General features: G+C 70.0%; 68 protein-coding genes and 5 pseudogenes. 22 read left to right on the top strand and 51 right to left on the bottom strand.

What is annotated here, in order from left to right:
• From DIZ27_RS34120 to DIZ27_RS34105, 4 genes and pseudogenes are all read right to left on the bottom strand, one after another.
• Positions 1–652, bottom strand: a pseudogene (locus DIZ27_RS34120) (helix-turn-helix domain-containing protein); the annotation flags it as partial.
• A gap of 168 nt (positions 653–820) precedes the next feature.
• Entirely contained in the window at positions 821–1,072 is a 252-nt protein-coding gene (locus DIZ27_RS34115) for a hypothetical protein (RefSeq protein WP_109382280.1), read from the bottom strand.
• Between the two features lie 54 nt (positions 1,073–1,126).
• On the bottom strand, positions 1,127–1,786 hold the full coding sequence (locus DIZ27_RS34110; RefSeq protein ID WP_146229045.1) for a hypothetical protein: 660 nt from the start codon (positions 1,784–1,786) through the stop codon (positions 1,127–1,129).
• 404 nt (positions 1,787–2,190) lie between these two features.
• Positions 2,191–2,903: pseudogene (locus DIZ27_RS34105) on the bottom strand (IS6 family transposase).
• 77 nt (positions 2,904–2,980) lie between these two features.
• Here DIZ27_RS34105 and DIZ27_RS34100 point away from each other — a divergent pair.
• Positions 2,981–3,253 (top strand): annotated as a pseudogene (locus tag DIZ27_RS34100) (IS630 family transposase); the annotation flags it as partial.
• Positions 3,254–3,741: 488 nt separating this feature from the next.
• Here DIZ27_RS34100 and DIZ27_RS47705 read toward each other — a convergent pair.
• Entirely contained in the window at positions 3,742–3,876 is a 135-nt protein-coding gene (locus DIZ27_RS47705) for a hypothetical protein (protein WP_258308668.1), read from the bottom strand.
• A 320-nt stretch (positions 3,877–4,196) separates the two neighbouring features.
• Between DIZ27_RS47705 and DIZ27_RS34095 the strand changes: the two genes are divergently transcribed.
• A complete protein-coding gene (locus DIZ27_RS34095; RefSeq protein WP_109382278.1) occupies positions 4,197–5,498 on the top strand; it encodes a serine hydrolase in 1,302 nt (433 codons plus the stop codon).
• A 356-nt stretch (positions 5,499–5,854) separates the two neighbouring features.
• Here DIZ27_RS34095 and DIZ27_RS34090 read toward each other — a convergent pair whose 3' ends face one another.
• The 24 genes from DIZ27_RS34090 to DIZ27_RS33975 form a co-directional block, all read right to left on the bottom strand.
• A complete protein-coding gene (locus DIZ27_RS34090) occupies positions 5,855–6,040 on the bottom strand; it encodes a hypothetical protein (protein WP_109382277.1) in 186 nt (61 codons plus the stop codon).
• A gap of 7 nt (positions 6,041–6,047) precedes the next feature.
• The gene (locus DIZ27_RS34085) at positions 6,048–6,806 is read right to left on the bottom strand and encodes a thioesterase II family protein (RefSeq protein ID WP_258308667.1); all 759 of its coding nucleotides are present in this window, start codon (positions 6,804–6,806) and stop codon (positions 6,048–6,050) included.
• A complete protein-coding gene (locus tag DIZ27_RS34080) occupies positions 6,803–7,450 on the bottom strand; it encodes a hypothetical protein (RefSeq protein WP_109382276.1) in 648 nt (215 codons plus the stop codon). Before DIZ27_RS34080 ends, DIZ27_RS34085 begins: the two co-directional genes overlap by 4 nt.
• Complete coding sequence (locus DIZ27_RS34075) at positions 7,413–8,735, bottom strand: methylaspartate mutase (RefSeq protein WP_109382275.1); 1,323 nt, start codon at positions 8,733–8,735, stop codon at positions 7,413–7,415. The genes DIZ27_RS34080 and DIZ27_RS34075 overlap by 38 nt, the downstream gene beginning before the upstream one ends.
• Positions 8,732–9,205 (bottom strand): cobalamin B12-binding domain-containing protein, encoded by a 474-nt coding sequence (locus tag DIZ27_RS34070; RefSeq protein ID WP_109382274.1) that lies wholly within the window; start codon positions 9,203–9,205, stop codon positions 8,732–8,734. The genes DIZ27_RS34075 and DIZ27_RS34070 overlap by 4 nt, the downstream gene beginning before the upstream one ends.
• Positions 9,206–9,221: 16 nt before the next feature.
• Positions 9,222–9,950: a 2-hydroxychromene-2-carboxylate isomerase gene (locus DIZ27_RS34065; protein WP_109382273.1), complete on the bottom strand. Its 729-nt coding sequence runs from the start codon at positions 9,948–9,950 to the stop codon at positions 9,222–9,224.
• Entirely contained in the window at positions 9,947–11,797 is a 1,851-nt protein-coding gene (locus tag DIZ27_RS34060; protein WP_109382272.1) for an alpha/beta fold hydrolase, read from the bottom strand. The genes DIZ27_RS34065 and DIZ27_RS34060 overlap by 4 nt, the downstream gene beginning before the upstream one ends.
• 1 nt (position 11,798) lies before the next feature.
• Positions 11,799–12,788 (bottom strand): beta-ketoacyl synthase N-terminal-like domain-containing protein, encoded by a 990-nt coding sequence (locus DIZ27_RS34055; protein WP_109382271.1) that lies wholly within the window; start codon positions 12,786–12,788, stop codon positions 11,799–11,801.
• Positions 12,785–13,924, bottom strand: a complete 1,140-nt coding sequence (locus DIZ27_RS34050) for a beta-ketoacyl synthase N-terminal-like domain-containing protein (RefSeq protein ID WP_109382270.1) — start codon at positions 13,922–13,924, stop codon at positions 12,785–12,787. The genes DIZ27_RS34055 and DIZ27_RS34050 overlap by 4 nt, the downstream gene beginning before the upstream one ends.
• Positions 13,899–15,089 carry a beta-ketoacyl synthase N-terminal-like domain-containing protein gene (locus DIZ27_RS34045; protein WP_109382269.1) on the bottom strand — a complete coding sequence of 397 codons (1,191 nt, stop codon included), beginning with the start codon at positions 15,087–15,089 and terminating at the stop codon, positions 13,899–13,901. Before DIZ27_RS34045 ends, DIZ27_RS34050 begins: the two co-directional genes overlap by 26 nt.
• Positions 15,086–16,294: a beta-ketoacyl synthase gene (locus DIZ27_RS34040; RefSeq protein WP_109382268.1), complete on the bottom strand. Its 1,209-nt coding sequence runs from the start codon at positions 16,292–16,294 to the stop codon at positions 15,086–15,088. Before DIZ27_RS34040 ends, DIZ27_RS34045 begins: the two co-directional genes overlap by 4 nt.
• A 5-nt stretch (positions 16,295–16,299) precedes the next feature.
• Entirely contained in the window at positions 16,300–16,557 is a 258-nt protein-coding gene (locus DIZ27_RS34035) for an acyl carrier protein (RefSeq protein ID WP_109382261.1), read from the bottom strand.
• A gap of 70 nt (positions 16,558–16,627) precedes the next feature.
• Complete coding sequence (locus DIZ27_RS34030) at positions 16,628–17,110, bottom strand: 3-hydroxyacyl-ACP dehydratase FabZ family protein (RefSeq protein WP_109382267.1); 483 nt, start codon at positions 17,108–17,110, stop codon at positions 16,628–16,630.
• The gene (locus DIZ27_RS34025; RefSeq protein WP_109382266.1) at positions 17,097–17,540 is read right to left on the bottom strand and encodes a 3-hydroxyacyl-ACP dehydratase FabZ family protein; all 444 of its coding nucleotides are present in this window, start codon (positions 17,538–17,540) and stop codon (positions 17,097–17,099) included. The genes DIZ27_RS34030 and DIZ27_RS34025 overlap by 14 nt, the downstream gene beginning before the upstream one ends.
• Positions 17,537–18,277: a 3-oxoacyl-[acyl-carrier-protein] reductase gene (gene fabG, locus DIZ27_RS34020; protein WP_109382265.1), complete on the bottom strand. Its 741-nt coding sequence runs from the start codon at positions 18,275–18,277 to the stop codon at positions 17,537–17,539. Before fabG ends, DIZ27_RS34025 begins: the two co-directional genes overlap by 4 nt.
• An 84-nt stretch (positions 18,278–18,361) precedes the next feature.
• Positions 18,362–19,369: a 2,3-diaminopropionate biosynthesis protein SbnB gene (gene sbnB, locus DIZ27_RS34015; protein ID WP_109382264.1), complete on the bottom strand. Its 1,008-nt coding sequence runs from the start codon at positions 19,367–19,369 to the stop codon at positions 18,362–18,364.
• Between the two features lies 1 nt (position 19,370).
• Positions 19,371–20,375, bottom strand: a complete 1,005-nt coding sequence (gene sbnA, locus DIZ27_RS34010) for a 2,3-diaminopropionate biosynthesis protein SbnA (RefSeq protein ID WP_109382263.1) — start codon at positions 20,373–20,375, stop codon at positions 19,371–19,373.
• Positions 20,375–20,902 (bottom strand): DUF3995 domain-containing protein, encoded by a 528-nt coding sequence (locus DIZ27_RS34005; RefSeq protein WP_109382262.1) that lies wholly within the window; start codon positions 20,900–20,902, stop codon positions 20,375–20,377. Before DIZ27_RS34005 ends, sbnA begins: the two co-directional genes overlap by 1 nt.
• Before the next feature lie 51 nt (positions 20,903–20,953).
• The gene (locus DIZ27_RS34000; RefSeq protein ID WP_109382261.1) at positions 20,954–21,211 is read right to left on the bottom strand and encodes an acyl carrier protein; all 258 of its coding nucleotides are present in this window, start codon (positions 21,209–21,211) and stop codon (positions 20,954–20,956) included.
• A gap of 73 nt (positions 21,212–21,284) precedes the next feature.
• Entirely contained in the window at positions 21,285–21,503 is a 219-nt protein-coding gene (locus DIZ27_RS33995) for an MbtH family protein (protein ID WP_109382260.1), read from the bottom strand.
• 31 nt (positions 21,504–21,534) lie between these two features.
• On the bottom strand, positions 21,535–36,525 hold the full coding sequence (locus DIZ27_RS33990) for a non-ribosomal peptide synthetase (RefSeq protein WP_219933680.1): 14,991 nt from the start codon (positions 36,523–36,525) through the stop codon (positions 21,535–21,537).
• Entirely contained in the window at positions 36,522–41,189 is a 4,668-nt protein-coding gene (locus DIZ27_RS33985; protein ID WP_109382258.1) for a non-ribosomal peptide synthetase, read from the bottom strand. The genes DIZ27_RS33990 and DIZ27_RS33985 overlap by 4 nt, the downstream gene beginning before the upstream one ends.
• A gap of 280 nt (positions 41,190–41,469) precedes the next feature.
• Positions 41,470–42,258, bottom strand: a complete 789-nt coding sequence (locus DIZ27_RS33980; protein WP_109382257.1) for an ABC transporter permease — start codon at positions 42,256–42,258, stop codon at positions 41,470–41,472.
• 12 nt (positions 42,259–42,270) lie between these two features.
• Positions 42,271–43,248, bottom strand: a complete 978-nt coding sequence (locus tag DIZ27_RS33975) for an ATP-binding cassette domain-containing protein (protein ID WP_109382256.1) — start codon at positions 43,246–43,248, stop codon at positions 42,271–42,273.
• 1,426 nt (positions 43,249–44,674) lie between these two features.
• Between DIZ27_RS33975 and DIZ27_RS47700 the strand changes: the two genes are divergently transcribed.
• Both DIZ27_RS47700 and DIZ27_RS33965 read left to right on the top strand, forming a co-directional pair.
• Complete coding sequence (locus tag DIZ27_RS47700; protein WP_258308666.1) at positions 44,675–45,157, top strand: integrase; 483 nt, start codon at positions 44,675–44,677, stop codon at positions 45,155–45,157.
• A 274-nt stretch (positions 45,158–45,431) separates the two neighbouring features.
• The gene (locus tag DIZ27_RS33965) at positions 45,432–46,517 is read left to right on the top strand and encodes an integrase core domain-containing protein (RefSeq protein WP_109382255.1); all 1,086 of its coding nucleotides are present in this window, start codon (positions 45,432–45,434) and stop codon (positions 46,515–46,517) included.
• A 131-nt stretch (positions 46,518–46,648) separates the two neighbouring features.
• Here DIZ27_RS33965 and DIZ27_RS33960 read toward each other — a convergent pair whose 3' ends face one another.
• The 10 genes and pseudogenes from DIZ27_RS33960 to DIZ27_RS33915 all read right to left on the bottom strand — a co-directional run.
• Entirely contained in the window at positions 46,649–47,641 is a 993-nt protein-coding gene (locus DIZ27_RS33960) for a hypothetical protein (protein ID WP_109382254.1), read from the bottom strand.
• Positions 47,638–48,960 (bottom strand): cytochrome P450, encoded by a 1,323-nt coding sequence (locus tag DIZ27_RS33955; protein WP_375232035.1) that lies wholly within the window; start codon positions 48,958–48,960, stop codon positions 47,638–47,640. The genes DIZ27_RS33960 and DIZ27_RS33955 overlap by 4 nt, the downstream gene beginning before the upstream one ends.
• Before the next feature lie 90 nt (positions 48,961–49,050).
• Positions 49,051–50,649 carry a prenyltransferase/squalene oxidase repeat-containing protein gene (locus DIZ27_RS33950; protein WP_181383821.1) on the bottom strand — a complete coding sequence of 533 codons (1,599 nt, stop codon included), beginning with the start codon at positions 50,647–50,649 and terminating at the stop codon, positions 49,051–49,053.
• Positions 50,646–51,731, bottom strand: coding sequence for a polyprenyl synthetase family protein (locus tag DIZ27_RS33945; protein ID WP_109382251.1), 1,086 nt, complete (start codon positions 51,729–51,731; stop codon positions 50,646–50,648). Before DIZ27_RS33945 ends, DIZ27_RS33950 begins: the two co-directional genes overlap by 4 nt.
• Positions 51,732–51,871: 140 nt before the next feature.
• A complete protein-coding gene (locus DIZ27_RS33940) occupies positions 51,872–53,110 on the bottom strand; it encodes a cytochrome P450 (RefSeq protein WP_109382250.1) in 1,239 nt (412 codons plus the stop codon).
• On the bottom strand, positions 53,107–53,703 hold the full coding sequence (locus DIZ27_RS33935) for an ATP/GTP-binding protein (RefSeq protein ID WP_109382249.1): 597 nt from the start codon (positions 53,701–53,703) through the stop codon (positions 53,107–53,109). Before DIZ27_RS33935 ends, DIZ27_RS33940 begins: the two co-directional genes overlap by 4 nt.
• Positions 53,684–54,055, bottom strand: a complete 372-nt coding sequence (locus DIZ27_RS33930; RefSeq protein ID WP_109382248.1) for a DUF742 domain-containing protein — start codon at positions 54,053–54,055, stop codon at positions 53,684–53,686. Before DIZ27_RS33930 ends, DIZ27_RS33935 begins: the two co-directional genes overlap by 20 nt.
• Positions 54,052–54,486 carry a roadblock/LC7 domain-containing protein gene (locus DIZ27_RS33925; protein WP_109382247.1) on the bottom strand — a complete coding sequence of 145 codons (435 nt, stop codon included), beginning with the start codon at positions 54,484–54,486 and terminating at the stop codon, positions 54,052–54,054. The genes DIZ27_RS33930 and DIZ27_RS33925 overlap by 4 nt, the downstream gene beginning before the upstream one ends.
• On the bottom strand, positions 54,483–55,835 hold the full coding sequence (locus DIZ27_RS33920; RefSeq protein ID WP_181383820.1) for an ATP-binding protein: 1,353 nt from the start codon (positions 55,833–55,835) through the stop codon (positions 54,483–54,485). The genes DIZ27_RS33925 and DIZ27_RS33920 overlap by 4 nt, the downstream gene beginning before the upstream one ends.
• 777 nt (positions 55,836–56,612) lie before the next feature.
• A pseudogene (locus tag DIZ27_RS33915) lies at positions 56,613–57,254 on the bottom strand (transposase); the annotation flags it as partial.
• A 655-nt stretch (positions 57,255–57,909) separates the two neighbouring features.
• Between DIZ27_RS33915 and DIZ27_RS33910 the strand changes: the two are divergent.
• The gene (locus DIZ27_RS33910; RefSeq protein WP_109382245.1) at positions 57,910–58,191 is read left to right on the top strand and encodes a hypothetical protein; all 282 of its coding nucleotides are present in this window, start codon (positions 57,910–57,912) and stop codon (positions 58,189–58,191) included.
• Between the two features lie 180 nt (positions 58,192–58,371).
• On the opposite strand, the gene DIZ27_RS33905 is transcribed toward DIZ27_RS33910, so the two are convergent.
• Positions 58,372–59,145, bottom strand: coding sequence for an ISAs1 family transposase (locus tag DIZ27_RS33905; RefSeq protein ID WP_146229044.1), 774 nt, complete (start codon positions 59,143–59,145; stop codon positions 58,372–58,374).
• Between DIZ27_RS33905 and istA the strand changes: the two genes are divergently transcribed.
• From istA to DIZ27_RS33890, 3 genes are all read left to right on the top strand, one after another.
• The gene (gene istA, locus DIZ27_RS33900) at positions 59,036–60,454 is read left to right on the top strand and encodes an IS21 family transposase (RefSeq protein WP_109382244.1); all 1,419 of its coding nucleotides are present in this window, start codon (positions 59,036–59,038) and stop codon (positions 60,452–60,454) included. The genes DIZ27_RS33905 and istA overlap by 110 nt on opposite strands.
• Positions 60,451–61,221, top strand: a complete 771-nt coding sequence (gene istB / locus DIZ27_RS33895; RefSeq protein ID WP_109382243.1) for an IS21-like element helper ATPase IstB — start codon at positions 60,451–60,453, stop codon at positions 61,219–61,221. Before istA ends, istB begins: the two co-directional genes overlap by 4 nt.
• 154 nt (positions 61,222–61,375) lie before the next feature.
• Positions 61,376–62,305 (top strand): transposase, encoded by a 930-nt coding sequence (locus tag DIZ27_RS33890; RefSeq protein WP_181383818.1) that lies wholly within the window; start codon positions 61,376–61,378, stop codon positions 62,303–62,305.
• Between the two features lie 610 nt (positions 62,306–62,915).
• On the opposite strand, the gene DIZ27_RS33880 is transcribed toward DIZ27_RS33890, so the two are convergent.
• Together DIZ27_RS33880 and DIZ27_RS33875 are read right to left on the bottom strand one after the other, a co-directional pair.
• Positions 62,916–64,040, bottom strand: coding sequence for an acyltransferase (locus DIZ27_RS33880; RefSeq protein WP_109382282.1), 1,125 nt, complete (start codon positions 64,038–64,040; stop codon positions 62,916–62,918).
• Positions 64,041–64,099: 59 nt separating this feature from the next.
• Positions 64,100–65,887 carry a long-chain fatty acid--CoA ligase gene (locus DIZ27_RS33875; protein ID WP_181383817.1) on the bottom strand — a complete coding sequence of 596 codons (1,788 nt, stop codon included), beginning with the start codon at positions 65,885–65,887 and terminating at the stop codon, positions 64,100–64,102.
• 243 nt (positions 65,888–66,130) lie between these two features.
• On the opposite strand from DIZ27_RS33875, the gene DIZ27_RS33870 reads away from it, so the two are divergent.
• Positions 66,131–67,507 carry an acyltransferase gene (locus DIZ27_RS33870; protein ID WP_109382241.1) on the top strand — a complete coding sequence of 459 codons (1,377 nt, stop codon included), beginning with the start codon at positions 66,131–66,133 and terminating at the stop codon, positions 67,505–67,507.
• Positions 67,508–67,938: 431 nt separating this feature from the next.
• A complete protein-coding gene (locus tag DIZ27_RS33865) occupies positions 67,939–68,172 on the top strand; it encodes a hypothetical protein (protein WP_109382240.1) in 234 nt (77 codons plus the stop codon).
• Here the strand turns inward: DIZ27_RS33865 and DIZ27_RS45295 are convergent.
• Positions 68,163–68,537, bottom strand: coding sequence for a hypothetical protein (locus DIZ27_RS45295; RefSeq protein WP_181383824.1), 375 nt, complete (start codon positions 68,535–68,537; stop codon positions 68,163–68,165). The genes DIZ27_RS33865 and DIZ27_RS45295 overlap by 10 nt on opposite strands.
• Here DIZ27_RS45295 and DIZ27_RS33860 point away from each other — a divergent pair.
• From DIZ27_RS33860 to DIZ27_RS47695, 3 genes and pseudogenes are all read left to right on the top strand, one after another.
• Positions 68,523–69,075, top strand: a pseudogene (locus DIZ27_RS33860) (aconitase family protein); the annotation flags it as partial. The gene DIZ27_RS45295 and the pseudogene DIZ27_RS33860 sit on opposite strands and share 15 nt — an antisense overlap.
• Positions 69,076–69,143: 68 nt before the next feature.
• Positions 69,144–69,863: an IS6 family transposase gene (locus DIZ27_RS33855; RefSeq protein ID WP_109382239.1), complete on the top strand. Its 720-nt coding sequence runs from the start codon at positions 69,144–69,146 to the stop codon at positions 69,861–69,863.
• A gap of 66 nt (positions 69,864–69,929) precedes the next feature.
• Complete coding sequence (locus tag DIZ27_RS47695) at positions 69,930–70,052, top strand: hypothetical protein (protein ID WP_258308664.1); 123 nt, start codon at positions 69,930–69,932, stop codon at positions 70,050–70,052.
• Between the two features lie 105 nt (positions 70,053–70,157).
• Here the strand turns inward: DIZ27_RS47695 and DIZ27_RS33850 are convergent, their stop codons facing one another.
• The gene (locus DIZ27_RS33850; RefSeq protein ID WP_109382238.1) at positions 70,158–70,592 is read right to left on the bottom strand and encodes a ParA family protein; all 435 of its coding nucleotides are present in this window, start codon (positions 70,590–70,592) and stop codon (positions 70,158–70,160) included.
• A gap of 62 nt (positions 70,593–70,654) precedes the next feature.
• On the opposite strand from DIZ27_RS33850, the gene DIZ27_RS48935 reads away from it, so the two are divergent.
• Entirely contained in the window at positions 70,655–71,086 is a 432-nt protein-coding gene (locus DIZ27_RS48935; protein ID WP_375232033.1) for a hypothetical protein, read from the top strand.
• Here the strand turns inward: DIZ27_RS48935 and DIZ27_RS33845 are convergent.
• Together DIZ27_RS33845 and DIZ27_RS33840 are read right to left on the bottom strand one after the other, a co-directional pair.
• Positions 71,052–71,771 carry an IS6 family transposase gene (locus tag DIZ27_RS33845; RefSeq protein ID WP_109382237.1) on the bottom strand — a complete coding sequence of 240 codons (720 nt, stop codon included), beginning with the start codon at positions 71,769–71,771 and terminating at the stop codon, positions 71,052–71,054. The genes DIZ27_RS48935 and DIZ27_RS33845 overlap by 35 nt on opposite strands.
• 53 nt (positions 71,772–71,824) lie before the next feature.
• Entirely contained in the window at positions 71,825–72,028 is a 204-nt protein-coding gene (locus DIZ27_RS33840; RefSeq protein ID WP_181383816.1) for a hypothetical protein, read from the bottom strand.
• Positions 72,029–72,242: 214 nt separating this feature from the next.
• Here DIZ27_RS33840 and DIZ27_RS33835 point away from each other — a divergent pair, with 214 nt between their 5' ends.
• Together DIZ27_RS33835 and DIZ27_RS33830 are read left to right on the top strand one after the other, a co-directional pair.
• The gene (locus tag DIZ27_RS33835) at positions 72,243–72,605 is read left to right on the top strand and encodes a hypothetical protein (RefSeq protein ID WP_109382236.1); all 363 of its coding nucleotides are present in this window, start codon (positions 72,243–72,245) and stop codon (positions 72,603–72,605) included.
• On the top strand, positions 72,602–73,261 hold the full coding sequence (locus tag DIZ27_RS33830) for a nucleotidyl transferase AbiEii/AbiGii toxin family protein (protein ID WP_109382235.1): 660 nt from the start codon (positions 72,602–72,604) through the stop codon (positions 73,259–73,261). Before DIZ27_RS33835 ends, DIZ27_RS33830 begins: the two co-directional genes overlap by 4 nt.
• 148 nt (positions 73,262–73,409) lie before the next feature.
• Here the strand turns inward: DIZ27_RS33830 and DIZ27_RS33825 are convergent, their stop codons facing one another.
• On the bottom strand, positions 73,410–74,798 hold the full coding sequence (locus DIZ27_RS33825; protein ID WP_109382234.1) for an IS1380 family transposase: 1,389 nt from the start codon (positions 74,796–74,798) through the stop codon (positions 73,410–73,412).
• A gap of 278 nt (positions 74,799–75,076) precedes the next feature.
• Here DIZ27_RS33825 and DIZ27_RS33820 point away from each other — a divergent pair, with 278 nt between their 5' ends.
• Positions 75,077–75,439, top strand: a complete 363-nt coding sequence (locus tag DIZ27_RS33820; protein WP_258308663.1) for a hypothetical protein — start codon at positions 75,077–75,079, stop codon at positions 75,437–75,439.
• 29 nt (positions 75,440–75,468) lie between these two features.
• On the opposite strand, the gene DIZ27_RS33815 is transcribed toward DIZ27_RS33820, so the two are convergent.
• Positions 75,469–76,203 carry an HNH endonuclease family protein gene (locus tag DIZ27_RS33815; RefSeq protein ID WP_258308662.1) on the bottom strand — a complete coding sequence of 245 codons (735 nt, stop codon included), beginning with the start codon at positions 76,201–76,203 and terminating at the stop codon, positions 75,469–75,471.
• A 347-nt stretch (positions 76,204–76,550) separates the two neighbouring features.
• Here DIZ27_RS33815 and DIZ27_RS33805 point away from each other — a divergent pair, with 347 nt between their 5' ends.
• From DIZ27_RS33805 to DIZ27_RS33795, 3 genes are all read left to right on the top strand, one after another.
• Positions 76,551–76,784 (top strand): DUF6207 family protein, encoded by a 234-nt coding sequence (locus DIZ27_RS33805; RefSeq protein ID WP_109382231.1) that lies wholly within the window; start codon positions 76,551–76,553, stop codon positions 76,782–76,784.
• 203 nt (positions 76,785–76,987) lie between these two features.
• Positions 76,988–77,491 carry a lamin tail domain-containing protein gene (locus DIZ27_RS33800; protein ID WP_109382230.1) on the top strand — a complete coding sequence of 168 codons (504 nt, stop codon included), beginning with the start codon at positions 76,988–76,990 and terminating at the stop codon, positions 77,489–77,491.
• A gap of 413 nt (positions 77,492–77,904) precedes the next feature.
• Positions 77,905–80,043: a serine/threonine-protein kinase gene (locus tag DIZ27_RS33795; protein ID WP_109382229.1), complete on the top strand. Its 2,139-nt coding sequence runs from the start codon at positions 77,905–77,907 to the stop codon at positions 80,041–80,043.
• 36 nt (positions 80,044–80,079) lie between these two features.
• Here DIZ27_RS33795 and DIZ27_RS33790 read toward each other — a convergent pair whose 3' ends face one another.
• Positions 80,080–80,271: a hypothetical protein gene (locus tag DIZ27_RS33790; protein WP_219933679.1), complete on the bottom strand. Its 192-nt coding sequence runs from the start codon at positions 80,269–80,271 to the stop codon at positions 80,080–80,082.
• 56 nt (positions 80,272–80,327) lie between these two features.
• Here DIZ27_RS33790 and DIZ27_RS33785 point away from each other — a divergent pair, with 56 nt between their 5' ends.
• Positions 80,328–81,047, top strand: a complete 720-nt coding sequence (locus DIZ27_RS33785) for an IS6 family transposase (RefSeq protein ID WP_109382228.1) — start codon at positions 80,328–80,330, stop codon at positions 81,045–81,047.
• Positions 81,048–81,428: 381 nt separating this feature from the next.
• Here the strand turns inward: DIZ27_RS33785 and DIZ27_RS48930 are convergent, their stop codons facing one another.
• Positions 81,429–81,581, bottom strand: coding sequence for a helix-turn-helix domain-containing protein (locus DIZ27_RS48930; RefSeq protein WP_375232034.1), 153 nt, complete (start codon positions 81,579–81,581; stop codon positions 81,429–81,431).
• A 62-nt stretch (positions 81,582–81,643) separates the two neighbouring features.
• Here DIZ27_RS48930 and DIZ27_RS33780 point away from each other — a divergent pair, with 62 nt between their 5' ends.
• Complete coding sequence (locus tag DIZ27_RS33780) at positions 81,644–82,363, top strand: IS6 family transposase (RefSeq protein ID WP_109382227.1); 720 nt, start codon at positions 81,644–81,646, stop codon at positions 82,361–82,363.
• 273 nt (positions 82,364–82,636) lie between these two features.
• Here the strand turns inward: DIZ27_RS33780 and DIZ27_RS33775 are convergent.
• The coding region (locus DIZ27_RS33775; protein WP_219933678.1) for a hypothetical protein at positions 82,637–82,882 on the bottom strand (246 nt) is incomplete at its 5' end.

The following is an 82,882-nucleotide window of genomic DNA, read 5'->3' as shown; positions in this document are numbered from 1 at the left end:
GGGGGGATGGGCKGYCCCKTCGRCAGATGTGCAGCCTGCGTGTGCCGTGTCCGGGGAACACCGGCGCGTAGACCCGGCGCAGGCCGGCCAGGTCGAGGGGCAGGAAGTCGCAGGCGACGATGTCCTCGGCCTGCGCGGTCAGGAACGCGCGCCACGTCGGTCCGCTGCGGCGTGGGGCTGGGTCGATGCCCGCTGCGGTGAGGATCTCCCAGACCGTCGTCGAGCCGACCGGGTGTCCGAGCCGGACCAGTTCTCCTTGGATCCGTCGACCGCCCCAGCGGGGATTTTGCTGGGCGAGCTGCAGGAGCAGAGCCTTCACCGCACTCGCGGTCACCGGTCTCCCGGGCCTGCTCCGGCGCTTGCTGCAGTCCCATTTCCGGGTGATGAGCCTGCGGTGCCATGCCGGCAGCGTCGCGGGCGTCACCGGGAACACCTGCGCCCACCGGCGCCGGGGGAGCAGCGAGGACAGTGCTGCGAACCACAGCCGATCCGTTGGCTCGTATCGCACCGGACTCGTGAGCTGCCTGCGCAGCACCGCGTTCTCGTGGCGCAGCACCAGCATTTCCGCGTCCTTGGCCAGGTTCCGGCGCAGCAGCACCGCCGGAACCGCGAGCAGCTTGCGTACCACCCGATACACCAGTGAGACGATCACCCGGGCAGGGTTCCAGCAGACCGTGATGCCGCGCCAGACCCCCTCCGGGCAGCAGCGACGAGTTTTTGAACGGTACAGCACCGGCACAGGTTGCCGGACAGTGGGACAGCGTGCGGGCCGATCTGGCAGGCGGCCCGCGACGTCGCTACACGCCGGGGCGTACGGTGCCTACAGATCTTCGAGGACCTCGCGGCGCGCGGCTTCGGCCTTGCGGTTGAGGGCGTTGGTCATGCGCACGGCGGTGACGGTGAACGCGATGCCGCCGCCGACGAGCAGCGCCTGGGTGATGACGCTGACGATGCGGATGTTCTCGGTGGCGAGAGCGATGGCCAGCATGATGAATCCGCCGGTCGCCCAGGCGAACCAGATGCGGAACTTCTCGACCCTGACGGCCGTCTGGATCTCTCGGTAGTTGGCCATGGGTGTTCCCCTGCTGATGTCGGGCTTGCGGCGCGGACGTGCGGTGGGTGCGGGCTACTTGATGGTGCCGGTCCAGTTGGGATCTTCTCCGAGGAAGTCGTTGTTCTCCAGCCAGGCGTCGTCCATGCGGCTCATGGTGAACAGGACGTCCTTGCCGTCGCTCTTGGCGATGGAGTACTCGGAGGTGAAGGTGCCGGAGCGGCCGGGTGCGAGGCGGCCGGCGATCTGCTTGGAGCCGGTGTCGACGTAGAGGGATTCGGTTTGACCGCCGGTGGTGGCGCCCTGGGCGTCGTATCCGAAGTTGTCCAGGTCGTAGGGCTTCTTCGTGCCGTTGGTGAGGGAGAAAGTGACGCGGAACGGGATCCGGTCTGCATCCGGCCGGTCGTCGTACTCGCCGAAGCGGGTGATGGTGCTGATGCTGTCGACTTTCACCTTGAGGCCGTCGGTGTAGGCGAAGGTGTCGCCGACGGCGAGCTCGGTGTCCGGCTGCTCTTCGGCCTGGTCGGCCGCAGGGTCCTCGCCGACGCAGTGCTCCATCCAGTCAGCCTGCGACAGGCCGGAGTCGGGCCCGCAGTCGGGTGATTGGGAGGCTGGCGCGCCGGCGGCAGCGGTGGCGCGTTCGGCTTTGCCCTGCGACGGCTCGTCGCTGCTACAGGCGGAGAGGGTGCAGGCGAGGATAGCGGCCGTGACGAGAGCGGCCCTTCTGGTGTTCATGGTGTCTCCCAAGACGGTACTGACGCCCACCAGTGCGATGGCTGCGTGAACTTGACGGATGGTAGGTGCAGGATTTGTTCCTGATCCGTGACTATGGCAAGTGCCGCCCTTCGCTCAGGTGTTGATCATGTAACTGTCCGCCGCCGCGGGTAACGCTCACGAAGGACGCTGCGCTGAAGGAAGTGGCCCCATCTGATGGGGGTCGAGGCGCCCGCCACTCATGGGGAGGCTGCGGGCGTCAGCGGGAGGGGCAGGCCCGGATCCCCCGTGCCGGGCCTGCCCCTGCTCACGTCTATGCGAGGAACGCGCTCACGGCGAGGCCAGCCAGGGGCGTTGTCACGTTGTTGGGTGTGTGAGTGTCTGAGGGCGCGTCGGGGCGTGAGGGCCGGGTTTCGGGCCGGTGTTCAGGCTTCGGCAGGCCGGCCGACGGCGCCGGTGATCTGGCCCCAGAGGGCGCAGCGGACGGTCATCTCGGCGCGGTATCCGGTGGCGATCATCAGGTGACGGCGGGGCCGGAAGTGCGGTGAGACGCCGCTGAACGCGGACAGGAACCGCTGCGCTCCGCCGGCGGAGCAAAAGCCCTTCATCGCCCGTTCGCGCTGCCGGGTGGGCTGGTGCGAGTTCTCCGCCCGGTTGTTCAGGTACTTCGAGGTGCGGTGCTCCACCCCCGGCATGACCTGGCGGTGGGCGGCGCCGTAGGAGCGGAGCTTGTCGGTGACCAGCACCCGTGGCACCCGGCGCTGTTTCCTTATCAGCTTGGTCAGGAACCGCTTCGCAGCCTTCGCGTCGCGCCGGGACTGCACGAGGATGTCCAGCACGGTGCCGTCCTGGTCGACGGCCCGCCACAGGTAGTACCGCACCCCGTTGATCTTCACGAAGACCTCGTCCAGGTGCCACCTTTCACCGGCCCGCGGCGGCGAAGCCCGGCGGCGTACTCGGGCCCGAACCTGGCGCACCACTGCCGGACCGTCTCGTAGGAGACGATCACGCCTCGCTGGAGCAGCAGCTCCTCGACCTCCCGGAAGGAGAGCGGGAAGCGGTGGTACAGCCACACCGCGTGCGCGATGATCTCCGCCGGGTAGCGGAAGCCCTTGTACGACGGAGCTGCGGCCTCCATGCTGTCCCTTCCCGGACCCGGCAAGCCAACCCGAAGATCATCGTATCGGCAGGCCCGCAGCCAACCTGACAATGCCCTTCTCCCCGCACCTGAGCACGAAGAAGTGCCAGCGCGTCGGCGACTGGGCCGCCGCGAACAACGTCGAGATCGCCTACACCCCGACGAACTCCTCCTGGCTGAACCGCATCGAGGCCCAGTTCACCGCCCTGCGCTACTTCACCCTCGACGGCACCGACCACGCCACCCACAAGGAACAGGGCAGCATGATCCGCCGCTACATCATCTGGCGAAACCGCCACACCCACGACCGGCGCCTACGCGCTGTCGTCGACAGGGCAAACGTTGCCTGATGCGGCAGTAGGTGCCGGGTCAGAGCTGCGAGCACGGCGCGGTCCGGCCAGGTGAGGCGCGGCCGGACGCCGAGTCGGCGGCGCAGCACCGCGACCTCGTGGCGCAGCGCGACCAGTTCAACGTTCTTGGCCTCCTCCGACCGCGACAACAGCAGGAACAGTCCGAGAAGCCTCAGGAAGACCAGGCAGAGCACGCGCAACGCCATGCAGCCCGACCCTGTCATGATCGAGCGGGGCTGCAAAGTGCCTGTTCAAAGGCTATGCGTTACTTCTGGCACCCCATAGGCTGGCCGAACTAGACTTGGAATACGTCGAGTTCTGCGACCGCACCGGAACACCCCGGCGTTCCACTGTGCGGGGTGAACTCGCCTGGACCGCGTAACAGGCCGAACGGCGTCGGCGCGGAGAGACCGACGAAAACTGCACCGAGGCGTACAACCCATTCCGCCAGGGCCGCTGACCGTTCAGGAAACTGAACGCCGTAGCGGTCACCCCTGCTCGGATACTCCCCGAACCCCCCACTGCTCCAGACGTACGGCGTGCACCCGCTCGTCGAAGAACGCCAGGGCCTCGGCACGGCGTTCCAGAACCTCGTCGGGGGTGTGGGGGCTCTCGCTGTTCATGGGCCCCACCATGGCAGCCGTCCGCCGGCCACCGTCGCGCCCTCCGTGGCCAACTGGGGACCGAGGCTCCTCAGGACTTCCACTGTTGCGTTGCCTGCTGCTTCGCCGCAGGTCACTGACCGCGCGGAGCGTGACCACCGACGACAACCTGCCGCCCCGGGCTCTGGAAGATCGTGAAAGCCTGGTACTTCGGCGCCGCCGCCTGACGGACACTGCCGCCTCATCCTCCGGTGCGAGTGAACCTCCCCCACCGTCTGATGTTCCGTCACTCGGGGCGCGGAAGAGTCGTCTCCGCAATCGATCAACAGATGGGAAGACGCATGAGCAGGAGCACAGCACGGCCGATCGCCCGCCAACGGCTGCGCCGGGCAGCGGCCGTCCTCGGCACGGCGGTCCTGACGGCGACGGCCGTACCCGCCGTGGCCGCGCCCGTACCGACGGGCACGGAGCCCGGGCTGGACCGGGCAGCCCTGGAGAGCACACTCGACGCGGTCCACGAGGCAGGCATGTACGGCCTCTACTCGTCGGTGCGCGTCGGCGGGTTCACCTGGAAGGGGGAGGCCGGAATCGCCGACGTGAGCACCGGGAGCCCGATGGACGCCGACATGCGGCACCGGGTCGGCAGTGTCACCAAGACCTTCGTCGCCGTCGCGGTGCTCCAGCAGGTCGAAGCCGGGCGCATCGGGCTGGACGACCCGGTCGGCGACCACCTGCCGCAGCTGCTTCCCGGTGAGCGGGGCCGCACCGTCACGGTGCGGATGCTGCTCAACCACACCAGCGGCATCGGCGAGTACCTCCCGGCGGCCTTCCCGTCCCTCCAGAAGAAGTCGCCGAAGAGCCTGGACGACAACCGGTTCCGCACCTTCAGCCCCGAGGAACTCGTCCGGTACGGCCTGGAGGCCCCGCTGACCGGCGAGCCGGGGCAGAAGTGGTCCTACTCCAACACCAACTACATCATCGCCGGCCTGCTGCTGGAGAAGATCACGAGCACCGTCGGCGAGGAATGGATCACGCAGCACGTGATCCGGAAGGCGGGCCTGCGGCACACCTTCTTCCCCCGCACCCCCGTCGTGCCCGGCCCGCACTCCAAGGCCTACGAGTCGCTCTACGGAGCCATCGAATCGCCGCGCGACTACAGCGTCTACAGCGCCTCCGCGTTCGGCACGGCGGGCGCCCTGGTCTCGACCATGGACGACCTCAACCGCTTCTACCGCCTGCTGTTCCAGGGCAGGCTGCTGGGCGCCGAGCAGCTCGCCGAGATGCAGCGCACCGTGCCGGTCGTCGGCGAACAGGGCGACATTCCGATTTACTACGGCCTCGGCATCTCGGCCGTCGACCTGCCCTGCGGCCGGTTCTGGGGCCACAACGGATCGGTGTTCGGGTCCGGCACCCAGGCGCTGAGCAGCGCGGACGGCCAGCATCAGGTCGCTTTCGGGATCAACCTGACAAAGTACAACGAACTCGGCGAGAACGGCGTCCCCAAGCCGCATCCGATCGACACCGCCCTCGACAGGCACATGGTCCAGGCCCTGTGCCCCACCGTCGGGAGCGAATCCTCGACCACCACCAAGGCAGCGCCGTCCCCCTCCATCGCCCAGTCCCTGCGGACCGGCCGGACGTAGTGTGCACATCCCGCGAGTTCGCCGTGCCCCTCGGTTCCTCGACATGGGGCCTGACCAGGCGCCTCGTCGCTCTCGGCCTGCGCGTCCGTGCAGGGATCATGATGGTTCTTCAGGAATCCCGAAGGTCCATCATGATCTATGCGGGTCCCTCGCTCCCGCCTGCCGGGCTGACCTGCGGCAAGGGGAGATGAAAGCCAGGACGAACCCGCGGGATGTCGCGTATCAGCGTGTTGTTGATCTGCAAGCCCTTACCGCGCCGAGATGACCACCCGCTTCGCCATCCGGGACCAGCTCACCGGCGCGACCGTCCCGCCCACCGCAGCGTGCCCCAGGCCCCGCCCGACCCCTCCACGCCCTCAACCGGTCAACACCCCACCAACGTGCCAACGCCCGGTGGGCTGCTCGCAGTAGGAGAAGCCGAACTTCTCGTACAGCTTCCTGGCGGGCAGGAAGAACTCTGCCGTGCCGGTCTCCGGGCTCAGCCTCGTGAAACCCAGGTGCTTGGCCTCGGTGATACTGGCGGAGGGGCGCACCTGGCGCAACGGAGCCTCAGTCCGGATGGGTGAGCAGCCGTCGGCGCACGGCCTCGACGACCGCCTCCGGCTGGTCCGAGAGGTAGAAGTGGCCGCCGGGGAAGGTCAGCAGCTGGAAGGGACCCGTGGTCCACTTCTCCCACCCCCGAGCCTCCTCGGCGGTCAACTCCGTGTCGGCGGCCCCGACGAGCGCGGTCAGCGGGCAGGGCGCCGGGCCATCGGGGTTCGCGGCGTAGGTCTCGATGAGCCGGTAGTCGCCGCGTACCGCGGGCAGCACCAGCTGCCGCACCTCGGCCATGGTCAGGACGTCCCGGGAGGTGCCGCCGAGCCGGATCAGCTCGGCGGACAGGGCATCGTCGTCCAGGAGGTGCGCAGTGCCGCCGCGGTGGTGCTGTGGCGCCTCCCGCGCGGACATGAAGAGGTGCTCCGGCGCCCGGTGCCCGCGCTTCAGCAGCCACAGGACCAGTTCGTGCGCGACCGTGGCCCCCATGCTGTGCCCGAATGCCGCCCACGGCCGGTCCAGCAGGGGCCCCACGGCCTGGCCCAGCCCCGCCACCAGCTCGGAGAGCGCAGTGGGCAGCGGCTCGTCCAGCCGGTCCTCACGCCCCGGCGGGCAGACAAGCACCGGCTCGATCGCGGGCGGCAGCAAGTCTTTCCAACGGCGGTAGAGCGCGGTCGAGCCACCGGCGTGCGGCAGGCACAGCAGCCGGATGGCCGGATCCGGACGAGGGCGGGGACGGCGCAGCCAGGGAGTGGCGAAGTGGGTCACGGTCACGGTCCCGTTCTCTCGTGGGGCTCGCCCGGTGTCGGGTTCGGCGGTTTCGGCTGGCCCGGATTCCCGGGGCCGCTGCCCTGGGCGGTTGTCACCTTCTTCGCTATCGCCCGCAGGATGTCGTGGCGGATCACGCCGCTGCCCGCGCGCATGAAGCCCCAGTAGAGGGTGAAGGCACGGCGCGTGGCGGGATCGGTGTTCAGGACCCGGGTCTCGGTGGACAAGAGGGTGCCGTCGCGCTCAGGAGTGAGGCGGAAGTTCATCACGACCTTGGACCAGCCCGGTTCGTCGAACTGCGCGAAGGCCACCGGATCGCCGCGTTCGATGTCCGGGCGTGAGGGGCGCAGGGCGGCATAGCGGGCGATGTCGCCGAGGATCACCTCGTGCGGCGGGTCGACGGCCATCTCGCGGGGGGCCATGGAGTCCAGGACGCGCAGGTCCATCCCGTCATGGGCGCCGGCGTCCACGCCCTTCACCCATGCGGTGGGGCCGCCGCGCACCCGCATCAGGCCCAGGGTCACTGCGAGGTCGCCCGCGCGTAGGTCCATGAGTTCGTGCCAGACCCGCTCGGGCGGGGCGGCGATCCAGCGGCTGTGGTGTTCATGCTTGTCATAGGTCGGCAGGAGCCGTTCCAGCGTCCAGTGCATCGCTTGTCCTCGTGGTGTCCTGGCTCTGCAGGGCCAGCAGGTCGTGTTTGCGTTCCACGTACGACAGCGCCGACAGCAAGTCCGAGCTGCCGACGGAGTGGTCGCGTTCGCCGCCGGTGATGCCCCGGATGGGCATCGAGCCGACGGAGGCCCATCGCAGCCGTCCCGCCTCGTCGATGTAGCCGCGGGCACGTCCGCGGTTGTCGGAGTGCAGGCAGTACGGCACGTCGAGATAGCCCTTGGCGAAGGCGCGCAGCAGGGCCTGGCCGACGTCCGGGTGGAGGTCGAGTACGGCCTCGATGAGCTGCCGGGCCTCGGCGGCGATGCCGGTGTCTGGGGGCGGGTCCGGGGGCGGGTCCGCGCCGTCGGCCGCCGCCGCGACGGCGGCCGCGTACTCCAGGGCCTCGACGTTCTCCTCGATGGTGGGGATGCGGTGCGCTTCGGCCGGGGTTTTGACGATGAGCCGGGTGGCGCCCGTGCGGACGGCGAGTTCGGCGGCCTCGCGCAGCAGCAGGAGGGCGCCGCCGCGGGTTCGCGGGTACTTGCCCATGTACGTGTACACCACGATGTGCCAGTCGGTGTCGTCCGGAAGGAAGGCGGTGGCCAGCGACCGCAGCGCGGCCACCGCCTCCTCGTCCTGCCGGACGTCGGTTTGCTGGGCGTAGCTGAGCGAGACGCTGCGCAGCCCGTGCTGGTGGAAGAAGAGCGCCTCCAGCACGGTGATGGCGATGAGCAGGCCGGGCGGGCACAGCTGGCCCATCATGCAGCCGCCGAAACTCTCCAGATGCGGCTCGATGCCCCGGTCCCTGAGCTCGGCGAACCGGCGGCAGGAGCGTGCCCAACTCGCGGTCGCCTCTCGCAGCGGAACCCGGCCGTAGGGCAGGCAGTACGAGACGGGTCCTCCCTCGGTGGCGTCCAGGCCGGTCTCGACGAGGGCGGCGATGATGTCGTCGGGGACCGCGGAGCCGTGTCTGACCTGGACGGGCAGGTCGGGCCCCTGGACGCCGTCGAGGACGGCGCGGGTGACGGCCCGGCCGTGTGTGACGAGGGGGTAGCCGTTGAGCGGGGTGCCGTCGGCGAGCGCGCGCCCGGCCGAGGCGTAGTCCTTGACCCTGGTGTAGCTGTCGAGGGTGAGGGTGGCGACGGTGGCCGCGCGCGCCTGACGCACGGCCAGGAGCCCCGCCCTCATCTGCCGGGGGTCGCTGAAGCCCATGCGGGGTTGGACGAGCAGGCCCGCAGAGCGTCGGAGGGCGGCGAGCCCGGCGAAGGAGCCGGTGACGCTCATGAGGTGGCGACCTGCCGGCGCGGCCTGGCACGGTCCAGGGAGGCCAGGAACCTGCCCAGGGCTGCCGGTTCGGCGTCGTCCGCGAACACGGCGCTGAAGCCGGCGGAGATGAGCCGGTGCGCCGTGTCCTCCTGGGCTCCCCCGGTGATGCCCAGCTTTCCGCCGATCACCACCGGGGTGTGCCTCGTCTCCGGCCGGTTTCGCATCTTGCCGATCAGCCGGTGGCCGTCCACCTGCCCATGACCGTTGACCGTACTGATCACCACCAGGTCGGGACGAATCACGGAGCATTCCTCGATCAGCAGTTCGTCCGGTACGCACGCGCCGAGGTTGACGACGTGGTGACCCATCTCCTCCAACAGCAGCTGCAGGAAGACGAGGTTCCATGTGTGGGAGTCCGAGGACACGCTGCTGAGCAGTACGGTGCGGCCGCGCGGGGTGACGGCGGCGGTAACGGGATGCATGAGCATGGGATCTCTCCTGGCCTCAGCCGCAGCCGCCCGCGGAGTCCGAGTCGTAGGCGCCGACCCGGTCGAGCAGTGCGGCCGGCACCTGGTCCGCGTCGGGCTCGGCGGGTTCGGTCATGGGCACGCCGGCTTTCTTCAGGGCGGGGATCAGCTCGTCGAGGAAGGCGTCGACCCGGTCCAGGCCCCAGAAGCGGTGACGTCCGACCTTGAAGTACGGGATGCCGAACACGTCGTCGTCGTAGGCGGCGGCGAGGGCGTCCACCCCTTCGGCGCGCAGTTCGGCGTCGTCGACGGCAGCCACCATCTCGTCGCCGTCGAACCCGGCCGCCTCGGCGATGCGGTGCAGCACCCGGGGGTCGCAGATGTTCTCGCCGCGCTCCCAGCGGGCCTCGGTCACGGCCTTGTAGAAGTCGCGCTCACGGCCGAGGTGACGCGCCTTCAGCCAGGCCAGGTGCGGCACCTCCCACCACGGGTCGATGTCCACGGGCCAGGCCATCTTGTAGCCGAAGCGGGCAGAGAGCCGCTTGGTGTCCTGAAGGATGTACAGATGCTTGGCCTTGCTCATCTGGGTGTAGTGGAAGCCGGAGTCGCGATCCTCGAGCGCGGCGCGCGTCTTGTCGTCCGGGTCCCAGTACGGGTAGTACTCGATGACCTCGGGGGCCTGCGGGAAGCGTTCCTCGAGCCGTTTGAGGCCCATCCAGCTGAACGGGCTGCGCAGGTTGAAGTACAGGCGGGGCGGCCGCTTCATCGGGTGCCTCCCAGCAGTGCGGCGCGGGCGGTGTCGTCGAACTCGGCGAGTGAGCCGGCCTGTTCGCCGCGGCTGACGGCGTAGCCGTGCATGATGCTTCCGGTGGCAGTGTGCACCAGCCGTCCGTCCCGGTGGACGTAGGTGTCGAAGGCGGCGGTGTACATCACGTCCTTGATGATTTCCTGGACGGTGAACACGGTGTGCAGGGTCTCCTCCATGAAGGCGTCGGCGAGCATGTGCACGCGGGCCCGGGACACCACGGGGATCCAGCCGCGCTCGTCGAGCATGGTGCGGATGGAGATGCCGCGGTCGTCCAGGAAGCGGTCCACGACCTCCTCCATGGCCCGGACGTAGCCGGAGTGCTGGAGCCGGTCGGAGAAGTGGCAGTAGAAGTACGGGATCCGCCAGGACCACAGGAACGCGTTGGAGTCGGGCGGGGTGAGGACAGCTTCCAGGTCGCCCTCGGCGACGGTCTGGGGTTCGTGGCCGGCGGCGTCCGCGAGCGCGGCCACTTCGGGGACGACGTACGGCTCCAGGTGGGCGGGGACGGGCCGGACGTCGGCCGGGGCGTCCTTGAGGGTGACCAGGGCGACCCGGATCTTGCCGGTGAGGACGGTGACGGTCTCCCCGTCCCGCTGCACGGTCAGCCTGACCTTGAACGGGGCGCCGTGGCCGGGCTTGGGCCGGCCCGGTTCCACGACGGCGGTCACCTCGTCGTCGATGCCGAGCGTGGCGGGCAGGCTCACCGAGTGGTCGACGATCTCCAGGCCGAGACCGTAAGTGTGGTAGAGCGTCTCCGCGCCCACCCCGCGCTCGCGGAAGTACTGGAGGATCGCCTCCTCCGTCAAATACATGAAGTGCTTGAAGCCGATCCAGGTGCGGATGTTGGCGCCCTCGTAGCGGGGTCGGCCCACGGGGGTGGTGAGGGTGCCGTCGAGCAGCTCGGTCATGAGTGGTTCCTTTTGTGATGAGAAGGGTGGTGAAAGAAGTGGTGAGATCGGTGTGTCGGTCAGGAAGGCGGTGATGTCCGCACCGACGTCGGCGGTCTGCTCGGCGTGGCAGAAGTGCGTGTAGTGCGGGTGTCTGCGGACCGTCGCCGCGGGCATGGCGGTGGCCAGGGCAGCAGCGCGGTCCTCGGACAGGGACGTGTCGTTCTCGCCCGCCAGAACGAGGGTCGGCACGGTGACTGCGCCGAGGTCCAGCTCGGTGGTGCCGGTGAACTGGAGGAATAGGCTGAGGAATCCGACGGGGCCGATCCGCTCGACCGTGGTGTCGGCCATGGCGGCCAGCACGTCGGGGTCCAGACGCCGGGCTCGCTCCCCCAGCCCGACCCGTACGCCGTCGGTGATGATCTGGCGGAAGCCCGCCAGCGCCGCCTCGTACAGGGGCCAGTCCACCGTGAGGGTCTCGGGGCGGAAGAACGGGGCGAGGAGCACCGCGGCGCGCGGCTGGGGTGCGCCGCCCGGGGTGGCCAGGTGTTCCAGGACGGCGTTGGCGCCGAAGGAGTGGCCGATCAGGATGTCGACGGGCTCGGGAACCAAGGCGAGTGCTTCGCGCAGCCAGTGCGCGGGAGTGCCGTGGTGCCGCCAGCGGTAGTGGTTGCCGGCGCGCCAGGGCAGGTCGAGCGCATAGGCGCGGCAGCGGCCGGCGAGCTGTCCGGCCAGTGGCTGCCATCCGGTCCAGTGGCCCTCGAGCCCGTGGACCATGGCCACCACGGGCGCGGCCGGGTGCGGTGCCGGGGAGGTCGTCCCCAGCACCGCCAGCCGTTCGCACGCTGTGCGGGTTTCGGCCACCGGTGTCCACCCGTCCGGAGGGGTCGCCGGGCGGGTGCCGCTCTGCTTCGCCATGTCAGCGGGCTCCCGCGAGGATGGGGCTGCCTGCCGGGTCGAGACGTACCGAGGCGTAGCCGTCCTCGCCGTCACCGCAGGTGATCAGCGCTCCGCCCGGCTCGGGCCGCTGCCCGGCGGACAGCAAGGCGGCGGCCACGGCGAGCTGAACCACGCCGAGCGCTCCGTAGACCTCGCCCAGATACGCGGTGAGGTCGATGCCGCCGGTGTCCGCGGCGCCGGGGGCGGTCAGCCGGAGTGGGGTGGGCGCCGCGGGATCCTCGGCGATGTCGTCCGGCCGCGTGTGGCGGCGTACGTCCCCAAGGCGCGGTCCCTCCCCGCCGGAATCCAGCACGACGCACGCGGCGGCCGGACGGAGCGGGGCGGCGGTCGCCGGCGCGCCGGGTGCGTCCGGGCCGAGGGCGGCTAGGCCGCGGGCCGTGTCGTCACCGGGTTCGACGCCGACCACAACGACCCGCTGGGCGCGCTCGCCGCGCAGCAGCAGGGCGCCCAGCCGGATGGCGTCCAGGCCGGAGGTGGCGCCGGAACACACCATCAGATTCGGTCCGGTGAAGCCATAGCGGATCGCGATCGTGCTGGCGATCACATTACTGGAGGCGTTGGGGCCGTTCAGCGGGCTGACGTCGTGTGCGGAGCCTGCGCGCATCCCGGTCACGATGTCGCGGACGGTCTGCGCGTTGCCGAAGTTGGAGCTGACGACGACCGCGGTGTGCTCCGCTCCGGGGAGCGGCTCGGTGAGTCTGCCCGGGGGCAGTCCGAAGGCGCGGTGGACCGCGCACAGCGCCAGCCGGGTCGAGTCCTCCTTGAACAGCAGCCCCTTGCGGCCGAGCACGGTGTGCGCCTCATCCGGGCCGCAGGCGGGGTCCGGGGCCACGGAGGAGAACAGGTCCCGTGCCGTCGCGGTGGCGGCTGTGTCGGCCGGTGCGCCGGCCGGGTCGGGCACATGGAGGGCGTGCGCGGTGACGGTCACGCCGCCTTGGTCTATGGTCATCGGTCCACCCTGATCACGCTGACGGCGTTGACTCCGCCGAATCCAAAGGCATTGACCTGGGCCACCCGCGCTTCGCAGGGGGCGGGTTCACCGATCACTAGCCGCAGCCCGGCGGCCGCCTCGATCGGCTTGGTCAGTCCCACCGTCGCGGGCACCGAGCCGGAGCGCATCGCCTCGACGGCGACGAGGAGGCTCATCAGTGCCGCGCTGCCGGAGGTGTGCCCGATGGCACCCTTGATGCCCGTCACCACCGGCCCCGGCGCGGCGCCGGCGAACACCGTGTCCAGTGCGGCGGCCTCGGTCGGGTCGTTGAGTGCGGTGCCGGTGCCGTGGGCGAGGACCAGGCCGATGTCCTGCGGGGTGACACCGGCCCGGCGGTGCGCGTCGCGCATGGCGGCGACGATGCCGCCGACGTCCGGGGCGGTCTCGTGGTGGGCGTCGCAGGACAGCCCAGTGCCCAGAACGGTGGCGAGCGCACTAGGCCCCGCGTCGGCGGCGCGCCGCAGCACGACCGCGACGGCACCTTCGCCCAGCAGGACACCGGCGCGGCCCTCCTGGAAGGGCTGGAGCGCGGGTGTGGGGGCGTCCGCCACGCGGCCGATCATGGTGAGCATGGATTCGCTCATCGCGTCGCAGCCCGCCGCCACGACCGCGTCGGCCTCACCGGCCGCGAGCAGGTCCTGGGCGAGCGCGAGGGCGTGTCCGGACGCGGAGCAGGCGTTGGACACCGTGATCACCTCGCTGGCCTCGGGCAGCACCTCGCGTACCGCGGTGGTGAAGTGCAGTTCCCGGCGGCGCACCGGGACGCCGTCCAGGGCCCAGCGCTCCACGGCCCGCAGCTCGCGCAACCCGGTGCCGACGATGACGGAGACTCGCTCGCGGGCCGGGTCCACCCCGGCCTTGCGGACGGCGCCGAGCACGCAGCGGGCGAGCCAGCGCCCGGCCCGCAGCGGAAGTTCGTCCCCGTCGTCGCCCACCTCGTCGTCCACGTGGTAGCCGCGGGTGACGTTGATGCGGTCGGTGTCGTAGAACCGCAGCGCCCGGCTACCGTCGACGCCCTTGGTCAGGGCGGCGTAGGTGGCGTCGGTGCCGCCGTGGCAGGTGAGCAGGTCAGCCCCGGTGATCGCCACGTGCACGGTGCCACCCCCTCAGTACGGCCGCGCTGACACCGCCGTCGGGGGAGACCGAGGTCACCACGGACACCGCGCCGTCCAGCTCCGGGTGGCCGCGGTGGCCGGCCAGCACGGCGGCGATCTGGAGTGAGCCGGAGGCACTGTGGCATTCGCCGACCCACTGCTTGGCCCGCACCCGCCACACTTCGGTGCCCAGCGCGGCGTCGGTGCCACGGCGTTCGATGTCGTCCAGGCGGGCGATCCCGCTCTCTCCGGTGGCGACCGCCCGCACCTGGGACGGCTCCACCCCGGCGCGGGCCAGCGCGCGGCGGATGCAATCGGCGAGCCCGGCGCCGGCGTCGGGTTCCCGGCCGGGGGCGCCGTAGGTGCCGACCTCGACGGCCAGGACCTCGGCGTCGGGGTGGCGCCCTTGGGCCCGGACCGTCGCCGCGTCCTCGACGACGAAGACGGCGGAGCCCTCTCCGAGTCTGGCCCGGCCCTCCTCGGCGGAGTGCAGGCGGTGGTCGAACCAGGCCGTGTGCGGGCTGAACTCCTCCACGGAGCCGACGAGCAGGGCGTCGGCGTAGCCGCGCCGGATCTGGTTGCGTGCGTAGCGCAGGGTGCTCAGCCCGGCGAGCTGTCCGCCGGCGACGGTGGCGTTGACGCCCTTGAGCTTGTGCCAGATCGCGGACTGTCCGGCGGCGCAGTTCATCACGGTGTTGGGGAACAGCACCGGATTGACCAGGTAGGGCCGGTCGTTCTCCAGGGTCTCGCGGCTGTAGTCACTGGTGGCCTTGATGCTGCCGGCAGTGGTGCCCAGGACGATGCCGACGCGGTCGCGGTTGTCATCCGTGACGGTCAGGTCGGTGTCGTCGAGTGCGAGAGTGCAGCCCAGCAGCCCGAGTGCGGTGCTGCGGTCGAAGAAGCTGGTGCCCTTGCGGCCGAGATGGTCGCGGATCTTGAAGTCGGGCATCGCGAACGCCTGGTCCTCGGGCAGTTCCTCGTCGAACATGCCGGTGACGTCGCGCAGTCCGCTGCGGCCTTCGCGGAGGGCGGCGGTGAACTCGTCGGCGCCGATGGCCAGGGAGGAGACGACGCCCCAGCCGGTGATGGCCAGGGTGGTGCCGCGGGCGTCCCGGGGAGCGGAGCCGGTGGTGTTGTCCGGGGTGAGGGCAGCGGTGACGTTCATGCGACCTGTCCGAGGATGGTGATGGCGTTGTTGCCGCCGAAGGCGAAGCCGTTGTTCTGCACGATCTTGAGGCGTGCCGGGCGGCTTTCGTTCGGCACGGGGTCGATGGCGGGCAGTGCGGGGTCGGGAGTGCGGTAGTTGGTGGTCGGGGGCAGGAAGCCCTCGTCGATGGCGAGCGCGCAGGCGATCGCGCCGAATCCGCTGGCGGCGCCCATGGTGTGGCCGAGCATGGACTTGATGGAGCTGATCGGCGGGGGCTGGTCACCGAAGACCTCGACGGCGGCCTGGGCCTCCATGGCGTCGTTCGCCGGGGTGCCGGTGCCGTGGGCGCAGATGTAGTCGACGTCGGCGGGGGTGATGCCGGCGTTGCTGTGGGCCCGGCGCATGCACGCGGCGATGCTGACCGGGTCGGGGGCGACCATGTGGTTGGCGTCGCAGTTGAGGCCGTAGCCGAGCACCTCGGCGTAGATGTGTGCGCCGCGTTCGGTGGCCGACTCCAGGGTCTCCAGGAAGAGGGCGGCTCCGCCCTCGCCGGTGAGGATGCCGGAACGGTCCTTGTCGAAGGGTGAGCAGACCTCCTTGGTGAGCGCGCCGAGCCGGTAGAAACCGGCGTGGGCCCAGCGGCACACCGAGTCCGCGCCTCCGGCGATCATGTAGTCGGCGTCGCCGGTGACGATCTGGTCGTAGGCGTAGCCCAGCGCGTAGTTGCTGGCCGAGCAGGCCGTGGACAGGGTCACGGCCTCTCCGGTGAGGCCGAGCTCCTGGTTGACGGCGGCGGCCAGCCGGGCGGCGGGAACCTGGGCGGCGTAGGCAGGGCTGACGCCGGACAGCCCGCCGTCCACCCACTCGGCGGTCAGTGCCTCGATGACCTGGGACTCACCGCTGGTGGTGCCGATGCTGGAGCCGGCGGCGGCGCCGGCCAGCGTCTCCTCGTCGAGTCCGGCGTCCTCGACGGCCAGTCGTGCGGCCGCGGCCGCGAACAGGCTGGTGCGGCCCCACTCGGAGGGCGAGAGGGTGCGCAGCAGTGCGTGGGGTTCGAAGTCCGTTACCTCACCGGCCATGTAGTGGGGGAAGCCGCTGGAATCGAAGCTGGATATGGCGGAGATGCCGCTGGCGCCGTCGCGCAGCCCCTGGCCGAACGCCTTGACGCCGATGCCGATGCTGGAGACGGGACCGAGCCCGGTGATGACGACTCGTCGGTTCATGGTGATCAGTCCTGCCAGCCGGCCTGCGCGGCCACGACGTCGTAGACGGCCTTGAGGTTGCCCATCTCGGGCAGCGCGGACTGCGGGATGTCGATCTTGTACTTCTTCTCGATCCTGGCGAGGATCTCGATGGCCCGGAGCGAGTCCGCCTCGTACTCGTCCACGAACGAACCGGTCTCGGTGATCTCCTCCGGCTCGACCTCGAGCACCTCGGCGACGATCTCGCGCAGCTCGTCCAGGTGCTGGTCACGGGCTTCAGACATGGGTGTTCTCCTGAGTGTGGCTGGAACGGGAGCCGGTGATGACCGGCCTTTGAGATGGAAGTAGGGCGGATCAGGTGGCGTCGTCAGCGGTGAGCCCATCGCGTACGACAGCGAGGACCGAGCCGAGGGTGGCGATACGGCGATCGCCCACCCAGATCTCCCCGCGCATGAAGGCGTTGTCGCCGATGATGCGGTCGATCTCGACGACGTGGCGCAGCACGTCGCCCGGGTAGGCGCTGCCGGTGATCGTCACCTCGCGGGCGGAGCCGAAGATGAGGGTGCCCTCACGCTGTTCGCCCTGCGCGGCGGCGGAGTACAGCCACAGCACGGCGCCGCTCTGCCCGAACGACTCGACGAGCAGGGAGGCCGGGTAGGCGTAGGCGGACGCGGGAAGGTCCTCGTCCATTCCCGCGTAGCAGGGTTCGCTGCCGGTCACGGTCTTGGTGGCGACGATGCGCGCCCCGGGCTCGATCTCCAGGACACGGTCCACGAGCAGGACGGGGTGACGGTGCGGCAGGATGCGCCGGATGTCGGCGTGTTCAAGCGTGGTCATCGTCATCCGTCCGGTCGATGCGCAGTTCCAGGGTCATCCGGGCGGACAGGGCGCCGTCCGCGCGGTGGCAGCGGACCTTGGCCCGGACCGCCAGAGGTGTGCCGCCCTGTTCGGTCAGGTCGCAGCCGATGCGCACGGTGTCCCCCGGCAGGAGCGGAGCCGCGAAGCTGATCGAGGTGATGGCGGTCAGTTCGGCGACCGTGCCCGGACCGTGCCGCTGCGTGGCCCAGTGGCGGATGGCCTGATGGGCGGATTCGAGGGTGAAGACGCCCGGGTAGATGGTGAAGTCCGGGTAGTGGCCGGCCAGATAGGGGTCGTCGGCGACGATCCGCTTGACCGCCTCCACCCGCCCGCCCTCCAGGGTGTCCGCGAGGTCCGTGATGTCGACGGTGTCGACCGCGATCAGCGGGGCGGCGAAGGGGCGGCTCACAGAACGATGCCTCCGTCGACCTGGAGGATCTGTCCAGTGATGTAGCCGGCCCGGTCGGAGACCAGGAACGACACCAGGTCGGCCACGTCCTCGGTGGTGCCGAAGCGGCCCAGCGGTACGAGGTCCAGCGCTTGGGCGCGCATCTTGTCGCTGAGGCCTGCGGTCATGTCGGTCTCGATGAAGCCGGGGGCGACGACGTTGACCCGTATGCCGTACGGGGCGAGTTCCTTGGCGAGGGACTTGCTCATGCCGTTGATCCCCGCCTTGGCGGCAGAGTAGTTGGTCTGCGCCCTGTTGCCGTAGATGCCGGCCACCGAGGACATGTTGACGATGACGCCCTGCTTGCGCTTCATGAAGCCGAACGCCATCGACCGGCAGAAGTTGAAGACGCCGGTCAGGCTGGCGTCGATGACGGCCTTCCAGTCCTCCACTGGCATGAGCACGAGCGGGTTGTCGCGGACGATGCCGGCCGAGTTGACGAGGGTGTCCAGCGGGCCGAGTTCGGCCTCGGCCTCCTTGATGAAGGACTGGACGGCCTCGAAGTCCGCGACATCACAAGGGGCGTGGAAGCAGCGCACGCCCAACGCGCGGATCTTCTCAGCGGTCTCCTCGGCCCGGTCCTTCTCGCTGCGGTAGCAGAACGCGATGTCCGCGCCGTCCTGGGCGAGACGGAGGGCGACGCTCGCGCCGATACCGCGCGATCCCCCCGTGACAAGGGCACGGCGTTGCGTGGACATGGGAAATCACCTCGTGTGCTTCGGGTGTGGAAGTGGGTCAGTGGTGGTGCGGGGACGGCCGGGGAGTTCACCGGCGGCGGGGGTTCACCATCGGGTGGTCTCGCCGAAGAACCCCTCGATGGCGGTGGTTTCCTTGTCCTCGAGGGCCGCGTGGTACACAAACGCGCCGACGGCGAGGTCGAGGACGCCGAGGCCGAAGGGCGAGAAGATGACGGGCCGGTCGCGCAGCACCCGGCGCCGGCCGCGGATCATGTCCGCGAGGGTGCCGTTGATGAAGTCGCGGTGGCCGAACTTCTGCTCGGCCAGATGGGGCGAGGTGTTCGCGGTGAGGCAGTGGTCGATGTCGTCCAGGATGTTGTACGAGTCCGCAATGATCTCGGGACCGATGTCCCGCAGCGAGATGTTGAGGACGAGCTGGCCGGGTGCGAAGGTGCCCGGCCGGGTGAGATGGGGCTCCGCGGCGGTGGTGGCGAGCACCACCAGATCCGCTTCCGCGATCGCCTTGTCCCGGTCAGGAGCGGTACGTGCCTCGCGCCCGAGGGTGCCGGACACGTACGCGGTGAGCGACTCAGCGTAGCGCGGATCTTGATCGTGCACCAGCACCTCGTCGATCTGCCAGTCGCGGTCGACAAAGAACTCCAGGATGTTGCGGGCGATGACACCCGCGCCGATCACCAGGAGCCGCCGGGCGCTGCGGGCGGCGCTGAACGTCTCGGCGGCGAGCACGGCGGAGGCCGCGGTGCGGGCCGCGCTGATCTGGGCAGCCTCGAGACAGGCGAACGGGTAGCCGGTCTCGTAGTCGTTGAGCAGCAGGACGGCCGAGGCGCGCGGCACCGAGCGCTGGATGTTGGCGGGGAAGCTCGCTATCCACTTGATGCCGGCGACCGAGTGCCGGCCGCCCAGATAGGCGGGCAGGGCGATGATACGACTGTCAGGCTTATCGGGAAAGCGCAGGAAGTAGCTGTTGGGGTTGACCGAGTCACCCAGGTCATGGGTGAGGTAGGTGTCCCGTACCTCGTCGACGATCCTCGACCGGGACCGGCCGATGACGCGGCGGGCGGTTTCGCCGCTGACGACATGGAAGTCGAACATGTCAGCCTTTCAGGAGCAGTGAGCCGTCGGCGTCCGGGTGGTCGTCCGTCCCCGGCGGGGTCAGGGCGTGGTGTCCGAACCGTTCCTCGACCCAGGCGTCGTTGTAGATGGTGTTGAGATAGCGGTCCCCGGTGTCGGGGGCGATGGCCACCACAGTGGACCCGGGCGGTAGTCCCGGGCCCTTGCGCGCCACGGCCGCGAGGACGGAACCGGTGGAGCCGCCCACGGCGATGCCCCGGCTCCTGGCGATCGTGCGGCACATGCGGATCGCCTCCGTCTCGGGGACGACGACGACGTCGTCGACCAGGTCGGGGTCACACAGCTCCGGCCTGCGGCTGGTGCCCAGGCCGGGCAGATGCCGTTTCCCGGGAGGGAAGCCGAAGGTGACGGATCCGGCGGTGTCCACCGCGACGATCCGGGTGTGCGGGGAGCGCTCGCGGAAGAAGGCCGCGCAGCCCATCAGGGTGCCGGTGGTGCCGGCGCCGATGAACAGATGGTCGACCTTGGGGACGTCGGCGAGGATGGCCGCGGCGGTACGGCTGCGGTGGATCCGCGGGTTGGCCTCGTTCGCGTACTGGTTCGGCCAGAACAGGGAGGAATCCTCCCGGAGCCGGTCCTGGATGTAGTCGATCCTCGACTGCAGGAATCCGCCGTTGGCGTCCTTGGTGTCGACGACCACCACCTGCGCGCCGAAGGCCCGGATCAGGGCGGCGTTCTGCGGCGAGGTGTTCGGGTCGGTCACACAGGTGAAACGGTATCCCCTGGCGGCGCACACGGAGCTCAGTGCCACCCCCAGGTTGCCCGAGGACGATTCGATGATGTGGCCGCCGGGCCGGAGCAGGTTCCACTGCTCGGCGTCCTCGATGAGGCCGATGGCGGTCTTCAGTTTGATCGAGCCGGCCGGGTTGAAACCCTCGATCTTGAGCAGCAGCCGGATGTCGGGGACGAGTCCGTCGAGCCGCAGGAAGACGCGGTCAAGGACCAAGTCCTGCGCGGTGTCGTACATCAATGTCCTACGCGCCTTTCTGGGCGCCGCGGATGGTTCATCACATAGGTCCGGGTGGCGAGGAAGAGCAGGATTCCCCACACCAGAAACGACATGTCCCAGACGAACAGACGCCACAGCAGTGGCTTCCACTCGACGGGGTCGGACGGCGTGAGCACGCCGAACGCCACCAGGAGCAGGCTGCCGACCTGCAGGGCCCCGTAGACGATCAGCAGTACCGCGCCGCCCCAGCCCGCGGTGAGCATCAGCGGGCGGGGGACGACGCGGCCCCACGGCCGGACGAGCGACAGCGAGAAGAGACCACCCGCGACCTTGAGTGCGCCGGTGATCCAGACGACGGCGATGAATCCGGGGTCCCGTCGTGCGGCCATCCGCTGGATCACGCCGCCGAGGGTGTCGAGGGCGAAGGTGCCTCCGGCCGCCCAGTAGAAACTGAACAAGCCGAAGACGAAGGCCAGTACCGCGGCCGTGTATCCGGCCCAGGCCCTCTGCCGTCCGCCGGTTTCCCGAGCTGTTGGAACATTCATGTCCGTCGTCTGCTCTCTTCCCTCGTGACGTCGTCGCCGTGGTGGAAAGGGTCAGTCCTGCCAGCCGGCCTGCGCGGCCACGACGTCGTAGACGGCCTTGAGGTTGCCCATCTCGGGCAGCGCGGACTGCGGGATGTCGATCTTGTACTTCTTCTCGATCCTGGCGAGGATCTCGATGGCCCGGAGCGAGTCCGCCTCGTACTCGTCCACGAACGAACCGGTCTCGGTGATCTCCTCCGGCTCAACCTCGAGCACCTCGGCGACGATCTCGCGCAGCTCGTCCAGGTGCTGGTCACGGGCTTCAGACATGGGTGTTCTCCTTCAGGTGTTTCTGGTGTTTTTCTTCGTTGGAAATGCGGTGTGGGGGATGGTCTGCGGGCCGTCAGGAAGCGGCCTTGCCCATGGCCTCGACAAGGCTCTTGGGACGCATGTCGGTCCAGTTCTCGTTGATGAAGTCAAGGCACGCCTGGCGGCCGTCGGGGCCGTGGACAGTGGTCCAGCCGGCCGGCACCTCGGCGAAGACCGGCCACAGGGAGTGCTGGCCCTCGTCGTTGACCAGCACCAGGTAGGTGGCGTCCGCGTCGTCGAACGGGTTACTCATCTCGTTGTGTCTCTCTGTGCGTTGTGGATCTTCAGGTGAAGTCGCGGAGCCTGGCGGCGAGGATCCGGCCGATCTCGGCGAGCGGCTCCGGCTGGGTCATGTCGTCGTGTGCGGACCGGACTGCGTGGACGTCGATGGATCCCTCAAGGAACGGCGCCCAGATCCCGGGCCTCGGGGCGTGCTCGGGCTTGCCGAGCGTCGCCTCGAAGAAGAGCACGTCCCCGACGTAGGTACCGGGTACATGGCCGCGTGCGAGACGTGAATTGTTCTCGAACACCTCGTACAGCGCGGCGACATGACGCTCTTCGAGGCTGCCGAGGATGCCTCCCTGGCCGCGGAGGATCTCCGTGACACGGGCGTGCTCCAGCGGCTGCCCGCCCAGGCTCTGGCGGTCGTAGCCGGCGAGGTCGAGCATGCCGGCGAGGAACTCCTGCCGGGACAGAACCGCGTCCTCCTCCCCCGGCTGCACCGGGCCCCCGTGGCTCGCGGGGAGCCTCGGGAAGGAGTCGAGCATGGCCAGCAGGGCGACCTTCTCTCCCGCGCGCTGGAGCTGTTCGGCCATGGCGTGGGCCACCAGTCCACCGAAGGACCAGCCGAGCAGCAGATAGGGGCCGGTGGGCTGGACGGTGCGCACCTGCTTCAGGTAGTCGGCCGCGATCTCCTCGACGCCGACGGGCAGTTCGCCGGGTTCGGCGATGCCCCGCGACTGCAGGCCGTAGATCGGGTGGTCGGGGCCGAGGTGGCGCATCAGCCCGGCATAGGACCAGCTGAAGCCGCTGGCCGGGTGGACGCAGAACAGCGGCGGGCGGCTGCCCCCGCGGCGCAACGGCAGCAGGACGTCGAACGCGCCCGGACCGTCGTCGTCCTCGGTGCCGAGCCGCTCGGCGAGCTCCGCCGCGGTAGGGGCCTCGAACAGGGTGCGCAGGGCCATGTCCACGCCGAAGGTGGCGCGCACCCGGCCGATGAGCCGGGTGGCCAGCAGGGAGTGGCCGCCGAGGTCGAAGAAGCCGTCGTCGATGCTCACCCGGTCCACTCCGAGGACTTCGGCGAACAGCTCGGTGAGCAGCCGCTCCTGGCGGGTGCGGGGTGCCCGGCCGCCGGTCGCCACGGAGGACTCGGGGGCGGGCAGGGCCCGGCGGTCCAGTTTGCGGTTGGGCGTCAGCGGCAGCGCATCCAGCGGCACGAACGCGTTCGGGACCATGTACTCGGGAAGGTCCGCGGCGGTGTGGCGGCGCAGTTCGGGGCCGGCCGGGAGTTCGGCTCCGGGCGCGGCCACCACATAGGCGACCAGGCGCTGGTCGCCGGGGCGGTCCTCGCGAACGATCACCGCGGACCCGGCGACGGCCGGGTGGCGGTCGATGACGGCCTCGACCTCGCCGAGCTCGATCCTGAAGCCGCGCAGCTTGACCTGGTCGTCGACGCGCCGCAGGAAGGACAGGGTGCCGTCGGAATTCCAGCGCACCACGTCCCCGGTGCGGTACATGCGGGAGCCGGGGGCGCCGAACGGGTCGGGCACGAACCGGGCGGCCGTCATGTCGGGGCGGCCAAGATAGCCGCGGGCCAGGCAGTCGCCTGCGACGTACAGCTCTCCGGCCGCTCCCGGCGGCACCAGTTCGAGGTGGTCGTCGAGCACGTGGAACCGGGTGTTGGGCATCGGGCCGCCGATGGGCAGCGGGCCCGGCGGGATCTCTGTGCCCGGTTCGATGCGGTACTGGCTGCAGTTGACGGTCGTCTCGGTGGGTCCGTACATGTTCAGGACCGTGGTACCGGGATGGTCCGTGCGCCAGGAGTCGACCCGCTCGCCCAGCAGCAGCTCTCCACCGAGGAGCAGTTCGGTGGTGGGTGCGAACTCCTCGGGCAGGGTGCTGAGGACCGGCAGGTGGCTGGGCGTGGCCTTGAGGAAGGTGCAGGGGCGCCGACGCAGCGCCTCGGCCGCGTGTGGGTCCGCATCCTGCAGGTCGCTGAGGACGTGGACGGTGCCGCCCACGGTCAGCGGCACATGGGTGGCGGTCACCGACAGGTCGAAGGAGATCGACGAGTGCAGCAGCGCCGTGCCGCGCACCCCGTCGTAGTCGCCTCCGGCGAAGGCGAGGTAGTCGGTGAGCGAGGTGTGCTGGATCACGACACCCTTGGGCCGCCCGGTCGAGCCGGAGGTGTAGATGACGTAGGCCGGGTTGGCCAGGCGCAGCGGCGCGAGCCGGTCGCGGTCGTCGGGGTCTGTGGCGTCGAAGCGGGCGATGCGCTCCTCGGTGGCGGGGTCGTCCAGCAGGACCCGCTCGAGGTCCTCGCTGCCGTCCGGCAGCCCGACGGCGGTGGCGGCGTCGGTGAGCAGCAGCGCCGGGTCCGTGTCGGAGAGCATGAACGCGATCCGCTCGGCCGGGTAGGCCGGGTCCACCGGCACGTAGGCGCCGCCGGCCTTGAGGATGGCGAGCAGGGCCACCACGAGCCGTGCCGACCTGGGCAGGGCGACGGCGACGAACCGTTCCGGGCCCACGCCGCGGTCAATGAGGAAGCGGGCGAGCCGGTTGGCGCGGGTGTTGAGCTGCGCGTACGACAGCTCCTCGTCGCCGAAGACCAGGGCGGGCGCGTCGGGGGTGCGGGCCACCTGGGCCTGGAACAGTTCGGGCTGGGTCACCGCGGGGACGTCCGTTGCGGTGTCGTTCCAGGTGTCCAGCATGCGTGCGCGTTCGGCGGGGTCGAGCAGATCGATCCGGCCGATCGGCTGGTCCGGGGCGGCCACGGCCCCCTCCAGCAGCCGCACGAGCCGGGCGACGAGGGCGGTGACGGTGTCCGCGTCGAACAGGTCGGCGCTGTAGACGACATGGCCTTCGATGCCCTGGCAGCCGCCGCCGTCGTCCCGCCGGTCGCTGAGGCTGACCGAGAGGTCGAACTTGGCGCTGCCGTTGCCGAGCGGTTCGCCGGTCACGGTCAGTCCGGTGACCTCCTGGCCGACCACGGTGGGGTTCTGGAAGGCCAGGGCGATCTGGAACAGCGGGTGCCGGGACAGGGAGCGGGTGGGGTTGAGGACCTCCACCAGCCGCTCGAACGGCATGTCCTGGTGGGCGTAGGCCGCCAGGTCCTCGTCCCGGACGCGGGCGAGCAGTTCGCGGAAGGTGGGGTTGCCGGAGGTGTCGGTGCGCAGCACCAGGGTGTTGACGAAGAAGCCGACGAGATCGTCGAGGGCTTCGTCGCTGCGGCCGGCGATCGGGCTGCCCAGCGGGATGTCGTTGCCGGCGCCGAGCCGGGTCAGCAGTGCCGCGAGCCCGGCCTGCACCACCATGAACAGGCTGACCCGGTTGTCCCGGGCGAGTTCGGTCAGGCGCTGGTGCAGCTCCAGACCGATGGCCACGGGGATGGTGCCGCCCGTCCCGGTGGCGACCGCGGGGCGGGGGCGGTCGGTGGGCAGCTCCAACTGGTCGGGCAGTCCGGCCAGACGGTCGTGCCAGAACTTCAACTGCCGGGAGATCGGGCTGTCCGGGTCGCTCTCCTCGCCGAGGACCTGGCGCTGCCAGATGCTGTAGTCGGCGTAGTTCACCCGCAGTGGTGTCCACCGCGGCGCCTCGCCGGCTCGTCGGGCCTCATAGGCACAGGCCAGGTCGCGGGCGAGCGGCGCCGCGGAGGCCCCGTCGCTGACGATGTGGTGCATCACGAGGAGCAGCACATGCTCATCCGGTGCCAGCGCGAACAGCCGTGTCCGCAGCGGGAGTTCATGGGTGAGGTCGAATCCGGCGGCGGCCTCCTGCGCCAGTTGCCCGGCCAGCGACGCCTCGTCGGTGTCCGTGACCGGGAGCACCGGCCTGGCCGTCTCGATGTCCACGATCACCTGGTGAGCGCCGCCGGCCGCGTCGGGGCCGGCGGCCTCGGGGAAGACGGTGCGCAAGCTCTCGTGCCGGGCCATCACGTCGCCGAGGGCCGCGCGCAGCGCCTCGCGGTCGAGAGCACCGGTCAGGCGCAGGGCCAGCGGCACGTTGTAGGCGGCGCTGTCTCCGTCGAACCGGTTGAGGAACCACAGCCGGCGCTGGGCGTACGACAGCGGGATCCGCCCCGTCCGCTCGGCCGGGACCAGCGGCGCCCGGTCGCCCGTGCCCACGCTGAGCGAGGCGGCCAGCCCGGCCACGGTGGGCGTCTCGAACAGGGACCTGACCTGGAGCTCGGCCCCGAAGACGGACCGGATCCGGTTCACCAGGCGGGTGGCGAGCAGCGAGTGGCCGCCCAGGTCGAAGAAGTCGTCGTCGGGCCCGACCCGGGGCAGGCCGAGGACCTCGGCGAACACCTCGCACAGCAGTTCTTCCTGCGGGGTGCGCGGGGTCCGTCGGGAGCCGCCGGCCAGGGCCCCGAAATCCGGGGCCGGCAGGGCCTTGCGGTCCACCTTGCCGTTGGGGGTGAGGGGCAGTGCGTCCAGGACCACGAGGGCCGCGGGCACCATCGCCTCCGGCAGCGCCCCGGCGAGTTCGGTGCGCACCTGGCGGGGGTCGACCGCGCCGACGATGTGGCCGACGAGCCGGCTCTGTCCGGCGGGGTCGGTGCCGACGGTGACCACCGCGTCGGTCACGGCCGGGACGGCGCGCAGTGCGGCCTCCACCTCGCCGAGTTCGATGCGCTGTCCGCGGATCTTGACCTGGTGGTCGAGCCGGCCGAGGAACTCCAGCTGTCCGTCGGGCAGTCGGCGCACCCGGTCGCCGGTGCGGTAGAGGCGGCTGCCGGGCTCGTCGGCGAAGGGGTCGGGCACGAAGGTGACCGCGGTGCGCCGCGGGTCGCCGACGTAGCCGTGTCCGACGCCGGTGCCGCCGACGTACAGCTCGCCCGGGACACCGACCGGGACCGGCTGGAGCCGGTTGTCCAGGACGTACAGGCGGGTGTTGCGGATCGCGGCGCCGATCGGCACGCGCACGTCACCGAGCGGGGTGGTGGCGTCGATGACGGCGTGGGTGACGTCGTCGGAGCACTCGGTCGGACCGTAGGCGTTGACCAGCGGAATGTGCGGGTAGCGGGTGAGCCAGCGGCCGCACAGGTCCGGCGGGAGGGCCTCGCCGGTCACCATCAGCCAGCGCAGCTCGGGCAGTTCGACGGGCTCGGCGCCCAGCTCCCAGGCGTCCAGTGCGGTGCGCAGCAGGGAGGGGACGACCTCCAGGACGGTGATGCGCTCGTCGGCGACCCGGGTGAACAGCGCCTGCGGGTCCAGGGCGGTGTCCTCGCCGACCAGGCGTACCCGGCCGCCGGTGACCAGTGAGGCCAGCATCTGCCACACCGAGATGTCGAATGTCAGCGGGGCGTTGGCCACCACGCTGTCGGTGGCCGTCATCCCCATGTCCTCGATCTTGGCGAGGAGGTGGTTGACCATGCCGCGGCGGTGCACCATCGCCCCCTTGGGGCGGCCGGTGGAGCCGGAGGTGAAGATCACGTAGGCGAGGTGATCCGGGCCTCCGATGACGGGCAGCAGCTCGTCGCCGTCGTCGGCCTCGTCGTCCAGTGCCAGCACCTCGACGGGGACCGCGGCGGCCGCCGCCAGTTCCCTGGCCGCATCAAGGTGTTCGGGCGCGGCCAGCAGCAACCTGGCGCCGCTGTCGGCGAGCATCCCGGCGCTGCGCCGGTGCGGGGCACGGGGGTCGAGCGGCACATAGGCGGCACCGATGCCCAGGACGGCGAGGACGGCGACGGGCACCCGGACGGTGCGGTCGGAAAGGATCGCGACGACCGAGCCGGCATCCGCGCCGCTCACCAGCAGCCTGCGGGAGAGCGCGCTCGCACGGCCGGCCAGGGTGGCGTAGTCGACGCTGCCTTCGTCGTCGGTGAGGGCGGTGGCCCGCGGGGTGCGCGCGGCGATCTCCCGGACCCGCTCCACGACTCCGGGCATGTCCGTGTCCCGCTGGGTGCTGTTCCAGTCGAGCAGCAACTGCCGCTGCTCCCCCGGGTCGAGGATGTCCAGCTCCGAGAAGGGGCGGTCCGGCTCTGCTATGGCGGCCTGAAGGAACTGGACGAAGCAGCCCAGCAGCCGCTCTGCCGTGGCCCGGTCGAACAGGTCGGTGCTGTAGTCGAACCGGCCGTCCAGGCCCTGGGGCGCGCCGTCCTCGGCGTAACGCTCGGTCAGGTCGAAGGACAGGTCGAACTGGGCGGCGTGGGCGCCGGCCGTCTCCACGGTGACGTCCAGGCCGGGGAGCCGCAGATCGGCCTGCAGGTTGTTCTGGAGCACCAGCATGACCTGGAACAGCGGGTTGCGTGCCATCGAGCGGGTGGGGTTGAGGACCTCCACCAGCCGCTCGAAGGGGATGTCCTGGTGGGCGTAGGCCGCCAGGTCCTCGTCCCGGACGCGGGCGAGCAGTTCGCGGAAGGTGGGGTTGCCGGAGGTGTCGGTGCGCAGCACCAGGGTGTTGACGAAGAAGCCGACGAGATCGTCGAGGGCTTCGTCGCTGCGGCCGGCGATCGGGCTGCCCAGCGGGATGTCGTTGCCGGCGCCGAGCCGGGTCAGCAGTGCCGCGAGCCCGGCCTGCACCACCATGAACAGGCTGACCTCGTTGTCCCGTACGAGGCCGAGCAGCCCGTTGTGCAGCTCTTCCTCGAGCCGGAACATCAGGGTGCCGCCCTGGTAGGTGGCGACGGCGGGCCGGGATCGGTCGGCCGGCAGCTCCAGTTCGTCGGGGAGCCCGGCGAGGGTGCGGGTCCAGAAGTCCAGCTGCCGGGAGACGGTGCTGTCCGGGTCGTCCTCGCGGCCCATGATCTCGCGCTGCCAGATGCTGTAGTCGGCGTACTGCACGGGCAGCGGATCCTGCTCGGGCGCCCCGCCGTTCAGCCGGGCGGTGTAGGCCAGGGAGAAGTCGCGGGCGAGGGGGCTCATCGACCAGCCGTCACCCGCGATGTGGTGCAGGACCAGCAGCAGGACGTTGGTGTCCGGACCGAGTTCGTACAGGGTGGCCCGCAGCGGCGGGTCGACGGCGAGGTCGAAGCCGGGCGCCACCGCGGCCAGCAGCTCCTTGGGGAGTTCCTCCTCGGTGACGGTCCGCGTGGTCAGGACCGGGGTGGCCGCGCCGGCGTCGAGCACCACCTGGTGGAGGGTGCCGCCAGTCTCCCGGAAAACGGTGCGCAGTGCCTCGTGCCGCTCCACGACGTCACCCAGCGCGGCCTGGAGGGCATCGTGGTCGAGGCTTCCGCGCAGCCGCAGGGCAATCGGGATCTTGTACGGGGACGCGGCGCCTTCCAGCCGGTTGAGGAACCACAGCCGTTGCTGGCCGTACGACATGGGGATCAACTCGGGGCGCTCGGCGGGCCGCAGCGCGGCGCGGGCCCGGGATGCCTGGGCGATGGCCTCCATGAGCCGGGCGGGGGTGGGGCCCTCGAACAGGCTGCGCACCGCCAGCTCCACACCGAACGCCGAGCGCACCCGGCTGACCAGGCGGGTGGCCAACAGGGAGTGGCCGCCGAGGTCGAAGAAGCTGTCGTCGACGCCGACTTCCGCCAGGCCCAGGACCTCGGCGAAGATCGCGCAGAGCGTGCGCTCCTCGGGGGTGCGCGGTGCCCGGCGGGTGGAGGCGGCTGCATAGTCCGGTGCGGGCAGGGCTCGGCGGTCGAGCTTGCCGTTGGTGGTGACGGGCAGGGTGTCCAGGGCGACGAAGGCAGCGGGAACCATGTAGGCGGGCAGCGCGGCCGATGCGTGATCGCGCAGTGCCGACAGGTCCGGTGCGGCGCTGTCGCCGGCCGGTACGGCGTAGGCGACCAGGCGCTTGTCGCCCGGCTGGTCCTCGCGGACCACGACGGCGACCTGTGCCAGGCCCGGGAAGCGGGCCAGGACCGCCTCGATCTCGCCGAGCTCTATGCGGAAGCCGCGGACCTTGACCTGTTCGTCGGCGCGGCCCACGAACTCGAGCACGCCCCCAGCCGTCCAGCGCACCAGGTCGCCGCTGCGATACATCCGCGCCCCGGCGGGCCCGAAGGGATCGGCGACGAAGCGCTCCGCGGTCAGTCCGGGCCGGCCCAGGTAGCCGCGGGCAAGCCCGGCGCCCGCGATGTACAGCTCACCGGCGACTCCGGGCGGGGTGAGGGCCAGATGGTCGTCGAGGACGTAGAGCCGCATGTGGTCCAGCGGCCCGCCGATCGGCACGGTGTCGGGGACGGTGTCCTCCGCGCGCATCCGGTGGTACGCGGCGAACGTGGTGGTCTCGGTCGGGCCGTAGCCGTCGCCGAAGACCAGTCCGGGACAGGCGTCCAGCACCCTGCGCACCATGGCCGCGGGGACGACATCGCCGCCGGACCACACCTCGCGGACGCCGGCGAAGCACTCGGGCCGCTCCTCGGCCAGGAGCCGGAAGAGTCCGGCGGTCAGCCACAGCCCGGTGACCTCGCGTCCCACGATGACCTCGGCGAGGTCACGGACGTCGAGTTCGGCGGGCGGCGCCACCACGATGTGGCCGCCGCGCAACAGCGGCACCCACAGTTCGTAGGTGGAGGCGTCGAACGCCTGCGGCGAGTGCAGCAGCACCCGGGTGTGGTTGCCGTTGTCCCAGGCGCCGTCGAAGGCGAGGCTGAGCACGTCGTGGTGGGTGACGGCGACGCCCTTGGGGGTGCCGGTCGAGCCCGAGGTGTACATGACGTAGGCGAGCTGTTCGGGGTGTCCCTCGACGCCGGGATCGATGTCCGGCTCGCCCTCGAGGGAGGGGTCGTCGTCGACGACCAGCAGCCGGGCCTCGTGCGGGAAGGCGCGGGCGTCCGCGTTCATCGCGCGGTCGGTGAGCAGCACGGCGGCGGCGGTCTGTTCGACGATCAGCCGCAGCCGGGACTGCGGGTAACGGGCGTCCAGGGGCACATAGGCGCCGCCGGCCTTCAGCACGGCGAGGATGGAGACCACCAGTTCGACGGAGCGCTTCTGCATCACGGCGACCGGGGTCTCCGGGCGCACCCCGAGGGCGATCAGCCGGTGCGCCAGCCGGTTGGCGCGGGCGTCGAGTTCCTGGTACGTCAACTCCTGGCCGTCGGCGGTGCTCAACGCGACCGCGTCGGGGGTGCGGGCCGCCTGCTCGGCGAACCGGCGCTGGACGGTTTCGTGGGCGGCGGAGCGGGGCGGCACGTCTCCGCTCCCCTGCGCCAGCAGCCGGGCGCGCTCGTCGGCGCTGAGCACGTCGATCCGTCCGACCGGCCGGTCCGGGTCGGTGGTGATCAGCTCCAGCAGCCGCAGCAACCGGTCGGCCATGTCCTGCACGGCCCCCGCGTCGAGCAGGTCCGCGCGGTGGTTCAGCCGCAGTTCGAGGCCCTGGCCGGGCTGTCCGGGGAGGGCGACCAGGGTCAGCGGGTAGTGGGTGGCGTCCCGGCCGTCGATCCCGAGGACGCCCAGGCCGGTGCCGGGCAGTTCCAGCGCGGCCGGGTCGAGGGGGTAGTTCTCGAACACGGTGAGCGTGTCGAAGAGTTCGCCGGTGCCAGCGATGCCCTGGATGTCGGTGAGGCCGAGGTACTGGTGGTCGGTCAACAGCGACTGCTGCTCCTGCATCCGGGCGAGCAGCGCGGACAGCGGCTCGTCGGGCCGCAGCGCGACCCGGACCGGCAGGGTGTTGATGAACAGGCCCACCATCGTCTCGATACCGGCGATCTCGGGCGGGCGGCCGGAGACGGTGGCACCGAAGACGACGTCCTGGCGGCCGGTGAGCCGGCCGAGCAGCACCGCCCAGGCGCCCTGCACCAACGTGTTCGTGGTCAGCCCAAGGCTCCGTCCCCGTTCGGTGAGCGCGGCGGTCAGCTCCGCGGACAGCTCGACGGTGACCTTCTCCGGTATCGCGGCCTCACGGCCGGCGTCCGCGGGCGCGAGCAGGGTCGGCTCGGCGCCTTCCAAGGCCTGCTTCCACGCCTTCTCGGCAGCACTGCGGTCCTGCTCCGAGAGCCAGGTCAGGTAGTCGCGGTAGGGGGCGACCCGGGGCAGTTCGGTGTCGCTGCCGCCCGACGCGTACAGCGTGAACAGTTCCTGGGCCAGCAGCGGTGTGGACCAGCCGTCCAGCAGGATGTGGTGGTTGGTGAGCACCAGCCGGTAGCGGTCGGCGCCGAGCCGGATCACGGTGATGCGCAGCAGCGGCGGCGCGGTCAAGTCGAAGCGGCGGGCCCGGTCCTCGGCGAGCAGCCGCTCCATGTCGGCGTCCTGCCGTCCGGCGGGGACACCGGACAGGTCGTGCTCGTGCCAGGGCAGTTCGACCTGGTCCGGCCGGGGCACGAACTGCACCGGGGTGCGCAGTCCTTCGTGCCAGAAACCGGCGCGCAGATTGGCGTGGCGCTCCAGCAGGGCCTGGGCCGCGCGCCGCAGCGCCTGCGTGTCCAGCGGCCCCGTCACGTCCAGCAACAGCTGCACGGTGTAGACGTCGCGCGCCTGCGCGTCGTAAAGGGCGTGGAAGAGCAGACCCTCCTGCAGGGACGACAGCGGCAGCAGATCGGCGACCCCGGGACGGGCCCGCTCCACCGTGTCGATCTCCTGCTGGCTCAGGGAGACCAGGGGCAGGTCGGACGGGGTGTGCCCGCCGGCCTCCGCGCGCTGGGCGTAGGCCGCGAGGACGTCCAGCGCACGGCTCCAGGTGTCGGCCAGATCGCGGGCGTCCTCCTCGGTCAGCAGGTCGCCGGGCCAGGACAGGGTCACGGTCAGCCGCGGCCCGTCGGTGTGGTCCTGGGTGAGCGCGTTGATCTCCAGGGCGTGCGGGACGGGCATGGCGGGGTCGACACCGCCGCCGAGGCCGTCCGCCTCCGGAGCCGGGGACCAGTCGGCGGCCTCGTCCGCGGCGGAGGCGGCGGGGAACCGGCCCAGGTAGTTGAAGCCGATCTGCGGGGTGCGCAGCCGGGCGAGCGCGGGGCCGGTCTGCGGGTTGAGGTGGCGCAACAACCCGTAGCCCATGCCGTTGTCGGGCAGGGCGCGCAGCTGTTCCTTGACCCGCTTGAGGGCCGCTCCGGCCTGCGGGCCGCCGGCCCACAGCTCGGCCCAGTCCGTCACGTCCGCATCGAGCCGTACCGGATGCAGGTCGGTGAACCAGCCGACGGTGCGGGAGAGGTCGGCGCCGTCGACGACGCCCTCACGGCCATGGCCTTCGAGGTCGACCAGGAGCGGGACCGTCGCGTCCTCGTTCCTGCGTCGGCGCCAGTCCGCGACGGCCAGCGCCAGACCGGTCAGCAGGACGTCATTGACTCCGCCGTGGAAGGCAGCGGGCACGCGCGTCAGCAGCGGCTCGGTGCGCTCGGGCGGCAGGGTGAGGCCGACATGATGGACGGTGGCCACGGTGTCCCGCGCGGGGTCCAGGGCGCGGCTGCCCATCAGTGGATCCGGGGCGTCGAGCATGGCGGTCCACAGCGGCAGTTCGTCCAGCCGAGCCGGGTGCTGGGCGAGCGTAGCGAGCTGCTCGGCCCAGCGCCGCAGCGAGGTGCCCACCGGCGCAAGGCGCGGGGTGCCGCCCGCCATGACGGTCTCGCAGGCGGCGGCAAGGTCGGGCAGCAGGATGCGCCAGGAGACACCGTCGACGACCAGATGGTGCAGGACGAGCAGCAGCCTGCCGCTCTCCTTCGGCCCGGCGTCGAACCACACGGCCTGCACCATGGCGCCCTTCTCGGGCGAGAGCCGAGCCTGTGCGATGCCCTGGTGTCCGGCGACCACCGTGCGCAGCGATTCGCCTCCCAGTCCGGCCGCCTCCACGCGGGTCAGGCACTCGGCGGCGTCGACCGCCCCCCGCCCGGCCACCTCCAGGCTCCAGATGATGCCGCCGGTCCGGGTCAGTCGCAGCCGCAGGGCGTCGTGGTGGTCGAGCACGGCCTGCAGCGCCGCGGTCAGCCGCGCCTGATCGAGCCCGGCCGGAGTACGGACCAGCATCGACTGATGGAAGCTGTCGACGGGCCCGCCGCGCTCCCGCAGCCAGTGCACGATCGGGGTGAGCGGCACCACGCCGATACCGGAATCGTCCGGTTCGGCGGTCGCCGACGTCTGCTCCTGCGGGGTGGCCATGGCGGCAAGCGCGGCCACGGTCCGCAGCCGGAACACATCGCGCGGGGTGAAGAGCAGTCCGGCGGCACGGGCACGTCCGACGAGCTGGATGGAGACGATGCTGTCGCCGCCCAGCTCGAAGAAGTCGTCGTCGACACCGACCCGCTCCACCCCCAGCACATCGGCGAACACCGCGCACAGGGCCTCTTCCTGCGGCGTGGCGGGGGCCCGTCCGGCTGCTACCGGGCCGTACTCCGGGGCGGGCAGCGCCTTGCGGTCCAGCTTGCCGTGGGGGGTCAGCGGCAGCGCGTCAAGGCGGACGAACGCCGACGGGACCATGTGGGCGGGCAGGTCACCGGCCACGTGCTCGCGCAGTTCGGCCGCGTCGGCCTCGCCCACCACATAGGCCACCAGCCGGCGGACGCCGGGGCGCTCCTCGCGGGCGATCACGGCGGCCTGCCGGATGCCCGGATGGCGGGCGAGCACGGTCTCGATCTCACCCGGCTCGATGCGGAAGCCCCGGATCTTCACCTGCTCGTCGGCGCGCCCGAGGTAGTCCAGGGTGCCGTCGGCCCGCCAGCGCACGACATCACCCGTGCGGTACATGCGGGAGCCCGGGGCGCCGAAGGGGTTGGCGACGAACCGCTCCGCCGTCAGCCCGGAGCGGCGCAGATAGCCGCGGGCCAGTCCGTCGCCCGTGAGATAGAGCTCTCCCGCCACACCGACGGGGACGGGCCGCAGCCCGGCGTCGAGCACGTACACCTGAGTGTTGACGACCGGCCTGCCGATCGGCGGCGTCAGCTCCCCGCTCAGCGGGCCGCTCATGGTCGCGGCGATGGTCGACTCGGTCGGGCCGTAGGCGTTGACCATCCGGCGGCCGGACGACCAGCGTGCCACCAGCTCCGCGGAGCAGGCGTCACCGCCGACGATCAGGGAGCGGAAGTCGGGCAGCGGCGTCTCGGCGGGTACGGAGGCCAGGGCGGTCGGCGGGATGAGAGCGTGGCTGATCCGCTGCCCGGCCAGCACCTCGGCGAGGGCCTCCCCCGCCAGCGGCCCGGACGGCGGCACGACGAGCGCGGCCCCGGAGGTCAGCGCCATGCACAGTTCCAGAACGGCGGCGTCGAAGCTGGGCGAGGCGAACTGCAGGACTCGTGCCCGGGCATCAACGGCGAAGTTCTCCACGGCCGCGGTGGCGAAGGCGGCCAGACCGGTGTGGGGCACCACGACCCCCTTGGGGGTGCCGGTCGAACCGGAGGTGTAGATCACATACGCCGGGTGGTCCAGCCGCAGCGGGGCCGTACGGTCCGCGTCGACCAGGTTGCCGGCCTCGAACGCGCCGAGCAGGGAAGGCAGTTCGGGCGCGTCGAGGTCGAGCCGCTCCCCCTCGACCGCGAGGGTGGTGCCGTCCGTGACGACGAGTTCGGGACGGGCGTCCTGAAGCATGAACCGGATGCGCTCGGCCGGGTAGTCGGGGTCGACCGGAAGGTACGCGGCGCCCGCCTTGAGCACCGCGAGCTGTGCCACCACCATGTCCACGGACCGGGGCAGGGCGAGGGCGACGATGCTCTCCGGGCCGACACCCCGCTGGATCAGCAGCCGTGCGAGCCGGTTGGCGCGGGCATTGAGCTCCGCGTAGGTCAGTGCGCCGCCGTCGAAGACCACGGCGTCGTTGGCGGGGGTGGCCTCGGCCTGGGCCTCGAACAGCTCACCGAGCCCGGCCCGGGGAACGTCGCGGGACGTGGCGTTCCACTCGACGAGCAGCCGCGCGCGCTCGGACGACTCCAGGATGTCGACCGCCGCCACCGGCTGGGCCGGGTCGGCGAGGATCGCCTCCAACAGCCGCCCCAGGCGGGAGGCCAGCCCCTGGGCGGTGTCGTGGTCCACCAGGTCGGGGCGGTGGTCCAGCCGCAGGGTGAGCCGGTCGCCCGGGATCACCGCCAGGGTGAGCGGGTAGTGCGTCGCGTCATTGACGTCGACGCCCTCGATGCGCAGCCCGGTGCCGGGCAGATCCAGACCGGCGGGGTCCAGCGGGTAGTTCTCGAAGACGGTCAGGGTGTCGAACAGCTCACCGGTGCCGGCCAGCCGCTGCACCTCGTGCAGTCCCAGATGCTGGTGCTCCATCAGCGCCGACTGCTGGTCCTGGACCCGGGCGAGCAGCTGCGCCAGGGTCTCCTGCGGCCGCAGCACGATCCGGACCGGCAGCGTGTTGATGAACAGACCCACCATCGATTCCACACCTGGGATCTCCGGCGGGCGACCGGAGACCGTGCCGCCGAAGACGATGTCGCTCCGGCCGGTGAGCCGGCCGAGCAGCACCGCCCAGGCGCCCTGCACCAGCGTGTTCGTCGTCAGCCCGCGGGCGCGTACGAACATCCCCAGTGCGGCAGTCAGTTCGGCGGACAGCTCCAGCATCACTTGCTGCGGCTGCACCGCGTCGCGCTTCTCGCCCGCGTCGGGAGCGATCAGCGTGGGACCGTCCACCCCGTCCAGTGCCCGCTTCCACGCCTCCTCGGCCACTTGCCGGTCCTGTGCCGCAAGCCAGGTCAGGTAGTCGCGGTAGGGGGTGGTCCGGGGCAGTCCGGCGTCGTCGCCGCCACGCGCGTAGAGCGTGAACAGCTCCCGCGCCAGCAGGGGCATCGACCAGCCGTCGAGCAGGATGTGATGGTTGGTCAGGATGAGCCGGTACCGCTCGGGCGCCTGCCGTACCACCACGAAGCGCACCAGCGGCGGCGCCGCGAGGTCGAACCTGCGGGACTTCTCCTCCGCCGCGATCCGGGTGATCTCGGCCGCCTGCGCGTCCTCGTCGAGGTGGCTCACATCCCGCTCGTCCCAGGGCAGTTCCACCTCGCGATGGATGATCTGGACGGCTTCGCCGGTCTTGCGTCTGCGGAATCCGGCGCGCAGGTTCGCATGGCGGCGCAACAAGGCAGCCGCGGCGGTCCGCAGTGTGTCCACGTCCACCCGGCCGACGAGGTCGAAGGTGAACTGCATGGTGTACACATCCGGTGCCTCGGCGTCGTACACCGCGTGGAAGAGAAGCCCTTCCTGCAGGGGCGACAGAGGCAGAATGTCTTCAACCCTTGACTGCTGGCTCACTTCGGCATCTCCCACTCGGTTCCAAGTTCAAGCTCGTCTTCGAATGCGTCGATCTCGTCCTGGGTGAGGGAGACCAGGGTGAGATCGGAGGGGGTGTGTCCGCCGGCTCCCGGCCGTTCGGCATGGGCGGCGAGGGCGTCCAGGGCGCGGAACCAGGTCTCGGCGAGGTCCCGCACGTCCTCCTCGGTGAGCAGCCCGTCCGGCCAGCTCCATACGGCGCCGAGCCGGGCGCCGTCCGGCCCGTCCTCGGTCAGCGCGTTGATCTCGAGCACGTGCGGCAGCGGCATCGCCTCGTCCGCTCCACCGCCGAGCCCCTCGGCTTCCGGCGCCGCTGCCCAGTCGGTGTCGGTGCCGGAGGCGAGGCGGCCGAGGTAGTTGAAACCGATCTGCGGGGCCGGCAGCGCCGCCAGCCGGGGCGCGGTGTCCGGGTTGAGATAGCGCAGCAGACCGTAGCCGATCCCGCTGTCGGGCAGGGCACGCAACTGCTCCTTGACCCGCTTCAGCGCCCGCCCGGCCTCCGCACCGCCGGCCCAGACCTCGCTCCAGTCGGCCACGCCCGGCTCCAGCCGCGCCGGATACAGGCTGGTGAACCAGCCCACCGTGCGCGACAGATCGGCGCCCCCGACGACGTCCTCGCGGCCATGGCCCTCCAGATCGACCAGCACACCGGCCGCCTCCGGATGCCCCTTGCGGCGCCGCCAGTCGGCGACGGCAAGCGCCAGGCCGGTCAGCAGGACATCGTTCACACCACCGTGGAAGACCGCGGGCACCCGCGTCAGCAAGGGCTCGGTCCGCTCCGGCGGCAAGGTCAGCCGCAGATGCCGCACCGTGGCCACCGTGTCCCGCACCGGATCCAGCGCACGCGCCCCGATCACCGGATCAGGACCCTCCAACACCTCCGTCCACAACGGAAGTTCCTCAAGACGGGCCGGATCCTGGGCAAGCGCGGTGAGGCGCTGGGCCCAGCCCCGCAGCGACATCCCGACCGGCTCCAGGTCCCGGCCCTGAACCGCCGCGGCCAGATCCGGCAGCAGAATCCGCCACGACACCCCGTCGACCACCAGGTGATGCAGCACCAGCAGCAACCGGCCCGGCACGTTTGGTCCGGCATCCAGCCACACCGCCCGGACCATCTCCCCCGCGTCCGGCCGCAACGGCCACCCCCGCAGAGGATCACCGGTCAGCTCATCCGGATCGGTCACCCGCCGGACCACACCCGCCGCATCGACCGCACCCCGCGGCGCCGCCTCCAACTCCCACGCGCCGTCACCGCGTCTCAGCCGCAGCCGCAACGCGTCGTGGTGATCCAGCACCGTCTGCAGCCCCGCCGTCAGACGCTCCAGTGTCAGTCCGGCCGGCGTGCGCACCAGCATCGACTGATGGAAGCCGTCGACGGGCCCACCCCGCTCCCGCAACCAGTGCACGATCGGCGTCAGCGGCACCACACCGACGCCGTCGTCCAAGACCGGCGCCGCTGCGTCGTCCACGTCCATGGCCACCGCGGCGAGTGCGGCCACCGTGCGGTGCTGGAAGACGTCGCGCGGGGTGAGGGCCAGACCGGCGGCACGGGCCCGGCTGACCAGCTGGATGGAGACGATGCTGTCCCCGCCCAGGTCGAAGAAACTGTCGTCCACGCCGACCCGCTCCACCCCCAGCACATCGGCGAACACCGCACACAGCACCTCCTCCCGCACCGTGGCAGGAGCCCGCCCCGTGACCGCCGACCCGAACTCGGGCGCCGGCAGAGCACGCCGGTCCAGCTTGCCGTTCGGCGTCAACGGCAACCGCTCCAGCACCACGAACGCCACCGGCACCATGTACTCCGGCAACTCCGCACCCACGTGCCTCCGCAGCTCCCCGCCCTCCGGGGCATCCGCCGCACCGTCGACCACGACATACGCCACCAACTGCTTCACACCCGCCCGGTCCTCCCGGGCGATCACCGCCGCATGCCGCACCCGCGGATGCCGCGCCAGCACCGCCTCGATCTCCCCCAGCTCGATCCGGAAACCCCGGACCTTCACCTGCTCATCCGCACGACCGACATACTCGATCGCCCCGTCCGCACGCCACCGCACCACATCACCCGTGCGATACATCCGGCCGCCCGCACCACCGAACGGATCCGCCACAAACCGCTCCGCCGTCAAACCCGGACGACGCAGATACCCACGAGCGAGGCCGTCGCCTGCGAGGTACAGCTCGCCTGTAGCGCCCACGGGCACCGGCTGCAACCCCGAGTCGAGCACATACGCCCGGGTGTTGGAGAGGGGGCGGCCGATCGGCGGTGCCTGTGCGCCGGGGTCCGCCTCGCGGTCGCTGTACCAGGCGGTGGCGTAGACGGTGGCCTCGGTCGGGCCGTAGATGTTGGCGATGCGACAGCCCGGGATGGCGGTGCGGATGGCACTGACGGCGTGGGCGGAAAGGGCCTCACCGGCCAGCACGACGGTTTCCGCAGAGGCGTTCACCTCGCCGTGTGCAAGTACCTGGGCGATCGCCGACGGCACGGCGCTGACCAGACTGCCCGACCATCCGTCCGCGGTCCGCTCGGTAAGGGCAAGCAGGTCTCGCACCACCTCGATGCTGCCGCCGCAGCACAGCGGCCCGAACACCTCGAAGACGGAGACGTCGAAGTTGAGCGAGGTCGACGCGAGGACGCGGCTCAGCTGCCGAGGTCCGAGGTCGCTGGCCGCCCAGGCCACGAGGTCGACGGCGCTGGAATGGGACACCACGACCCCCTTGGGCCGTCCGGTGGAGCCCGAGGTGTAGATCACGTACGCGGGATGCTGCGGCCGCAGCGGGGCGGTGCGCTCGGCGTCGGCGGGGTTGTGTTCGGGGTGTCCGGCGAGCAGCTCGGCCATCTCGGGGGTGTCGAGCAGCAGTGTGGTCCGGCCGCTGCCGTCGGCCGCGGTCCGGGTCGCGGTCGTCCCGGTGACCGTGAGCACGATCGCCGGCCCGGCGTCGTCGAGCATGTAGGCAATCCGCTCGGCCGGATAACCGGGGTCCACCGGAAGGTAGGCGGCGCCGGCCTTGAGGATGGCGAGCAGCGCCACGATCATCTCGCCGGAGCGGGGCACGGAGAGCGCCACGACGCTTTCGGGACCGGCGCCGTGCGCGATCAGCAGACGGGCGAGCCGGTTGGCGCGGGCGTTGACTTCCGCGTACGTCAGCGTCTCGCCCTCGAAGACGACCGCCGGGGCCTGCGGGGCGCGGACCGCCTGTGTTTCGAACAACTCGGGCAGGGAGGCGGTCGGCGTCGCCTGTGCGGTGGCGTTCCACTCGACGAGGACGCGTTCGCGTTCCTGGACGGTCAGCAGCTCAAGTCCGCCGATGGGCTTGTCGAGCCCGTCGGGGGTGAAATGGCCGAGGAGGCCGAGGAAGCGCCGCTGGTGGCCGACGAGTTCGTCGGGACCGTAGAGCTCCGGATTGCCGTCCAGGTCGATGCGCAGGCCATCGGCCGTACCCCGGCCGTGTTCGGGCTGCCCGTGCTCGGCGGTGCCGGTGCCACGACCGTCCACGACGAGCGACAGATCGTCGACGGGGCCGCCGCCGAGGTTGTGCACTGTGCCGCGGTGGCCGGCGAAGCTCAGGTCGTAGTCGACCATGACGATGTTGACGTGCGGGCCGACGAGACGGTGTTCGTCCCCGGAGAGTTCGAGGTCCCGGCGCAGGTCCTCGACGCGATAGCGCTGGTGCTTCAGCGCGCGGCGCAGTTCCCCGGACGCCTGGCGGACGGCTTCCGCCACGGTGGTGCCGGGGTGCAGGTCCAGCCGGAACGGCAGGACGCCGGACATCATCCCGGGAATGGTGCGAGCACGCCCGGCTGCTCGGGCCATCACCGGCAGGCCGAGGACCACCTGCCGGTTGCCGGTCATCCGGTGCAGATAGACAGCGAACGCCGCAACCAGGACGGCGGGCCAGGCGACCTCCGCCTCGCGCGCGGTGGCGCGCAGTTCGGCCAGCGTCGCCTCGTCGAGGAAGGCGGTTTGGCGCTCCAGCCGTTCGGGGAGGGCCGGCGTACGCTCGGCCAGGCTGGCGGCGTGGGGCCGATCGGCGAAGCGCGACATCCAGTACACGCGGTCGCGGGCGAACCGGTCGGAGGCCCGGTACGCCGCCTCGTCGTCGAGGAGTTCGGTCAGGGAGCCGAACTGCGATGGGGGGCAGGGAAGTCCAGCTGCCAGCGCGGTGTAGACCTCGGCGACGCGGCGGCCGACGAGGGACAGGCCGAGGCCGTCCATGACGATGTGGTGGTAACGCTGGTACCAGAGGTACCGGTCGTCCGCCACCTTGAACAGCGTGAAGGCGAACAGCGGGCCGTTCGTGGGGGCGACCGGCCGGCGCATGTCGGCGCGCATCCAGCTCTCGGCGCCGGCTCGGGGATCGCCCTCGTGGCTGACGTCGACGAACGACATGCTCCAGTCGGCACACTCTTCGACGACCTGTGCCGCCCTGCCGTCCTCCTCCACGACCCGGATCCGCAGCGTTTCCGCCTCGGTCACGGTGCGGCGCAGCGCGCTCTCAAAAAGTACGGGATCGATCTCGCCGTGAATATCGATGTACTCGGCGATATTGAAGAGCGGATTCGTCGGCCGAAGCCGCTGGGCAAGCCAGATACCGGACTGCGCGGCCGTGAGCGGCAGGCTGGCAATCTGATAACCGGTCATGGTTTATCCGTCCTGGTCGTTCGATTGTGCATCGATAACGAATCGAGCGCGGCGCAGGGAAATCCGGCGCGAGGAAATCAGAGATCGGAGGAAATCAAAATCTAGGCGGGTTAACGGAGCGGAAACCAACTCACGCTCGGAGATGTCGTTCCGCAAGCCATTTCCCGGGCGGAGAGCACCTGAAATTACCCACGAGTGCACCGGGAACAGTGATGGCGTAACTCTGGAACGGGACATCAAAGGGACGTCGGCCGGCGGGCCCGCGGGAGCCCGGGGCGGCTCAGCGGGCGGCGGCCTTGCGATAGGCGCCGACGGCTGCGGGGACGACCACTGCGAGCAGCAGTCCGATGAGCACGAGGGAGAGCGGGATGGGGTACTGGACGGGGAGCGCGCTCTTGCCGGTGCCGGTCGAGGTGTTGCCGAACAGCTCACGGCAGGCGGCCACCACGGCGCTCACGGGGTTCCACTCGCACAGCAAGCGCAGCCAGTCCGGCAGGCCGTTCAGGGGGATGAACGCGTTCGAGAGGAAGGTGAGCGGCATGACCAGCATGAACGCGATGGAGTTGACCGCCTCGGCACTGCGCGCCAGCAGGCCGATGAGCGCGCCGAGCCAGGACATGGCATAGCCGAGCAGCAGCAGAATCCCGAATGCGGCGACGGCCTTCGGCAGGCCGTTGTGCACCCGCCAGCCGATGAGGTACCCGACGACGGCCATCGTGACGCAGGCGATGACCGCGAGCGTCAGATCGGACAGGGTGCGTGAGATCAGTACGGCCGACCGGGACATGGGGAGGGAGCGGAAGCGGTCGACCACACCGTTGCCGAGATCTCCGGCGACCCCGAGCGCGGTGTTGCCCACGTTGGTGAGCATCATCTGGGTGAAGATGCCGGCCATCAGATACGAGCGGTAGTCGCTGCCCGGCACGGAGATCGCGCTGCCGAACAGGACACCGAAGACGGCCACGTACGCGACGGGCATCAGCGTCACGCTGAGGAGCTTCTCCGGGATGCGGGCCAGGTGTTTCATGTGCCGGCCGAACAGTGCGGAGACATCGCTGACGAGTTCCATGGCGCCCTCGCCCTACCCTTCCTTGCTGGTGGTACCGCCGGTGAGGGCGAGGAACACATCGTCGAGCGAGGGCCGCCGTACGGCGAATCCGGCGGGGCGCACCTGGGCGGCGTCCAGGGCGGACGCTGCCTCGGCCACCGTTTTGAGCTGGTCCCGCAGGGCTACGGAGACCACGCGTCCGTTCTGTTCGACGACCGGCTCCGTGGCGGTGACATCCCGCAGTGCGGTGACGGTGGCGGGGGTCGCGGCGGCGTCCTGCACCGTCACTTCGAGTCGTTCGCCGCCGACCTTGGCCTTGAGCTCGTCGGAGGTGCCGTCGGCGATCACCCGGCCGCCGTCGATCACGGCGACCCGGTCGGCGAGCTGGTCGGCTTCCTCGAGGTACTGGGTGGTCAGCAGGACCGTGACACCGCCGGCGAGCTGCTCGCGGATCATGTCCCACAGGACGAGTCTGCTGGTCGGGTCGAGGCCGGTGGTCGGCTCGTCGAGGAAGAGGACCTTGGGGTCGGCAATGAGGCTGGCGGCCAGGTCGAGCCGCCTTCGGGTACCGCCGGAGTACGTCTTGACCTGCCGCTCGGCGACACGACCCAGGTCGAGCCGGTCGATCAGGGCATCGGCGCGGTCCTTCGCAATGCGGCGGCCCAGACGGAAGAGCACCCCGATGAGCCGGAGGTTCTCCCGGCCTGTGAGCCTTTCGTCGAGTGCCGCGTACTGGCCGCTGAGGCCGATCCGGCGGCGTACCTCGCGCGGCTGGGTGCGCACGTCGTATCCGGCGACGCGCGCACGGCCCTCGTCGGCTTCCAGAAGTGTGGCCAGCACCCGCACCATGGTTGTCTTGCCTGCCCCGTTGGGACCGAGGATGCCGAGGAGCGTTCCGGTGGGGACAGAAAGATCCACACCGCGCAGCGCCTCGTGATCCCCGTATCTCTTTCGAATCCCTTCGGCTTCTATGCCGATTTCCACGAATTCACACCTCAACGCACTTGGCATTGCATTCTGCACCCCACGAAATATGGGCACGCAGTACTGTAATCAACGACATGCAACCGCATTGGCAAAGAAGTTCGCGCCCCTCGTCATCTACCGCAAAATGCCGGTAAGAATTTCCCTCTCGAGTGGCAGCGTCACTACATCAACAGCCCCACGCCCCTGTCAAGCGATCACCCGGAAACCAAATCAAAACCCGCCGATAATTTAACCTCCGGCAACAGAGGGGTCGAAGGCCGGCCACCAGAACCTCATCCGCTTTCACCCCCTTTCATCCACACCGTTCCCCCCCTCGAGCGGCAAATTCTACCCATTGATACATGTGCTCGACATCTATCGTTTCGATTACACATCAAATTCATACACCAAGGGAACATCGAGTAAACCATCGAAACCCTTGCAGGTGCAGCTCCGGCTCCGCACGTCCCTGACATCCGCTCACATACCTTGGGAGGGCACCTATTTGTGGCACGAAGGCGGTTAACCGGCAATTTACCCAGGTCGACTGACGGTGTGTTCTGTTGAGCACGCCCGCGCCTTTCCCCGCTCACACCAGTCGGCGCGAGCCCACCCTTTGGAGCGGCCTTCCACGCTGATGGCATTCGTGGATCGGGGCTGGAACTATCCGCCATCCGCCGGGCGTTCGACAAGACCGCGGGCGCGACGACCGCTCCGGGCGTGAGCCCGTTCCCTCGCTGGCTCCTGGCAGGAGCCGGACCAGCGTGACTCACCAGGTCAACTCCTGCTCCAGCCATCCAGCCACGATCGGATCCTGTAAGGCTCGGAAAGTCATCGCCGCAGGCAGGGGCGGCGATGCGGCGTCGGCCGGCACCCTCTGTGCGTGATCGTTTCGCTGGTGCACCAGGTGACCCGGAAGCCGCCGTCCGTCCCGGCGGTGCGGCCGCGCCGCGCCACCGCCAAGGACGCGAGCCGCTCGCGCCGCGGCACGAGAACGCGGTGCCGCGCCGGCAGGTGCAGGGCCCGGTCCGCTCCGCGCCCGCGGACCGGTTCCGGTGCGCGGCGCTGGCCGCGCCGCTGCCCCGGCGGCTTGGACGCCCGGTCTTCCCGGTCACCCCCGGCACCCTCCCGGCCCGGCACCGCCGGTGCAGCGCCGCCCAGGTGGGATCACAGCAGGCGGCGCTCGCGCACCGGACGGCCACCGACCCGGGAGGCGAGCAGGACCCTCGTCCCGCCTCCGGCGCGGGAGAACCCCCGGCGGGGGCCACCGGAGGATCCAGGGCGGGCCGGCCCGGCCCCCCTCGCCGCCTGGACGGTCCGGGAAATCCTCCACGCCGCGGGCCTCGGTCCGGCCCCGCGCCGCTTTGGCCCCACCCGGCGCGAGGTCCTCCCCGCCCGGGCCGAAGGGAACACCGCCCGCGCCGTCCCGCCCAGCGACACCGCGCCGGGCGGCAGGCTCTACGCGCCGGCGTTGCTCAAGCACGGCATCCGCCGGGTGCCTAGCACCGGCGTTGCCGCCCGCCCGGCCCGGGCCGTCCACCCGGCCCGCATCCTCGCCGCCGGCCCGGGCACGCGCTGGGAGTCACCGCGCTTCCTGCCGCGCGACCACGATGACACCTACGGCGAGGCCTTCGGCGCGGTCTTCGCAGCCGACGAGATGGAGATCTTCCAGAGCGCGCCGCGAGCGCCGCGGAGGACCGCCCACGGCGGGAGGAGGATCGGCAGCATCCGGCGTGAGCTCCTCGAGCACGTCCTCCTCAGGGGCGAGGCCCACGCCCGACAGGTCCGGGCCGCCTACCGGCGGCACCACACCGCGCGCCGGCCCCCTCGGCCCCGCCGTCGGCCGCCACCCGGCCCGGTCCGACAGCCCGCCACCGTGCACGCCCCCGGTACACGCAGATCCCTGCGCCCCCGCGTCCTCGGCGTCGTCAACGAGTACCGCTCCGCGGCCTGAGCCGCAGCGGTGGCTTTCCGAGTCCCACAGGGTCTGCGGGCTTTGTTCAGCGCGTGCCGGTCGTGGCAGTGCTGTAGGCGTACAGGGCGACGACGCCGACCACACAGGCGAGGACCATCCAGGAGGCGAGGCTCATCCGTCTCTCTTTCCGCCCGGGCCGTTGCGGCTTCCCGGACCGCTGGGTTTGGCCGGGAGCCTGTGCCGTTCGGAAACTCATCGCTGCTGCTCGGAGTGGGTCTGGCGCGCCACTATGAGCTCCTGAAACCCTGTCCGGATGCTCGTCTCACTGGTGTATCACGTGGCGCGGAAGCTGCTGTCGGTCCCGGCGGTGCTGCTACGCCGACGCGCGGCAAAGGATGCCGAGTTGCTGGTGCTGCGGCATGAGAACGCGGTGCTGCGCAGGCAGCTCAAGGGACCGGTGCGGTATGCGCCGGCGGACCGGCTGTGGTTCGCGGCGTTGTCTGCGCTGATCCCGCGGCGTCGGTGGGCGCGCGTTTTCCCGGTGACGCCTGCAACTGTGCCGGCGTGGCACCGCAGACTTATCGTGCGCAAGTGGGACTACAGCAAGCGCCGGAGCAGGCCGGGCAGGCCGCCGACCGCGAGCCCGGTGAAGGCGTTGGTGCTGCGGCCGGCCCGGGAGAATCCGCGGTGGGGCTGCCGTCGGATCCAAGGTGAACTCGTTCGTCTGGGGCATTCGATCGGCGCCACGACGGTCTGGGAGATCCTGACGGCGGCCGGAATCGATCCCGCCCCGCGCCGCGGCGGGCCGACCTGGCGCGAGTGCCTGACCGCGCAGGCCGAGGGCATCATCGCCTGCGACTTCGTGCACATCGATCTCGTCGATCTGCGCCGGGTGTACGCATTGGTCTTCCTCGAGCACGGCACGCGCCGCCTGCACATCGCCGGCGTGACCGCCCATCCCACCGGGCCCTGGACGGTACAGCAGGCAAGAAACCTGGCCATCGAGTCGGGTGTGCGGGCCGACTCGCTGCGTTTCCTGCTCCGCGACCGGGACGCGAAGTACACGGAGTCCTTCGATGCAGTCTTCGCGGCCGACGACATCGAGATCGTGAGGACCGCGCCGCGAGCTCCTCGGATGAACGCGCACTGCGAACGGGTCATCGGCACCCTGCGGCGCGAGGTCCTCGACCACCTGCTGATATGCAGCGAGGCCCACGCCCGACAGGCCCTGGACGCCTACGCCCGGCACTACAACCGTCATCGCCCGCACCAGGCCCGGGGACAGCTTCCACCCCTCGGCCACAAGCACCCAGCGCCCCCGACCGACCTGGCCGCGCGCCGACTCCTCCGCACCCGAGTACTCGGCGGCGTCATCAACGAGTACGGATACGCAGCCTGACCAGCAGCGACGCGTTTCCGAACGGCACACCGGCAAGCCAACCCGAAGATCATCGCATCGGCAGGCCCGCAGCCAACCTGACAATGCCGCCCGCGTCGCTCCACCCCGCGCGGCGAGCAGCCCCCTGGTCGTCAAGCTGAGCGGCCGGGCCGGGCCGCGCCGCTTTTGGGGCCTTGGTATCGGGCATGGCTGGTGTGCCAGATGAAGGAGCGGGCGATGTCCTCCAGGGCGCGGGCGTGGGCTGTGAGCGTGCTCGGGGGATCGCAGGCGAGGCTTGTGATCCATTGCCGGGCGACGGCTGCTTCGTTTTCGCACATGCCGCTGGCGCGTGCAAACGCCTCCTTGAGGTTTCCGCCGTGCCGCGCCCGCAACAGCGTGGGCAGACTCAACGGCTGCACCGGCCCTCGTGCCACCTCACGCTCGTAGGAGGCCAAGTCGTTGATCCAGCCCGCGAGATTGGCCACAGCGGTCTCCAGATGCCGCACCGGTGCCAGCGCCCGCTGCGCGTCCGCCAGTTCGTAGTCCAGGACAATCTCCGCCGCAGCAATGATCGTCCTGACGAACACGGTGTGCGGACGCATCTCCAGATAGGTCGCGAGCGCAACCCTCTCCGGCTCCGCCACATGGTGTGCCTCCCAGACCAGAGCCATGATGGTGTCGCGCAGGCTTGCGGCAAGTCGGAGGTACGCGGCCGGGCCGGTCCGGGTCCGGAAACGGGCAAGCAGGTCGTACAGGGCGGCGGGGAACGGGTTCATGAGGGGGGGCGGGCCGCCGGCCAGGACAAGCATCAGCTCAGCGGTGCGGTCGACAAGAGCAACCGGGTCGCCGGCGGCGTTTCCCTCGCCGTGCACGTCGTCGAACGCGGTGAGCCACAGCAGGAGTTTTGCGAACAGAACCAGATCGTCCGCGTCGGCGGTCGGGAAGGTACGCGATGCTCCGTGACTGGTGATGTTCACCAGAACACCCCTGGCCTTGGCGGAGGGGAGCAGCGGGTACTCCTCCAGCCAGCCGAGGAGTTGGCGCTCCGTGTGATCCCCGTGCGGACTGGCGGGGAACGGACCGGGGAACGTGGTGGTGAAGTCTGGTTGAGGCAGAATCGTCGCCGCATCGCCGGTGCCGGTCATACGGCCTCCCGGTGGCGGCGCGCGGGTGTCCGCGCCTCGGCGGTCATGCGCAACGTGGACGGGTGCAGGGTGATCGCTCCGACCGACCGGACGGCAGGTCCTGGGACGGGCCGCAGCCGCCAGCGGGACGCGATCAGGGCCGTGATCAGGGTCGCTTCGGCCAGGGCGAACTCGTTGCCCATGCATTGCCGCTTTCCGGCCCCGAACGGAATGAACGCCCCCTTCGGGGGCTGCGGACGCTCTGGCAGCCAGCGGTCGGGGTCAAAGCGGAGTGGGTCAGGGTACAGGCCGGGATCACGGTGGAGCGTGTAGGGGCTCCACACGATGTCCTCCCCGGCCGGCAGATCCACGGCTCCGAGCCGCACGGGCTCGGTGGTCTGACGGGTCACCAGCCATGCCGGGCTGTACAGGCGCAGACTCTCGTTGACCAGTCTGCGGGTGAACGTGAGCCGCGTCAGAGTCTTCGTGGTCAGGGGCTCGTCCGTGAGGACCGTGTCGGCCTCGCTGTGCAGCTGCCGTTCCAGGTCCGGGTTGCGGCCCAGCTCGTAAAACAGCCAGGTCAAGGTGACCGCAGTGGTTTCGGAACCCGCCGCGAGCAGGCCCGTGACCTCGGACAGGATGTCCTCGTCGGCCAGCGGCGTACCGTCCGGCTCCTGGGCGGACAGGAGTAGGGAGACGATGTCGTCGTGGGCATCCGGCCGCGCCAGGTGGTCGGCGATGACCTCACCCACAGCAGCACGCATTACTTGGCCGGCCCGCCGCGTCCGCCGGTTTCCCCGGGTCGGCAGCCGTTCAAGGAGGGGAAGTGGCAGCAGGGCCCGGCGGAGCGCCGCGGCGAACAGGGTGTCGACGCTCTTGAGGATCGCGTGCCCGGTGTCGCGGTCGGGAGTGGTGGAGAACAGGGCCGCCATGACGACGTTCTGCGTCATCAGCTGCATTTCGGTCTTCAGATCCAGTGGCCCCATGCTCTGCCATGCCGCGATCATCGGATCGACTGTGGTGTGCATGGTCTGGACGTACTGGTCGACCTGTTGGTGGTGGAACGCGGGCTGCATCAGGCGGCGGCGCCTCAGGTGCCGGCTGCCCTCCGCGACCGGCAGAGCATCCTTGCCGAAGAGCTTCAGCTTCTCGAACAGGAGCCCTTTGCTGAAGTGCCCCGATTTGCTGGTGAGCATCTCCTGCAAGAGCTCGGGAGAGTTGATGACGGTCACGGTCTTCGGGCCGATCGAGATACGCACGATCGGCCCGTGCTCGCGCAGGCGCTGCAGAAAGGCCAGGCGGTCCCTTGCCAGAGGCACCGCGTGTCCGATGAGCGGCACACGGCCTGGAGCGTACGGCGGACGGTGCGGGTCGGCGTTCACGGTTGGTGCCTCCGTCTGTGATCCGGGCTGAAGGGGTGGCGGGACGGTTCAGGGTCGGCGTGTCTGCAGCAGCTCGAGCGCGGCGGTCACCTCGGCCTGGGCCATGGCCTGGGGGGCGTAGAGGGTCTTGTCGTGCCAGAGGGCGGGGTGGTGGTCGCCGGGGGAGTGGACGGCTTCGCGCAGGATGTCCTCGGCGAGTTTCAGGGCCTGGGTGGCCTCTGGCCTGCCCGCGTGATCCGGAGAGTTGAGGAGGATGTTCACGGCATAGGCGGTCTCCTCGGCGGTGCCACCCCACACCCCCCAGGATCCGTCGTCGCTCTGGGCGGCCAGTACCCGGTCGGCGGCCGAGCGGATGGCGTCGCGAGTGGTCGGGCCGGTATGCCCGGAGAGAGCGGTGACGCACCGTTCGGTGGCGTAATAGGGGGACGCGTGCCACTTGTCGCACCAGGTGCCGTCGGGCTGTTGCTGGGCGAGGAGCCAGTCGCGGGTCAGGTCCATACGGGACTGGAGAGCGTCCCCTGTCGTGGGCCGGTGGCTCAGCCAGGCGGTGAGCGCCTGGAGGGCGTGGGCGTTGGCCGTGCTGGAGCCGGTGTCCTCGCCGACATAGCAGTCGTAGTGGTCGTCGGCCTCGAAGGCGGACAGCGGGGAGGGGTCGCGGGGCGAGCCGGCGAGGGCGGACGCCAGCACCGCCATGGCGGTGTCGTCGACGTCGGGCAGCAGGCCGGGGGCGCCGCGTACGCCGACGGTGTCGTAGAGCTCCGCGGCCCAGGCGCGGACGGGTGGCACACAGGCGGCGGGCAGGCCGGGACGGGCCAGGGCGACGGCGACCCAGAGCCGCTCGAAGGTGGAGATCGGCGCGGCCTCCGGGAAAAGACCGTCGTAACGCTCCGCCACGGCGGTCAGCGCGGTGACCGCCTGTTCCCGGCCCGCGTCGGGTCCGGTGGCCAGCCAGGCGGCGGTGGCGGCGGGAGAACTGCCCAGCAGCCCGCCCGGGACGCCGGGCACCATCTGCGGCAGGCGGCGCGCGACCCCTTCGAAGGTGTGGTGCAGCTTGAGCGGCACACCGCCGGCCGCCCGGCACCGCTCGGCCACGCGGTCGGGCAGCGCCGCCTGAAATCCGCGCGGCTGGACCAGGCGCTGCCCGCGGGCCCACGGGCCGAGCCGGGGCAGGGCCGCGACCTTTGGCTGGTCCAAGTGGTCGTTGATCAGGATGACCAGGTCGGGGGCGAGGATCTCGATGGCCGCCGTGTCCGGCCACCCACCGGTCCTGGACAGGTCCCGCAGCGCGGCGAGCCCGTGGTCCACAGCCGCGGCGAGCCGCTCGCGCGAGACGCCTGCGGCCGTGTCCTGGCGCAGCGTGGACAGGAGGGCTTCCGTGACGCTGAGCGTCGGCAGCAGCCGGTACGGCGCGGGGCCCTCTCCCCAACTGCCGGCGGCCAACTGCTGCTCCAGCAGCCACGCCAGACGGCGCTCGTGTCCCTCCAGCCATGGTGCCCAGGAGGTTACCCGGGCCGTCTCGTACACGGAGGGAGGCACGTTGCCCCAGGGATCGTTGTCGACCGACGTCACCAACTTTTGGGCGCGCTCCGGGTAGCTGTTCGTGTGCCGTGCCCGTATCGGGGTCGCCTGGTGGGATATGGAGCTCATGACTGCCTTTCCGTGGCCATCCATACGATCTGCCTCAGCGTCTTGGCGACGTCCCGGGGCAGGTCTGCTTCTTCCAGCGTGGCGAGAGCGGTGTCGCGCCTAGCGGTGATCATCTTTTCGACCCGCTGCCGGGCACCGGTGGTCTCCATGACGGTGCGGACCCGGTCGATGTCCTCGCTCCCCAGTTCCGGGCTGCCGACCAGGGTGCTGAGCAGCTTCAGGTCGGCCCCGGAGGCGTCCTGGACCGCGAGAGCCAGGAGCACGGTGGCTTTGCCCGCACGGATGTCGTCTCCGACAGGCTTGCCGGTCTGTACCGGATCGCCGAAGACGTTGAGCAGGTCATCGCGCAGCTGAAACGCTTCTCCCAGCGGGATGGCGAAATCGGTGCAGGTCTGCAGCAGCCGCGGATCGCCGCCGGCCAGGCAAACGCCGAGGTGCAGGGGCCGTTCCACGGTGTATTTCCCTGTCTTGTACCGGGTGACCCGCAGCGCGGCCTCGACGTTCCCGGACATCCGGTCGGTCGACAGCAGATCCAGGTACTGCCCGTAGACCAGCTCGGCGCGCATGCTGTCCACCAGCGGCAGGACCCGGGCCTGCGCTCGGGCTCCGAGCCCTGCGCCCGCCAGCATTTCGTCCGACCACACGAGCAAGAGGTCACCGAGGAGGATGGCGGCACCCCGGCCGTGCGCCTCCGCCTTGCTGAGCCGCCCGCCGCCGCTGAGGTACTCGGCGGCCAGCGCGCGGTGGGCCGAGGGCCGTCCGCGGCGGGTATCGCTGTCGTCCATGACGTCGTCGTGGATCAGGGCGAACGTCTGGAACAGCTCCAGGGCGGCGGCGACGCGAAGGACCGGGTGGGAGTCTCCCGGTGCGCCTGCGGCCTGCCATCCCGCCACGCACAGCAAGGGGCGCAGTCGCTTGCCGTTGGAGAAGAGAAGCCGGCGGACGGTGGTGAACAGCGGTGCCATTTCCGGGCCGAGCGCTGCCCGTTCCTGCATGTCGACGAAGTCTTCGAGTACCGCGTCTACATCGTCACGAACGGATATGAGGGGCGGAATATCGGTGTCCCATGCGGTACCGGCCATCGACGCACGTACCTTCCTTGAAGGGAGAATCCCAGGCAAAATCGCCCTTTCCCCGTGGGCAGGCAGAACACGGCCCCCGGGTGTGCACCCGGGGGCGGTCGGTCAGCTGTTGGTGTTGGTGTCGGTGTTGGTGATGTAGATCAGGCGGACACGGGGACGCTACCCAGAGTTGATCTCCGGGAATCCGGTGTCTGCGGAGTGAAACGGCAGGGCAGTGAGGTGAGGACGCGATAGATGGGGCCTGGCTGGTACGTCAGAGTGGCAGCCGGGACGGTGAGTTCGATGTCCGGCAGCCTGCCCATCAGCCGCTCGATGGCCGCGACCGACACCACGAACACGATGTCCTCGGCGGGGCAGGAGTGCGGACCGGCCGCGAAGGCGAGGTGTGCCTTGTGGTCGGAGCGCTGCTCGTCGGTCACCTGACCGGTGTGGGGGCAGGTGTTGACCGCCGCGTAGGAGACCATGACGGGTTCTCCGGCCTCGATGGCGCGCCCGTGGAACGTGACGGCGCGCCGTGCGCGGTGGAGGCTGTACATGGCCAGCGGCGGGTCCGCCCAGAGCACCTCGTCGATGGCGTGCCTGATGGGCAGACTCCCGGTGGTGAGAGTGCCCCGGTACCGCTGGTCGGAGAGGATCTGCGCGAGGGTGTTGGCGATCAGGCCCGCCAGCGTGCCGTAGGCCGCGCCCTGAGTGATCAGTACCTGGTTGATCACCTCCTCCGGGCTGAGCTTGTGCGGGTGGTCGATGAACCAGGAGGTGAGGTCGCGGCCGCGCCGCGCGCTCTTCATGGCGTAGAGGCCGCCCAGATAGGCGGTGAGGGCCTGCTCGCCCGCCTCCTTGGCCTGTGGGACCGTACTCATCAGCGCCTCGATCGCCGACATGAGCTGGTCCGCGCCCTCGTCCGGCATGCCGAACAAAGTGTTCAGGACCATGAGCGGCAGCCTACGGGCGTACTGGGCGACCAGGTCCGCCCGTCCCACATGGGCGAACTCGTCCAGAAGGATGCCTGCGTGACGCCGCGTCACGTCCCGCAGGTACTGGGGGTCGAGGAGCGCGAAACTGTCGGTGATGACCTTCCGCAGATGCGCATGTTCCTCGCCGTCGGCGAAGAACAGGCTGGGCCGCCACTGCAAGGGCTCCTTGACCGGACTGTTCGCCGGCACCGTCGTGTCCCAGCCCCGGGTGTCCTTGGTCCAGGTGCCGGGGTCCTGCAACAGGTCGAGAGCGGCCCGGTAGTCGGTGACCACCCACACGACGACGCCAGGATCGATCTCGGCGCGGCCCACCGGCCCCTGCGCTCGCAGCAGTTGGTAGCTGCGCTGAGGGTCGGCGGCATGCTCCGGTCCGTACAGCGGAACAGCGTTGGGAGCGGTCGTCACAGATTGCCTCCGGCACGGGTTACGAGGTGGGCGGCCAGCGTTCGCAGCGCGTTGAGGCTGGAGTCCCAGTCGCGCGCATCGCAGATGACCAAGGGGGTGTGATCCTCGACATCGAGCTTGCCGCGCAGGGTTTCCTCGTCATAACTGGGGGATTCTGGGAATTGGTTCACAGCTACGGCGTAGTCCAGGCCGGTCTCCTCTATGAGGTCCATGACCTCGAAGGAGTCGGCCAGTCTCCGGGTGTCCACGATGACGAGTGCGCCCAGGGCACCACGGGCGTAGTCGCTCCACAGGGGCTTGAACCGCCGCTGCCCGGGCGTGCCGAACAGGTACAGGACGATTCGCCCCTGGGCGATGGTGAGACGGCCGAAGTCGATGGCCACCGTGGTGGTCTTCTTGTCCGCGACCGCAAGCTCGTCGACATGGGCCGCCGCGTCGGTCATGACCTCCTCGGTGTGGAGGCTCGGAATCTCCGACAGGGTGCGGATCATCGTGGTCTTACCGATACCGAACGGCCCGGCCACTAGGATCTTCACCCGTTCGTGGTTCGAGTCCGGCAGGTAGACCGGCGCACTAGAGGGCGAGGAGCCCATGCATAACCTCCTCCAGGAGGGCCCTGCTGGGCCGTCCGGCGTGAGCGGTGGGAGCAAGGGCGTCCGGAAGCGGCGCAGCGGCACGCAGGTGACCGTCGGACACCAGCTGCGCGGCGAGCATCTTCACCACGCCGATCGGAAGACGCAGATAGCCCGCGATCTCCATCACGGTCAGCCCGCCGTCACTGACCAGGTCGAGAAGTCGTTGATGGGCGGGCGTGTGATGGGGCAGCGCGGGTCGGCCCGTGGCGGTTAACGCCGTCAGGTCTTCGAACGTGCTGTGCTCGGGAGCGCTGATGCCTCCGGTGGCCAGGTAACTGGGGACCAGTCGTCGCGCCGGGCCCGGGCTCATGAGGACGGGCCATGGGAACGCGTGGGTACGGACATCAGCGCCTCGCCGAGGTTCTTCGCCTGCCGCGCGAGGGTGTGCGCGACGATGTTCATCGGCACATCGGTGCCGAAGGAAGCGGCGATGAACGCGTTGGCTCCGCCGGCTGGCATGACCATAAGCGTCCCAGAGGCGTCGAGTTGGACCGTGATGGTGGAGATCGGAGTCTCCTCGGGGGCCTCGAGCGAGACGACGGCCGCCGCGCGCGCGGCGCCGTGCAGGGCGGACACCATGGCCGCCATACCTTCGGAGTCATCGCGGCCGAGGCTGCCCGAGGCTCCGACGACGATGCCGTCGGCGGAAAGGATCAGAGCATGCCGGACGCCGATCTCGATGATCGGGCCCAGGACCCAGGACGGGTCGGGGATCTGCTCGCTGAGAGTTGACTGGGTCAAGACTTGTCCTTGTTCTCAGAGTCGGTTGCGTCACGTCCGGCGGCAACAGCCTGCTCGAAGTCACCCCATGCGGCGCCAGCCGCATCCGGGTCCACTGGTCGAGCCGTACGGGTCAGAGAGCGGCCACGGGAGGATCCGCTCCGGCGGCGGCGCTGGGGCAGCCCGCTGGCGTCACGTAGAGACGGCGCGCTGACGTCACGCAATCCCTCCCCGGGCTCCACGGCGGCAGGAGGTACGGGCTTGCGCGGCGCCGGGGCCGGCAGGGCGGCCATCGCCGACGGCGGCTCCGCCTGCTCATCGATGGTGGTCAGCAGATGCTTCGGAACCGCCAGCACGGCACGGACCCCGCCATAGGGGGAGACCTGATCGACGGACACGTGGAAGCCGTGGTCGGCGACCAGCTGTCCGATAGCCGCGAAACCCAGAGCCGGAGGGTCGCCCAGCTCAGTGAGCAGCAGCTTGCCGGCGTTCTCGCCGGTCACCAGCCGGGTGCCGCGCGCGACGGACTCGCGGGTCATACCCTTGCCGGCGTCGTCGATCTGGATGCACACGTTGCCGTTGTCCGTCTGCAGAAGGGTGACCTCCACCGCCAAGTCACCCCGTGAGGACTCCAGCGCGTTCGCCATCAGCTCGGCGCAGGCCACCGCCACCGGTTCTGCGGCCCGGCCGACAATGCCCACCCCGCCGGCCAGCAGTTTGGTGTGGACCTGGATCCGCTCGAATCCGTTCAGACGCGACGTGGCTCCCGCGACGACGTCCGGGAGGTGGGTGTCCGGCCGGACCAGGCCGGGCCACGAACCACTCACGATGGCTGCTTTCTGCACCAGCCGGAGGACCTGTTCGTTGAGCTGGTCGATACGAAAATACTCCCTGACGACCTCCGGGTCGCGGCAGTCGCGCTGCAGCTCGTCGATGAGCGTCTGCAGCCGGAAGCTCTGGGCCTGGATGGCCGTGCAGGCGCCGCGCAGTGCCGCCCGGGCGGCGGAGTCGATACGGTCGCGCTCACCGATCAGTGTCTCCACGAACAGGTCGTGCGCCGCCTGGGCCTGTGCCGCGAAGTCGCTGTTGTCGTTCAACAGGCCGTCGGGCACGGGATGGTGATCACTGATCAAGTGCAGAGCAGCGGCGGGCAGCCGACTGTTCACCAGGTGGCGCAGTTCTTCGAACTGCGCCCTCTCGCGGGCCCGGAGGGTTGCCAACGCCTCATTCTGTTCCGCGATTTGCCGGGTTAGCGCCGCACAGCGACGCGACAGGACCGCGCGAGATCTGGCCAGAGCCACTGCGGCGACGGCGCCCGCCGCGGTTGTCGCACCCAGCACCGCAAGGGCAGCTTCGGGATTCGATGTCACGGATAGGGGGTCCTTGGAGGTCAGAGCCAGGCCCCGGCCGGCATCGGGCGATTCAGCGGAAGCTCACGCCCGACAGGCAGACCTGGCGATGTGGGTAAGGGAGAGGCGCGCACGTCTGCAGGCCACCGCGTGGGACGGCCTGCTTCCCGGAACTCCGCGCTCCCAGGAGTCCGTCCCGCTGCAGGTTCGCGCCGAGAAACGGAACACGGCCACGCCAGGCACACTGGGAACCAAGGGAAGCAGGGCATTTCGCTCCGGTCGACAACGAGCAGCTGATCCGGCATGTTACTCATAAGATGATCAGGGTGTGGCGTCTTCATGCCGCGCCCACAATGCAGACCGCAAGGGCAACCTGGCCGTCGAGGGCGGATCGGTGCGGCCATGCTCGGCCAGGAGGGACCGGACTGAGCCCGGATCCACCGGCTTGATTTCCGGTTGATCGTTTCGGCGTCGTGCAGGCCGTGTCGGAGCTGAGTTGCGGATTCGGGCATGGAGTGGCCGCTGGTCTGCCCAGCTCTTCCACTTTGTCCACAGGTCTCGGGCCCTTTCGGGCAGGCCGGTAAGGGAGCGTCAGCGGGCCGGCGGTGCATGCACCGTGCTGAACAGCTGGGTGAAGTCCTCGCTCCAGGGCCAGCGTTCGGGCAGGTGCAGAGTGAGGCGGCGGGCAGAGCGGGCCAGGCGGGCGGGCACGTTGATCAGGTGGTCACGGATCGTGGCGGTGACGGCTCTCGCGTGGAACGTTCCGGCCAGGGTGCCGGCGGCGCGGGTCAGATTGTGGGCCAGGGCCAGTTGGGCGACGGTGATGTGGTCGACCGCCGTGTTCGATCCCGCGTTGCCCGGTCTGAGCAGGGCCGCGACCGGTTCACCCGTGCCGCCCGGTCCGTGGTCGACGAACCCCATCAGCGGGTGGTGGCCGTAGGTTCGCTTCCACGTGGGTGCGGCGTCCTCCTTGTCCGAGTGCGCGATCACCAGCACCCCGTCGAGGTCCACGGTCACCGTCCCGCCCGCATCAGGCGCTTCCCGGCCGGCCAACCGCCAGACATGTTGGCGGACTTCAGCCCGCGCGGCACGGATGGCCCGCAGGGCCTTCTCCCCGGAGGCTGCGAGGACGTCGATGAGGCGGGAGACCGTCGGGTCGGAGGCGACCGGCCCGAACACGGCCGGCTCGGCCCGCAGCACCTCGACATCCGCGAGGCAGTCCCCGCCCAGCGCGACCGCCAGGGCCACGTCCAGCAGGATCTTGCCCGGATCGTGCACCGCCCGAGCCTTCCGCCACGGCGTCAGCGCCGCTGATATCGCGGTGTTCAAGCCGGCCTTGCGGACGGTCTCGACCAGCAGCACGCCCCCGGCCTGCGAGACCCCCGCCCGGCCGTCGCCCTCGATGCGGACACGGGGGTACGACCCGATACGCTTCTTCACCTGGAGAGTGCTTCTTTCCATGCAGCCAACAGGACCCTAGACAAGTCCCATCGTTGCAGGTCAGGAGCACTCTCCGCTTATTTGATCAAGCATCGGACACCCCACCTCGTGAAAGCGCGAGGTTAGCGTCTTGTTCTGACAGTGACCTCCGGCCGCCGTCGGCCAACCGCACTTCCCCTGCTTCCACTCACCCACGGTCTCTCCCCTCCCCGTTGGTCCGCTTCGCGTCCAGGCATCCAGCGTGTGGCACGTAGCCAGCACAGGGCAGGGCGCACGGTCGGCGGCGTCAGGCGATGCAGGCGCACGCGGGTCAGTACGTCGGGAGCGTTCTTCTGGGTGCACGCTTTCCAAGTGTGCTCATGTCCCTCGGAGGGCTGTACGGAGCCGTTCACATGCGTCTATGCGGGCTCACCGCCTTAAAGCTTGCCCTGCGCCGGTACTCATCCGGACGGGGCGGTACGCCTGCGAATGAGACCAGAACTGAGACCAGGGCCAGGGTTGGCTTTGTCCGGTTGTTGAAAATCGAACACACGCGGCGGAGTGCTTTGACCTGCGGTGCCCCGGAACCAAGGAGAGCACGCCGGGCGTCCTTTTGATCACTGCTTCGTGGCAGGCCCGCGAAGCGCTACTCGCCTCACGACAAGGAGAGCCGTCCATGACAAACGACGCACGCGGCCAGTCTGACGACCTGCATCCCCAGGCACCCTGGTGGTGGGGCATCGGCCCGGTGGGAGCCGTCATCCTTGTCATCGTCGGGATCGCCTGGACGTTGTGGCTTTTTCTCGGGTCGTCCGGCGCTGCGGACAACTCGACGGTCGGCTACGGGGCGAGCAAGGTCATCTCCATCGGCCTTGTGCTCGGGGGCACCGTCGTACTGGAGCGGTTTCGCAGTCGCACTTCGCGGGCGCAGGAGACAAAGGACCAAGAGAACGGTTGAGGGGCGAAACCTTCTGATCCGTAGCTCTATGTGGGCCGGTCGGTGACGGTCATACAGGCCGCTTCATGGCCCCTCGGAGGCACTACTGGTCGAGGCTGGTTGGTGCGGTTGCTGTACTTCCTTGCTGTACAGCTTGCTTCGCCGCCGCGTTCTGGGCATGAGCCCAGGGCTGATGCGTTCTCAGGTTTCAAGATCGAGTAGTTGGAGTGCGTGGTCGGTCCGTGACCGGTAGTGGTCGGTGGCGGCGGCGATGTTCGTCCAGCCGGCCTGGCGGATGAGGCCGATGGCGAGGTTGCGGAAGGTCGCCATCGCGCGGGGCGCGGTTCCGGTGCGGACGCGGGAGGTGTCCTCGGCGAAGGTCACGTCCCGCACGTGGTGCAGGGCCTCGACCTGCCAGTGCCCACGGATCAGCTCGGCGAGCTGGGACGCGGTGGCCTGCTCGGGGGTGAGGCTGGTGACCGCGTAGATCGTCTTGATGGTGGTCTTTGAGGTCGTGCGGTTCGTGCGACGGCGCTTGACCTCGATGGCCTGGACGGCGTGCGGAAAGAGCAGGCCCGGCCGGACTGTGCAGACTTTGAGGCGGCGTATCTCGCCTCGCCCGTGCGCCCGTTCGCGGGTGCGGTGCTGAAGCGGGACCTCGTGCCAGGGCAGTCGCCGTAGCCGGCGGCGGAGCTTTTTCTGGTTGCCCTTGACGACGAGGATGTAGTGGGCGCCCCGGGTGTCGGCGTACACGTGAACGTCCCCACCCGCGTACGGATGAACGCGGCCAGTTCCTGATGCGCTGAGGGGTACTGCTCGGCACTCTGCTGCTTGGTCGGTGTAGGCGGCGGAGGGGCGGTCGACGGTGGTCTTGGATCCGCATCGCTGGCTGGAACTACGGCGTTTCCGCGGCCTGTTGGAGTCCGGGGCGATGAGCCTGTCGGAGATCGCCAGGGAGACGGGGCTGGACCGCAAGACGGTCCGCAAGTACCTCTCGGCGCCGGGCCCAGCGACCCCGCCGCGCCGGTCGGCGAACGGACGGTCCCTGGCAAGAAAGATCGACGAGTTCGCGCCGCTGATCGACTCGATGCTGCGGGCCGAGGTCCTGATGAAGGCATCGGTGATCCACGAGCGGCTGGCCGCTGAGTACGGGTTCACCGGCAACTACCAGCGCGTCAAGCTCTATGTCCAGGAAGCCCGCCCCAGGATCGCCGAGGAACTCGGCATCACCCCGAAGGAGCTGGCGGGCATGCACCGCCGCTTCGAGGTCATCCCCGGCGCCCAGGCCCAGGTGGACTGGGGCGACGAGGGCAAGATCCTCGCCCACCTGGGCATCGCGAAGGTCTACTCCTTCCACATGACCTTGTCGTACTCCCGCGACCCGTTCTGCTGCTTCACCACCGGCCAGGACCTGCAGACCTTCTTCGACTGCCACCGCCGGGCCTTCGCCCACTACGGCGGGGTGCCGATGACGATCGTCTACGACCGCACCAAGACCGTCGTGCGCCGGCACGTCGCCCCGGGCGAGGCGGTCCCGCTGCATCCGGAGGCGGTCGGCTTCGCCGGCCACTACGACTTCGACATCGACGTGCTGGCCGCCTACCGCCCCACCGGCAAGGGTCGCGTCGAACGCCAGGTCCTGATCGTCCGCGACCACGTCCTGTCCGGCCGGGCCTTCTCCTCCATCGAGGAGATGGACGCCGCGTTCGCCGCCTGGGTGCCGCAGCGGCGGGCCCAGATCCACAAGACGCACCGGGAGGTCATCGGAGAGCGGGCGATCCGTGACCATGCGGCCCTCAGGCCGCTGCCGCCGACCCCGTATCTGGTGGCCGAGCGGCATCTGCGGCCGGTCGGCAAGGACTGCCTGGTCGCCTTCGGCGGCAACCTCTACTCGGTGCCCGCCCGCCGGGTCCGCCCCCGCCAGCTGGTGGAGATCCGGGCCACGAAATCGCAGGTCATGCTGCATGCCACCATCGCGGACGCCGGCGGCGAAACGCTGCTGGCCATCCACCCGCGGGCGATCGGCCGCGGGGCCCGCGTCGTCGAAGAGGCCCACTGGGACGGCCTGCCCACCGGCAAGGGGCGCCGCACCACCACCGGCGACGTCCCACCCCCGCCCCGCCACGAGCGTCCTCTGGGCGAGGAGACGGGACCCTTGCAGGCCCTGCTGAACCGGGCCGCGGCCACTCGCATCGAGGTCGGCCGCCGGCCGCTGTCGGTCTATGACGAGCTGACCGGCACCCGCCCCTTCACCACCCGTCCGAGCACGAGGGAAACGTCTTGAGCGAGCTGGTCTCCACCCGCATCCGCACCACGGCCGGCAAGCTTGGCCTGCCCCACCTGGCCGAAACGATCAACGAGTACACCCGGCGGGCCGACGAAGGGAAGATGGGCTACCTCGACTTCCTCGACCTGGTGCTGTCCGAGGAACTGGCCGTCCGTGACGACCGCCGCTTCCGCCAGGGCCTGCGGCTCTCCCGGCTGCCGCACCACAAGACGCTGGATGAGTACGACTTCTCCTTCCAGCCTGACCTCGACCCGCGCAAGGTCAAGGACCTGGCCACCCTCTCGTTCGTCGACGGCAAGGCGAACGCCGCCCTGCTCGGGCCGCCCGGGGTCGGCAAGACGCACATCGCCGTCGCTCTGGCGGTCGCGGCCTGCCGGGCCGGCTACTCGATCTACTTCACCAGCCTCGACGACATGGTCCGCAACCTCAAAGCAGCCGAGGCCGCAGGCCGGTTGGCCAGCAAACTCGGCACCTACCTGCGGCCCAGCGTCCTTGTCGTCGATGAGGTCGGCTACCAGCCCCTCGAACGTGCCGAGGCGAACCTGGTCTTCCAGGTCATCTCCAAGCGTTACGAGAAGGGCTCGATCATCCTGACCTCGAACAAGACCTTCAGCGAGTGGGGCCAGGTCTTCGGCGACGAGGTCCTCGCCACCGCGATCCTCGACCGCCTTCTGCACCACTGCGAAGTGATCGCCATCAATGGCCCCAGCTACCGGCTCAAGAACCGCCTCAAGGCCATCGAGCGAGAGACCGACGTGGCCTGACAGCTGGGGACGTTCGTCTGTACGCACCTGGGGAGAAAAGTCCGTACGCCGACACCTGCGGCAGGTATGGGTCCAGCAGTACTGGCACGACGCATCTGGCCAACTGTGCTGGCGGCAGGCGAAGTCGACCCGCGACCGGGCCAGCCGCAGGGCGGTGGAGCAGAGGAACACCGGCAAGACCTCGGCGGCCGGGCGGCCGGATGCTGATTCCGCACGGGTGCCGTGGTCGACGATGGAGATCGTCACCCCGCATGATCCCGAGGCCCGTTACAGCCAGAAGGTCACCGCGGCCGGCCAACGTGACTGGATCGGCTATCGCGACCACCAGACCGAGACCTGCGATGAGACCGGCCCCAACGTCATCGTCCAGGTGGTCACCCGCCCGGCGCCACAGCAGGACATCGACGCCCTCGACGACATCCACCAACAGCTGACCCGCCAGGGCTTCCGGCCCGTCGAGCACGTGGTCGACGGCGGCTACGTCACCCCGGACAGCATCCACCAAGCGGCCACGAAGTGGAACATCGCCGTGCTCGGACCGGTCCGCGACGACCCGCAGGCCGCCCAGCGGCCGGGCTTCACGAAGGAGGACTTCCGCATCGACTGGGACAACCGCACCCTCACTTGCCCGAACGGCATCACCAGCCCGCCCTGGAAACCCACCCTGGGCGACGGACATCCCCGGCTGTCCGTCCTCTTTCCGCGCAAGGCATGCCGGGAATGCGACGACCGCCTGAAGTGCACCGGCAACGTCGACGGCAAGGGGCGCCACATCTTCCTGCTGCCAGAACCTCAGCAGAAGATCCAGACGCAGGTCCGGAAAGACCAGAAGACCGGCACCTGGCAGCGACGCTACGCCATCCGCGCGGGCTGCGAGGCGACCGTCTCCGAGACCGTCCACGCTCACGGCCTGCGGCACTGCCGCTACCGCGGCCTGGCGAAGACGCACGTCCAACACGTCCTCACGGCCGCCGGAACCAACATCATCCGCCTCAGCGAATGCTTCCCACCCGGCACCACACCAGCTTCTCCGCCCCGACCGCCCGGCCACTTCCAGCGACTCTGCCAAAGACTGACGTCCTAGAGATCACCAACAGCATCACCGTATGTGAGACAGAGCCGCTCGTTTGACAGACCCGCGGGCCGCGGGCGGCTGTGGCGGGCGGAGCCTGGCCGCCTTGGCCACGCGCAGCAGGAGTGCACGGTTGCCCGGCGCGGTGAGCAGTTCCTGGTCCTGCTCCGGATACGAGTCGGGAGAAGCAGGCCGCGGCCCGCAGGAAGACGCCCGCCCAGGGCGGTGCGGGGTAGGCGGCGCAGCCGTCGGTGTAGCGGGCGCGGTCGTGCAGGGCGAGCGTGGCCGCGTCGTCGTAGTCGCGGGGGTGTGCGGTAGTGAGTTGCTGGAGGGACACACCGGTGAACAGTGCGGCGGCAACGGTCGCCACCAGGCGAGTGCGGCGCCACCGCCTCCAGCTTCGTCCGCACCGGGCCGATCAACTCATCGCAACGCCCCCCACCACATCAACGACCCGACGACCCGGAAGCAACCCGTAGAAAATCGACGGCTCCGAAGGGTGAAGAGGGCGAAGGAGAAATGCACGTTTCACGCCTTTTGTTCTTTTCGATCGGATTTGCCATGTGCTGGGGGACGTCACGGGGCGGGCCGGTGTCGTCGAGCAGAAGATGCTCGGTGATCCTCACTCACCGACCGTGGTGGCTCTTCGGCGGGGCCGGCGAACCATGATCTCGACCCGGGCGAACACCGCGACCAATACGAGGAGGACGACCATGGGGGCCAGCAGCCAGAACCAGCGTTGCGCCCACCAGTGGGCGGTCGGCTCGGTCAGGAGCGTGTGGCCCAGACGTTCGTAGATCCACAACGCGATGAGGTAGGCGGTCATGTGCCACAGGAACACGGTGATCGCCACCAGGTTGAGTGCCACCACAGGCTTCCACACCCGGGGGCGGCGCAGGAGGCGCGCCGCGGTCGGCGTGATCAGCGCCAGCAGTCCCAGCTGGAAGACGGCGAGCGCCGCGACGGCCGCGTTGGTAGGGAAGATGTTCGACTCGGCGTCGCCGACCGTCCCGACCATTGAGCGGGGGTAACCGGCGAACACCGTCAGCACGACCAGGGTCAGCAGGCCGGCCCCGGTGACCGCCAGCCGCTGGGCCGACGGCCCTCGGCCGAGCTGCCAGGTGCGCCAGGCGTAGCCGAGCTGGTGGCAGAACAGCCACACCAGCGCGAGGGTCACCCATTCGGCCCAGGCCAGCCCGACGCCGCGGCCGAGCACGCTGCCCGCGGCAATCAGCCCTGCGAGCGCGGCTAGGGTGCCGGCGCCATGGCGGACATGCAGGGTCGCCGTCACCGGCACGGTGACGATCAACAGGCTGTACACGCCGAGGAACCACAAGGGCGTCAGGTAACCAGGGAACCACTGCCACATCCAGCGGTGGGGTCCTGGCAGAGTCGCGGCGATCAGCTCGCCGACCAGCCACATCCCCGCCCATACGGCGGTGGGCACCGACAGCCTGCGGAGCCGGTCGGCGACGAACCGTCCGGCAGGATCCTTGTTCGCCTGCGTGCGTTGCCAGCCGGCCAGGTTCGCGTAGCCGCCGACCAGAAAGAACACCGGCATGATCTGCAGTACCCAGGTGGCCAGCCACCCGCCGGGAACGGCATCGATCGGGTTGGGCATGACGAGGTCGCCGTCAGCGGTGCGATGGGTGACCGACAGCGTCCAGTGCCACAGGGTGACGACCACGATGCTGAGCGCTCGGGCGGCGTCGACGACACGGTCCCGGGTTTCCGGTGTGGCGCTCACCAACCGGTCCAACGCCCCAGGGGTCCCGGGGGCACGGGACCACCGGCGCCAGTGGGGGGTCACGTCCGGTACAGCGCGTCGACATCCTCCGCGAAGTCCTGGAGCACCCGACTGCGCCGGACCTTCAGGGTCGGGGTGAGATAGCCGTGGGCCTCGGTGAGGTCGCCGGGCAAGACCCTGAACCTGCGCATCCGCTCGGCCTGACTGACGGTCGCATTGGCCTCGTCGATCGCCGTCTGCAGCCGGGCAAGCAGGTCGGGGTCGTCGCGAAGCTGTGCGGGGGTGGCGGCCGCCGACTTGCCGGCGCTTCTCTTCCAGGCCGCCAGCCCCTCCTCGTCGAGAGTGATCAGGCCGGCGATGAACGGGCGCTGATCGCCGACGGCCACCACCTGGCTGATCAGAGGGTGGGTGCGCAGACGGTCCTCCAGCTCCGCGGGGAGGACGTTCTTCCCGCCGGCAGTGACGATGATCTCCTTCTTGCGGCCCGAGATGGTCAGGAATCCGTCGTCGTCCAGGGTGCCGACATCTCCGGTGTACAGCCAGCCATCGGCGCTCAGCGTCTCCTTCGTGACCGGTTCGTTTCGCCAGTAGCCCGGGAACACCACGGGGCCGCGGAGCAGGATCTCACCGTCGTCGGCGATCCGGACCGTGACGCCGGGCAGCGGCTGCCCGACTGAACCGATCTTGACCGCGGAGGGCATGTTGACCGTGGCGGCGGCGCTGGTTTCGGTCAGCCCGTAGCCCTCGAGTACGGTCACGCCGATGCCTCGGTAGAAGTGGCCAAGACGGGCGCCGAGCGGAGCGCCGCCGCTGATGGCGTAGGTGACCCGCCCGCCGAGAGCCGCCCGCAGCTTGCGGTAGACGAGCCTGTCGAACAGGCGGTGGGCCAGTGTGAGCCGTCGGCCGGGGGCCCCTTGCTCCAATGCCTGGCTGTAGCGGACAGCGACCTGCTCAGCACGCTTGAAGATGCCGCCGCGGCGCTGCGCCTCGGCGCGCTGCTGGGCTCGGGCGTAGACCTTCTCGAGCACCCTGGGCACCGCCAGGATGAACGTCGGCCGCAGCGCGGCCAGGTGGTCGGGCAGGCGGGCGAGGTCGGCGGTGTGAGCCAGGCGGACGCCGTGCTCGACACAGGCCACCTGAATCACCCGGGCGAACACGTGCGCCAACGGCAAGAACAGCACCGTCGAGGCGTCGTAGCCGAAGATCTCCCGTAGCGCCGCGATCGCGGCACGGGCCTCATAGAGCAGGTTGCCGTGGGTGAGTACGCACCCCTTGGGCCGGCCGGTGGTGCCGGAGGTGTAGATGATGGTGGCGGTGTCGTCCGCGCGGACCGCACCGCGGCGCTCGTCGACCTGGGAGTCGGTTACTCCGGCGCCCTCCTGCCGCAACCGAGAAAGATCACCGGCGTCGATCTGCCACACCTGCTCCAGCAGGGGAAGGTCCACCTGGATGTCCTCAAGTCGGTGGCGGTGATCCGACGTCTCGACCACCATCGCGACGGCCTCGGAGTCCTCCAGCACCCACCGGATCTGCTCGGCCGAGGAGGTGTCGTAGATCGGCACCGGCACCGCACCGATCGTCCACAGGGCATAGTCGGTCAGAGTCCACTCGTAGCTGGTCTCGGCCAGCAGAGCGACCCGGTCGCCGGGCTGGATCCCGGCAGCGAGGAAACCCGCCGCGAGGGCGCGCACATCGCTCGCGAACCGCGCGGCGGTCACGCGCTCCCAGCCACTTCCCGTCGGCCGGTCGAACAGGACAAGCTTGGGCCGGTCGCCTCGGAACACCGCGTTGGCCAGCTGGTCTTGCGGCGGAATCCGGATCGCGGACGGGCTCTCGTACTCGCGCATAACCGTAGTTTCGGCGCATATCGGGACGTGCACCATTCGGCGCAGCCGAAGGGTGCACGGCCTTCTTGCCTCTTGCGAACGCCGACACGCGTTCATGGTGTGCGCCGGGACGAATTACCGGATTGCAGCGAGACGTCACGATACATTCACTTTTCGAGGACAGCCAGATCGAACCTGTTCGTCAGGTTTCGGCGCTGAGCCCGAGGGGGCGGGCTCACAGGACGCGCGAGGGAGGAGGACCGGGTGCGGGTTCGGGACCTCGCCGATGCCACCCCCGCGCGCCGTGACCGCTATGTCGACTTTCTACGGGCGTTCGCCATCGTCATGGTGGTGATCGGCCACTGGCTGGCCGTGATGATCACATTTCGGGACGGTCGGCTGGGCGGGGAGCACGCGCTCGCTGTTCTGCCGTGGACGCACTGGCTCACCTGGCTGTTCCAGGTGATGGGGATCTTCTTCCTGGTCGGCGGCTACGCCAACGCCGCATCCTGGACCTCGGCCTGTAGGCGCGGGGACAGCTACGCCGACTGGCTGGGATCGCGTGCGGACCGGCTGCTGCGGCCGACGACGGTGTTCATCGTGGTCGGGGTTGCGGTCGCCGCGGCTGCCCGGCTGGCAGGCGTTGATCCGGGGTTGGTGCGGCTGGCCGCCTGGGTGGTGGCCATCTCGCTGTGGTTCCTCGCCGTCTATCTGGTGGTCGTCGCCCTGACCCCCGCGATGCTGGACACCCACCGACGCTGGAGCCTGGCCGTCCCGGCGGCCCTCACCGTGGCCGCCGCCGGCTTCGACGCCCTGCGGCTGAGCACGGGCGTCGGCTACCTCGGTGCCGCCAACTTCCTGGTCGTCTGGCTGGTCCTTCCCTCACTTGGCTTCGCCTGGCACGACGGCACCCTGACCCATCCTCCGGCCAGCCCCTGGCTGCTGTTCCTCGGCGGGTCGGCCGCGCTGGTCGCGCTGACGACGATCGGGCCGTATCCGGTCAGTATGGTCGGCGTGCCCGGGGCTGAGGTGCAGAACACCTCGCCGCCGACAGTCGCGCTGCTCTCCCTGTCCGTGGCCCAGACCGGTCTGGCCCTGCTGCTCGCCGGGCCATTGCGTCCCTGGCTGCGTCGACAGCGGGTCTGGATGGCGGTGATCGCCGTCAACGGGGGGATCATGACGCTGTTCCTGTGGCACATGGTCCCTGTGCTCGTGGCCGCGCTGGCGCTCTACCCGACCGGCATCATGCCCCAACCGGAGATCGGATCGGCGAGCTGGTTCGCCTGGCGGCCGGTGTGGGTGGCGATCTGCGCACTGCTGCTCGGGGCCCTCGTAACGGTGTTCGCACGCTTCGAACGTCCGCGCCACAGGGCGTCGACGGCCACCCGTTCCGCCACCCGGGCGGTCCTCGGCGCCGACAGAGGTGCGAGGCGGCTCGCCGTCGTCCTGGTGCTGGTCGGCACGGCCGCGACCTGCGCCGGCATCATCCAGCTCACCGTCGGCGGCTTCCAAGGCGCAGGGCCCGCGGGTGTCCCCCTGGCGGCCCTGATGATTTACCTGGCGGGACTGGTCGCGTTCTGGGCAGCGCGCCGCGTACGGACATCGCTCCCTGCGCCCGACGCCGCTGGGCACCACGAGTGACAGAGTCCGGCCGCACGAGGCTCTCCTGTCCGCTCACTCATCCACCGCGCCCCCCTGCTCCACCGTCCAAGAATCAGCACGGCGTTTCAGCTTCAGATTCATCAGGCGGCGGTCGAGCTGGTGGCGGGGAGGCGGATGCCGCGCTCGGGAGGCACCCATAGCCCCGCGATGTCGGCGCCACAGCGCCGGCCGGCGCACTGCTGTGGTCAGCAGATACGCCGCGTCATGGATGGACGACGGGCTGCCAGGCCGAGGCGGAGCGGCCGCCACACCCATAGCGTCTTCCCGCGCCCAGCAGAGTGATTTCGGGTATGCCGGTCGGGCGCGGGCCGACGTGCCGCCCGAAGCGCTGCGTGCCTTGTCGCTACCTTCCAGTGAGGCCGAGGCAGGCACTCCGGCTTGTCCATGCAGCAACGAGGAGTTGACCATTCATGGCCGTGTGCGAGGTTTGCCAAAACGACTACGAGAGCTCGTTCGAAGTGCACGCCGCAGGAGCAGTCCACACCTTCGACAGCATCGAGTGCGCCGCCCAGAAGATGGCACCGGTCTGCGACAACTGCCAGTGCCGCATCCTCGGCCACGGCCTGCAAGCGGACGGGCAGTACTTCTGCTGTGCGCACTGCGCCCGCCAGAAGGGCTTCGCGCAACTCGTGGATCACGCCTGACGGACGACGGATCCCGCGGTGGCCGTCGACAGGGAGGCGTTGGTGACCTCACTCGTCACCCGTAGGGTCAGCCCGCCGTCCGCCGTCCGCCGTCCGGCGCACCCGCACCGGTAAGGGCGAAGCCACGAACACTTGCTGGTGCGCGAGCAGCCGGGTGAGATGCGGTGCGCTGTGTCCGGCTCGGCGAGGCACTGCGGCAGGCACACCGCGACCTGGACGACTGCCGGCGGCTGCTGGGCCATGCCCTTCAGCTTGCCGCCAGGGTGCAGCACGCGCACCCTGGCCTTGTGACGCGGTCTCACGGCACGCTGGCGCACCGGCTCATCGTCGACCATCTCGTCGACGGGCGGATGGAACCAGGACACGAGGTCGGCTGCGGATCGACCAGACTCTCACTCAGGACGCCACCGGCACCATGGTGATGCAGGAACTGGAGGCCCTCAGCCTGGACCTGGTCCGTACCGAGGTCAGCGTCCAGTACGTCGACCACAACCTGCTCCAGGCAGACGAGCGCAACGCCGAGGACCACGCCTTCCTGCGCTCCGCCTGCCGCCGCTTCGGCATCTGGTACTCCAAGCCCGGCAACGGTGTCTCCCACCCCRCCCATATGCAACGCTTCGGCGTTCCCGGCAAGACGCTGGCCGGATCGGACTCGCATACCTGCGCTGCCGGGTCGCTCGGCATGCTCGCGTTGGGCACCGGTGGCCTGGAGGTCGCGCTCTCCATGGCCGGACGGCCCCTGCACGTGACCATGCCGGAGATCTGGGGCATCCGCCTGACCGGCCACCTGTCGGAGTGGGTGAGCGCCAAGGACGGGTGCTGGAGATGTTGCGACGGCACGGCGTCAAGGGGGCGGTCAACCGGATCCTGGAGTACCACGGCCCGGGCCTGGCGGGTCTGACCGGGCACTGTCACGTTGACTGACCAGGTGGGATGATCTTCTGGTTGGTCATGCCGGGGAGGGATCGTCCGTGGACAGCGCGCCACCGTCGTACCAGGGGCACCGGTACCCGGTGGAGATCATCTCCCACTGTGTGTGGCTCTACCACCGCTTCCCGCTGTCGTTCCGGGAGGTCGAGGAGCTGCTGCTCGAGCGCGGCGTGCTCGTCTCCCACGAGACGGTCCGCCGCTGGTGCGCGAAGTTCGGGCAGGCCTACGCGAACGGCCTGCGCCGTCGGCGACCCCGGCCCGGCGATAAGTGGCATCTGGACGAGGTCTTCGTCAGGATCAACGGAGAGCGGAAGTACCTGTGGCGGGCCGTGGACGCCGACGGCAACGTGCTGGACATCCTCGTGCAGAACCGCCGGGACACGGCCGCGGCCAGGCGCTTCTTCCGCAGGCTGCTGAAGAGGGCCGGTGCGGTGCCGCGGGTGGTCATCACCGACAAGCTGCGTTCCTACGGCGCGGCCCACCGCGAGGTCATGCCCTCGGTCGAGCACCGCTCGCACAAAGGCCTGAACAACCGGGCCGAGAATTCCCACCAGCCGACGAGGCAGCGCGAACGCGCCATGAAAGGTTTCCGCTCGGTCGGCGGGGCCCAGCGGTTCCTGGCCGCGTTCAGCGGCATCTCACCCCGCTTCCGGCCCCGCCGCCACCTGATGACCGCCGCCCACTACCGCGCCGAGATGACCGTCCGCTTCGCGATCTGGGATCAGGTCACCGGCGTCGCCGGCCTGTCTGCCGCGGCCTGAGCCCAGGGCCGGCACCCGGCCCCACCACACCTCGACACACCGTCAGATACCTGCACACCCAACAACGTGACAACGCCGGTCAAGGGACTGACCGAACAGCTCAACGAGGTCCAGGACGATCTCGCGGGTGCGCGGGAGAGCCTGCGCCGCATGATCCGGGCTGAGAACTCGGCCAACACCGGGCAGTGACCGGCGCCCGGCACACGAAGTGGCGGCACTCCTACGGTGTGCCGCCACTGGCACCGCGATATCGACCGAGGCGTTCCTGAGGCCGTCTCCGCCCGACGGACGGCGTTACGGGTTGCTGCCTTCTTCGCCAGCCGAGTCGAGGGCACGCAGAGCGTCATCCCACTCCGGACCCATAGGGATACCCAGGGATGGAGGTGCGTCGATGATGACAGGGTCGTAGTCCCGCCGCTTCGGCTCCGAACGGGATGACGACGAGTCGACATCGATGATCCGCACGCCGGGATAGCGCTGGGCGAAGAGCATGGCCAGCTCGACAGAGGTGGTGGTCTTGCCGGGGAGAGGGCGATGGTGATCCGAATACATGCGGGCCACCGCCTCGAGAACCTCTGAAGGCACTTGGTCACCAGCACGCTCCGCGTCCAACTGCGGTGCGGGTTCTTCCTCAACAGCGCGTCGGGCTGCGGCGTACCGGGTGCCGGGGTGCTCGGCCATGTACTGACGTACCTTGCGGTCGAGCTCGCGGTCACGGGGGTGGGTCATGAGGTGTTCCTTCCATCCGGCCAACGGCCCCACGCGTCGCGGCCGACGAAGGGGTTCACGTCATGCCGATGGAGCGCGCGAGTCCTGGACTCTTGGCCTCAAGCGGTCCCAACGGCGTGGGCGGGGACCTGGACAACGGGCGTGGCGCGGATCTGCCCGCGACAACTCTACCGGACTGCTCCTCACGCTCAAGAGGGAACGGCCCAGCCAAAGCCAAGGATGCCGCTTCTCAGGCGACGAGCTCGCTCGTCCGCAAGCACCTCAAGCCCGGCACGCGACTCCGCCTCATCCGCCCGCTGCGCTTCAGCGACGACACCGAACGCGACACCTTCACCTACACCCGTACCGGCGGCCGCCGCCAGGGCCGCCTCACCCACGGCTCGGCGTTGTCACGTTGTTGGGTGTGCAGGTATCTGACGGTGTGTCGAGGTGTGGTGGGGCCGGGTGCCGGCCCTGGGCTCAGGCCGCGGCAGACAGGCCGGCGACGCCGGTGACCTGATCCCAGATCGCGAAGCGGACGGTCATCTCGGCGCGGTAGTGGGCGGCGGTCATCAGGTGGCGGCGGGGTCGGAAGTGGGGGGAGATGCCGCTGAACGCGGCCAGGAACCGCTGGGCTGCGCCGACACTGCGGAAGCCCTTCATGGCGCGTTCGCGCTGCCTCGTCGGCTGGTGGGAATTCTCGGCCCGGTTGTTCAGGCCTTTGTGGGAGCGGTGCTCCACGGAGGGCATCACCTGGCGGTGGACGGCGCCGTAGGAGCGGAGCTTGTCAGTGACGATCACCCGCGGCACCGTGCGGGTCGTCTTCAGCAGGCGCCGGAAGAACCGCCGGGCCGCAGCGGTGTCCCGCCGGTTCTGCACGAGGATGTCGAGGACGGTGCCGTCCTGGTCGACGGCCCGCCACAGGTACTTCTGCTCTCCATTGATCCTGATGAAGACCTCGTCCAGATGCCACGTGTCCCCGGGCCGGGGCCGCCTCCGGCGCAGGCCGTTGGCGTAGGCCTGCCCGAACTTCGCGCACCAGCGCCGGATCGTCTCGTACGAGACGAGCACGCCGCGCTCGAGCATCAGCTCCTCGACCTCGCGGAACGACAGCGGGAAGCGGAAGTACAGCCACACGCAGTGGGAGATCACCTCGACCGGGTACCGGTGCCCCTGGTACGACGGCGACGCGGACGACACGAGCGATCCCCCTGTCCGGCACGATCAACTCCAAGATCATCCCACCCGGTCAATCAACGTGACAGTGCCCTCTTCCGCGTCGGCGCGGGCGGTCTGGCGGCGGTAGAGGACCTCGCCGTCGGGTTGTCGAGCGCGGCGGTCAGCGTCTGTTCACCGTCGCGCCTCAGGCACCGCCACGCCGTCACGCCCTCGCCCCGCTCGCGCAGCTGCTCCCAGGTGGTGACGAGGGGCACGGCCTGGCCGTAGTCGAGGGGCATGATCCCTCGGTGGTGGGTGTCGCCTCGACCTCCACGCGTACCCCCGCGGACGACATCGCCACGGGTGCCCGCCATCCCAGCACCTCCTCTGGCGCAGAGAACTCCAATGGCTCGGACGCCCTCCGCCTGCGCACCCGCTTTTCGCCGGAGCCACGCTCCTCTTGACCGCCGCCCGCTGAGAAGGGGTGGCAGCCGCACCAGCGATACTGGATACATGGATGCGACGATCACCGCCCCCCGCGCCGAGGTACTGCGGCACCGCTACCGCAGCCGGCTGCCCGAGCGCCTGCAGGAGCTGGCCGGCCCCATCGAGGGCACCGTCGACCTGCCGCTGCACATCGTCTGGTCCGGGCGCACGAGCTACAGCCTGGACCGCCCGAAGTCCCGCATGACGCTCTACCGGACCGTCCTCGCCGAGGGCCTGCGTGAGGACCTGGCAACCTTCCTGCACCACCGGCTGCTGGCCGAGCAGTGGCCCGTGCTGCGCCGCCTGGTCAGCCCCTACATCCGCGAGGTCTGGGAGGACGCCTTCCCCGAGCTGCCCCGCACCGCTCCGACCGATGCGACCGCCGCGTGAAGCTCACTCCGCTCCACGAGCGTCTCCTCGCCGACATCCTCGACCTCGGCTCCCCCTACCCTCTGGTCCTCACCGGCGGGTACGCCGTGCAGGCTCACGGCCTGGTCGAGCGCTTCAGCCGTGACCTCGACGTCGCCACCGAGAACCCCGCCCCGATGGACGAGATCGTCGCCTCACTCACAGCAGGCCTCAGCGCGCGCGGATGGCGGACCACGCATGTCCAGACCGACCCGCTCAGCGGCCGGTTCCTCGTCACCGATTCGGACACCGGCGAGGAGTGCGAGGTCGACGTCCTCAAGGAGGCGTTCTGGGCCCCGCCCGCCCAGACCCCCTACGGCCCCGTCCTCTCCCTCGACGACGTGATCGGCACCAAGGTCCGCGCCCTCGCCGACCGCGGCACCGTCCGCGACCTCATCGACGTCCAGGCCGCCTCCCGCCACCGCTCCACCGCCGACCTCGAATCCCTGGGCCGCCGCCGCGCCCACGACGAGTTCAGCCTCGAAGACCTCCGGGACCGGCTCACCGGTGCGGACTGGTACGAGGACGAGGACTACACCGCGTACGGGCTCACCTCCCGGCAGATCGAAGAACTCAAAACGTGGGCGCTGGAGTGGGCGGAGGACCTGGGCGCGCGGATCCACGACGAGAACGCCTGACCCTGGATCCACCGGGCGGATCCTGGTGAGCTTTTCCGGTTGATTCCGGCGCGGGTTTCCGCTGGTGGGTGTGGGTGATCGCCGGGTGGCCGTCCCGGTGGCGGGGTCTCCGAGGTCCTTGGTCGCGGGCGGGCAGGGCGGCGAGGGGTCAGGTCCGCAGGCGGCAGCCGACGGCCGTCCACAACGTCTCGAAGGCGTCTTGCCAGGGCCAGCGCTCGGGCAAGTGGAAGGTCTGGGTGCGTCCACGGACGGCCAGCCTTGCCGGGACGGCGATCAGGTGGCGGCGGATGGTGCCGGTGCGGGCCCTGGCGTGGAAAGCGGAGGCCAGGGCGCCCAGGGCGCGGGTGAGGTTGTGCGCGAGCGTGGCCAGGGTGAGCCAGGCCGCGTTCGCGGTGAACTTCCCCGACGGCAGGTGCCCGAGCGCCGAGTCCTCAAGATCGGCGAAGACCTGCTCCACGATCGCGTGCGCGCGGTGGCACTTCTCGGCCTCCACCAGTTCGAAGGGGCTGTCGGTGAACACCGCGTGGAAGCGCCAGGTCTTGAACAACTCGCCCTGTCCGTCCGGAACATGGGCATCGTTCAGGCGCTTGACGCGGCGGATGAGCAGCCGAGCGGTCGTGTGGTACTTCTTGGCCTTGCCGGTGAACGCGGTGTACTCCACCTCGGCGACCTCCGCGTCCGAGATCCAGCGCTGCTCGTCGGCGTCCCAGATCGCCTTGGGGTACTGGACCGGCGTCCAGGCGTCCTCGGGGATCGCGGCGATGGCCTGGCGGACCTTCTTGCGTTGCGCGACCGCCAGGGAGAACCGCGCCTTCGCGCGGCGGCAGACGGCCACGACCTTGTGGGAGAAGAACGCCGAGTCGGCACGGACGACGACCATGCCGGTGGCGCCCATCGCCCGTACCTGGGCCAGGGCCTCGGCGATCAGATGAGCGGCGCCCTTGGCGGAGCCGGCCGAGCCCTTGCGCAGGCGGGATGCCACGATCACCGGAGCCGCGAGCGGGGTGGAGGCGGTGACGAGCTGGAAGTGCAAGCCTTTGACCTTGGTGTATCCGTGCTCGGCGCCCTGCTTGGCGGCCCCGTAGACCTGCTTCACCTTCGAGTCGATGTCCAGGTAGACGACCTGGTCGCCGCCCGGCAGCAGGCTGCAGTGCTCGGCCAGGTTGCACGTGAACGCCCGTGCTGCGGACTCCAGTTGACGTACGTGGCCCCAGGTGAAAGCGCGCAGGAAGCTGCCCAGCGTGGACGGCGCCCGCACCCCGGCGAACGCCTTCGCCATCGCGCCGTGCCGCAGCACGCCCACGTCGTCGATGCTGTCCGCCCCCACGAGCATGCCCGCGACCAGCGACATCGCCTTCGCGTCCGGCGCGGCCCCGGCTCCGTTGCCCGCCCCGGCCAGCCGCACCTTCTCCCGCATCAGCTCTGGCAGGGCGCACCGCTCGGCCAGGCGAACCGCCGCGGCCACCCCGCCATGAGCGAGCAGGTTCGGATCATCGAACGCGGCGAAGACCGCCGCACGGCTATGGGAGGATTTCACTTACGAGGTGCCTTGCTGGTTGGGCCGGATAGAAGTGTAGGAACTCCCATCTTCCCAGCTCAGCGGGCACCTCTCTGCGTCAGCCTCGTCCCGCCTCGATCACCGATCGGTGGATCCAGGCTGACAGCAGGCCGTACCCCTTTTCCGTCGGCGTGCTCACGCACTGGTCGTGACAGCGAGGGGCTCGGCCCGGACGGTCTTGCCGCCGGGCGGGCAGGGGACGGTGTCCCAGTGGTCGTCGCGGGCGGCCACGCGGCGCCAGCCAGCACCCTCTCTGCGTGATCGTTTCGCTGGTGTACCAGGGGACCCAGGAACTGCTGTCCGTCCCGGCGGTGCTGTTGCGCCGCGACACCTCCAGGGACGCCGCGCCACTCGTGCCGCGGCACGAGCACGCCGCGCCGCGCCGGCAGCCGGCCGGCCCGGCCCGCTACGCGCCGGCCGACCGGTTCCGGCGCGCGGCGCTGGCCGCACTGCTGCTCCGGCGGCCTTGGGCGCACGGTCTTCCCGGCCACCCCCGGCACGCTCCTGGCCCGGCACCGCCGGTGCAAGGTGATCACCTCTCGGCGGAGGACTCCATAGGGCTTCAGCCCGGGGTCCGCTTCTGCAACGGGAGTCTGGCCATCAATCTTGAGGTCTTGTGAAGCCACGTCCACTCACGACAGCCCAGCGGTCACGGGGCAACTTCGTACTCCACGACCGTGTCCAGACAGGCCTCAGCGAGCTTGACCAGCGCGGCCCGCTCCTTGTCGTCGGCGGTCAGCTGCCACCGCAGCTTGGTTCCGGTCCAGTCCGCGGCGTAGGTGCAGTAGGCACTCTCGGCCGGCGGGAGCCAGGCGGCCGGGTCCCTGTCGGCCTTGGAACGGTTCGTCTTCGCGGTGACCGCGACCAGCGAGCGCTGGGCGCCGAGATCGTTGGCGTAGGCCTGGCGGCGCTCGGGCGTCCAGGCGTAGGCGCCGCTGTCCCACGCCTCGGCGAGCGGCACCACGTGGTCGATGTCCAGCTTGCCCGCTTCGGTGACCTCGACCTCGTCGTAGTACGACCTCCACACCCCGCCGCTCAGCGCGCACCGCTCCCCCTGCCCGGGCTTCGTGGTGGCCTCCTCGATCAGGACCTCGGCCCGGGTGGGGCAGCCGTCGCCGTCCTCGTCGACCCAGTGCTTGAAGCTGTCCCGCTCGTAGCCGTCCCGCTGCTCGACCCCGTCCGGGATCTTCGCGATGGCGTCCGCGAGCAACAGGCCACCTTCGGCAAGCCCGCCTGGCGCGCCGGAGGGTGCGGGCTTACCGGGGAGCGCGCTGGAGTTCGGGGAGTCGGGCTTTGCGTCGTCTTCGATGACTTGCGGGGTGCAGCCCACCAGCAAGACGCCCAGGAGCGCGGTGGCAAGCGGTATGAGATGGCGACGGGTCACGGTCGTGCTCCTGGAGGCGAGACAGCGGTAGCCCCTCATACTCCCAGGTCAGCCGCGATGGGTGACAGGAGGTCATATGTACTGGCCGTAGCCCGGATCCGGTGTGCCAGGGTTCGGCTGGCGCGCCACCTGCCGGCGCAGGACCCACCGCTACGGCCGCGGCGGCAGCCCGCTGTGCCAGTGGTGCACGGCCCCGGTGCAGAAGAAGTGGGGGGCTGGCCGTGTGCCACCTCAGCACGCGTGCCTGACGCCCACCGGCAGACGGGATCAGGCCAGCCCTGGACTCGGTCGGGTGAACCCGCTCTCGAGCGCAGAACCTCTGCCGGTGCCGGGACGTACTGCCAGGCATGGAACCGATCCACGCAACGCACCTGGCAGAGCCCGGGCTGGTCGTCGTCGACGTCGCGGCCGCCGATGACCGCACCGCCTTCGCCTTCCAGCAGGCGCTGGCCTCCCGGTGGGCCACCGCCATCACCGACCGCACCACCCGCGACCCGGAACAGCCCGGTGTGCGGCTGCGCTGCTACCTGAACCTGCGCCAGGACGCCACCACCGAATCGGCACCCGCCACATCCGGCTGACCAGCCACTCCCGCACAGCGGGGAAAGCTCAGGCCAGCAAAGCAACCGACGCCGCGCCGAGGAGGAGGCCGGGTGACGGCAAGGGCGGCAAACGCTCCCCTCACCACCTCGGCACCCATGTCCTTCACCACTCCCCCTCGTGGTCATCACCTGTTCGGTATGCTCCGGGTCGCTCTATTGGCACCACTGAGGGGGGATTCCTCATGCGCATCCGCCGCACCCTGCCCGCCGCCGCAACCGCCGCAGCCGTCACCGCGCTCAGCCTCGCCGCGGCCGATCCTGCGCAGGCCGCCGAGTACTCCTCGGCCCTGAAGATCAAGGGCATCCAGTACGACGCCCCGGGACGCGACTCCAACAAGTGCTCGGGTGGCAACACCCACAAGGAGTACCTGACGATCAAGAACTACTCGAAGACGGCGAARGTGAACCTGAAGGGCTACGTCGTCAAGGACGCCGCCGGCAACAMGTTCACCTTCAAGAACAGCCACACCCTCGAGCCCGGYGACTACGTSCACCTGCGCGGCGGCCGSGGCACCGACTCCGACGCCAAGAACGTCGCCTACCGCCAGAACTGCAACTTCATCTGGAACAACGACAAGGACACCATCTACTTCTMCAAGCCCTCCGGMGCCCGCGCCGACGTCCAYGCCTACACCAAGAAGGCCAACGACCGCGACGGCAACGGCTACATCACCTACCACGGCTGACCGCGGACCGCCCCGGTGAGGCCGGCCGCCGGGCAATCACTCCCGGGGCCGGCCCCATGCCTGCCGGACCACCGCAGCCGGCCGAAGGAAGCAGGAAGCCGTGCCGGCCCCGGGCGCCGTGGCCGGCATGACAGCCGGCGGCAACTCATCGCCGCGCCGAGACCCCCTGGGCCAGCACGCTCATGGCCGTCGCGGATGCCGACGTGCGGCGAGCAACGGCGGCTGCCCCGGCTGCCGTGTGCGATACACCCCGCAGGGCTGGGGCGGGCAGGACACCGAAACCGCCCTCGGCCTCGATCCCGGCCAGGCCTGACACCATCGACCGGCGCGCCCCGATCCGAGCGGTGTTCCGCCGGGACGGGGCGCGCCGACCGTTCCGGAGCCCTGAACGACGCGTCGGACCCCTCGCCCCCATGGAAGGCGGGCCAGGAACCGGAGCAGGCCCGCGCTCGGCCCCCGGTTTTTCCCTGCCCACCGAACCACTTGTACGAAGACGAAACGGACTTCTTGTGAGCACTGCTGGCTCAGGCGGACGGATCCAGGCCTCCCGCCCCGGTGACCCTTCACGCATCGGCCCGTACCGGATCATCGGCCGGCTCGGCTCGGGTGGCATGGGAACCGTTCACGCCGGACTCGCCCCCGACGGGCTTCGGGTCGCGGTCAAGGTGATCCACTCCGCACAGGCCGAGGACGCCGACTTCCGGGCCCGGTTCCGCCGCGAGGTGGAACTCTCCCGCCGGGTGCAGGGCCCGTGCCTCATACCGCTACTCGCGGCCGAGCCTGAGGCGAGCCCTCCGTGGCTGGCCACCGCCTATGCCCCCGGCCCCACCCTCAACCAGCACCTGGCCGACCGCGGACCGCTGACGGGCGGAACCCTGTACGCCTTCGCGGCCGGCACCGCCCAGGCGCTGGCCGCCATCCACGCGGCCGGTGTCGTCCACCGGGACATCAAGCCGCAGAACGTCCTCCTCACCCCCGCCTGCCCCCGCGTCCTGGACTTCGGCATCGCCCACGCCACCGACGGCACGAGCATCACCCGGACCGGTGTCATGACCGGCACCCCCGGCTGGATCAGCCCCGAGCACTACCGCACCGGCACCGCCGGGCCCGCGGGCGACATGTTCGCCTGGGGTGCGCTGGTTGCCTACGCCGCCACCGGCCGTCTCCCCTTCGGCACCGGTGCTCCGGACGTGGTCGCGTTCCGCGTCATGTCGGGCGAGCCCGACCTCGACGGCATGCCCGGGAAGTTGCGGGAGATCGTGGAGAAGTGCCTCGCGAAGGAGCCCGCCGACCGGACGAACGCCGCCTCGGCGGCGGAGGAGTGCGCGTTGCTTCTCGCCTCGCAGGACACGCAGGTCCTCGGAGACGGCGCGGGACTGGAACCCACCCGCGTCGGTGAACTGGTCACGGCCCAGTGGGACATGCCGCCCCTGGACGACCCCGCCTGGCCCCTCCCGCCCACGCGCTCCCGAAGACGCACGGTCGCGGCGATCCTCGCGGCCGCGGCCGTCGTCGGCGGCATCGCCGGCGGTGCCCTCGCCCTCCCCTCCGGCACGGAGAACACCACGCACGACGCCGCCGACGCACAGGTCACGCCCGGGGAGACGAACGCCCCGCGCACCGGCCCTGCCCCATCGGGCACCGGCACGGCGAAGCCGTCGGCCGACCCCCGTACGGTCGGCATCCCGAAGGACCCGCTGCTCGGGGTGTCCGATCCCGCCTACACACGGGCCGACGACCCCGCTCAGCCCAGTTACGACGAGTGGAGGGCGAGCACAGCCGCGGCCGGTCCGGAGGAGAAGGACGTCGAGGAGGCCATCCGGAAGGACATGACGTCCATGCTCGCCACGAAGGACATGGACTTCATGAAGCCCATCGTCACGTTCAACAGGCGGGCCCAGACGGTGATGGTCACCGGCGGCCCGATCTCCACGCTGACCGACGACTACAAGGAGGTGTTCGGCAGGACAGGGGCGATGGCCGCCTGCACCGCCCTCGCCCACCGCCTCGAGGGCGCCCCTACCACCTGGCCCTACGGCCGCTACTACGTCCTGTGGAAGGACTTCGACGGCCAGACGGAACCGACCTTCCTCGACTTCGGGCAGGCGACCGCCGGCTGCCTCCCGGAGACCGCGGGACAGTGGCAGGGAGGCGAGGCCGGTCTCGCGACCGCCGCCATGCCGAGCAGCGACAAGGCCGAAATCCGCGTCGCGGACACCGTCGTCGAAGCCGTCAGGACAGCTTGGAACACCAGAGCCGCCGGCGGGCAGCACGGCCTGATTCCCTTCGGCAGGGACGACTCCATCAGTCTCGGCTTCGATCCCGTTGAAAAGGCCGCCTACGTGTGGGCCTGGGACGACCCGGGTGCGCTCGTGGGCCGCGCTCAGAAGAGCCAGTTCCAGCAACTCGTCTCCAAGACCGTCTGCCAGGAGATGGCCGCCGAGTACGACAGAAACGAGAACTGGAACTACACCCGCTGGTCGGTGGCGGTCTATCAGGGGAACAGCGGCGTGGCGGAATTCATCGGCTCGGGCACCTGCACCGCGGACTGAGCGGTGCAGAGACGTGCCCGTTCGAGGATGGCCAGTTCAAGCGGTCGGCGCATCAACGCTGTTCAGGAGATCAGCGTAGACCTCTGCCGGAGTGCGGTAGCCGTGGGTCTTGTGCGGACGATGGTTGAGCTCATGGGCGATGGCGTCCAGGTCGGCCTGGCGGAACGTGCGGAGGTCCGCACCCTTGGCGAGGTACTGCCGCAGCAGCCGGTTGGTGGGTGCTGTCACGTTGGCTGACCGGGTGGGATGATCTTCGGATTGGTCATGGTGGAGGGGGACCGTCCGTGGACAGCGCGTCGCCGTCGTACAAGGGGCACCGGTACCCGATCGAGGTGATCTCCCACTGCGTGTGGCGGTACTTCCGCTTCCCGCTCAGCTTTCGCGAGGTGGAGGAGCTGATGCTCCAGCGCGGCGTGCTCGTCTCCCATGAGACCGTCCGCCGCTGGTGTGCGAAGTTCGGGCAGGCCTACGCCAACGGACTGCGCCGCCGCCGGCCCCGGCCCGGGGATAAATGGCATCTGGACGAGGTCTTCGTCAGGATCAACGGAGAGCGGAAGTACCTGTGGCGGGCCGTCGACCAGGACGGCAACGTCCTGGACATCCTCGTGCAAAGTCGCCGGGACAAGGCCGCCGCCAGGCGCTTCTTCCGCCACCTGATGAAGAAGACGCGCGCGGTGCCGCGGATGGTCGTCACGGACAGGTTCCGCTCCTACGTCGCGGCCCACCGCGAGGTCATGCCCTCCGTCGAGCACCGGCAGTCGAAGTACCTCAACAACCGGGCGGAGAACAGCCACCAGCCCACCCGGCAGCGGGAACGCGCGATGAAGGGCTTCCGCAGCGTGGGCGGGGCCCAGCGGTTTCTGTCCGCGTTCAGCGGCATCTCACCGCACTTCCGGCCCCGCCGCCACCTGATGGCCGCACCCGACTACCGAGCCGAGATGATCCTCCGCTTCGCCATCTGGGAGCAGGTCACTGGCGTCGCCGGCCAGCCCACCACGGCCTGACCACCGGCCCGGGCCGCGGGCCCACCACGCCCCGACACACCATCAGACAGTCACGCACCCAACAACGTGACAACGCCGTTCATGGGACTTCGACACTCACATGATCACCGAGACCGTGCCTGCACTGCGTTTGCCCCCTGCCCGAACCGGGACGTCCGCCCCAGGGCCAGACCAGCCCGATGTTCCGGACCGATCGCGATCATGCAACGGCCCCTGGTCTGCGACGCATGGCCGACCTGCCCGCCAACGTGACGGTGATCTCCCAGCACAGAACCCGGGCCACGGACTCACTGCCCTACGCTGCCCCGCTCGGACCCGTCTCCATCGCTGTCGACCAGCACCGCCGACACCGCAGGTAATCACCAGCAACCGCGGGGCCGTTCAGTGTGCTGATGTCCAGGATTCCTTGTCTCCGTAGCGAGAAGCCTCCCTGAACGCCGTCGGAGGCATCCCCCTCCACCGCTTGAAGGCCATCGTGAAGCTAGCCGGATCCGTGTAGCCCAGCTTGCGGGATATTTCCGATACAGAGGGCACTGTCACGTTGACTGACCAGGTGGGATGATCTTCTGGTTGGTCATGCCGGGGAGGGATCGTCCGTGGACAGCGCGCCACCGTCGTACAAGGGGCACCGGTACCCGGTGGAGATCATCTCCCACTGTGTGTGGCTCTACCACCGCTTCCCGCTGTCGTTCCGGGAGGTCGAGGAGCTGCTGCCCGGGCGCGGCGTGTTCGTCTCCCACGAGACGGTCCGCCGCTGGTGCGCCAAGTTTGGGCAGGCCTACGCCAACGGACTGCATCGCCGCCGACCTCGGCCCGGGGATAAATGGCATCTGGACGAGGTCTTCGTCAGGATCAACGGAGAGCGGAAGTACCTGTGGCGGGCCGTGGACCAGGACGGCAACGTGCTGGACATCCTCGTGCAGAACCGCCGGGACAAGGCCGCGGCCAGGCGCTTCTTCCGCAGGCTGCTGAAGAGGACCGGTGCGGTGCCGCGGGTGGTCATCACCGACAAGCTGCGTTCCTACGGCGCGGCCCACCGCGAGGTCCTGCCCTCGGTCGAGCACCGCTCGCACAAAGGCCTGAACAACCGGGCCGAGAACAGTCACCAGCCCACCCGGCAGCGCGAACGCGCCATGAAAGGTTTCCGCTCGGTCGGCGGGGCCCAGCGGTTCCTGGCCGCGTTCAGCGGCATCTCACCCCACTTCCGGCCCCGCCGCCACCTGATGACCGCCACCGCTTACCGAGCCGAGATGACCCTCCGCTTCGCCATCTGGGAGCAGGTCACCGGCGCCGCCAGCCGGCCCACCACGGCCTGAGCACAGGCCCCGAACCGGGCCCCAACACGCTCCGACGCACCATCAGACAGTCACGCACCCAACAACGTGACAACACCCAAGGAGACCTACTTCCAGGACAACGGCCGCCGCGCCGGCCAGCTGGAGGAGGTCCGCTTCACGGACATCGAGCACCTGGAGTTCGACCTGTAGCAGCCGTGCCCCGAACAGCCCGCGAGCCGACGGGGTCCGGGGAGTATCCGGGCAGGGATGCCCGCCACGGCGTTTCGTTTCCTGAATGCTTCGGTGCCCCGGTCAGCGGCCCTGGCGGAACGGGTGGTACGCCTCACAGGGCTCTTCGCCGGTCTCTCCGCGGCGACGCCGTTCGGCCCGGTACGCGGTCCAGGCGAGTTCACCCGGCACGGTGGAACGCCAGGGTGTTTGGGTGCGGTCGCAGGACTCGGCGTGCTCCGGGTCGCCGCAGTGGGCTTTGAGCCCACTGCCGTGCTTCTCGACGTCCGCGAGGACGGCGAATGGGAGCCCGGACACGCACGCGGAGCG

This window comes from Streptomyces sp. NWU339 (assembly GCF_003143855.1).
GTDB lineage: Bacteria > Actinomycetota > Actinomycetes > Streptomycetales > Streptomycetaceae > Streptomyces.
Note: the sequence above shows the minus strand (reverse complement) of the source record. Positions and strands in the feature narration are given on the sequence as shown.

Excerpts from the sequence above, each read along its gene's own strand:
- DIZ27_RS34115 (WP_109382280.1), bottom strand. The coding sequence starts at position 1,072 with ATGGCCAACTACCGAGAGATCCAGACGGCCGTCAGGGTCGAGAAGTTC.
- DIZ27_RS34110 (WP_146229045.1), bottom strand. The coding sequence starts at position 1,786 with ATGAACACCAGAAGGGCCGCTCTCGTCACGGCCGCTATCCTCGCCTGC.
- DIZ27_RS47705 (WP_258308668.1), bottom strand. The coding sequence starts at position 3,876 with ATGAACAGCGAGAGCCCCCACACCCCCGACGAGGTTCTGGAACGCCGT.
- DIZ27_RS34095 (WP_109382278.1), top strand. The coding sequence starts at position 4,197 with ATGAGCAGGAGCACAGCACGGCCGATCGCCCGCCAACGGCTGCGCCGG.
- DIZ27_RS34080 (WP_109382276.1), bottom strand. The coding sequence starts at position 7,450 with ATGCACTGGACGCTGGAACGGCTCCTGCCGACCTATGACAAGCATGAA.
- DIZ27_RS34075 (WP_109382275.1), bottom strand. The coding sequence starts at position 8,735 with ATGAGCGTCACCGGCTCCTTCGCCGGGCTCGCCGCCCTCCGACGCTCT.
- DIZ27_RS34070 (WP_109382274.1), bottom strand. The coding sequence starts at position 9,205 with ATGCTCATGCATCCCGTTACCGCCGCCGTCACCCCGCGCGGCCGCACC.
- DIZ27_RS34065 (WP_109382273.1), bottom strand. The coding sequence starts at position 9,950 with ATGAAGCGGCCGCCCCGCCTGTACTTCAACCTGCGCAGCCCGTTCAGC.
- DIZ27_RS34060 (WP_109382272.1), bottom strand. The coding sequence starts at position 11,797 with ATGGCGAAGCAGAGCGGCACCCGCCCGGCGACCCCTCCGGACGGGTGG.
- DIZ27_RS34055 (WP_109382271.1), bottom strand. The coding sequence starts at position 12,788 with ATGACCATAGACCAAGGCGGCGTGACCGTCACCGCGCACGCCCTCCAT.
- DIZ27_RS34045 (WP_109382269.1), bottom strand. The coding sequence starts at position 15,089 with ATGAACGTCACCGCTGCCCTCACCCCGGACAACACCACCGGCTCCGCT.
- DIZ27_RS34040 (WP_109382268.1), bottom strand. The coding sequence starts at position 16,294 with ATGAACCGACGAGTCGTCATCACCGGGCTCGGTCCCGTCTCCAGCATC.
- DIZ27_RS34035 (WP_109382261.1), bottom strand. The coding sequence starts at position 16,557 with ATGTCTGAAGCCCGTGACCAGCACCTGGACGAGCTGCGCGAGATCGTC.
- DIZ27_RS34030 (WP_109382267.1), bottom strand. The coding sequence starts at position 17,110 with ATGACCACGCTTGAACACGCCGACATCCGGCGCATCCTGCCGCACCGT.
- fabG (WP_109382265.1), bottom strand. The coding sequence starts at position 18,277 with ATGTCCACGCAACGCCGTGCCCTTGTCACGGGGGGATCGCGCGGTATC.
- sbnB (WP_109382264.1), bottom strand. The coding sequence starts at position 19,369 with ATGTTCGACTTCCATGTCGTCAGCGGCGAAACCGCCCGCCGCGTCATC.
- sbnA (WP_109382263.1), bottom strand. The coding sequence starts at position 20,375 with ATGTACGACACCGCGCAGGACTTGGTCCTTGACCGCGTCTTCCTGCGG.
- DIZ27_RS34005 (WP_109382262.1), bottom strand. The coding sequence starts at position 20,902 with ATGAATGTTCCAACAGCTCGGGAAACCGGCGGACGGCAGAGGGCCTGG.
- DIZ27_RS34000 (WP_109382261.1), bottom strand. The coding sequence starts at position 21,211 with ATGTCTGAAGCCCGTGACCAGCACCTGGACGAGCTGCGCGAGATCGTC.
- DIZ27_RS33995 (WP_109382260.1), bottom strand. The coding sequence starts at position 21,503 with ATGAGTAACCCGTTCGACGACGCGGACGCCACCTACCTGGTGCTGGTC.
- DIZ27_RS33985 (WP_109382258.1), bottom strand. The coding sequence starts at position 41,189 with ATGACCGGTTATCAGATTGCCAGCCTGCCGCTCACGGCCGCGCAGTCC.
- DIZ27_RS33980 (WP_109382257.1), bottom strand. The coding sequence starts at position 42,258 with ATGGAACTCGTCAGCGATGTCTCCGCACTGTTCGGCCGGCACATGAAA.
- DIZ27_RS33975 (WP_109382256.1), bottom strand. The coding sequence starts at position 43,248 with ATGCCAAGTGCGTTGAGGTGTGAATTCGTGGAAATCGGCATAGAAGCC.
- DIZ27_RS33965 (WP_109382255.1), top strand. The coding sequence starts at position 45,432 with ATGCTCGTCTCACTGGTGTATCACGTGGCGCGGAAGCTGCTGTCGGTC.
- DIZ27_RS33960 (WP_109382254.1), bottom strand. The coding sequence starts at position 47,641 with ATGACCGGCACCGGCGATGCGGCGACGATTCTGCCTCAACCAGACTTC.
- DIZ27_RS33950 (WP_181383821.1), bottom strand. The coding sequence starts at position 50,649 with ATGAGCTCCATATCCCACCAGGCGACCCCGATACGGGCACGGCACACG.
- DIZ27_RS33945 (WP_109382251.1), bottom strand. The coding sequence starts at position 51,731 with ATGGCCGGTACCGCATGGGACACCGATATTCCGCCCCTCATATCCGTT.
- DIZ27_RS33935 (WP_109382249.1), bottom strand. The coding sequence starts at position 53,703 with ATGGGCTCCTCGCCCTCTAGTGCGCCGGTCTACCTGCCGGACTCGAAC.
- DIZ27_RS33930 (WP_109382248.1), bottom strand. The coding sequence starts at position 54,055 with ATGAGCCCGGGCCCGGCGCGACGACTGGTCCCCAGTTACCTGGCCACC.
- DIZ27_RS33910 (WP_109382245.1), top strand. The coding sequence starts at position 57,910 with ATGACAAACGACGCACGCGGCCAGTCTGACGACCTGCATCCCCAGGCA.
- DIZ27_RS33875 (WP_181383817.1), bottom strand. The coding sequence starts at position 65,887 with ATGCGCGAGTACGAGAGCCCGTCCGCGATCCGGATTCCGCCGCAAGAC.
- DIZ27_RS33865 (WP_109382240.1), top strand. The coding sequence starts at position 67,939 with ATGGCCGTGTGCGAGGTTTGCCAAAACGACTACGAGAGCTCGTTCGAA.
- DIZ27_RS33850 (WP_109382238.1), bottom strand. The coding sequence starts at position 70,592 with ATGACCCACCCCCGTGACCGCGAGCTCGACCGCAAGGTACGTCAGTAC.
- DIZ27_RS48935 (WP_375232033.1), top strand. The coding sequence starts at position 70,655 with ATGCCGATGGAGCGCGCGAGTCCTGGACTCTTGGCCTCAAGCGGTCCC.
- DIZ27_RS33840 (WP_181383816.1), bottom strand. The coding sequence starts at position 72,028 with ATGCCCCTCGACTACGGCCAGGCCGTGCCCCTCGTCACCACCTGGGAG.
- DIZ27_RS33835 (WP_109382236.1), top strand. The coding sequence starts at position 72,243 with ATGGATGCGACGATCACCGCCCCCCGCGCCGAGGTACTGCGGCACCGC.
- DIZ27_RS33805 (WP_109382231.1), top strand. The coding sequence starts at position 76,551 with ATGGAACCGATCCACGCAACGCACCTGGCAGAGCCCGGGCTGGTCGTC.
- DIZ27_RS33795 (WP_109382229.1), top strand. The coding sequence starts at position 77,905 with ATGGAAGGCGGGCCAGGAACCGGAGCAGGCCCGCGCTCGGCCCCCGGT.